Here is a 113,534-nt window from a genome sequence, read left to right as displayed (position 1 = left end):
CACATACCAGGCGTAGCTGACAGCGGCCACGCGCGCCAGCCATGGGCTGCTCCAGGTTGCCGGGCGCAATACGCCCAACACAAACAGGCTGATGCCGATGGCGTAGCTGCCGTACAGTTCTAGCGACGGCCAGTTAGTCACCCACACAAACAGGGCCAGCAGGCCGACAAAATGCAGCACGGTTTCCACTGCACCGGCCTGGCCGGTGAGATAGAAATAACACCAGCACCCGGCAAACATCAGCGGGAAATAACACACCACCGAAGACAGGAAATACTGATCATAAGCCCAGAAATGCGCCAGCTGACCGTGCAGGCCTTGCGCATCCGGCCCACGGCACAGCATGGCCACCAGCGGCAGCAGCAGCCAGATGGCCCATTTGATGCGTTTGCCGGTTAGCGCAAAGGCCGTGCCCAGCAAGGCGTAGAACCACAGCTCCACCTTCAGCGTCCACATCACCGGGTCGATATTGCGTCCGCCCAGCATGTCCTGAAAGGCAATGCTGATATGGCCGATGACATCGCGCCGGGTGATGTCGAAGTCGTTATCGGCCAACCAGGCGGCAATCCACAAGGCAATCAGTGTTACCGCCAGCCCGGCCCAGTAGGTGGGGTAAATGCGGAACACCCGCGATACGGCAAAGCGCAGCCCGCCCATGCGGGTAAGCGACAGCGGAATCAGCAAGCCGGAAATCAGCAGGAACAGCCCTACCCCAACCGCGCCCAGATTAAAGGGCAATACGAAGGAAGCACCGGCATAGCCTTCCAGCGGGTCCATATTGAGGATGTCGCTGATGCGGTTGCGATGCTGCCAGAAGGTTTGGGTGAAATGAAACAGAATCACACACAGGATGGCCACGCCACGCAGGCCATCGGCAAAATCAAAACGGACATGCTGCTTGTTGCTACTCATCCCGTACTCACCGGTCTCCCGGCGTGACATCACGCCGGTCATCAAGGTTAAAACCGCTATTATCCTCGCCGTTAGTACAGGTTTGCACGGTTTTTTGTCTCTCTTCTGCACACGCAAACGACTGCTGCAAATCAAACTGCGCCAGATTGGCAGTGAAGGGATCAGCCGGCGCGGCCTGAGTGCGCTCACGGCGGCGGCGCAGCTGCTTGACCAGCATTTCCAGCAAAGTAAGCGGCAAAAACAGCAACACCAGCACGATCCAGCCAAAGACATGCCAGTGCGCCAGCAGCTTCAGCCACTCGGGTGCGGGCTGACCGCCGCCATGTTTATCCCAGAAAAACATGGCACCACAAAACAGGCCGAACCAGGCAGCCAGCAAATATTTCTGCAGCGCTGACCATTGCCGCCAACTGGCCAGTGCGTAACAGCCCAGGTGTAGTGCCAGCAAGGCCAGCGCCCACAGCGGGCCGGTATCCAGCAGCATGGCCAGCAGCACCATGCTGCCAAAGAACACAGCCACCCCGAGCGCCAGCTTCAGGCCAAGACGCAGCAGTTCTCCCAACAGGCGCAACATGGCATCAGCCCTTGCGCAGTACCGCTTGCAGAAAACGTTGCGCCAGCACGCGATAGTCGTGATGCGCCAGCACATATTGCCGCCCGGCAGCACCCATGCGGCCGCGCTCGTTGGGGGTGGTGGCCAGCATGCGGCGCACGGCGTCAGCAATGGCGGCCGGGTCTTCCGCGCCCACGCTGAAACCGGCTCCGGCGTCTTTCACCATGTCGTTGCCCGCGTCCACCGAGTGGATCACCGGTTTGCCTGCCATCAGGTAATCAAACAACTTGTTGGGGTTGATACCGAAACGGTAGATGGGCAGCTTGCGCCAGCCGATGAACAGACTGTCCATCTGCGCCAGGAAGGCCGGGACGGCCCGCTTGGGAATACTGGGCAAAAAGTGCACGTTGGACAGCCCCATTGCGGCGGCCTTGGCCACCAGCGCCGCCTTGTCCGGGCCATCGCCCACCAGCACAAAGCTGACTGGCGTGTCTTGCAATTGCGCGGCGGCTTCCAGCAGGAAGTCCAGCGCATTAGCCAGGCCATGGCCACCGGCATAGCCAATCAGAAAGCGCTTGTCCGCCTTGAGCTTGGCTAGCGCGGCCAGGTGCTCGGCAGACAACGGCGTGTCCGCGCCCTGCCACTCGGCTACGTCCACGCCGTTAGGCACGACATGGTATTTTTCCGCCGCCATGCCATGTTCCATCATGTAGTCACGCGCGCAGGGCAGCATGGAAATGACGGTATCGGCCTTGCGGTAGCCAAAATCCTCGGCCCACTGCATCAGGCGGATGAAGGGGTGCTTCTTCGACATGCCACCCACTTCCACCGGCGTCAGCGGCCACAGATCGTGCACCTCATACACCAGCCGTGCACCCGTCTTGCCAGCGATGAAGGCGGCGGGGATGGTGTCCAGCGGATAGGTGGAGGAGGCAATCACCACGTCCGGCTTCCACTCCTTCAGATAACGCCCGGACAGGCCCATCACCTTGCCCAGAAAACTGAAGATATTGATCACCCGCTTCAGGCCATTGCCCGGATAGGCCGGGGTTTTGCACCAGGTGTAGCGGATGCCGTCGATGTCTTCGTCCTGATACTTGGCGGTGAGCTGCGGGTTGGTCTGGCGCAGATGCGAGGTATCTGCCGCCAGCATATTGACTTCGTGCCCCGCCTTGACCCATTCCCGCGCCAGGTAATAGGGGCGGAATTCCATGCCGTGGCGCGGGCTGCCAGCATAGTGGTTGATATAGAGAATGCGCACGCTGCTGCTTTTCCGAATGATGGTCCGCTGTGTCAGAACAGCCCGGCGGCGATATTGATCATCATCGCCAGCACGGTGGTGTTAAACAGGAAGGACAGGATGCAATGCACGGAGCCGATGCGACGCATGGCCCGTGAGCTGAAACTGATGTCAGCCGTCTGACCGGAAGTACCGATGACGGCGGCAAAATAAAAGAAATCGCTGTAATTGGGCTCTTCATCCCCCGGAAATTCCAGCCCCGGCTTGCCGCTGCGAAACAGCGCCACGTAGTACTGGTGGGCGTAATGCAGGGCAAACATCACCTGGGTGAACAACCAACTGGTAAAGATGGTGAGTACCGACAGGCCGATATGCAGGCCACGGCTGCTGCCGTGCAGGTCTTTCGCCACCGACAGCTCGGCCACAATGGACAGCAGGCAGACGATGGCCGCCAGCACCACCAGCATCAGGATGGCCAGTTCGCCTTCGTCCTGCCGGGCGGCACGGTGGCGGATCTGCTCGGCATCGGCACCGTGCATCATGTGCAGCGCCAGCAGCAGATACAGACCGGCCCCGGCATTCCAGCCAATCACATAGGCGGTGAGCGTGCGCATCGGCGTCAGCATGGTCAGTATTTGCGCCATGAAGAGGCCGAACACGATGGCAGACAACAAGCGTGGCCGGGTCCGCAAGATGTGGATCAGCCGGGCCAGCGGGCCGTGGTGATGACGTTGCGGTTTGTCCATGATGGCTGCCCTCAGGAAAGTTGCGCGTACAGATCCACCAGCTTGCGGCCTTCTGCCGCCCAGCTGTATTTCTGCAGCACGGCTTGCTTGCCCGCCTCGCCCAGCTGGCGCATGCGGTCTTCATCCGCCATCAGGCTGTTGATGGCAGCGGCAATCGCGTGCGGGTCTTGCGGGTCCACCAGCACACCGCAACCTGCGTCGTCGACGATTTCGCGCCATACCGGAAAATCGCTGGCAATCACCGGCATGCCGGCTGCCATGTATTCAAACAGCTTGATCGGCAGCGCATCCACGTAATTGGGCGTGGGAAACAGCGTCACCAGGCCGATCTTGCTTTGCGCCAGCACTTGGGCCACGCCCTTGCGGTCCAGCACGCCCAGATCATTCACCCGCGCCCAGCCCGGTTGCGCTTCCAGTTTCGCGCGCAAGTCGGTTTCGCTCCAGATACCAGCCAGGTTCAGCCGGGTGGAGGTTTCCGGCAGCGCAGCCACAATGGGTTCGATACCGCGAATGCGGCTGATACCGCCGATATAGCACACTTCGTTTTTGCGGCTGTCCCACGGCGTATCGCGTACCAGCTCTTCCAGAATGGGGAAGTTGCATACATCCAGCACCCGCCCGCCCAGCTTGGCAAAACGGTTGCGGATATGCGGGGTGGAAGTCACCACCGCGTCAAAGCGCTTGGCTGCCCAGTCTTCCACCGTTTCAAAACTGCCGGACACCAGCGGGCGGATGGCACCGGGAATCCAGTGCTTGGCCAGAATCTGGCGCGGCATGTCTTCATGCACGTCGTAAATCACCTTGATGCCAGCCTGCTTCAGGCGCACGGCGGCGGGAATCAGCTCCGGGTCGTGAAAATGCACGATGTCCGGGCGCAGCGCCAATGCGGCCTGATACACCCGGCTGGTGGTGCCGGTCATGCGCGCGAAACGACCACCGGTTTTGGGGCCAACATCATGAAAGCGCACGCCATTGCGGATTTCCTCGCCCAGGCCATCAGCCACGATCAGGGTCACCTCATGACCGGCTGCCGCCAGCGTGGCGCATTCCTTGACGAAGATGCGGATGTCGTGACGCGGATGGGCTGAAGTGAGATGGGCTACTTTCATACGGCAGAATCCTTGAGTGCCGGGCCGGACAACAGGCTGGCATAGAGATCGGCAAAGTGTTGCATATTGCTGTGATGCAGCGCCTTTTGCGCCACCAGCTGGCGGTTGAGCTGCACCGCTTGTTGCAGGCGGGCATTGTCCGCCGCCCAGTCCATACCGGCCAGCAGGCTGTCGCTCAAGCGGGCAATGTCTTCGGCAATCAGGCCGTTGAGGCCGTCGATTACCCATTCACCATTGGCGGGCAGATTGGACAGCACGGGCAGGCAACCATGGCCCATGGCTTCCAGCAGGCTGATGCTGGTGGCGTCCGAGCGCGGCACGCTGACAAACAGGCGCGATTCCTGATACAGCGCGCCCAGCACGGCGGACGAAACAAAACCGGTGAATTCCACTCTTTGCAGCCCCAGCCGTGTTGCCAGCGTCTTCAGGCTGTCGGTGGACTCGCCGCTGGCGGCCACGGTGAGGCTCCAGTCCGGGTAACGGCCACTGGCTTCCACCTGCTGCCAGGCGTGCAGGATGGCATCAATACGGTACAGCGGTTTGTGCAGACGGCAGGACAGCACCTTGTTGGCCTTGGCGGCGATATCCGGCTGCGCTGGCAGCGCGTCCATGCCGAAATTCAGCACGTCGATCCGGCAATTGTCCCCAGCCAACTGGCGGATTTTCGCCGCCATATACAGCGAATCCGAGGTAATGGCCGTCGCGGCACGCAGATTGCCGCTTACCATCTGCCGCATCAGCCGGTTACTGTCCGGCAGCAGCAGCACGTCCGAGCCCCAGGCGGTCAGTACCATGGGCACGCGGCTGCCACTCAGCGCCCGGCGCGCATGCCAAGCCACGCTATTGGCCTGATGCACATGCACCAGGTCTGGCTTTATCTGGCTCATCCAGCGGCGCAATGTGCCAGCGCTGCCCAGTGCTTTCAGGCCAAAATCCAGCCGCAGCTCGCCCTTGAGATTGGCCGGACGCTTGTCCGCCGGTACCTCGCCATTGCAAGCCAGCCAGATTTCATCCACATGCGGGGCAATACCAGCCAGATAACGCCAGGTATGTACCGAGGCCGAACCGATCAACAACAGCTTCATTAGGTGTTTTCTTTCTCGATGCCGCGCAGTGCCGCCAGCAGCTGGTCCAGCTTGTGTGCCAGCGCGGCGTTGTCGGCCAGCGCGATATTCATCGGCAGGTTCAGTACCGTGGCGGCCAGCCGCTCGCCCTGCGGCGCACTCCCGGCCACATAGCCATGGCGGAAGGAACCCGCCGGGTGAATCACGTCATCAAACCACACGCCGATATTCAGCCCGCTGGCCTGGCTCAAGCGCCGCGCCAGCCCAGCCTTGTCCGCCACCGGGCGGGACAGCGCAAACGGGTAACGCACCCAGTGGCACGCAGCACCGGCAGGCACTGCCCATTGGGTGATGGACGGCAGTGCCGCAAGTGCCTGTTGGTAACGCTGCGCCAACGCCTGCTTGTGGGCCAGCGTGGCAGGCAGATGGGCCAATTGGCGGCGCACCAGCACGGTAGACAGCAAGGGCATGGCGCGCACCGGATGCGGCATGCCTTGGCTCACTTCGGCATCGGCCGAGCGGTAAATCAGCCCTATGCGGCGGTTAATCGCCATGGTGATGCGGCCCAGCAGCGGCCAGCGTGCACTCAGCAGATGGGCTTTAAGCGTAGCCAGCAAGCGCCATTCATCGGCACAGGACAGCTCCGGCCAATCCTGCTGCGGCGCGGCCATGCCGGGCGGAAAAATCGCCAGACCGCCAATGCCGCCAGTCAGGTTCTTGGAATATTCAAAACTGAAGAAAGCCCCGTCGTGATAGCTGCCCAGCCATTGGCCATCCAGCTGGCTGGCAAAGCCGTGGGCGGCATCGTCGATAAACTTCACCTGCGGATGGGCGGCGCGCAGTGCGTCCGCTACCCGGCAGGGCAGGCCGTAATTGTGCGGCACGATGACCGCGCGGGTGGCCGGGCCGATGGCGGCGGCCAGCACGTCCCAGTCAAAATTCAAGGTATCTGCAGAGACATCGACAAAACGCAGCGTGGCCCCCAGCGCCGGAATCTGGTTGGGCACCACCACGCAGGTATAGGCCGGGACAATTACCTCATCCCCGGCACCGATGCCATGCTGCTGCAACAGCACGCGCAGTGCGGCGCGGCCGGTGTCGTACAGGCCGATGCGCGCCTCATCCACACCAAAGCAGCTTGCCAGCTCGCGCCGCAGCGCGGCACGCTGGAAGGCGCGGCCACGCTGCATGCCCGGCAAGGCCGACAGGTAATCGCACAGGGTGAGTGAATTAGCTGTGAGCATGGTTTTGTTCCAGATGACGACACAGCCGGAATACCCAGACCATGTAGATGATGTAATAGATGGACACCGTTACCGACAGCAGGCGGAATACCTGGTGGGCATTCTCCCCCGCCCAGTACACCACGCCCAGCGAGCCCAGGTTCACCACCACACCCAGCAGGGCAAACAGCAGCGACTGACGCTGGCGCGACAGCACCATCGGTACCATGAAACAAGGTGCCGCCAGGAACATGCAAAAGAAAGACGGCGTCAGCGTGGCGGCAATCTGACCGGCATCACGCCATTGCTCGCCAAAGGCAAAGGCAAACAGCGGCCCGCCCCAGACCATGATGATGAGAAAAGGCACAATCGCCAGTGCCGACAACACCAGCAGCGCCTTTTTCAGCAAGGGCCGCAGGCTGTGGCCCTTGGCATGGGCTTCGGCCAGATCGCGGTACAGCACTTGCGAAACGGCTTGTCCCAGCAAGGCGGCGGGTAGTTTCAGTACCCGCACCACCAGGCCGTAATGGCCCATCAGCTCGGCGGTAGCCAGCATGCCCAGCAGCTGTACCATCAGCGAATCCTGCAAGGCCACTACAAAGGCATGCGGGGTGTTGACCAGCGGAAATTCACGATAACGCCGCACAATCTGCGCCATGCCACCTGAGCGAGCGGTGCGCAGCCACTGTGGCAGTGCGCGCCAGTCTTGCCGCGCCTGCACCAGCCAGGAGGCGGTCTGGCCAGCAATCTGCGCCAGCAGCAGGCCCAGCGCACCCAGCTTGCCGAAACCGGCCGCCAGTTGCACCGTCACCATGGCGGCAGACTGGCCCATGCGGCCCTGGGCATTGGCGCTGTAGCGGCGCTGGCGGTTGTTCCAGTTGGTCCAGATCTGGTTATTGGCGGCTACCCAGATGCCCAGCGGCAACAAAGGCAGCCAGGGTGCCATGGCCGGGGCATGCAGCACGGTGGCAATCCACGGCCCGGCAGCCAGCAAGGGAATGCTCAGCCCCGCCAGCAGCAGGGTGTTGAACAGCAACGCCAGCACCATCAGGCGCATGGCGTCGGCGTCTTCTTCCGGCAGCACCACCGCCATGTCGTAGCGCCAGGTGGCAATCACCACCAGGTTGGACAACCAGGCGACAAACTGCGTCAGCACGCCAAAATCCGCCGGGCTGTACAGCCGGGTCAGCAGCGGAGTGAACAATACCGGCAGGAACTGCGCCACGGCAGCGCCCCCGGCCAGGGTGGCGACATTGCGGGCAAAGCCGCCCTGCCCCAGCCTGGCCTTGAGTTTGGCCAGCACGCTCAGCCCAGTGCCTTTTTCACCGCAGCGACGATGGCATCCTGGGTGGCTTCATCCAGGAAGGGGTGCATCGGCAAGCTCATCACGCGCTTGCCGGCGGCTTCGGCCTGCGGGAAGCTGCCCTCGCCCAGGCCCAGATGGGCAAAAGCCGGTTGCAGGTGCAGCGGAATCGGGTAATGCACGGCAGTGGGCACGCCCAGCTCTTGCAGGGCTTTTTGCACCGCTTCGCGATTGTCCACCTCGATGGTGAACTGGGCGTAGACATGGGTATTGCCCGCGCCAATCACCGGCACACGGGCCACGTCTTGCAGCAGCGCGCTGTAACGGGCACCGATGCGTTCACGCGCGGCCACTTCGTCGGCAAAGCTGGGCAGCTTGGCCAGCAGCACTGCGGCCTGGATGGTATCCAGACGGCCATTCAGGCCGATTACCGGGTGGTGGTAACGACGGTCCTGGCCGTGAATGCGGATTTCGCGCATTTTCTTTGCCAGTTCGTCGTCATTGGTAAAGCAGGCACCGCCGTCGCCATAGCAGCCCAAGGGCTTGCTGGGGAAGAAGCTGGTGCAGCCGATGGTGGACAGGTTGCCGGATTTCTTGCCGTGCTGGCTGGCACCAAAGCTTTGCGCGCCGTCTTCGATTACCGCAATGCCGTGTTTCTCGGCAATGGCGTTGATGGCGGTGAAGTCCGCACACTGGCCGTACAGGCTGACCGGCATGATGGCCTTGGTACGCGGGGTGATGGCGGCTTCCAGCAGCGCCGGGTCCAGGTTGTAGCTGATGGGGTCGATGTCGACAAACACCGGGGTGGCACCCAGCAGGGCAATCATTTCGCCGGTGGCAATAAAGGTAAACGGGGTGGTGATGACTTCGTCACCACGGCCTACGCCCAGCGCAATCAGCGCAATCAGCAGCGCCTTGGTGCCGTCACACACGCCGATGGCGTGCTTGGCACCGGTGTAGGCGGCCAGTTGCTGTTCTACTTCTTTGACTTCCGGCCCCATGATGTACTGGCCGTGATCCAGCACCGCGTGGATGCGGGCGTCGATGTCGGCTTTCAGATGCTGGTACTGCGCTTTGAGGTCGATGAACTGGATGCTCATGGCTCGATTCCTTGCTGGGGCCGGGCTGCCGTGCGGGCAGCGGTCGGGATTGAATGGTTTCAGGCGGTGCAGGCTGCTCCGGTTCAGGCCGGTGTGCAGTGATTGCCGCCTATCTGGTAAAAGCTGTCGCAGGCCGGGCAGGCGTGGGTGCCGATGTCATTGGGCAGGCGCTCGCCGCAGGCACATATCCAGCCGATGCGCTTGGCCGGGGTGCCCACCATCAGCGCATAGGCCGGTACGTCGCGGGTAACCACGGCACCGGCACCGATAAAGGCATACTCGCCCACCTGATGGCCGCAGACGATGGTGGCATTGGCACCGATGGAGGCACCACGCTTCACCACGGTGCGGCGGTATTCATCCTTGCGGCTGACATGGCTGCGCGGATTGTTGACATTGGTAAACACCATGGACGGGCCGCAGAACACGTCGTCTTCCAGCGTGACGGCATCGTAGATGGAGACATTGTTCTGGATCTTGACGTTGTTGCCGATTTGCACGTCGTTGCCGACAAACACGTTTTGGCCGAAGGAGCAGCGCTCGCCAATGCTGGCGCCGCCGCAAATATGCACCCAGTGCCAGATGCGGGTGTCCGCGCCGATTTGTGCGCCGTCATCCACGATGGCGGTGGGGTGTACTGTGTATTGAGTCATGGGCAGGCCTCCGGACGGGGGTCAGAAAAACAGGAAAAAGCCATCGGCAAAGTACACCAGGCCCAACAGGCCGATCGGCAACGCCGCCAGCCAGATGGCCTTGCGCTTGAACAGGCCCGCAATCGAGGAAATCAGGATGGCCACTTGCAGGAAGATTACCGCCACGCCAAACGGCTTGCCCTGACGCTGGGCGGCATCGCGCTCGGCCTCCAGGCGGCGGGCTTCTTTTTCGATGTCCTTGCGCTCGGCGGCGTAACGCGCGGCCTTGTCGCCCACTTTCTTCAACTGGGCCTGATAGTGTTCGCGCTGGGCCGGGCTGGCGGAAGCTGGCAGATTATCCAGCTCAAACTGCAGCCGTTCGCGCTCCACATCGTACAAATTGCCCTTGATGCCCTTGGCCTGATAGTAGGCCCACTGGTCCGAGGCCTGGGCCTGGGCAATCACGCCACGGGTGGAAAAGCCACCGCCCTTGAAGGTGGACAGCGTGGCGCACACCGCCAGGATGACGGTGGTGAGCGCCAAATAATTCAGCCAGGGTTCTTTCTTTTCTTCAGCCATAAACCTGCTTTGTCTTGCGGTAATCGGGAAACGGGCGCACCGGCTGGATGGCCGCGTGCGCCGGACATGCCGGGAGCGGTGCGTAGAACTGCTAACAAAACCTCGTAGAGAATCCGGGCCAAGGCGCGCCGACGCAGACAGTACACATAGTACGGCAAGGAGGCGCAACGCAGGAGCGGAGGTTTTGTTAGCGGGTCTTAGTAATCCAGCGGCAGGCTGACACGACGGCCATCGCGGGCCGACAGATACATGGCAATCAGCAGTTCCAGCGACTTCAGCCCTTCACGGCCATCAGTTTCCGGCTCGGCCTTGCCCTGCATCACGTTGATTACGTTGTCGTAGTACAGCGGGTGGCCAAAACCGTAGACGCTGGTGGTGGCGTAGCTGGCGTTCTTGATTTCGTCATCCATGGCGTGCGGTTCGGAGAATTCCCAGTGCTGGATTTCATTCACTGCCACACCGCCCACGCGCACCGAGCCCTTTTCACCGAGGATGGTGATGGAACCTTCCAGGTTTTTCGGGTAGGTGAGCATGGTCACGTTCATGCTGCCCAGCGCGCCGGAGCGCCATTTGACGCTGACGGTGCCGGTGTCTTCCACTTCGATATTGCGCGCCAGCGTGGCGGTGTAAGCCTGCACGCTTTCCACCGGGCCGATCAGCCAGTCCAGCAGGTCCACATAGTGGCTGGCCTGGTTCATGAAAGCGCCGCCGTCGAATTCCCAGGTGCCACGCCAGCCGCCCTGGTCGTAATAGCTTTGCGGACGGGTCCAGAACACATTGACGTTGACCATGTAGATACGGCCAAAGCGTTTTTCCTGCATCGCGCGCTTCAGCAGCTGCAGGGTGTCGTTACGACGGTTCTGCTTCACCACAAACATGCGCTTGCCGGCCTTGTCGGCGGCTTTCACCATGGCCAGGCCATCTTCCCAGCGGGTGGCCATCGGCTTTTCCGTCATCACGTGGAAACCGGCTTCGGAACATTCGATGCTCTGGCTCGGGTGCAGGCCGGACGGGGTGGTCAGCACAATGATGTCGGCATTGGTGGCGGCCAGCATATCGGTAAGATTGCTGTGACCACGGGCACCGGTGCGCTCAACAGCAGCTTGCAGCGCAGCCGGGTCTACATCGCAGACGTCAACCAGCTCGGCGCGGTCTTCGTGTTTTTCCAGCGAGCCGAAATGGTTGTTGGCAATGCGGCCACAGCCAACCAGGGCGAAGCGGATCTTGCGGTCGGTAATCGGGGCGTGATGTACGGTTTTCATGGTGTGTTCCGTTCTGTGCTTAAACGGCAAAAGGCGACCATGGGGTCGCCTGCTTGCGTTATGCCGTCAGGGTCAGGCCTTGACGATGTGGTCGGCGGGTTCCAGATACTTGCCACGGCTGTCGACAATCAGCTGGGCGTGTTGCTGCAGCAGCGCGTAATCGAACTTGTCGTGGTCGGTGGCCAGCAGCACGCAGTCGTAGCTGGCAATCGTTGCCGCATCCAGCGCTACGCTGGACAGCTCGAAGTGGTGCTCGCGCATCTTGGGGAATACCGGCACGTGCGGGTCGCTGTAGGATACTTCCGCGCCCAGATCGCGCAGTTTTTCCATCAGGAATACCGACGGGCTCTCGCGCATGTCGTCCACGTTTTTCTTGTAGGCAATGCCCAGCACCAGCACGCGGCTGCCATTGATGGCTTTCTTGCGGGTATTGAGCGCAGCGGCCACTTTTGCAACCACATAATCGGGCATGGCGCTGTTGACTTCACCGGCCAGCTCGATGAAACGGGTGTTCACACCGTATTCACGCGCTTTCCAGGTGAGGTAGAACGGGTCGATCGGGATACAGTGGCCGCCCAGGCCCGGGCCCGGATAGTAAGGCACAAAGCCGAAGGGCTTGGTGGCGGCAGCGCGGATCACTTCGTGAATGTCGATGCCCATCTTGTCGGCAACGATCTTCATTTCGTTGACCAGGCCGATATTCACCGCACGGTGGATGTTTTCCAGCAGCTTGGTCATCTCTGCGGCGCGGGTGGAGGATACCGGCACCACTTTGTCGATGACTGCGCTGTACAGCGCCACGCCGATTTCCTGGCAAGCCGGGCTGTAGCCGCCGCATACCTTGGGAATGGTACGGGTGGTGAAATTGGGGTTGCCCGGATCTTCACGCTCCGGCGAGAACACCAGGAAGGCATTCTCGCCCACCTTGAAGCCACGGGATTCCATGCGCGGCAGCAGTTCTTCGTCGGTGGTACCCGGATAGGTGGTGGATTCCAGCGACACCAGATGGCCTTCGCGCAGGTAGGGCACCAGGCTGTCCATGGTGTCCAGCACGAAGCTCAGGTCCGGCTCGCGGTATTTGTTCAGCGGGGTGGGCACGCACAGAATCAGCGTGTCCGCTTCCGGCGCGCGGGAGAAGTCAGTAGTGGCTTCAAAGCCGCGTTCCAGCGCGGTGGCAATGCTGTCGGCGCTGATGTGCTCGATATAGCTCTTGCCCGCCATCAGGGCATCAACCTTGCTCTGGTCGATGTCAAAACCCAGCACTTTGTAGCCTACTTCGGCAAAACGCAGCATCAGCGGCAGGCCGACATAGCCCAGACCGACAATGCCGATGACGGCGGATTTGTCCGCGATACGGTTAAGCAATTGCTGCTTGATCACAATGATAGTCCCAACAAAGTAAAAACCTGCCATGGCTGCGCGCGGCAGCCATGCACTGAATTCGGTAAGGTCTGGCAGTGTGCCGCACCTGGCTGGCGGGCTTGCTGATCTGGCTCAAACCACACTTGTGCAATACCAAGCGCCGCATTATACGCCTGCTTAGCGGCGCGCTGGGGTTACCAAACGTGACAAAACGCCAGACGGCGCAGCACGCGGCGCAATCAGATCAACAGATGCCCGGCCGTACTCTGGTTGGTCTGTTTCAGCCGCTGGACGAATTCGCCAAACTCCAGCCCAAAGCGGCATTCCATGCGGTCGGCCCGCTCCTTGAGCGCCTCCCACTGGGTCAGCGTGGGGCTTTGACGGAAGGCCAGCACCGCCACATTGCCATGGCTGGCCGAGGGCAGTTCCAGCACGCGGCCTTCAAACACCGACAGCAGGCGCTCGACAAAGCTGTGATAGCGCTTGTCGCCGCTCCACCAGTTGGTGACAAACACGCCATTGGGGCTGAGTGCGCGCTTGCAGTCTTCGAAGAAATCTTCGGTGGTCAGTTCGTCCACAATCTGCAAACCATCAAAACCGTCCACCAGGATGGCATCGGTGGAGCCACGGAAAATCTTTACGTAATCCGCACCGTCGGCCTCGATGATTTCAAAGAAATCACCCTCTTCCGGCAGCTTGAAAAAGGCGCGGGCCACGGCGATGACCTGCGGGTTGATGTCCACCGCCACGCTGACGGCTTCCGGCAGGTATTCGTCGATGAAACGGGCGAAGGAGCCGCCGCCCAGGCCGATTTGCAGAATATGGCGCGGGTCGTCGTTCCACAGCAAGAAGGCCATCATGGCGCGGCTGTAGGACAGCACCAGCTCGGCCGGATCGTCCATGTCCATCGAGCTCTGGATGGTTTCCGAGCCCAGATGCAAGGACCGGATATTACCGGCTTCGGAGATTTCCACTTCCGGCATGTCGTCCACTGCCGCACGCACGCGACGGCGGAAAGGATGCAAGGCTCTACGCGCCACAAGCGTTCCCCTCGCCCGGCTTGCGGGAGTCCAGAATACTGATGGTACGGCGCGCCGGAGCGACCGCTTCTTCTAAGTCATCCTGCGGCTGCGGCGGATCGCGGAACTCTTCCTTGTCAAAGGCGGTGTCGCCATTCTCGAAGGGGCTGTCACCGGTTTTCAGACCGGCAAAGTCAAACAGGCCGGTATCGCACAAATGCGAGGGCACCACATTTTGCAAGGCGCGGAACATGCTTTCTACCCGGCCGGGGAAGCGCTTGTCCCAGTCGTTAACCATTTCCTTCACCACCTGGCGCTGTAGATTGGGCTGCGAGCCGCACAGATTGCACGGAATGATGGGGAACTGGCGCAAGTCAGCGTAGCGGATGATGTCTTTCTCGCGGCAATAGGCCAGCGGGCGGATCACCATGTGCTTGCCGTCGTCCGACACCAGCTTGGGCGGCATGGACTTGAGCTTGCCGCCGTAGAACATATTCAGGAACAGCGTATGCAGGATGTCGTCGCGGTGATGGCCCAACGCAATCTTGGTGGCACCCAGCTCGTCGGCCACGCGGTACAGAATGCCGCGACGCAGGCGCGAGCACAGGCTGCAGGTGGTCTTGCCTTCCGGTACCAGCTTTTTGACGATGGAGTAGGTGTCTTCTTCGATGATGCGGTATTCCACCCCGATGGACGCCAGGTAGCCAGGCAGCACGTCTTCCGGGAAGCCGGGCTGTTTCTGGTCCAGATTGACGGCCACGATGGAGAAATCGATGGGGGCGGATTTTTGCAGACCCAGCAGGATGTCCAGCAGGGTGTAGCTGTCCTTGCCGCCGGACAGACACACCATGATCCGGTCGCCCTGCTCGATCATGTTGAAATCATTGATGGCATCACCCACGTGGTGACGCAGGCGCTTGGCCAGTTTGTTGCCTTCGAACGTGGCCTTTTTGGCCTTGTCGTCGAGCACGGTGTTCTGTTCGGACATGGGGTACGGCTAAGAAATTGAAAAACAGGCGATTTTACTGTTTTTCCCTGCAACAATCCATGTTCTTGCCCGGCAAGCAGCCACAAGCACTACAACACGATGCCGCGCCCGCCATCCACCGCCAGAATCTGGCCGGTAACATAGCTGGCATCCAGCAGCAAAAAGGCCACGGCGCGGGCAATGTCATCCGGCTGGCCGGTACGCTGCAAGGGAATGCTGGCTTCAATCGCCGCGCGCTCGGCCGCATCGAAAGAAGCCTCACCCTCCGGCCACAGGTTCACCCCCGGTGCCACGCCATTCACCCGCACATCCGGCGCCAGCTCCAGCGCCAGACTGCGAATCAGCTGCGCATGCCCGGCCTTGGCCAGGTTGTACACCACGTGGCGCTTCATCGGCCTATCCACATGAATATCGGAAATGCCGACAATCGCGCCGCCGCTACGCCGCAAGGCTGGGGCCACCGCCTGGCTGAGAAACAGCGGGGCCTTGAGGTTGCTGCCCATCAGGTCGTGCCAGGCTGCCTCGTCAATATTGCCGACTTCGGTGGGAAAAAAACTGGAGGCATTGTTGACCAGGCCATCCAGCCGCCCAAACGCGGCAATGGCCTGCGCTGCCAGCTGGCGTACCGCCTGCATGTCCAGCAAATCGGCCTGCAACAGCACCACAGAAGCAGCACGCTGTGCATTCAGCTCGGCCGCCAGCGCCTCGGCAGCCGTTTGCGAACCGCGATAATGCAACACCAGCCGCACCCCGCGCGCATGCAGCAAGCGGGCAATACCCGCCCCAACCCGACGCACGCCGCCGGTAATCAGCGCCACGCGCTGCTCCTGCCCCTGCATTATTCTGTCTTGCTGTTGCGCCATGTCCTGTTCAGCCTTTCTTGTCTGCCATGCAGCGCCGTCCTTGTACACTGCGCCGACAACAAAATGCGCAGTGCCTCTTCACCCCTGCGCCGCTTTCGACCACAATCGCCGCACATTGTAGCAGGATGCACGTCATGACCACTCTCCCCGCCCCCAGCGCCGCCGCGCTGGCCACCAGCCAGGCGCTGTGCGCCCACATCCGCCAGGCCATCAAGCAGGCCGGTGGCTGGATCCCCTTTTCCCGTTATATGGAGCTGGCGCTGTATGCGCCGGGCCTGGGTTATTACTCGGCCGGCAGCCACAAACTGGGCAGCGCCGGCGACTTTACCACCGCCCCGGAAATGTCGGCCTATTTTGGCCGCACCCTGGCGCGGCAGATTGCCGAGCTGCTGCCGCAAACCGGTGGCACGGTGTACGAATTCGGTGCCGGCACCGGCAAGCTGGCTATTGATATCCTGACCGAGCTGGAAATGCTGGACTGTCTGCCGCAGCACTACATCATCATCGACCTGTCGGCAGACCTGATCGAGCGCCAGCAAACGGCCATTCGCGCCGCCCTGCCAAATCTGGCAGACCGGCTGCAATGGCTGAGTGTGCTGCCAGCCGAGCTGGACGGCGTGGTAATCGGCAATGAAGTGCTGGATGCCATGCCCTGCGAGCTGCTGCACTGGACACCTCAACCGCAGCAACGCGGCGTGGCACTGGATGGCGACAACTTCGTCTGGCAGGACCGCCCCATCCAGGACCCGACACTGCTGCAACAGGCCCAAGCGCTGAACATCCGGCAAGAGGCTTACATCAGCGAATTGAGCCTGAGCAACACCGCCTTCATCCATACCCTGGCGCGCCATCTGGTGCGGGGTGCCATCCTGCTGGTGGATTATGGTTATCCGGCGAGCGAGTTCTACCACCCGCAACGCCATATGGGCACGCTGATTGGCCATTACCGTCACCATACGGTGGATGACCCTTTCTTCCTGCCCGGCCTGATGGACCTGACCTGCCACGTAGACTTCACCGCCATTGCCCAGGCGGGTATCGACGCCGGGCTGGACCTGATCGGCTACACCACCCAGGCGCAGTTCCTGATCAATGCCGGCATCACCCAGCTATTGGGCGAGCTGGATGCCGACGACAGCGCCAGTTATCTGCCGGTGGTGGCCATGGTGCAAAAGCTGCTGTCGATGCAGGAGATGGGTGAGCTGTTCAAGGTGATCGGTTTTGGCCGAGGCGTCAGCATCGACTGGCAAGGCTTTACCCAGGGCGACCGCTGCCACACGCTGTAAGCCGGACAGCGCGGTGATTTGTCTGCAAATGTGGTTGACAGCCGAAAAAACGCTGCGTATAGTTCGCGTCTCGGTGCAAGCGCATCGAGAAACGTGGCGAATTAGCTCAGTCGGTTAGAGCGACGGAATCATAATCCGCAGGTCCGGGGTTCGAGTCCCTGATTCGCCACCAGTTTAAGCAGAAGGCCAACTCCCAGGAGTTGGCCTTTTTGTTTTCCCGCTTACCCAAACCCAACCCCACCACCGCATGGCGGCGCACATCTGCAACAGATCGCAGGGGTTTCGGCAAAAAATCTTGCGCATTTGATCAAACTTCTGCATTAATATCCTCCTGCCATGGCCATGGGCAACATGCAGGCATGGGCTACTGGCACACCAAAAGCCGTTTCAGCAGCTAAAATCAGGGCAGTCGAGCGAAAAATCGCCACCCCTTCACCAAAACAGACTTCCCCCCACAAAAACAAAAAGATCAAATATTACCCGCCATTATTCAATACGGGTATCGGGAACGGCTGCCTGGCGCAGCCGGTTGCTAACAAGCATGCAACAGGGAAGTGCATCATGCAGATCAAATCCAGGCTCACCATGCTGGCCATCGTCACCACGACAGGCTTGTGCATGCTGGGAGGTGTCATGGGCTATACCCAGTTCAGTCTGGGAAAATTCATTCAACGCCTGGTGGAGGGAGATCTACCCAGCGTACAAACCCTGCAGCGCTTCCAGACTGATGCGCTGAAAATGACCGTGGATGCCCTGCTGCTGGGTGCCACCGACAATGCCAATGAATTGCAGCGGCTGCCCAAGCTCATCAGTGACGTAGAACAGGATGCCCGCGCGGCGCTGAAAACTTACCGGGCCCAGGCGCTAGGCAGCGAAGACCAGCGGCTGCTGGCGCAGGACCAGTCCCGGCTGGACGACTACGCCCGCGCACTCAAGCCCTATCTGGATGCCACCGAAAATGGCGACATCGTGACTGCCAAGTCAGCGCTGCGCCAGCTAGTGCCTACCGCCCGTGCCGTGCTGGCGGCGGGGGACGCCCACCTGCAAGCCAATTACCGGCAAGCGGCCCAGCAGGCAGAACAAGCCACTGCCCTGCTGCGCTTTGTGCAATGGCTGAGTCTGGCCACCGTGCTGCTCTGCCTGGCCGTGGTGGGCAGCATGAGCTGGTCGCTCACCCGCTCGGTATCCCGTGCAATCAGTGGTCTGCAGCAAGCCATTACCGGGATTGCCGATTCATTGGACTTTACCCGTCGCGCCCCGCAGGACAGCGACGACGAACTGGGTGCCACCGCCACCTCATTCAACAGCCTGATTGCACGGCTGCAACTGAGCCTGAGCGAGCTGACCGGCAATATCCGCCAACTGACGGCAGCCTCGGCTGCGGTTGTCCGCGCCTCCGGCGAAGTGGCTGGCAGCGCCGCTCGGCAGAACGATATTTCCGCCAGCGTGGCCAGCACCGTGCAGCAATTAACCGTCAGCATCAATCATGTCGGTAGCCAGGCCGCCACCACCAACGAGCAGGCACTGAGTGCCGGTGAGCTGGCTGGCAGCGGCGGCAAGGTTGTCAGCGCCACCGTAAGCGACATCCGCGACATTGCCGGCACCGTCAGCACGGCCTCCAACAGCGTACGCCTGCTGGGCGAGCAGGCACGCTCTATTGTCTCGGCGGTGTCGGTCATCAAGGATGTGGCCGATCAAACCAATCTGCTGGCACTGAATGCCGCCATCGAGGCGGCACGTGCCGGCGAGCAGGGACGCGGCTTTGCCGTGGTGGCCGACGAGGTGCGCAAACTGGCCGAACGCACCAGCAACATGACCAGCGAAATCAACCGGGTCATCAGCGCCATTGCCAATAGCAACGAAGAAACCGGCAAGGCCATGGCAGCCACCGTGGCGCGGGTGGAAACCGGCATGCAAAGAGCCGACATGGCGCAGGATGCTATCGAGCGTATTGGCGGCACCACCCGCGACCTGGTGGGACTGGTAGGCAATATCGCGGCCTCCATCCGTCAGCAGGCCAGTGCCAGTACCGATATTGCCCTGCAGGTAGACCATATTGCCCGCATGGCGCAAAACGCCAATGACGATGCATCCACCGCCTCGGCTGCCGCCCGCGCGCTGGATGACTCAGCCCGTCGCATGCAGGACATCGTCGCGGTCTACCAGCTTTAAACTGCCAGCCGACAGTGCGGTGATCTGCGTTGGCGCAAATGATGTTGTCCTTGGGCTTTCGGCCAAACGGGGCATGGATTAGATTGAAAGAACAGTCCCGCTTGCCGACTGCCCGTCCATCTGATGTGAAAGACCACCATGCCTGTCGCTCCCGCTGCACCTGACACCGCTGCTGATGGCAGCATCCGCGTCGACCTGCGCGAAGTTATCCAGGCGCTGTCCGATGCGCTGGATCTGGTCGGCATCGACGACGTTGCCCACGGCAAGCGCGTCGGCATCATGGCCAGCCATTGCGCCCTCACGCTGGGGCAGGATCGCCAGCAGGCGGGTTTCATGCTCGATCTGGGCCTGTTGCATGATATCGGCGTGTCTTCCACCCGCACCCATCAGCACCTGGTCAACGAATTTGACTGGGCCGGTTCGCAGCAGCACTGCATCACCGGGGCCAGGCTGCTGGCCAGTTTTGCCCCGCTGGCAGCCATGGCAGAACCGGTGCGCTACCATCATACGCACTGGGAAATACTACATACCCTGCTCGCAGTCCCCGCGCATATTGCCGAGCAGGCCAATCTGATCTATCTGGTAGACCGGGTCGATGCCCTGGCCGCCCCCTACTATCAGGGCGGGGAAATACTGGTGCATGCCGCTGCCATTCGCCAGCAAATTGAACAGCGTCGGGGTGGGCATTTTGCCCCGCATCTGGTTGACGCGTTTTTGCGCGCCTCGCAGGCAGAGGCATTCTGGCTGCAACTGGAAGCACGCGGCATTGCCGGCGTACTGCAAGACATGCGCGAGCTGCACCAGCCCTGCACGGCCAGCACCGCTCAGCTCAAACAACTGGCCACGCTGTTTTCCTGCATTGTCGATGCCAAAAGCCCGTTTACCGCGCACCACTCACAGGGCGTGGCCGGCCTGTCGCGCTGGCTGGCCGAGCAAATGGGCCTGCCCGCCCCGCGATGCGAGCAACTTGAAATTGCCGCCTTGCTGCACGATCTGGGCAAGCTGCGGGTACCTGATGAAATCCTGGAAAAACCGGCAGGACTGGATGCACGGGAACTCAGCCTGATCAATGCGCACAGTTTTGAAACCTACCAGATCCTGCGCCACATCCACGGTTTCGAGGAGATTGCCCGTTGGGCTGCCTATCATCACGAGGAGCCGGATGGTCATGGCTATCCCTTCCACCTGGGGACGGCCAGCCTGAGCGTGGAAGCACGCATCTTGCGGGTGGCCGACATCTTCCAGGCGCTGGCGCAGGACCGCCCGTATCGTGCCGGTCTCAGTGCGGCCGAAGTGCTGGCCACCCTGCAACGCTTTGCCAGCCAACAACGCATAGACCCCGCCATTCTGGCCTTGGCGGCAGCGGATATGGACGGTGCCATGGCAGCAGCGCTGCCAGCGGCCAGCCTGGCTTGAACCCATTGCCGCGATTGCCAGCGCCGGAACAGGGGCGGATAATCGCCGACCCCGACCATGTGTCGCCCCGACCGGAGAATCAGCAAGATGAGTGAACAGGAAATGCGTCTATCCAAGCGCATGGTGGAGCTGGGCTTGTGCTCGCGCCGCGAAGCCGATGCCTTCATCGAGCAAGGCCGGGTACGGGTGGATGGTCAGGTGGTACAGCAACTGGGCAGCCGCGTCAGCGCCGATCAGCGTATCGAACTGGACAGCCCGCGCATGGTGCTGGGCGAATTAAGCATCAGCCTGCTGCTTAACCGAAGTGCAGACAGCCAACTGCCGCTGGCCAGCCTCATCACTCCCGCGCAGCGTTTTGCACGCGACAGCAGCGAGGTGAACTTCAATCCACGCCATCTGAAGGCATTGCAACAGGCCGGTGCGCTGGATACCGGCAGTCACGGCCTGCTGGCACTGACACTGGACAAAAAACTGGCGCGCAAACTGGCGGATGCCGAACAGGAATACCTGGTGCAGCTGGAAAGCGCCCCGCCAGCGGATGCACTCAAACAGCAGCTGCAGCAGCTGACGTGGCCGGGCAAGCCGCCCCGTGGCCTGAAAATCAGCCGCCAGAGCGACCGCCAGCTGCGCATGGTGTTGTCTGCGGTACAGCCCGGCCAGCCACTGGCCATCTGCCAGGCGCTGGGGCTGCAGCCACTGGGGCTGCGCTGCATTCGCATCGGAAAACTGGGTATCGGTGAGCTTCCCGCCGGGCAGTGGCGCTATCTGTTGCCGATGGAATCGTTCTAGGCCAGATTGCTTCCCAGGCCAGCCAGCAGCGCTTGCCGCACGGCGCCTAGTTCCGCCTCCAGCTTCAAGCCATCCGGCCACGGCTGGCGGCGATGTCCCACCTCATCATTCAGGCGGTAATCCACACCGCCGGCATCCATACCCAGCAGACAAACGCCATCCGGTACGCACGCCTGGGCCAGCCAGTCGGCCTCCTGCTGCAATGACAGGCAGGCCTCGGTCAGCGCAGCCGCCTCCAGCCAGCCCATGCGCCCCACGCCACCGATATAGCGCAGGCGGATGGGTTGCAGCCGGAAGAACATGAAATCCAGTTGCAGCAATTGTTCCGCCGCCGGTTGATAACGTAAAAACCGCTGGCGCAACAGCGCATCCGGCTCAAAACGCACCGCATCGGCCAGCAAGGTCAGCCTGGCGGCGGCCTGTACGTCACGGGCAGCGGCTTCCAGCACCGACAGGCTGCAACGCCCGTCCGCCAGCAGATTGCGGGTGTGTTCGGCCAGGGCGCTGATCAGCAGCAGCGGGCGCTGCTGATCATCCAGCACATAAGGCAGTACTGTGGCATAGGGGTAACCCGGCAACTGTTCGCCATGGGTGGCCAGGGTGGCGTAGTGCTGGCCGTGCAGCAGTTGCAGGGCGGCGGCTGGGGCAATTTTCACAGGCAAGACTCCCGTCGGGGCAGATCGATCCAGGCGCTGATTTTACGCCTGGCCAGGCAAGACCGGGCAGGTGTAGCCGCCCGGCTTTGCGCTGGCGCAATTTCAGCGGGGATCAACCGCTTGGCGCATGCCGGTCACAAAAGCACGTAGCTGGTCTGCCGGCATCGGCTTGGCAAACCAGTAGCCCTGCATCACCCTGCAGCCCATTTGCTGCAGGCAATCGCTCTGCGCCTGGGTTTCCACGCCTTCGGCCACCACATCCATGCCCATGTCGCGTGCCATGGACAAGGTGGCTCGGACAACGGCTTCATCGTCGTTATTACCGGGCAGGGTGCGGACAAAACCACGGTCGATTTTGAGGCGGCTGATCGGAAAGCGCCGCAAGCGCGACAAGGATGAGTAGCCAGTACCAAAATCATCCAGCGCAAAACGGCAGCCCAGCGCCACCAGCCCGTTGAATGCCTGCAGGTGGTGATCGTCTTCCTTCATCAGCGCGCCTTCGGTCAACTCCAGTTCCAGCGCGCCCTTCATCAGGCCATGGCGCTGCAGCAGCCCTTTCACGTAAGGCTGCAGGTCACTCCGCTCCAACTGAATCGGGGACAGATTCACCGATACCGGCAATTGCATGCCGGCATCGCTCCAGCGTGCCTGCTCGGCGCACGCCTCAGCCAATACCCAGCGCCCCAGCTCGACAATCAGCCCGCTGCGCTCGGCCAGCGGGATGAATTCGCCCGGCAACATCAGGCCACGCTCCGGATGCTGCCAGCGCACCAGTGCCTCGCAACCTACACAGATGCCACTGGTGGCATCGACCTGCGGCTGGTAGTGCAGCACCAGTTGCGCGGGATCGTCCTGCAAGGCGCGCCGCAGATCCCGCTCCAGCGTCAGGCGCTCCATCGCCAGCACATTCATTTCCGGAGAGTAATAGCGCAGGGTATCGCGGCCAGCCTCTTTGGCGGCATACATGGCCATGTCGGCATGGCGCAGCAGGGTGTCCGGGTCCTGCCCGTCCTGCGGGAACAGCGCCACCCCGATGCTGACGGTACAGCGCAGCTCATGCGACTCCACCAGCACGCCCTGATCAAACAGCGCCTGCAATTGTTCGCCCAGGCTATCTAGCTGGCGCTGCTGGGTATAGGGCAGCAAAATCACGAATTCATCACCGCCCAGCCGTGCCAGGGAGGCTTCCGGCGGCAGCGGTTGCTGCAGACGGCGGGCAATGCTGACCAGCAGTTGATCTCCCACCGGATGGCCCAGACTGTCATTGACGGTCTTGAATTCATCCATATCCAGAAACAGAACCGCCAGCTGCTGCTGTTGCCCGGCAGCCCCCGCCATGGCATGACGTGCCATGTTGAGCCAGCAAGGTCGGTTGGGCAGGCCGGTCAGGCTGTCGTGCAAGGCCAGATAAGTCACATTGGCCTCGGCCTTGCGCGTTGCATCCAGTTGGGCTTGCAGTTGCTGGTTGGTATCGGCCAGCTCGGCGGTGCGCTGTTGCACCTCGCCCTCCATCCGCCGGGTGTAGCCGGTAACAATCAACAGGAAGCCGCCAAACAAGCCTGTCAGGGCCAGGCCGATGACAAAGGCCACCCACTCCAGCCAGCTGCGCAGGCCATCCAGATAGTCGTCACTGGCACGCAGGCGCAAGGCCCAGTTGCGTCCGGCAAAAGCAAACAGGCTTTCGATATGCGGACGCTGGCCAAACCAGCTGTTCTTGCCGCAGTTTTGCGGGCCGGACAGCCGGTGAAAACCCGGCAGGCCATCGCGGTCGATCAGGCAGACTTCAATATCGTGGCGCACACCATGCTGCAAGGTGACATTAACGATGTCATCCATGCGGAACAGGCTGGAAATCACCCCACGCAGTACCTGGTGCTGTTGTGCATCACTTGGCCCGTACACGGCCTGATAAAGGGCAATGGCCTTTTGCTGGCCAACTTCCTGTACCAGACGGATGGCCGGGCTGGCTTCGGATTGTCCGCTTTGCATGCTGCGGCGTATGGTACCGGCCAGTACGGGAGAAGACAGGATATCCAGCCCCAGCGCGCGCCGATTGGGCTGCATCGGCTCGTTGAAGCGGATGGGTAGATAGGAAGGATGTTGTGGCGATGGCTGCGTATTGCCGTCACCATCCCGCGCCTTGATCGGGCTGCCGCCCTGCACTTCGCGCTCGAAATCGGCACGGTCTGCATCGCTGACCAACGGACTCCAGCCCAGGCTTTGTGTTCCCGGCAGGCGGGCCAGCCAGGAGCTGGTCAGTTCGTGCCACTGATCGGCAGATGTCGCCGGGCTACGCGACTGCAACTGCTGCAGGGCCAGCATCACGTCCAGTTGCATGTCCAGCCGCTTGCGCAACGCCTGTTCAATCTGGTTGGCATCGCGATTGAACTGGCTCTGCACCCGCAGGGCTTCCCAGTGGTGAATCAGTACGCTCAAACTGCCCATGGTCAGCGCGGTCATCAGCATTGGCCACAGCAGTGCCCGGCTGCGCGCGCGCCACTCGCTGCGTGGGCGACCAAACCAGGCCAGCATCAACGGCAACATGATCAGGCAGCCAAAGGTATCGCCCAGCCACCAGTTCCATACATTGAACAGGGTGTCGCTCTGCGTCAGCACCCCCAGGGCCGCCAACAGCGGTACGCTGAGCCCGCTACTGATCAGGCAGCAAAGCGGGATGAGCACCAGCATCAGGCGGATGATGGTATAGGCACTATCCAGCCGGTTGGGCCAGCCTATCCAGCGGATAATCAGCCAGCGTCCGGCCAGGGCCTGCAAGGTAGCGGCGGCAGGCACCACCAACAAGGCAAGAAAACCCAGGCCCTGCACGCCGGATTGCCAACTGGCTGCCAGCTGTACCAGCAAGGATCCAAGCAGGACGCCGGGCCATAGACGCCAGCCCCACAACAGCAAGGACATCAGGGCAATGCCAGCGGCCGGAAACACCGGTGCGGTATAGCCAGGCGGAATGGCACTGTAGAGCGACGGAATGCCGATCAGGGCATACGCCACAGCCAGTCGCATGATGGCGGGAAGTCGAACGGGCACTAGACACCTTGCAGTTATAAATGACAGCTTGCCGACATTATCATGATGTGCCGGGAGCGTCACTCACCATGCTCAACATCCTGTCGCCACTCATGACAAATGGGAAACCTGCGCAATAAAGCAGGGGGAGATGCCGCGACTCCAGCAGCCGGCGACTGTCCCTTCGCCCCGGCAGAGAACCGCATGCTAACGACGGGTAATCCCTGCAGGAATGGCCAGATCAGCAGGGCTTGGCTGCGGACTGTGCAGCAGGGAGAAAATCTGCTGCAGGCACTGCTCCGCCATACGCTGGCCATCCTGCACAATGGCGTCGATCGGGATGGGCAGGCAGTCAAGCAGGGGGTGATCATCGAAGGTCATCAGACAGGACGGCGCTTCGCGCAGGTGGTGCGTCTGACTCATGAAGGACAGCACGCCTTCCAGCAGGGTAATGGAGGCGGTAAACAGCGCCTGCGGATAACGTCCTTCGCGTGCGTGCCACTGCTGCATCATGGCAAAACCGGAAGCACGCTGGAAATCACGCTCGACAATCCACTCCGCATGGGGGGTGATGCCATATTGCTGCAAGGCTTGCCGATACCCCGCCAAGCGGTCGCGACTCGGTGACAAGGTGGGCTGGCCGCCAAAATACACAACCTCTTGCATTCCCTGAGCCAGCTTGCTGCCAATCAGTCGGGCCACGGTATCGGTGGCATCGGTGACGACGGACGGAATACCACTGCCATCGATACGGCGATCGACGAACACCAGCGGCAGACGGCTGGTCCACTGCTGGTACAGGGCGGCATCGCTGCTGCATGGCACCACCGCCATGCCATCCACCTGCCGCGCCACCAGGTGCGCCATGCCTTCCGCCTCACGGCGCGGGTCTTCATCGCTGGTGACCAGCACCAGTTGGTAATCACGCTCCCGACACAGGTTTTCCATCGCCTGGGCCAACGCGGCATGGGCCGAGTTGGTAAGATCCGGAATCACCAGTCCAATGCTGTTACTGCGCTTGCTGCGCAATGAGCGCGCCGACTGGGAAGGATTGAAATGATGCTCGCGCGCCACCTTTTCCACCCGTGCCACCGTGGCCGGCGAAATGCGATATCGCTCGGCATGACCATTGAGCACCATGCTGGCGGTAGTGCGGGATACGCCGGCCAGGCTGGCAATGTCATCGATGGTGAGACGCTTGTAGGCAGTCACAAAAGCCCTTCCTGTAGGAGGTTGATCACAAACAGCAACAACCCCCGGCAGCCTTGAGAGCAGCGGGGGTTGGCTGGCTTGTAGCAATTGTATTACAAGCCGGTGGGCACAGGAAAACACCCCGTGCCGGGCAGGGTTTCCCGCTTACTGTTTGATCAGATTCAGCGGTACCGGAATGAACTTGTCCACGCTCTGACCGGCTGCCAGTTTCTTGGCAGTCTGGATGCCGTACTGGCCGATCAGTTCCGGTTGTTGCTGCACGGTAGCAGCCAGCGTACCGGCCTTGACGGCGGCAACGGCATCAGCAGTGGCATCAAAGCCCACCACCACCACGTTTTTCAGCCCGGCAGCCTGAATGGCCTTGAGCGCGCCCAGCGCCATTTCGTCGTTATGCGCAAACACGCCCTGGATGTCCTTGTTGCCCTGGATGATGTTTTCCATCACCGACAGGCCCTTGGCGCGGTCGAAATCAGCCGGTTGCTTGGCCAGCAGTTTTACGTCGGCCTTGCCATCCACCACCTTGTGGAAACCCTCGCCACGCTCGCGGGCTGCAGAAGAACCGGCAATACCTTCCAGCTCAACCACACGGCCTTTGCCACCCAGTTTTTCCAGCAGGAACTCACCGGCCATCTTGCCGCCTGCCACGTTGTCCGAGGCAATGTGGGCGCTGACTTCGGCACCGTTCACGCTACGGTCCAGCGATACCACCTTGATGCCCTTGCCGGTGGCTTCCTTCACTACATTGGCCACGGCGGAGGAGTCGGTGGGGTTGATCAGGATGACACTCACCTTTTTCTGGATCAGGTCTTCCACGCTGGCCTGCTGCTTGGCCGGGTCGTCCTGGGCATCCACGGTAATCAGGTTGACGCCGTCCTTTTTGGCTTCGTCTTCGGCGCCCTTGCGCAGCGACACAAAGAAGGGATTGTTCAAGGTGGATACGGCCAGGCCGACGGTCAGCTGGCCATCAGCGGCGGCAGCAGGTGCACTGGCCGCAGCCGGTGCGGCGCTGTCCGGACCTTGCTTGGAGCAGGCGGCAATGCCGAACACCAACATGCTGGCCAGCAGCGGATGAAGAATGCGATTCATGGTGAGTCTCCCTGATATTGACTACGTTGCGTTAAACAGCCCTGGACAGGACTTTTGTTGATTCAAACCCTGCGTTTACTTTTTGCCGCTGCGGTCAATCAGCACCGCCAGCAAGATGACCACACCCTTGATCACCTGCTGGTAGAAGGACGATACCCCCAGCAGATTAAGGCCATTGTTCAGCACGCCAATCAGCAGTGCGCCCATCAGCGTGCCGAAAATCCAGCCACGGCCACCGGTCAGACTGGTACCACCCAGCACCACGGCGGCGATGGCATCCAGCTCGTAGCCGCTACCGGCAGTGGGCTGAGCGGAATTCAAGCGCGAGGTAAGCACCACCCCGGCCATGGCCGACATGGCACCGGAAACGGTGTAGACCCACAGCTTGATCTGATCCACCTTCACCCCGGACAGGCGGGCGGCTTCTTCGTTACCGCCGGTGGCATACACATGGCGGCCAAATACGGTTTTCTTCAGCAGGAAGGCAAACAGGCCGAACATGATCAGCATCCACACCACCGGAATCGGAATCAACCCGGCCACATAACCGCCGCCCAGCATGGAGAACAAATCGCTGTTGAAACCGGTGATCGGGCTGCCACCGGACACCACCAGTGCGAGGCCGCGCAGAATGGTCATCGAGGCCAGGGTGGCAATGAACGGCGCCACCTTGCCCTTGCTCACCACCAGGCCATTAAGCAGGCCCATCACGCCACCGCCGATCACCCCCAGCAGGGTGGCCAGCATCGGGTTGACACCCGCCTGGATCAGCGTGGCAATGCCCACCGAGGACAGCGCCAGCATGGAACCGACCGACAGGTCGATGCCGCCCAGCAGGATCACCAGCGTCATGCCGAAGGCAATCAGCGCATTGATCGATACCTGGCGCATCACGTTCAGCAGATTGGCCACGGTAAGAAAATCCGGGCTAAGCACCGCCAGCCCCACCGACACCAGCACCAGGGCGATGAAGGGCCCCAGTTTCTGCAGGGTGGCTTTTTGTTTTGGAGTCATTATGTATTCCCTTGCTCTGAATCAGGCGGCTTGCGCCGTGCCGGTGGCTGCGGCCATGATGCTTTCCTGGCTGGCCTCGGCGGCCTCGAACAGGCCGGTCTGACGGCCTTCGTGTATCACCAGGATACGGTTGCTCATGGCCATCACTTCCGGTAGTTCCGACGACACCATCACAATGGCGACGCCAGCAGCAGCCAGCTGGTTGATGATGTGATAAATCTCGGCCTTGCCACCCACGTCCACCCCACGGGTGGGTTCGTCCAGCAACAACACCTTGGGCGGCTGGGCCAGCCATTTGGCAAACACCACTTTTTGCTGATTGCCGCCAGACAGCGATTTCACTTCCAGCTCGGCGTCGCGGGTGCGAATGCGTAATTGCTCGATCAAGCCGGCCACTGCCTGCTGCTCGGCCGCATCCGACACCACGCCCAGCCGGGCGTACTGTGGCAGATGCACCAGGGTGGCGTTTTCGCGCAGCGACATCCCCAGCACCAGGCCCTGGCTCTTGCGGTCTTCGGTGACAAAAGCCAAACCAGCCGCAATGGCCGCACCCGGACTGTGCAAGCTGACCGCTTCACCATCCAGCAACACCGTGCCCGCAGTGCGGCGATTCAGGCCAAACAGGGTCTTGAGGATTTCACTGCGCCCTGCCCCCATCAGCCCGGCCACGCCCAACACTTCGCCCGCCCTTACAGCAAAACTGATGTCGCGCACATGCTGCGCGTCAGCCAGTCCATCCACCTGCAGGCGCACGGCACCCGGTTGTACGGTGCGGCGCGGGAAACGGTCGCCGATCTCGCGCCCCACCATCATGTGCACCACTTCATCAAAATCGGTGCGGGCAATCACCCGCTCGCCGACAAAGCGGCCATCGCGCAGCACGCTGATCTTGTCGCAGATGCGGAAGATTTCCTCCATGCGGTGCGACACATACACAATGGCCACGCCACGCGCTTTCAAGGCCTGCATCAAACCAAACAGGGTGTCGATCTCACGCTCGGTCAGCGCGGCGGTCGGCTCGTCCATGATCAGCAAACGTGCATCCATGGCCAGTGCCTTGGCAATTTCCACCATCTGCTGCTGGCCGATGGACAAGCTGCCGGCTTCAGCTTCCGGGTCGATGCCGCTGGCACCCAGCGCCGCCAGTTGCGCCGCTGCCTCGCGCCGCATGCGGGCGCTGTCGATCACGCCAAAACGGGACGGTTCGCGGCCCAAAAACAGGTTTTCCATCACCGACAGTTGCGGAATCAGGTTCAGTTCCTGATGGATGATGGCAATGCCGCAGGCTTCCGCCTGACGGGTGGAGCGAATGTCCACTGTCTGGCCATCAATCACGATGCCGCCAGCATCGCTGCGATACACACCGCTGAGAATCTTCATCAGCGTGGATTTGCCGGCGCCGTTTTCGCCCATCAGTGCATGGATTTCCCCACCGGCAATGGCAAAGTCCACTTCTTCCAGTACCCGCACCGGTCCAAAGGCCTTGCTGATGCCCTGCATGACGACATTCATGGTCAGGTCCTCAGAAAATCACGCCGGAATGCAGAATCACATTGGCGTACGGCGTGCATTCACCAGTACGAATGATCACCCTGGCTTGCTGGCAGCGCTGCTTGAATTGTTCGTGGCTGACAAAATCCACCGCCACACCGTGCTGCATCAGACCAGCGGCAATATCCAGCACGGCCGGATTATGGCTGCGACACTCATCGGCAAATACCGCGCGCTCACACTGGAAATCCGCCAGTACCGTCTCCAGCACACGGGCAAAGCCCGGCTCGCCCAGCGCCAGCGCCAGATCAATGCACTCCACACCGGGTGGAATCGGCAGGCCACAGTCGGCAATCACCAAGCTGTCGGTATGCCCCATGCCAGCCAGTACGCGGGCGATATCGCGGTTCAGGTGTCCCAGTTTTTTCATGCTTGTTGTTCCAGAAATTGTTGCAGGGCGGCCAGTGTGGGCATGCCGCTTTGTGCGCCATGGCGGGTTACCGACAATGCGGCGGCAGCATTGGCGCGGCGTACCGCCTCGGCCAAGCCCAGCCCCCAGAACGCTGCCAGCGCACCATTAAAGGTATCACCAGCCCCGGTGCTATCCACCGCAAACACCGGAAAACCGCTCACCTGCTTGAGTACGCCCTGTGCATCGGCATAACTGGCCCCCAGGCTACCCTGGGTCATCACGATGCCAGCCGGGCGGCTGATCAGCAGCTGCTGCCACGGTTGCTGGCTGCCCAGTGCTACCGCCAGCTCGTATTCATTGGGCGTCAGCAGGGAAACCTGCTGCAACAGGCTGGCCGGCAAGGGCTGCGCCGGAGCCGGGTTCAGGATGAAAGGCTTGCCGTGGCGTGCTGCCAGCTTGGCGGCATGCTCCACCGTGGCCAGCGGCACTTCCAGTTGGGCCAGCACCACATCGGCCTCAGCAAATGCCGCTTCAGCGGCATCCAGCTGGGCCGGTGACACGGCATTATTGGCACCCGGCACCACCATGATGGCATTGTCGCCCCCCGCCAGGGTGATACTGGCCATGCCGGTGGCCACGTCCACCTGCTGCACCCAGCGGGTATCCACGCCTTCAGCCTGGAGGCCAGCCAGCAGTTCGGTACCAAAGGCATCCTTGCCGACACAGGCAATCAGGCTGACGCTGGCCCCCAGGCGGGCAGCCGCCACGGCCTGATTAGCCCCCTTGCCACCGGGATAAGTGGCAAAACTGCGGCCAAACAGGGTTTCGCCCTGACGCGGAAAGCTGTCAGCCTCCACCACCAGGTCCATATTGATGCTACCGATCAGCAAAACGCGGCTCATGTCCTGTCTCTCTTCAGGCAGCTTGCCGCACCGGCCCCCCTTGCGGGACCGAGCATAAGCGGCGGCGAGCTGCTGTTGATCAAACGCTAAAACGTACTCAGCAATGCGGTGAACTTATAGCAGAGCCTACAGTCAGGTGGAAGCGCAAAACGCAAAAATTGTAAGTTTTCAACTACATGGCAGCAAAAAAAAACCACACCCTGGTGCAGAATGAGGCTGATTTCCCGCTGATTGCTACCCGCACGGCACCACTACGGTGCCATTACTGCCCAGACTGTAGTTGCAGCGCACAATTGCGCTCAGCCCGGCCAGGCCACGCTTCTGCTGGTTTAGCCGACGCAGCGCAGCAAAAATGCCGCGACCGCAGACGGGATGACAAGTCCCCTGCGTCGGCGCGCCGGCTGTGCTAAACTCCAGCCAACACATTCATTTGATTATGAAAACACTCCTTACCGCCCTCCTGCTCTGTCTGCTTTCGCTGCCAGCCATGGCCGTGAACCGACTGCTGCCTGCCAACATCGTGGCCGGCACGCTGTCCAGCGTGGATAACAATGTCGTCACCTTCGTGAAAAGCGAAAGCACACTGCTTTCCTCACTGGTTGCCATGGTGCTGCCCAGCGGGCAAAGCTATACCACCGCGCCGGGGCTGCGCATCTACGACGCCAATAATCTTTTCCTGCTGACTGGCCAGCTGCCCACGCTGGTAGGCAAGACCATAGGCATCACACTGGACCTGCAAGGCAACATCAACCGTATCTGGGTGTTGAGTGACGATGAAATTGCGCTGCTGCAGCAGCGTCAGCAGTAAGGCCTCCCACCCGATGAACCCGCTGGAATCCCTGTAGCAATGAAGAAGGTATACATCAAGACCTTCGGCTGCCAGATGAACGAATACGACTCTGACAAGATGGTCGACGTTCTGGGCGATGCCGAAGGCATGATCAAGACAGACAATCCGGAAGAAGCAGACGTCATTCTGTTCAACACCTGTAGCGTGCGCGAAAAGGCGCAGGAAAAAGTGTTTTCCGATCTGGGCCGTATCCGCCCGCTGAAGGAAGCCCGCCCGGACCTGATCATCGGCGTTGGCGGCTGCGTGGCCAGTCAGGAAGGCGACACCATCGTCAAGCGCGCGCCGTATGTGGATGTGGTGTTCGGCCCGCAAACCTTGCACCGACTGCCAGACCTGATTCGCGCCCGCCAGCACAGCGGCGCGGCGCAGGTGGATATTTCCTTCCCCGAGATCGAAAAATTCGACCACATTCCCCCTGCCAAGGTGGATGGTGCTGCCGCCTTTGTGTCCATCATGGAAGGCTGCTCCAAATACTGCTCCTTCTGCGTGGTGCCCTATACCCGTGGCGAGGAAGTATCGCGCCCGTTTGAAGACGTGCTGACTGAAATTGCCGGCCTCACCCAGCAGGGTGTCAAGGAAATCACCCTGTTGGGCCAAAACGTCAACGCCTATCGCGGCCTGATGGCCGATGGCGAAATCGCCGACTTCGCCCTGCTGCTGGAATACGTGCACGAGATTCCTGGTGTGGAGCGCCTGCGCTTCACCACCAGTCATCCGCGTGAATTCACCCAGCGCATCATCGACTGTTACGACAAGCTGCCCAAACTGGTTTCCCACCTGCACTTGCCGGTGCAAAGCGGTGCCGATCGCATTCTCACCGCCATGAAGCGCGGCTATACCGCACTGGAATACAAGTCCATCATCCGCAAGCTGCGCGCGCTGCGTCCTGACCTGTGCCTGTCATCCGACTTCATCGTCGGCTTCCCCGGCGAGACCGAGGCCGATTTTGCCCAGACCTTAAAGCTGGTCAAGGACCTGGAATTCGACTTCAGCTATGTGTTCATCTACAGCGCCCGCCCCGGCACGCCAGCCGCCAATCTGACTGACGACACGCCGCACACGGAGAAAGTGCGCCGGCTGGAAGCACTGAACGATGTCATCGAGGCGCGCGGCTTTGCCATCAACCAGAGCATGGTCGGCAGCGTGCAGCGTGTGCTGGTGGAGAACATCTCCAAGAAAGACCCCAACATGCTGGCCGCCCGTACTGCCAATAACCGGGTGGTGAACTTTGTCGGCCACCCGCGCCTGCTCAAGCAGATGGTGGACGTGGTCATCACCGAAGCCCGCCCGCATTCGCTGGCGGGGGAAATCCTGCTGCACGAAACCCTGTAAGCCACCAAGGACAGACCCGCCATGTTCATCGTTTCCCTCAGTTATATCGCCCCGCTGGAAGAAATCGACGCCCAGCTGGAACACCATGTGCTGTGGCTGAAGCAATGCTATGCCGACGGGCTGTTCCTGGCCTCCGGCCGCAAGGAGCCACGCACCGGCGGCATCATCCTGGCCACCGGTGAACGCCATGCATTGCAACAGCGGCTGGCGCAGGACCCGTTTGCCCAGGCGGGACTGGCCCGTTATGACATCACCGAATTTTATCCCAGCATGACAGCGGCCGGCCTGGAAGCACTGCAGGACAGCCCGGCAGCATGAACGACGCCACCGCTACACCAGCCATCCGCCCGCTCAGTCGCCATGCCCGCAGGGTGACCCTGCTCAGCCTGATCGCCCTGCCCGTGCTGTTGCTGCTCAGCCTGTTGCTTGGCCAAGCGGGCAGTAATGGCAATTGGGGCAGCCGCTCGCTATTGCTGCTGACTGGCCCCGCCGCCCTGATTCCCACGGCCCTGATTTATGCCGGTTTGCTGTGGCTGCTGGACAGACTGCCATCAGCCGGCCTGCGCAACGGGCTCTTCATGCTGCTGACGCTGCTGGTCTGCGTCTTGCTTGTACTGGAAGCCAGCTTCTGGTTTGCCTTGCTGTTCAGCCACTGAACCATCTTTCGCCTACACGATGAATACCACTCCTCTTAGCTTCAATCCGGTCGATAACGAACGGCTGGCCCGCCTGTGCGGCCCGCTGGATGAAAACCTCAAGCAGATCGAAACCGGTCTGGATGTGCAGATCCAGCGCCGTGGCGAACACTTCAAGTGCAGCGGCGAACACGCCGAGCTGGCGGTCTACAGCCTGGCCCGGCTGTACTTGCTGGCAGAAAAGCAGGACATCTCCATTGACGATGTGCAGCTGGAGCTGGTGGAAGCCCGCCAACACAATCATGAAGCCGATGCCGACGCCCCGGTATTGCTGACCCGTCGTGGCGACTTGCGCGGCCGCACCCCGCGCCAGAGCGGCTATATCAAGGCCATCAGCCAGCACGACATCACCTTTGGCATCGGCCCGGCCGGTACTGGCAAAACCTATCTGGCCGTGGCCTGCGCAGTAGATGCCATGGAACGCGATACCATCAAGCGCATCGTGCTGGTACGCCCGGCGGTGGAAGCAGGTGAAAAACTGGGCTTTCTGCCCGGCGATCTGGCGCAGAAAGTCGACCCCTATCTGCGCCCGCTCTACGACGCACTGTACGACCTGATGGGTTTTGACCGCGTCACCCGCCTGTTCGAAAAGAACCTGATCGAAATTGCGCCGCTAGCCTATATGCGTGGCCGCACGCTCAACAACGCCTTCATCATTCTGGACGAGGCGCAAAACACCACGCCGGAACAGATGAAGATGTTCCTCACCCGCATCGGCTTTGGCTCGCGTGCGGTGATTACCGGCGATGTGACGCAGATCGACCTGCAGCGTCACCAGAAGAGCGGACTGGTGGAAGTGGAGAAGATTCTGGGCCAGGTGCGCGGCATTCACTTCCATCATTTCCAGAGCGACGACGTGGTGCGCCACCCGCTGGTGCAGAAAATCGTCGATGCCTACGATCACTATCAATTGAAAAACGATGAAAAAAGCCAAGCGCAATAATCTGCTGCAACGCCTTGCTGCCCGTCTGCAACTGACACTGGAAGACCGTAGCGATGCCAGCCAGCTACCCGATGGCAAGCTGATTCGACGTTGCTGCCAGGCTGCCTTGCAGGCCGACGTAAAACAGGCCCAGGTCAGCATCCTGCTGGTAGGCCGCGAGGAAGGCCGTAGCCTCAACCACACTTATCGGGGCAAGGATTACGCCACCAATGTGCTGTCTTTTGCGCTGAACGAAGGCGAAAACATTGCCGATCTGCCGCTGTTCGGCGATCTGGTGCTGTGCACCGAGGTGGTGGAAACAGAAGCCGCCGAACAAGGCATAGCCCTGGTGGCCCACTATGCGCACCTGCTGGTACACGGCATGTTGCACCTGCAAGGCTTCGACCACGAAGATGACGAAGAAGCCGAAATCATGGAAACGCTTGAAACCGTCATTATGGCGAAGTTAGGATATCCCGATCCCTATCTAGAGGAAAAACGCTAACCCCATGGAAGACCCCAGTAAACACAAGCCCAGCCTGTTGGAACGCTTGTCCGCCATGCTCCTGCGCGAACCGGAAGACCGCGAGGAACTGATCGCCCTGCTGCACTCCGCTTTTGAACGCAATCTGCTGGATGCCGAAGCGCTATCCATGATTGAAGGCGTGCTGGAAGTCAGCGACCTGACCGCCCGCGACGTGATGATCCCGCGCAGCCAGATGGATGTCATCCGTATTGACGACCCCATCGAACGCCTGCTGCCAGATGTGCTGCGCACCGGCCACTCGCGCTTTCCGGTCATTGGCGATAACAAGGACGACGTGCTGGGCATTCTTCTGGCCAAGGACCTGCTGCATTACTTCCATGCACCCAATAGTTTTGACCTGCGCGCCACGCTGCGCGCCAGCGTATTTGTGCCGGAATCCAAACCGCTGGATGTGCTGCTGCGCGAGTTCCGCTCCAACCGCAACCATATGGCCATCGTGGTGGACGAATACGGCGGCGTGTCCGGCCTGGTGACCATTGAAGACGTGATCGAACAGATTGTTGGCGACATCGAGGACGAATACGACTTCGAGGAAGACGATAACAATATCGTACCGGTACGCGACCAGCGCTACCGCGTCAACGCGCTTACCGAAGTAGCCGACTTCAACGAATACTTTGCCACCAACTATGAAGATGATGACGTCGATACCGTAGGCGGGCTGGTACTGTCGCTGATCGGCCATCTGCCCAAGCGTGGTGAGACCGTCGATTCCGGCTCGCTGCGCTTTACCGTTCTGCGTGCCGACAGCCGCCGTCTGCAAACCCTGCTGGTGGAACGTCTGCACAGCAATACCGCCGAAAGCAGCCCAGACTGACATGCGCACCCTGCTTGTGCTGATTGCCGCCGCCATTGCTGGCACCCTTACCCTGTACGGTTTTGCCCCTTACCGCCTGTACGGCCTGCTGCCGCTGTCACTGGCGGCGCTGGCACAGCTGGTGGAGCGCAACCCCCAGCTTGCCTTCCGTACTGGCTACGTCTGGGGTGTGGCAGCCTATGCCAGCAACTTCAACTGGATCTACAACAGCCTGCATGATATTGCCGGCCTGCCTGCCATGCTGGCCGCACCGCTCGTCCTGCTGCTGCCGGCCTATCTGGCCATCTGGCCGGGGCTGGCCTGCTGGCTGACCAGCCGTGTCGACCAGCGCGCATGGGTGCGCTGGTTGCTGGCCTTCCCGGCACTGTGGGAACTGGGTGAATGGCTGCGCAGCTGGGTAATGACCGGCTTTCCCTGGGGCGCGGTCGGCTATTCGCAAGTAACGGAAAGCCCGCTGGCAGGCTTTATCCCGCTGGGCGGGGTGCACCTGGCAAGCTGGCTGGTGGCGCTCAGCGCCGGCGCACTGGCACTGCTGGCCAATGGTCAGCGCCTGCAACGCCTTGCCGCCCTAATCGGCTTACTTGTCTTGTGGAGTAGCGGCTACTGGCTGCAAACCGTCAGCTGGACCGAGCCGGTCGGCAAACCCTATCGCGTAGCGCTGGCTCAGGGAGATATTCCCCAAGCCATCAAATGGGACCCAGCCACCTTTGAAACCACACTCACCACCTATTACCAGCAGGTTGCCAGCACCCGCGCCGATCTGATGATCCTGCCGGAAACGGCCTTGCCAGTATTCCTGGACGACTTGCCCTCCGGCTACCTCACCATGATGGCCGGGGATGCACAGCGCAAAAACATGGCGCTGGCAACCGGCATTCCACGCCGTACCGCAGATGGACGTGGCTATCTGAATGCCGTCGTCGTTCTCACCGACCCCGCACTGCCATCCTATGCCAAGGACCATCTGGTGCCATTTGGTGAATTCATTCCGCTACCGGGGCTAATCGGTTGGATATACCAGTACATGAACATGCCACTGTCCGGCTTTTCCCGTGGCGGTGAAAACCAGCATCCATTGACGCTTGCAGGTCACAAAGTGGCCTTCAATATTTGCTATGAAGACAGCTTTGGCGAAGAGCTAATCGGCCCTGCTGCCCAGGCCGGAATTCTGGCCAATGTCAGTAATCTGGCCTGGTTCGGCAAAAGCGTGGCAATGAGCCAGCATCTGCAGCTGTCCCAGGCACGCGCGCTGGAAACAGGCCGCTTCATGTTACGCGCCACCAATACCGGCATGACGGCCATCGTGCGCCCCAACGGCGACATCGCCAGCGTGGCCGCCCCGTTCACCCAGCAAGTACTGGAAGGCATGGTGCAGGATTACCAGGGCCAAACGCCGTATATGCAGTATGGCAACCAGCCAGTGATCATCGGCTGCATCAGCCTGCTGGCGCTGGCCATTGCACTGGGCGCCTGGCAACGGCGTCGGCAACGTCCGCCTTCTTCGCCGCATCAGCCAGCATAGCAGGCAACAAAAAGCCCTCCACATGGAGGGCTTTTGCTTGGTCAGACGCAGACCACCGCCTCAGACATGGAAGCGGGAAACCAGTTGCCGCAGATCATCCGCCAGCGTGTGCATTGCCTGTACTTCCTTCGAGGTACCAGCTGACTCGTCAGCATTACTACTGGCACTACTGGCAATCAATTCCACCTGCTGTGCAATCTCGGTACTGGCGCTCCCCTGCTCTTTCAAGGCATGCGAGATTTCATTCACCACATCAACCACACCGGTGGCACTGTCGCGAATATGCGAAATGGCCTCCCCACCCTGCACGGCCAGTTGCAGACCAGTTTTAACCCGACCAACCGCTTCTTCCATACAAGCGCGTGACTGATCAGAGCTGGTCTGGATTTCCTGAATCATGCCCGCAATTTCCTGCGTAGCCTGTCCGGTACGCTCAGACAGTTTGCGCACTTCATCTGCCACTACCGCAAAACCACGCCCCATCTCACCGGCACGCGCAGCCTCAATGGCAGCATTGAGTGCCAGCAAATTGGTCTGATCGGCAATATCCTTGATCACCTGCATGATGCTGGAAATGGTCTGGGTCTTGCTTGCCAGGTCCGCAATCGTCGTGGCCGCCTGGTCTACCGACTCATTGATACGATGCATCTCGCTGACAGCGCTGGAAATCACCTCCCCCCCCTCGCGGGACAGGCGACCAGATTCCTGTGACAGATTACGGGCATCCTGCGCATGACTGGAAATATGGTTGATACTCACCGTCAACTGTTCGATAGACGCAGCCATCGCAGCAGCAGCTTCGCTTTGCTGATCAGAGCCACGTACCACTGCATCAGATCTGCGCGCCACGTCCGAGCTCATCTGGGACAGGCTTACAGCCTCATCGGCAATTTCACGTACCAACTGCTTCAGGTGCTTTTGCATCTGGTCAACAGCAGCCATCACGCTGTGGTTATCACCGTCACTGACAGGTACAGGGGTATCCAGATAACCATCTGCAATGCGGCGTACCACGCGCATGGTTTCGCCGGGATCCGCCCCCAACTGGCCAAGAATGCTGCGCATCAGGAACAGCCCGGCCACCAGCAGCAAGCCCAGAATGATGCCCACCTCAGCCAGCGTCAGCCACAGCTGGCTCATGAACGCGGAATGCACATCATCCAGATAAATACCGGTACCAATAATCCAGTGCCAGCGGCTGCTAGTCATCAAGTAGGAAATCTTGGGTTGTGGCTGATCAAAGCCGGGCTTGTCCCATACATAGGCCGCAAAACCCTGCCCATTACCCTTGGCGACGGTTTCCTGGAACAGCTGGCCAAGATCCACGCCGGTTGGCGTCTTCATTCCCAATAAGGGCTTGCCCACCTTGTCCGGCTTGGCACCATGGATCACATAGTTCCAGTTCTGGTCATAGCCAAAAAAGTACTCTTGGCCATCATAATGGCTGGCCATCAACGCAGCTGCCGCCATCTGCTTGGCCTGCGCTTCGCTGAGTTTGCCGCTAGCTTCCAGCGCCTCATAGCTACTGATAATCCCGATTGCAGACTCAACGAGGTTACGGGTTTTATCCTGCCTATCCTGCAGCAGGCTGTTACGTTGATTGTACAAAGCCAAGCCACTAAGACAGCAGATCAGCAATGCAACCAGCAGCAGCCAGGCAATCAGGCGGCCGCGCAATGTCATACCGGCAGTTGTGTTCATATTTTCTCTGTTCCCGTTGGCAGCGTTTCTATCAAGCAACTGCTCTAATTGTCAGCACAGCGTCATTCTACAACTTTATAGACAAAGTAAAACAGGGGTTTCCCCAAGTTCTCCTATCAAATTAGTAGAGGTTTTTATCAAATACAGCCATGAACTGAGCCATCGGCTGCTACAAGTAAATAAAAATACATTTAGCAGAGTAAAAAATTAAATTAATTACAACGACATTTTAGTAATCCGGGTAAGCCTGTGCAGGAGCACACTCCATCATAGTGACTATGGACAGGGATGACATGCAAAGCAACATCGACTTCAGTAGATAAGTTGCAGCAAATAGCCATCTGCAGTGCTAGGATCGCCCTTTGGCTTGACCACCACACAGGAGACAACATGCAACTCACTCACATGTTCGTGCACCCAATGAAGTCAGCACGGGGCATCGCTTACAGCCGTGCATATGCCAGCCTGCAGGGACTACTGCATGACAGAGAGTGGCTGTTGGTGACTCCCGCAGGGCAATTTCTCACCGCGCGCGACCATCCTCGCATGCTGTTGATCGAGATGGACCTTATCCCCGGCGGTATGTTGTTGAAGGCCGATGGCCAGTCTCCCATCCTGGCGATGACACAGGTTTACCAGCATCCAGTCGCCACAGCCGTCTGGAAAGATTCCTTCACGGCTCTGCATGGTGATCCCCAAGTAGATGCCTGGTTTAGCGCCTTCTTGGGCATTGAATGCAAGCTGCTATGGCTTGGCATGAAATCCACCCGCATGCTGGTCAATGCCTCTACACCGATGTCCTTTGCTGACGGCTATCCCTTTCTGCTGGTCAATCAGGCCTCACTGGATACCCTTAACCAAGAACTGCCACAAGCGGTCACGCTGCGTCATTTCAGGCCTAATCTGGTTGTTACAGGGGCTCTGCCCTATGAGGAAGACGACTGGAGTGTCATACGTATCGGGGAGATTGTGTTTGATGTAGCCAAACCCTGCACCCGCTGCCAGATGACGACAGTAGATCCGGATACCGGAAAATTCTCGGATACAAACGAACCGATGAAAACCCTCATCCGTACCAGACAGTTGCCGCAAGGCATTTGCTTCGGGGTCAATCTGGTGGCGAGAAATGAAGGGCTGCTGAACCTGGGTGCCAGCGTAGAAATACTCGAATCGCGTTACAGCTTTTGACTTAGCCGCAAGACAGATAATTACTGCATGCGCAGCAGAAATGAAAAAAGCCAGCTTACGCTGGCTTTTTTCTCAACTTCACCGAATATTATTCAGCGGAGTCATCTACAACGGCAACGGCATCTTCAGCACGGTCAACCAGCTCAACCAGAGCCAGCGGGGCATTATCGCCCTTACGGAAACCGTACTTCAGAATACGCACATAACCACCATTGCGGGCGGAGAAGCGCGGGCCGAGAACGTCGAAGAGTTTAACCACGATATCGCGGTCACGAGTGCGGTCAAACGCCAGACGACGGTTGGCGAGAGACGGCTTTTTGCCGAGCGTAATCAACGGCTCGGCCACACGACGCAGTTCCTTGGCTTTCGGCAGCGTGGTCACGATAACTTCGTGCTTCAGCAGCGAATTCGCCATGTTGCGCAGCATCGCCAGACGATGGCTGGTCGTGCGGTTCAGTTTACGATTACTGTAACGATGACGCATTGTTAATGTCCTTTAGTCTCAAACTTACGGCTTTTCCAGACCAGCCGGAGGCCAATTCTCAAGCTTCATGCCGAGAGTCAGGCCCTTGGAAGCGAGAACTTCTTTGATCTCGTTCAGCGACTTGCGACCGAGGTTCGGAGTCTTCAGAAGCTCGGTTTCAGTACGCTGGATCAGATCGCCGATGTAATAAATGTTCTCAGCCTTCAGGCAGTTGGCCGAACGAACCGTCAGTTCAAGATCGTCTACCGGACGCAGCAAGATCGGATCGATCGGCGGCGCCTTTTCAACGACTTCTTCAACCGCTGTGCCTTGGAGGTCAGCAAAGATCGACAGCTGATCCATCAGAATACGTGCCGCATTGCGCACGGCCTGTTCCGGTTCGATGACGCCATTGGTCTCAATATCGAGAACCAGACGGTCGAGGTCGGTACGTTGTTCAACACGGGCGCTTTCCACAGCAAAGCTCACACGGCGAACCGGCGAGAAGGAAGCATCCAGTTGAATGGTACCGATGGAACGGTTTTCTTCATGAATGGAACGAACAGACACAGGCTGATAGCCACGGCCTTTTTCGACCTTGATCTCCATGTCGATTTTGCCACCAACGGAGAGGTGAGCAATCACATGTTCCGGATTGATCACTTCAACATCATGCGGCAACTCGATATCGCCAGCCAAGACAGCGCCTTCGCCTTCCTTTTTCAGGGTCAGCACAACACTGTCACGACCATGCAGCTTAAGCACTACGCCCTTGAGGTTGAGAAGGATGTCTACGACATCCTCACGCACGCCATCAAGGGCGGAATACTCATGCAAAACGCCAGCGATAGTCACTTCGGTAGGAGCAAAGCCCGGCATCGACGACAGCAGAATGCGGCGCAACGAGTTTCCCAGAGTGTGGGCGTACCCACGCTCGAACGGCTCCATCGACACGCGTGCATGGGTCGCAGAGACCGGCTGCACGTCAATCAGACGAGGTTTCAAAAATTCCGAAGCGCTGTTTTGCATAGTCATTCCCTAAGAGCTAGCGATTACTTGGAGTAGAATTCCACAACGAGTTGTTCGTTGATATCGCTAGACAGTTCGGAACGTTCCGGAGCAGATTTGAAGACGCCTTCCATCTTCTTGGAGTCAACCGACACCCAAGTAGGGAAACCACCTTGCTCAGCCAGAGCCAGACCTTCTACGATACGGGCCTGTTTCTTGGCCTTTTCGCGGACAGACACAACGTCACCAGCTTTAACCTGGAAAGACGGAATGTTAACTACCTGGCCGTTCACAACGATAGCCTTGTGGCTTACCAGCTGACGTGCTTCTGCACGCGTGGAGCCAAAGCCCATGCGATATACAACGTTGTCCAGACGGGCCTCGAGCAGCTTCAGCAGGTTTTCACCAGTGGAGCCTTTACGACGCACAGCTTCCGCAAAGTAGTTGCGGAACTGACGCTCGAGTACGCCATAGATACGGCGGATTTTCTGCTTTTCACGCAGCTGGACACCGTAGTCAGACAGACGGCTCTTACGAGCGCCATGCTGGCCAGGTGGGGTGTCCAGTTTGCACTTGGAATCCAGTGCACGACGCGCGCTCTTCAGGAAAAGGTCGGTGCCTTCACGACGAGCGAGCTTACATTTCGGGCCGATATAACGTGCCATGTTCTCACACTCTCCGAATTAAATACGACGTTTTTTGGGCGGACGGCAACCGTTGTGCGGTACCGGCGTCACGTCGGAGATGCTGGTGATCTTGAAACCCAGCGCGTTGAGTGCGCGAACAGCGGATTCACGACCCGGACCCGGGCCCTTGATACGAACTTCGAGGTTCTTCACACCGTATTCTTGGGCAACTTTACCAGCGTGCTCTGCTGCTACCTGAGCAGCAAAGGGTGTACTTTTGCGCGAGCCCTTAAAACCAGCGCCGCCAGAGGTAGCCCAAGACAGTGCATTGCCTTGACGGTCGGTGATAGTGATGATGGTGTTGTTGAACGAAGCGTGCACGTGCACGATACCTTCGCTAACAGACTTGCGCACTTTTTTACGTACACGGACAGCTGTGTTTGCTTTAGCCATTTCTGTGTTCCTTTAGTTACTTCTTGCCGGCGATCGCCTTACGCGGTCCCTTGCGGGTACGAGCGTTAGTGCGAGTGCGCTGACCGCGACACGGCAGGCCACGACGATGACGCAGACCGCGATAGCAGCCCATGTCCATCAGACGCTTGATGCTCATAGTGATTTCGCGACGCAGGTCACCTTCAACGGTGAACTTCGCCACTGCTTCACGCAGAGTTTCCATCTCAGCTTCTGTCAGATCCTTCACCTTGGTGGAGGGATTCACGCTGGCAGCAACACAAATCTGCTGGGCGCGAGTCTGACCGATGCCGAAAATTGCCTGCAGGCCGATAACGGCATGCGCATGATTGGGGATATTTACCCCTGCAATACGGGCCATACTCTTTCCTTAAGCCTTAAGACCTTGAAAAGTTTGCGATTGTAACACGCAAAGTCAGGTCTAACAAATGTTAGCCTTGCTTTTGCTTGTGACGCGGGTCCGTGCAGATCACGCGAACTACGCGATTGCGACGGATGATTTTGCAGTTACGGCAAATCTTCTTTACCGAAGGCTGTACTCGCATGTCAGTTCCTTTCGTTACTCTAAAAGAGCGAGTGCGTTATTTCGCACGGAACACGATACGGGCAGCGGTCTGTCCAGGCGGTATATTATCCACCCTGACCTTGCAAGCATGCTGCTCACCAACATCTGAAAAACAGCTTGCTTACGCCCAAGTACGACGTGTCCATTCTCAAGTTTGATCCAGCAGTAGGGCAGCTGCTCTACTGCCAAATCTCACCCTGCATCTGGAAGGTTTCTTACCTAGCCATATAACCCAGCGAGAACACGCATGTCATCGACCGAGTGCATTACCCTTGAAGTTAGCCTTCTTGAGCAAACTCTCGTACTGATGCGACAGAACGTAGGACTGTACCTGAGCCATGAAATCCATGGTGACCACTACGATAATCAGCAGTGATGTGCCACCGAAGTAGAACGGTACATTCCACTTCAGGATGAGGAATTCCGGCAACAGACAAACCAGCGTAATGTAAATTGCACCGATCAGCGTCAGCCGCAGAATGATCTTCTCGATATAACGCGAAGTCTGCTCACCTGGACGGATACCTGGGATGAACGCACCACTCTTCTTCAGGTTATCAGCCGTCTCTTTCGGATTGAAAACGAGCGCGGTGTAGAAGTAACAGAAGAAAATGATGGCCGTTGCATACAGCAGCACATAGATCGGCTGTCCAGGATGCAGCTTGTCAGCCACGCCCTTAAGCCAACCCAGGCTTTCATTGTTACCCAACCAGCCAAGAATGGTAGCCGGGAACAGGATGATGCTGGATGCAAAAATCGGCGGGATCACCCCTGCCATGTTGAGCTTGAGCGGCATATGCGTGCTCTGACCCTGCATGACACGATTACCAACCTGTCGCTTGGCGTAGTTGACCAATACCTTGCGCTGACCGCGTTCTGCGAACACGACAACATAGGTCATCAGGGCAACACCAACAAACAGCACGATGGTAAACAGGATGGGCAGCGAGCCTTGACTGGTCAGCGTAAGCGTCTTGCCAATGGCAGCTGGAACACCCGATGCAATACCTGCACAGATGATCAGCGAAATACCGTTACCGATACCACGCTCGGTAATCTGCTCGCCCAGCCACATAAGGAACATGGTGCCAGTTACGAGAGAAACCACAGTTGTCAGGTAGAACTCCCACTGGGCAGTCACCACCAGGTTAGGCTGCTTAAACAGCATCACCGCAATACTGAAACTCTGGAAAGAGGCCAGCAAAACGGTTGCATAACGTGTGTACTGAGTTACCTTACGACGTCCAGCGTCGCCTTCCTTCTTCAGCTGCTTGAGACTCGGAAGAACCTCAGAGGCAAGCTGAAGAATAATGGAAGCAGAGATGTACGGCATGATGCCTAGGGCAAAAACCGTAAATCTCGAGAGGGCACCGCCCGAGAACATGTTGAACATGTCGAGCAGGCCCGTCTGCGACGTGTGGAACAACTTCGCTAGTTCGGCAGGATTGATACCTGGCACCGGAATATGCGCACCAATGCGGTAAACAATCAAAGCTCCGATCAAGAACATGATACGGCGCTTCAAATCACCAAATTTATTGGTATTTCCAACTAGAGAAGTATTCGACACGTAAGTGCGCCTTATTCAATACTGCCGCCGGCAGCTTCGATAGCAGCGCGAGCGCCAGCAGTCGCAGCAATGCCACGCAGCTTAACGGCACGTTCGATCTTGCCGGACAGGACAACTTTGGCTACCAGAGCCTGAGCATTGACCAGACCAGCTTGCTTCAGTGCCAACAGATCGATTTCGTCAACCGGCAGCAGGTTCAGTTCAGACAGGCGAACCTCTGCATTGAAGCGTGCCGTCAGCGACTTGAAGCCGCGCTTCGGCAAGCGACGTTGCAGCGGCATTTGACCGCCTTCAAAACCAACCTTGTGGAAACCACCTGCACGGCTCTTTTGACCCTTGTGGCCACGACCGGAAGTCTTGCCCAGGCCGCTACCAATGCCGCGACCTACACGACGCTTGGCATGCTTGGCGCCGGCACCGGGTTGAATGGTGTTCAGCAGCATCACTTAGCCCTCGAATTTCAACAGGTAGCTGATCTTGTTGATCATGCCACGGTTTTCAGGGGTATCGAGCACTTCCACAGTCTGGCGGATCTTTTTCAGACCCAACCCACGGGCGCAAGCCTTGTGGGATTCCAGACGACCGATCAGGCTCTTTACCAGAGTTACCTTAACAGTGTTGGCGTTACTCATGATCAACCCCCAGGATCTCATCAACGGTCAGACCGCGCTTGGCGGCAACCTGAGATGCGGTGTTAATCTTGTTCAGGCCATCCAGAGTTGCACGAACCACGTTATACGGGTTGGTGGAACCATGAATCTTGGCCGAAACATTGTGAACACCCATTGCATCGAAGATTGCGCGCATCGGGCCACCGGCCTTAACGCCAGTACCTTCCTTGGCCGGCTGAATGAACACGGTGGTAGCACCATGTTTGCCAGTTACGGTGTGATGCAGCGTACCATTACGCAGCGGGATCTTTACCAGATTGCGGCGGGCTTGTTCCATTGCCTTTTGTACGGCAACCGGAACTTCCTTGGAACGACCTTTGCCCATACCGATGCCGCCATCGCCATCACCAACGACGGTCAAGGCGGAGAAAGCCATAATACGGCCGCCCTTAACCACTTTGGTGACGCGGTTGACGCTGATCATCTTCTCGACCAGACCGTCGCCACGATCTTCCATTTCGTGCTTAGCCATTCTTCACTCCGAATTAGAATACGAGACCGTGTTCACGGGCTGCGTCTGCCACAGCCTTCATACGGCCATGGTATTTGAAACCGGAACGGTCAAATGCCACGGTCGAAATACCGGCTGCCTTGGCTTTTTCAGCGATGCGCTTACCGACTACGGCTGCAGCGGCCACATTGCCACCATTGGAAACATCAGCGCGTACTTCGGCTTCCAGAGTGGAAGCACTTGCCAGTACTTTGCTGCCAGTTTCATCAATGATCTGGGCATAAATGTGGCTGTTGGTGCGGTAAACAGTGAGACGCACCATCTTGAGCTCCGCAATCCGAGCACGGGTTTTACGTGCACGGCGGAGTCGAGCTTGTTTCTTGTCCATGTCAGTGCCTCAGTTACTTCTTCTTGGTTTCTTTCAGAACCACAACCTCATCAGCGTAGCGAACGCCCTTGCCCTTATAGGGTTCCGGGGAACGGTAAGCGCGGATTTCGGCAGCGATCTGGCCAACGAGTTGCTTGTCAGCACCCTTGATCAGGATCTCGGTCTGAGTCGGAGTCTCAGCCTTGATGCCAGCAGGCATCTGGTGAGCTACCGGATGGGAGAAACCCAGAGACAGGTTCAGAGTGTCACCTTGAGCTTGGGCACGATAACCCACGCCCACCAGCTGCAGCTTCTTCTCGAAGCCCTTGGAGACACCAAGTACCATATTATTCAGCAGAGCACGCAGAGTACCGGACATGGCACGTGCGAACTTGCTGTCGTTTTTAGCCGCGAAAGTCAGTTCGTTGTTGTCGAACTTGATTTCAACGTCATTGCACAGAGCGGCGCTCAGGGAGCCCAGGGCACCCTTTACGGTCACTTCTGCGGCACCGAATTTAACTTCGACGCCAGCCGGAATGGCTACGGGATTCTTAGCTACGCGAGACATTTGACCCCCTTACGCCACAACGCAGAGCAACTCACCGCCGATACCGGCAGCACGTGCTTTGCGATCGGTCATGATGCCCTTGGAGGTAGACAGAATCGCTACACCCAGACCATTCATAACCTTCGGGATTTCGGTGGAGCCCTTGTACACGCGCAGGCCAGGACGCGAAACGCGGTCAATGCGCTCGATCACCGGACGGCCAGCGTAGTACTTGAGCTGGATATCAAGAACAGGCTTCTTGGCTTCGCCGGCAACGGCGAAATCTTCGATGTAGCCTTCTTCTTTCAGCACCTGTGCCAGCGCAATTTTCAGCTTGGAAGACGGCATTGCAACAGCCACCTTGGAAGCCATTTGGCCGTTACGGATGCGGGTCAACATATCGGAAATAGGATCGTGCATGCTCATTTATGTATCTCCTATTACCAGCTGGCCTTAACAACACCCGGAATTTCGCCCTTCATGGCGATTTCGCGGAGTTTGTTACGACCCAGACCGAATTTACGGAACACGCCACGCGGACGACCGGTAATGGCGCAGCGACGACGCTGGCGTACCGGGGAAGCATTGCGCGGCAGCTGCTGCAGTTGCAGGCGAGCGGCAAAGCGTTCTTCTTCCGAGAGGCTTTGATTGTTGATGGTAGCGATGAGGGCTTCGCGCTTAGCGGCAAATTTTTCAGCCACCTTAACGCGCTTCTCTTCACGCTTGATCAGTGCAAGTTTTGCCATGTGCTTAACCCTTGAACGGGAACTTGAACGCGGCCAGCAGTGCGCGGGCCTCTTCGTCAGTCTTCGCCGTAGTGGTAACAGTAATGTTCATACCACGCAGAGCATCGATCTTGTCGTACTCGATTTCCGGGAAGATGATCTGTTCCTTGACGCCCATGTTGTAGTTGCCGCGGCCATCAAAAGACTTGGCGGAAACACCACGGAAGTCGCGGACACGCGGCAACGCGATGGTCACCAGACGGTCCAGGAATTCATACATACGTTCACGGCGCAGGGTAACCTTGCAACCAACCGGATAGTCATCACGAATCTTGAAGCCGGCGATGGATTTGCGAGCGGTGGTAACTACCGGCTTTTGGCCAGCAATCTTTTCCATATCGCCCACGGCGAATTCCATTACCTTTTTATCGGCAACAGCTTCACCAACACCCATGTTGACGGTGATCTTCTCGATGCGCGGAACTTCCATGATCGACTTGTAGCCGAACTGTTTCATCAGTTCCGGCACTACGCTGTCTTTGTAGAAATCGTAGAAACGTGCCATGTTTGCTTTTCCTTACGCGCCGATAACTTCGCCACTGGACTTGAACACGCGTACCTTGCGGCCGTCTTCAAGAGTCTTGAAGCCTACGCGGTCAGCCTTTTGGCTAGCCGGGTTGAAAATAGCAACGTTGGAAGCGTCAACAGGCATAACCTTTTCAACGATACCACCAGCAACGCCACGTACCGGATTCGGCTTCTGGTGTTTTTTGGCAACATTCACGCCTTCAACAACCAGCTTCTCATCCAGGACACGCAGTACGGTGCCGCGTTTACCCTTGTCTTTACCGGTGATTACTACGACTTCATCACCTTTACGAATTTTGCGCATGCGACCTCCTTACAGCACTTCAGGAGCAAGCGACACGATCTTCATGAAACGCTCGGTACGCAGTTCACGCGTCACGGGTCCGAAGATACGAGTGCCAATCGGCTCAAGCTTGTTGTTGAGCAGAACGGCAGCATTGCTATCAAACTTGATCAACGAGCCGTCCGGACGACGCACGCCTTTGGCGGTGCGTACTACTACTGCGTTGTACACGTCGCCTTTTTTGACGCGACCGCGCGGAGCAGCATCCTTGATGCTCACCTTGATGATGTCGCCAACGCTTGCATAGCGACGCTTGGAACCGCCCAACACCTTGATGCACATAACGTGACGCGCACCGGTATTGTCAGCGACCTCAAGCATGGTCTGCATTTGGATCATTTGATGATTACCTTTCTAATCCAACTTTATCCGTCACTTTCACCTGCCGGTTTCTCGCATAAGAGCAAGACCAAACAGACGAAACGCCACAGCATGACTGTGGCGTGTCAAACGGCCAGTTTTGGACCCCGTAAGGGCGGAATTCCTATCCGACACGGATAAGAAGATGGCCATTATACAAGGGACTTTCGTCCCTTGCAAGTCTTATACCTGGCGAGATTTCTCTACCAGGGCAGTCACCACCCACGATTTGGTCTTCGAGAGGGGACGGGACTCGCTGATTACTACGATGTCACCGGCCTTGAACTCGTTGTTCTCGTCGTGTGCGTGGAACTTCTTGGAACGACGGATAATCTTGCCGTAGATCGGGTGCTTAACTTTGCGCTCGACCAGAACGGTTACAGTCTTATCCATCTTGTCGCTGACAACAGTACCGGTCAGCGTACGTACCACTTTGGTTTCGCTCATCTTAAACTGCCTTTTCTTTCAGAACGGTGCGAACACGCGCGATGTCGCGACGCACTTTCTTCAGTTCAGAGGTCTTGGCGAGTTGCTGAGTAGCGTGCTGCATACGCAGGGCAAACTGGGCCTTCAGGAGGCTCAGCAGTTCCGCTTTCAGCTCGTCAACAGTTTTGGCTTTCAGTTCGGACGCTTTCATTACTGACCTACCTGTCTAGTTACAAACACAGTGGCGATCGGCAACTTGGCTGCGGCCAGACGGAAAGCTTCACGAGCGAGTTCCTCGTTAACACCGTCCATTTCGTACAGCATCTTGCCAGGCTGGATTTCGGCCACGTAGTATTCCGGAGAACCCTTACCCCCACCCATACGAACTTCAGCAGGCTTGGAAGTGATCGGCTTGTCCGGGAAAATACGGATCCAGATACGACCGCCACGCTTGATGTGACGAGTCATGGCACGACGGGCCGCTTCGATCTGACGCGCAGTCAGACGACCACGACCAACAGCCTTCAAACCGAAATCACCAAAGCTCACCTTGTTACCACGGGTAGCGATACCAGTGTTGCGGCCTTTATGCTGTTTACGGTACTTGAGTCTAGTTGGCTGCAGCATTGCGCGGGCCCTTTCTCATTTTCTTCTCGGTCGCAACCGGAGCCGGCGCTACTTGACCCGGCTTCAGCTCACCTTTGTAAACCCATACCTTGATGCCGATGATACCGTAGGTAGTCTTGGCTTCAGAGGTAGCGTAGTCAACATCGGCACGCAGGGTATGCAGCGGCACACGGCCTTCGCGATACCATTCGCTACGAGCGATATCGATACCGTTCAGACGACCAGAGGACATGATCTTGATGCCCTGAGCGCCCATGCGCATGGCGTTCTGCATGGAACGCTTCATGGCACGGCGGAACATCACACGCTTTTCCAGCTGAGAGGCGATGCCGTCAGCAATGATTTGCGCATCCAGTTCCGGCTTGCGAACTTCTTCGATATTGACGTGAACCGGCACACCCAGACGGGCTTGCAGTTCGCGCTTCAGCACTTCGATGTCCTCACCCTTTTTACCAATCACAACACCCGGACGGGCGCTATGAATGGTAATGCGTGCCGACTTAGCCGGACGCTCGATGGTGACACGACCAACAGCCGCATGACCCAGGCGCTTCTTCAGGTATTCGCGCACTTCCAGGTCTTGCATGAGCATTTCCGGGAAGTTCTTCGAATTGGCGAACCACTTGGAAGACCAGTTTTTGTTAACGGCAAGACGGAATCCCGTCGGATGAATCTTCTGACCCATTTCTTACCCCTTAATTGCCAACGGTCAACGAGATGTGGCAGGTCTGCTTTTCGATGCGATTGCCACGACCCTTAGCACGGGCAGTGAAACGCTTCAGACTAGCGCCTTTGTCAACAAAGATGCTGGTGACACGCAGGGTGTCGATGTCAGCGCCTTCGTTGTGCTCGGCGTTAGCGATGGCAGATTCCAGCACTTTCTTCACAATAACCGCGCCCTTCTTCGGGGAGAAGGCCAGGATATTCAGAGCCTGACCAACGGATTGACCGCGGATCAGATCGGCCACCAGGCGGCACTTTTGTGCCGACAGGCGGACGCTTTTCAGATTTGCAGATACTCTCATCGCTTCACCTTATCTCTTCTTCGCCTTCTTATCGGCCGCGTGGCCTTTGAAGGTACGAGTCAGCGAGAATTCGCCCAGTTTATGACCGACCATGTTTTCGGAAACATAAACAGGCACATGGGTGCGACCGTTGTGTACCGCGATGGTCAAACCAATGAAGTCCGGCAGGACGGTCGAACGACGCGACCAGGTTTTGATCGGACGCTTGTCACTGGTTGCACGCGCCGCGTCGACCTTCTTCAGAAGGTGCAGATCAACGAACGGGCCTTTTTTCTGCGAACGTGCCATTGTCAATTACCCTTTAGTAGAATAGCGGCGGCGTACGATCATATTGTCGGTACGCTTGTTGCGACGGGTACGGAAGCCCTTAGTCGGCGTGCCCCATGGGCTAACCGGCACACGGCCTTCACCAGTACGGCCTTCACCACCACCATGCGGGTGATCAATCGGGTTCATCGCAGTACCGCGAACGGTCGGACGAATACCACGCCAGCGGCTAGCACCAGCCTTACCCAGCTTACGCAGGGAATGCTCTTCGTTGCTAACTTCGCCAACAGTAGCGCGGCAGTCAACATGCACCAGACGAATTTCGCCAGAGCGCAGACGCAGCTGAGCGTAGACGCCTTCACGGGCCAGCAGCATGGCGGAACCGCCAGCGGAACGGACCATTTGGGCACCCTTGCCAGGTTGCAATTCCACGCAGTGGATAGTAGTACCCACCGGGATGTTGCGGATCGGCAGAGCGTTACCGGCCTTGATCGGAGCCTCAGCACCAGACAGCAGAACAGCACCGGCCTTCACACCGCGCGGAGCGATGATGTAGCGGCGTTCGCCATCGGCGTAGCACAACAGGGCGATATGGGCAGTGCGGTTCGGATCGTATTCGATGCGTTCCACTTTTGCCGGGATGCCATCCTTGTTGCGACGGAAGTCGATCAGACGGTAGTGCTTCTTGTGACCACCACCCATATGACGGGTAGTAATGTGGCCATTGTTGTTACGACCGGCAGTGGCAGATTTTTTCTCTACCAGAGCGGCGTGCGGAGCGCCTTTGTGCAGATCAGGGTGAACCACCTTGACAACAGCACGACGACCCGCGGAAGTCGGTTTTACTTTAACGATAGGCATGCTCTATCTCCTTACTCCGCAGCGGCCGGGGTGGCGGTCAGATCGATTTCCTGACCCTGAACCAGGCTAACGTAGGCCTTTTTCCAGTCTTTACGACGGCCAAAGGTACGGCCAAAGCGCTTAACTTTGCCCTTTACGTTAACAGTGGATACGCCTTCAACTTTAACGTTGAACAGCATTTCTACTGCAGCCTTGATCTCCGGCTTGGTAGCATCGGTAGCAACACGGAATACAACTTGCTGATGCTTCTCAGCAACCATGGTGCTCTTTTCGGAAACAACCGGGGCCAGAATTACTTGCAACAGACGTTCTTGATTCATGCCCACTGCTCCTCCAGATGCTGCACCGCCTCACGCGTGATGACGATCTTCTTGAAACGCAGCAGGCTGTACGGGTCAGCTTGTTGTGCTTCGATCACCAGCACGTTCGGCAGATTGCGCGAAGACAGATAGAGGTTTTCGTCCAGTTCACGGGTAATGAACAGAGCCTGTTCCAGACCCATGGACTTAACCACACCTACGAATTCCTTGGTTTTCGGCGATTCAACCGACAGCGAATCAACTACAACCAGACGTTCGTCACGAACCAGCTGGGACAGAATAGCTGCCATGCCAGCGCGGAACATCTTGCGGTTAACCTTCTGCGAGAAATTCTCGTCCGGGCTATTCGGGAAAGCACGACCACCACCACGACGGTTCGGCGTGGAGGTCATACCAGCACGCGCATTACCAGTGCCTTTCTGTTTGAAAGGCTTCTTGGTGGAATGATGTACTTCAGCACGAGTCAGCTGGGCACGGTTACCGCTGCGTGCATTCGCCAGGAATGCAGTCACAACTTGGTGAACCAGTGCTTCGTTGTATTCGCGACCGAACAGAGTCTCGGATGCCTGCAGGCTGCCAGCAGCCTGACCTTGGCTATTGATTACTTTCAATTCCATCACGCACCTGCCTTCACGCTAGGACGAACGACTACGTCGCCGTTCTTGGCGCCAGGAACGGCACCCTTAACCAGAAGCAGCTGACGCTCGGCATCAACACGAACAACTTCCAGGCACTGAACAGTGCTCTTGACGTTGCCGTACTGACCGGCCATGCGTTTACCCGGGAAAATACGACCCGGATCCTGAGCCTGACCGATGGAACCCGGCGTGTTATGCGAACGCGAGTTACCATGGGAAGCACGGTTGGAAGAGAAGTTGTGACGCTTGATCACACCGGAGAAGCCCTTACCCTTGGAGGTACCAGTTACATCAACCAGTTGGCCCACGGCAAAGATTTCAACGGACAATGCATCACCCGGCTTCAGAGTGGAGAGAGCTTCTGCGGACAGAACGAATTCGTTCAGACCCAGACCTGCTTCAACGCCAGCCTTAGCGAAGTGACCGGCAGCCGCCTTATTAACGCGGTTTGCCTTACGGGTGCCGAAGGTTACTTGAACGGCAGAATAGCCATCAACTTCAGCGGTTTTGATTTGTGTGACGCGATTAGCAGACATGTCCAGCACAGTTACCGGGACGGATGCACCGTCTTCAGCAAAAATGCGGGTCATGCCGACTTTGCGACCGACAAGACCTAAACTCATGTTTATTTCCTTTTGCAGGCGCCGATTACGATTGACCGGCATACAAAAACAAAAGCGGACTCGCAAAATTGCGAGTCCGCTAATGTATCACAAGAAATTTAGCAATCGCAAGCACTTAGCTCACAATTACTAGGTTTCCAGTCATTACTGCAGCTTGATTTCCACATCCACACCGGCCGGCAGATCGAGCTTCATCAGCGCATCAACGGTCTTGTCGGTCGGATCTACGATGTCCATCAGACGCAGGTGAGTACGGATTTCCAGCTGATCACGGGAAGTCTTGTTCACATGCGGGGAACGCAGTACGTTGAAACGCTCGATTTTGGTCGGCAGCGGAACCGGGCCCTTCACAACAGCGCCGGTACGCTTGGCAGTTTCAACGATTTCCTGGGCGGAACGATCGATCAGGTTGTAATCGAAGGCCTTCAGGCGGATGCGGATTTTCTGGCTTTGCATATTATCTGCTCCGATTAGGCGATGATTTTGGCAACAACGCCGGCGCCAACAGTACGGCCGCCTTCACGGATGGCGAAACGCAGACCTTCTTCCATAGCGATCGGGGCGATCAGTTCTACGGTGATTTCTACGTTGTCACCCGGCATTACCATTTCCACGCCTTCGGACAGGGTTACTGCACCAGTCACGTCGGTTGTACGGAAGTAGAACTGCGGACGGTAGTTAGCGAAGAACGGGGTGTGACGACCGCCTTCGTCCTTGCTCAGTACGTATACCGAAGCAGCGAACTTGGTGTGCGGGGTGATGGTGCCCGGCTTGGCCAGAACCTGACCACGCTCTACGTCTTCACGCTTGGTACCACGCAGCAGTACGCCTACGTTGTCACCAGCCTGACCTTGGTCCAGCAGCTTGCGGAACATTTCAACGCCGGTGCAAGTGGTCTTCGCAGTTGCCTTCAGGCCCACGATTTCCAGTTCTTCACCAACTTTAACGATACCGCGCTCTACACGACCGGTCACTACAGTACCACGACCGGAGATGGAGAATACGTCTTCGATCGGCAGCAGGAACGGCTTGTCAACTGCACGTTCCGGCGTCGGGATGTAGGAGTCCAGAGCAGCAGCCAGACGGAAGATGGACGGTTCGCCCATTTCGGATTGGTCGCCTTCCAGTGCCAGACGGGCCGAACCGATCACTACCGGGGTATCGTCGCCCGGGAAGTCGTAGGAAGACAGCAGATCGCGCACTTCCATTTCAACCAGTTCCAGCAGTTCTGCGTCGTCAACCAGGTCTGCCTTGTTCAGGTAAACGATGATGTACGGTACGCCAACCTGACGGGACAGCAGGATGTGTTCGCGAGTTTGCGGCATCGGGCCGTCAGCTGCGGAGCACACCAGGATCGCGCCGTCCATCTGGGCAGCACCGGTAATCATGTTCTTAACGTAGTCGGCGTGACCCGGGCAGTCTACGTGAGCGTAGTGACGTGCTTCGGTTTCGTATTCTACGTGTGCGGTATTAATGGTAATACCACGTGCCTTTTCTTCCGGCGCGCTGTCGATCTGGGAGTAGTCCTTGGCTTCGCCACCGAACTTCTTCGACAGAATGGTGGTGATCGCTGCGGTCAGGGTGGTCTTACCATGGTCAACGTGACCGATGGTGCCGACGTTTACGTGCGGTTTGGTCCGCTCAAACTTTTCTTTTGCCATTTTGCAAAAATCCTTAATTAAAGAACATTAGATCAGAGCTGACCAGCCACAGCCGGTCAGCTTCAGCGCGCATTACTTCTTGGCGGCCATTACGGCTTCAGCAACATGCTTCGGCGCTTCAGAGTAGTGCTTGAACTCCATGGAGTAGGTAGCACGACCCTGGGTAGCGGAACGCAGGTCGGTGGAGTAGCCAAACATCTCGGCCAGCGGTACTTCAGCCTTGATCTTCTTGCCACCCAGACCATCATCGTCCATACCTTGCACGATGCCACGACGACGGTTCAGGTCACCCATCACGTCGCCCATGTACTCTTCCGGCGTTTCCACTTCAACAGCCATCATCGGCTCAAGAATGCACGGACCGGCACGGCGCATGGCTTCCTTGAATGCGATGGAACCAGCCAGTTCGAAGGCGATCTGCGAAGAGTCGACATCATGGTAGGAACCGAAGGTCAGACGTACAGTAACGTCAACCACCGGGAAGCCAGCCAAAATACCGTTGCTCAGCGAGTTACGGATACCCTTGTCAACGGAAGGAATGAATTCACGCGGAATCACACCACCCTTGATCTCGTCGATGAACTTGTAGCCCTGACCTTCGCCAGACGGCTCCAGAGTAATCGTACAATCACCGTACTGACCCTTACCACCAGACTGCTTGGCATGCTTACCTTGCACGTCAGTAACTGTCTTGGTGATGGTTTCGCGGTAAGCAACTTGCGGCGCACCTACGTTGGCTTCAACACCGAATTCGCGACGCATACGGTCAACCAGAATTTCCAGGTGCAGTTCACCCATACCGGAAATAATGGTTTGGCCGGATTCTTCGTCAGTACGTACGCGGAAAGACGGGTCTTCCTTGGCCAGGCGATTCAGGGCAACACCCATCTTCTCCTGGTCAGCCTTGGTTTTCGGCTCAACGGCAACGTGAATTACCGGATCCGGGAATTCCATGCGTTCCAGAATCAGCGGAGCATCAACGGCACACAGGGTTTCACCGGTGGTCACTTCCTTCAGGCCGATAGCAGCAGCGATGTCACCAGCGCGTACTTCTTCGATTTCCTTACGGTCGTTGGCGTGCATCTGCACGATACGGCCGATACGTTCTTTCTTGCCCTTGACAGAGTTCAGTACGGTATCACCGGACTTAACCACGCCAGAGTAAACGCGGAAGAAGGTCAGCTGACCTACGTACGGGTCGTTCATCAGCTTGAAGGCCAGAGCGGAGAAGCTCTCGTCGTCGGAAGCCTGACGGGTAACCGGGGAGCCGTCATCCAGCTCGCCCGGTACCGGCGGAACGTCCAGCGGGCTAGGCAGCAGTTCAATCACGGCATCCAGCATGCGCTGAACGCCCTTGTTCTTGAACGCGGAACCGCACAGCATCGGCTGAATTTCGCAACGCAGGGTACGCTGACGCAGACCGTCAACGATTTCTTCCTCGGTCAGCGCTTCGCCGCCCAGGTACTTGTCCATCATTTCGTCGCTGACTTCAGCAGCGGCTTCAACCATCTTCTCGCGCCATTCTTCGGCTACGGAAACCAGGTCGGCCGGGATGTCGCCATACTCGAACTTCATGCCTTGAGAGGCTTCGTCCCAGATAATGGCTTTCATCTTCAGCAGGTCAACCACGCCGGTGAAACCATCTTCAGCACCAATAGGCACAACGATAGGTACCGGATTGCCACGCAGGCGAGTTTTCACCTGTTCAACCGCACGGAAGAAGTTGGCACCTTGACGGTCCATCTTGTTCACGAAGGCGATACGCGGAACCTTGTACTTGTTGGCCTGACGCCATACGGTTTCCGACTGGGGCTGAACACCGCCCACAGCGCAGTAAACCATCACGGCACCGTCCAGCACACGCATGGAACGCTCTACCTCAATGGTAAAGTCCACGTGGCCCGGGGTGTCGATGATGTTGAAGTGGTGAGCCGGGTACTGCAGGCCCATCCCCTTCCAGTAGGTGGTGGTGGCAGCAGAGGTAATGGTGATACCACGTTCCTGCTCCTGCTCCATCCAGTCCATGGTGGCGGCGCCATCGTGAACTTCACCGATCTTGTGGTTAACACCGGTGTAAAACAGAATACGCTCGGTAGTAGTAGTCTTACCGGCGTCAATGTGAGCGGAGATACCGATGTTACGGTAGCGCTCAATGGGGGTCTTTCTAGCCACGATCTACACCTTATTGTGTGGTTGCGCTTAGAAACGGAAGTGCGAGAAGGCCTTGTTGGCTTCTGCCATACGATGCACTTCGTCACGTTTCTTCATGGCACCGCCACGGCCTTCAGCCGCGTCGATCAGCTCACCGGCAAGGCGCAGGTCCATGGATTTTTCGCCACGCTTACGCGCAGCGTCACGCAGCCAGCGCATGGCCAGAGCCATACGACGGGACGGACGTACTTCAACAGGAACTTGATAGTTTGCACCACCTACACGGCGGCTTTTTACTTCAACAACCGGCTTGGCATTGGTCAGTGCGGTATTGAACACTTCCAGTGCATTTTTGCCAGTTTTCTTTTCGATCTGGGCCAGTGCGCCGTAGATGATGCGTTCTGCAACGGCTTTTTTGCCGTCGATCATCACGACGTTCATGAACTTGGACAGATCTTGGGAACCGAACTTCGGATCCGGCAGAATATCGCGTTTGGGGACTTCTCTGCGTCTTGGCATGTTACTTCTTTCTTTATTCAGTTGAGCTCAGGCTCATGACCACCCATATGAAAGCAGTCACTTACTCGACGACCTCAGGCCGCCGCCAGTACATCCCAATTATTTAGGACGCTTAGCACCGTACTTGGAACGGGACTGCTTACGATCTTTAACACCGGCGGTATCAAGCGAACCGCGCACGGTGTGGTAACGCACACCCGGCAAGTCTTTTACACGACCGCCACGGATCAGCACTACGGAGTGTTCCTGCAGGTTGTGGCCTTCACCACCGATGTAGGAGATCACTTCGAAGCCGTTGGTCAGACGAACCTTGCACACTTTACGCAGAGCGGAGTTCGGCTTTTTCGGGGTGGTGGTGTAAACACGGGTGCACACGCCACGCTTCTGCGGGCAGGCTTCCAGCGCAGGCACCTTGCTGTTCACGGTCAGGACCGTACGGCCCTTGCGAACGAGTTGGTTAATGGTTGGCATTACTATCAGTTCCTAGTTGATTCATTCTGCAGACAACACGTCTCCAGAAGGACGGAGGATTATATTTTAGTCAATCACTTACCGTCAAATGAAAAACGCCACGCCTGCAACGTTAACCGTTGAAGGCGCAGCGTTTTTTCAACAACTGCCTATTTCCAGAGAAATCAGCTGTTGTTTTCCATCTCGTCTACCGGTTGCGCTTCCAGCAACTGGGAGCCGGAGGTATCCAGGCCCAGACCCTGGCGACGACGGGTGCGGTGGTAAGCCAGACCAGTACCAGCCGGAATCAGACGCCCTACGATCACGTTTTCCTTCAGACCGCGCAGATCATCCTTCTTGCCCATGATGGCCGCTTCGGTCAGTACACGGGTGGTTTCCTGGAAGGAAGCCGCCGAGATGAAGGAGTCAGTGGACAGCGAAGCCTTGGTAATACCCAGCAGTACGTTTTCGTACTGCGCAGGTTCCTTGCCTTCGGCCAGCATCTGATCGTTCATTTCCAGTACGTCTGCACGCTCTACCTGCTCACCCTGGATGAACTCGGTATCACCGCTGTCGGAGATGATGACACGGCGCAGCATCTGGCGAATGATCACTTCGATGTGCTTGTCGTTAATCTTCACACCCTGCAGACGGTACACTTCCTGCACTTCCTGGACGATGTAGCGTGCCAGTGCTTCGATACCCTGCAGACGCAGAATGTCGTGCGGATCAACCGGACCGTCGACGATGGACTCACCACGGTTCACCACCTGACCATCGTGCACCAGTACGTGCTTGTCTTTCGGGATCAGGTTTTCGTAACCGCTACCCTCAAGATCGGTAATGATCAGGCGCTGCTTGCCCTTGGTGTCCTTACCGAAGGAAACGGTACCGGTCACCTCGGCCAGCATGCCGGCATCCTTCGGCGAACGGGCTTCGAACAGTTCGGCCACACGCGGCAGACCACCGGTAATGTCACGGGTCTTGGAGGATTCCTGTGGGATACGGGCCAGCACTTCACCCTTGCCCACATCCTGACCGTCACGCACGGTAATGATGGCGCCTACCTGGAAGGTGATGGATACCGAGGCATCCGAACCAGCCAGTTTCACTTCCAGACCGTTTTCGTCCAGCAGCTTCACCAACGGGCGCAGCATCTTGGACTGCGAACCGGCACGACGCTTCGGATCAATCACCACCAGCGTGGACAGACCAGTCACTTCGTCGGTCTGCTTGGCGACGGTATTGCCCTCTTCCACGTTTTCGAACTTCACGCGGCCAGCGTATTCGGTAATGATCGGACGGGTATGCGGGTCCCATGTTGCCAGGACTGCACCTGCCTTGATCACCAGACCGTCGGTCACCATCAGGGTGGCACCGTACGGTACTTTATGACGTTCGCGCTCACGGCCCATATCGTCATGGATCACCACTTCACCGGAACGGGTGATCACGATCAGCTCGCCCTTGGAGTTGGCCACATAACGCATCTGGCTGGAGAAGCGGACAGTACCGTTCGACTTGCCTTCTACCTGGCTGGCAGCGGCATTTCGCGACGCAGCACCACCAATGTGGAAGGTACGCATGGTCAGCTGGGTACCCGGCTCACCAATCGACTGGGCCGCAATCACACCAACCGCTTCGCCGGCGTTTACACGCTTGCCGCGTGCCAGGTCGCGACCGTAGCACTTGGCGCACAGACCGTAACGGGTGTCGCAAGTGATGGCGGTACGAACCTTGACTTCGTCGATACCCAGGCTGTCGATCACGTCAACCATGTGTTCGTCCAGCAGGGTGCCAGCTTCCAGCACGGTTTCGCCAGTGGACGGATCCACCACGTCTACTGCAGTCACACGGCCCAGAATACGATCGCGCAGGGCTTCGATCACGTCGCCGCCTTGCAGAACCGCCTTCATCACGAAGCCGTTGTTGGTGCCGCAATCGTCTTCGATCACCACCAGATCCTGCGTCACGTCTACCAGACGACGCGTCAGGTAACCGGAGTTAGCGGTCTTCAAGGCCGTATCCGCCAGACCCTTACGGGCACCGTGGGTGGAGATGAAGTACTGCAGAACCGTCAGGCCTTCACGGAAGTTGGCGGTAATCGGCGTTTCGATAATGGAACCGTCCGGCTTGGCCATCAAACCCCGCATACCGGCCAGCTGCTTGATCTGTGCTGCGGAACCCCGCGCACCAGAGTCGGCCATCATGTAAATGGAGTTGAAGGATTCCTGATCGACTTCCTTGCCGTCGCGGTCCAGCACTTTCTGCTTGGACAGCTCGTCCATCATGGCCTTGGCGATCTTGTCGCCGGTGCGGCCCCAGATATCCACAACCTTGTTGTAGCGTTCGCCCTGGGTAACCAGACCTTGACGGTACTGCTCTTCGATCTCTTTGACTTCTTTCTGGGCTTCGCCCAGCAGCTCAACCTTCTTGCCCGGGATTTGCATGTCGTCCACGCAAATCGAGATACCGCCACGGGTGGAGTAGGCAAAACCGGTGTACATCAACTGGTCGGCAAAGATCACGGTATCGCGGATGCCGCAACGGCGGAACGATACGTTGATCAGCTTGGAGATTTCCTTCTTCTTCAGCGCCTTGTTGATGTGCTCGAACGGCAGGCCCTTCGGCAGGATGTCAGACAGGATGGCGCGACCAACAGTGGTGTTGTAGCGCTTGATCACCGGCTGGAATTCGCCCTGCTCGTCCTTTTCCCATTCTTTCAGACGAACGGTAATACGGGTGGCCAGCTCAACCTGACGGGTTTCGTAGGCGCGATGCACTTCCTTGGTGTCGGCAAATACCATGCCTTCACCCTTGCCGTTTACCTTGTCGCGGGTCATGTAGTACAGACCCAGCACGATATCCTGGGACGGTACGATGATCGGGTCGCCGTTGGCCGGGGACAGCACGTTGTTGGTGGCCAGCATCAGGGTGCGGGCTTCCATCTGCGCTTCCAGCGACAGCGGCACGTGAACGGCCATCTGGTCACCGTCAAAGTCGGCGTTAAATGCCGCGCAGACCAGCGGGTGCAGCTGGATGGCCTTGCCTTCGATCAGTACCGGTTCGAACGCCTGGATACCCAGACGGTGCAGGGTCGGCGCACGGTTCAGCAGCACCGGATGTTCGCGGATCACGTCTTCCAGGATGTCCCATACTTCCGGCACTTCCTGCTCTACCAGCTTCTTGGCTGCCTTGATGGTGGAGGCCAGGCCCATCACTTCCAGTTTGTGGAAGATGAAAGGCTTGAACAGTTCCAGCGCCATCTTTTTCGGCAGGCCGCACTGATGCAGACGCAGGGTCGGGCCGACAGTAATCACGGAACGACCGGAGTAGTCCACGCGCTTACCCAGCAAGTTCTGACGGAAGCGACCGCCCTTACCCTTGATCATGTCAGCCAGCGACTTCAGCGGGCGCTTGTTGGCGCCAGTCATGGCCTTGCCGCGACGACCGTTGTCCAGCAGCGAGTCAACCGATTCTTGCAGCATGCGCTTTTCGTTGCGCACGATGATGTCCGGTGCGCGCAGTTCCAGCAGACGCTTCAGACGGTTGTTACGGTTGATGACGCGGCGATACAGATCGTTCAGGTCGGAAGTGGCGAAACGGCCACCATCCAGCGGTACCAGAGGACGCAGTTCCGGCGGCAGTACCGGCAGCACTTCCAGAATCATCCATTCCGGCTTCATGCCGGAGCGTTGGAACGCTTCCAGTACTTTCAGACGCTTGGCGATCTTCTTGATCTTGGTGTCGGAATTGGTGGCTTCCAGCTCGCGACGCAGGGTCTCGATCTCGGTATCCAGATTCAGACGCTTCAACAGTTCGCGGACGGCTTCGGCACCCATCATGGCGACGAATTCTTCGCCGTACTGGTCTTCCTTGTCCAGGAAGTCTTCTTCGGTCAGCAGCTGACGGTATTGCAGCGGGGTCATGCCCGGATCGGTCACGACGAATGCTTCGAAGTACAGTACGCGTTCGATGTCGCGCAGGGTCATGTCGAGCACCATGCCCAGACGGGACGGCAGGCTCTTCAGGAACCAGATGTGCGCAGTCGGGCTGGCCAGTTCGATGTGGCCCATGCGTTCGCGACGCACTTTGGACAGGGTGACTTCAACGCCGCACTTCTCGCAGATTACACCGCGATGCTTCAGACGCTTGTATTTGCCGCACAGGCATTCATAATCTTTTACCGGCCCGAAAATACGGGCGCAGAACAGGCCGTCACGTTCCGGCTTGAAGGTACGATAGTTGATGGTTTCCGGCTTTTTGACTTCACCATAAGACCAGGAACGGATCTTGTCAGGCGAAGCGATGCCGATTTTAATCGCATCAAACTCTTCTTCTTGCGTTACCTGCTTAAAGAGGTCGAGCAGAGCTTTCATTGCGTCTCCAGTCAGGGGACAGGAGGCGCGGCATGATGCCGCGCCTTCTCACCCAATCAATAACGTTCCAGGTCGATATCCAGGCCGAGCGAGCGGATTTCCTTCACCAATACATTGAAGGATTCCGGCATGCCAGCGTCGATCTTGTGTTCGCCCTTGACGATGTTTTCGTAAACTTTGGTACGACCGGTGACATCGTCGGACTTCACCGTCAGCATTTCCTGCAGGGTGTAGGCGGCGCCATATGCTTCCAGCGCCCACACTTCCATCTCACCGAAACGCTGGCCACCGAACTGCGCCTTACCACCCAGCGGTTGCTGGGTAACCAGGGAGTACGGACCGGTGGAACGGGCGTGCATCTTGTCATCAACCAGGTGATGCAGCTTCAGGTAGTGCATCACACCCACGGTAACCTTGCGGTCGAAGGCTTCGCCGGAGCGACCATCGTACAGGGTCATCTGGGTTTTGGACTCGTTAAAGCCCATCTGTTCGGTCAGCGGATCGCCGCTCGGGTAAGCCAGATCCAGCATGTGCTTGATCTCGGTTTCCTTGGCACCGTCGAATACCGGCGTGGCAAACGGCATGCCCTTACGCAGGTTGTCGGCCAGATCCATGATCTCGGCATCAGTGAGGCCCGCCAGATCTTCGGTCTTGCCGGTTTCGTTATAGAGGCGTTCCAGGTAGCCGCGCACTTCGGCAACATCCTGCTGTTGCTTGATCATGCGGTCGATACGCTCGCCGATACCCTTGGCAGCCCAGCCCAGATGCACTTCCAGGATCTGACCGATGTTCATACGCGACGGTACGCCCAGCGGGTTCAGCACGATGTCGACCGGACGACCGTCGCCCATGTAAGGCATGTCTTCGATCGGCAGGATGCGGGATACCACACCCTTGTTACCGTGACGACCAGCCATCTTGTCACCAGCCTGCAGGCGACGCTTAACGGCCAGGTAAACCTTGACCATCTTCTGCACGCCCGGCGGCAGTTCATCACCCTGGGTCAGTTTGCGCTTCTTGTCTTCGAACTTGAGATCGAATTCTTCGCGCTTCTGTACCAGGCTTTCCTTGATCAGCTCCAGCTGCTTGGCGATGTCTTCCTCTGCCATGCGGATGTCGAACCAGTCATGCTTGACCGGCAGGCTTTCCAGGTACTCGGCGTCAATGGCGGTACCCTTGACCAGACGCTTCGGACCACCATTGGCCAGCTTGCCAATGATGAGGCGTTCGATACGGCTGAAGGCGTCGTTTTCGAAAATACGCAGCTGGTCGTTCAGGTCGAGGCGGTAGCGCTTCAGTTCGGCATCAATGATGGACTGGGCGCGCTTGTCGCGCTCGATACCTTCGCGGGTGAACACCTGCACGTCGATCACGGTACCCACGGTGCCAGTCGGCACGCGCAGCGAGGTGTCTTTCACGTCGGAGGCTTTTTCACCAAAGATGGCGCGCAGCAGCTTCTCTTCCGGCGTCAGCTGGGTTTCACCCTTCGGCGTTACCTTGCCCACCAGTACGTCACCGGCTTCCACTTCGGCACCGATGTAAACGATGCCGGCTTCATCCAGGCGGCCTGCCATGCGCTCGGACAGGTTCGGAATATCACGGGTGATTTCTTCCGGTCCCAGCTTGGTGTCGCGGGAAACAACCGACAGTTCTTCGATGTGGATCGAGGTGTAGCGGTCTTCTGCCACCAGCTTTTCCGAGATCAGGATCGAGTCTTCGTAGTTGTAGCCGTTCCACGGCATGAAGGCGATGGTCATGTTCTGACCCAGCGCCAGTTCGCCCAGGTCGGTGGAGGCACCATCGGCCACCACGTCGCCACTGGCGATCTTGTCGCCCACCTTCACCACCGGACGCTGGTTGATGTTGGTGTTCTGGTTGGAGCGGGTGAATTTGGTGAGGTTGTAGATATCCACACCCACTTCACCAGCAACGGCTTCTTCGTCGTTTACACGCACCACGACACGGCCAGCATCAACATAGTCGACCACACCGCCGCGACGTGCAACAACGGTAGTACCGGAGTCAACCGCTACCGAACGTTCGATACCGGTACCGACAAACGGTTTTTCCGGGCGCAGGCACGGTACGGCCTGACGCTGCATGTTGGCACCCATCAAGGCACGGTTGGCGTCATCGTGTTCCAGGAAGGGAATCAGCGATGCAGCAACCGATACCACCTGACCGGTGGCCACGTCCATGTACTGTACGCGGTCCGGGGTGGCCAGAATGGTTTCGCCCTTTTCACGGCAGGTTACCAGTTCGTCGATCAGGGTACCGTCTTCGCCCAGCTCGGCGTTGGCCTGAGCAATGACGTAACGGCCTTCTTCGATGGCGGACAGGTAATCGATCTCGTTGGTTACCTTGCTATCCACCACCTTGCGGTACGGGGTTTCCAGGAAACCGAACTCGTTGGTACGTGCGAACACGGACAAGGAGTTGATCAGACCGATGTTCGGACCTTCCGGCGTTTCGATCGGGCATACACGACCGTAGTGGGTCGGGTGTACGTCACGCACTTCGAAGCCGGCACGTTCGCGGGTCAGACCGCCCGGGCCAAGAGCCGATACACGGCGCTTGTGGGTGATTTCCGACAGCGGGTTGGTCTGGTCCATGAACTGGGACAGCTGCGAGGAACCAAAGAATTCCTTGATGGCAGCGGATACCGGCTTGGCATTGATCAGGTCGTGCGGCATCAGGTTGTCGGACTCGGCCTGATTCAGGCGTTCCTTCACTGCGCGCTCTACACGTACCAGACCGGCACGGAACTGGTTTTCGGCCAGTTCGCCCACGGAACGGACACGACGGTTACCCAGATGGTCGATGTCATCGACTTCGCCACGGCCATTGCGCAGTTCGCACAGGATGGCAATCACGGAAACGATGTCTTCGGTGGACAGGGTACCTTCCATCACGTCACGGCGACCGGCAAATTTTTCACCGATCAGCGACTTGAACCACTCCGGAGTCTTCTCATCGAACTTGTACTGATAAGTACGCGAGCTGAACTTCATGCGGCCTACACGCGACAGATCGTAGGTTTCTTCGCTGAAGAACAGGCGCTGGAACAGCGCTTCTACTGCATCTTCGGTCGGCGGTTCGCCAGGACGCATCATGCGGTAGATGGCAACGCGTGCTTGCAGGCGATCCAGGCTGTCATCGGTACGCAGGGTTTGCGAGATGTAAGCGCCTTGGTCCAGATCGTTGGTGAACAGCACTTCAACCTGATCGATCTCGGCCAGGGCCAGCTTGGCCAGCAGCTCTTCGGTGATTTCTTCATTGGCGCGCGCCAGCACTTCACCAGTGTCAACATTGGTGACATTGTGCGACAGCACCTTGCCCAGCAGTACATCGGCCGGCACTTCAATGCGATCCAGCTGTGCAGTCTGGATATCGCGAATGTGCTTGGCGGTGATGCGCTTGTCCTTGGCAACAATCAGCTTGCCGTCAGCGGCGACGATGTCGAACTTGGCCACTTCGCCCTTCAGACGATCCGGTACCACGCGCATGAACACGCCGGTCTTGGTCAGGTAGAAGGTATCGAAGCTATAGAATTCGGACAGAATCTGTTCGTTGCTGTAACCCAGTGCCTTCAGCAGGATGGTCACCGGCATCTTGCGGCGACGGTCGATACGGAAGTACAGCAGGTCTTTCGGGTCAAACTCGAAGTCCAGCCAGGAACCACGGTAAGGAATCACGCGGGCGGAGAACAACAGCTTGCCAGAGGAGTGGGTCTTGCCGCGATCGTGCTCGAAGAACACGCCCGGGGAGCGGTGCAGCTGGGAAACGATAACGCGTTCGGTACCGTTGATGATGAAAGAGCCGTTGGTGGTCATGAGCGGAATTTCGCCCATGTAAACTTCATTCTCGCGCACTTCTTTTACCACCGGCTTGGACGACTCTTTGTCCAGGATGGTCAGACGGATACGGGCGCGCAGCGGAGCGGCATAGGTAATGCCACGCAGCTGACATTCCTGCACGTCAAACGGCGGCTCACCAAGAATGTAGTGAGCAAAATCAAGGCGGGCATAGCCATTGTGGCTATGGATCGGGAAGATCGACTTGAACGCGGCCTGCAGACCAGCATCCTTGCGCTGATCTAGCGGTACACCCAGTTGCAGGAAATCGGCATAAGAATCAATCTGGGTCGCCAACAGGAATGGGACATCGAGAACACTGGCGCGTTTCGCAAAGCTCTTACGAATACGCTTCTTCTCAGTAAACGAATAACTCATAGAGTCTCCATCGAGGTGGTAGTGGCGCAAGAAACCAAAAGTCAGCAGCCACGCCGGGTAATTGCTGGCTTTTACTATCTTTGTTTCGGCCAATTACAAGCGCAATAAGGCTGGCGGATTTCTCCGCCAGCCTCACCTTCTTTTTTCAAAGAAGATTATTTGATTTCAGCCTTGGCACCGGCTTCGGTCAGTTGCTTCAGAACTTCTTCGGCTTCAGCCTTGGCTACGCCTTCTTTCACGGTCTTCGGAGCGCCGTCAACCATGTCCTTGGCTTCCTTCAGGCCCAGGCCGGTGATAGCACGAACAACCTTGATCACGTTAACCTTGTTGTCGCCAGCGGCGTTCAGAACAACGTCAAACTCGGTCTTTTCTTCAGCAGCAGCAGCGCCACCAGCAGCCGGGCCAGCAACGGCAACGGCAGCAGCGGAAACGCCGAACTTCTCTTCGAACGCCTTAACCAGGTCGTTCAGTTCCATAACGGTCAGGCCAGCAACGGCTTCGAGGATGTCTTCTTTGGTGATTGCCATGTAAAAATCTCCTGAATTCTATAAGAATCAAATAAGTTAAGCGGCTTCGGCTTGCTTCTCTGCCAGTGCTGCCAGTGCGCGGGCGAAGCCTGCGACCGGAGCCTGCATAACGTAGAGAAGCTTGGACAGCAGTTCTTCGCGACTCGGGATGGACGCCAGCTCAGCAACCTGAGCAGCATTCAGTACCGCGCCATTGTAGGAACCTGCCTTGACGATGATCTTGTCGTCAGCCTTGGCAAATTGATGCAGCACCTTGGCAGCAGCAACCGGATCGGTAGAGATACCATAAACGAGCGGACCAACCATTTGATCGGCCAGCGCTTCGAATTGGGTACCAGCAACCGCACGGCGAACCAGCGTGTTCTTCAGAACGCGCAGGTAAACGCCTTGCTCACGCGCCTGAGCGCGCAGCTTGGTCATGCTGCTTACCTCGATGCCCCGATATTCGGCGATGACGAGGGTCTGTGCAGCTACCAGCTCGGCAGCTACAGCAGCGACGACTGCCTTTTTATCTTCGATATTGAGACTCAAGGTCTATCTCCTAGACTGAAATGAAGCAGAATGATTTCTGCTCCGCTTTGCAGCGGCGACCTGTATCAGGAGACAACATAGAGAAGGGAAACTGGTGCTCATGGGCGGAATTGAACCGCCGACCTCTCCCTTACCAAGGGAGTGCTCTACCCCTGAGCTACATGAGCCCTGAACTCTTCAGAAGCCTACTTTCGGGTACACCATCTGCGCAGGATGCAGGCCACCGGGCAGTGACTAGCGATTAAGCCTTGCGGCTCCTACGGTCTTTGACAATCTGGCAGGCAAGCCTGCCAGCCCAAAGCCAGTGGCAAGGTGGCAAGCCACCCTGCCGAACTCACATCAACTTAAGCGCTGACGGAGCTGGTATCTACACGAGCGCCAATACCCATGGTGCTGGATACGGCGATCTTTTTCAGATACACACCCTTGGCAGCTGCCGGCTTGGCTTTCACCAGGGCATCAACCAGAGCAGTAAAGTTTTCACGCAGGGCTTCAGCTTCGAAAGAAGCACGGCCGATAGTGGCGTGAATGATACCTGCCTTGTCGGTACGGTATTGAACCTGACCGGCCTTGGCGTTTTTCACGGCTTCGGCAACGTTCGGGGTTACAGTACCAACCTTCGGGTTCGGCATCAGGCCACGCGGGCCGAGGATTTGACCCAGTTGACCTACAACGCGCATTGCATCCGGGGAGGCAATAACTACGTCGAAGTTCAGGTTACCGGCTTTTACTTGCTCGGCCAGGTCGTCGAAACCGACAACTTCAGCACCGGCAGCCTTGGCGGCTTCGGCGTTGGCACCTTGAGCAAACACAGCAACGCGTACCGACTTACCAGTACCACGCGGCAGAACAACGGAGCCACGTACAACTTGGTCGGATTTACGCGGATCTACACCCAGGTTAACGGCCACATCAATGGACTCGTCAAACTTGGCGGTAGCGGCAGTCTTAACCAGGGCAATTGCTTCTTCAACAGCGTACAGCTTGTTGCGATCAACAGTTGCCTTCAGGGTTTGCAGGCGCTTGGAAATCTTGGCCATTTACACACCCTCCACTTCAAGACCCATCGAACGGGCGGAGCCGGCGATGGTGCGTACAGCGGCGTCCAGATCAGCAGCGGTCAGATCCGGCTGCTTGGTCTTGGCGATTTCTTCCAGCTGAGCACGGCTAACCTTGCCTACCTTGTCGGTATGCGGCTTGGCGGAACCGGACTTGATGCCAGCAGCCTTCTTCAGCAGAATGGTCGCCGGCGGCGTCTTCATGATGAAGGTGAAGGACTTGTCTGCATAAGCAGTGATCACAACCGGAATCGGCAGGCCCGGCTCGATGCCTTGGGTCTGGGCGTTGAACGCCTTGCAGAATTCCATGATGTTCAGACCACGCTGACCCAGGGCCGGACCGATCGGAGGAGACGGGTTGGCCTTACCAGCGGGCACTTGCAGCTTTACATAGCCGACAATTTTCTTTGCCACGATTGAAACTCCTAAAATGGGTATAGCGCGAGCGTGCACTCGCTTCCCGGACGAAAGCGCAACAGTATATACGCTTACAAACTAGCTGCCAAGTAGTATTACAGCTTTTCTACCTGACTGAAATCAAGCTCAACCGGCGTATCGCGACCGAAGATCTGCACCGATACGCGCAGCTTGTTGCGCTCGTAATTGACTTCATCCACAGAGCCATTGAAATCGTTGAAAGGACCGTCGGTAACGCGAACCTTTTCACCCACTTCAAACAGCACTTTTGGCTTCGGCTTTTCAACACCCTCTTGCATCTGCTGCATGATGGCATCGACTTCCTTCTTGGAAATCGGTGCCGGGCGGTTAGCCGTACCACCAACAAAACCGGTCACCTTGGGAGTACTCTTCACCAAGTGCCAGGTATCATCGGTCATGTCCATCTCGACCAACACATAACCGGGGAAGAACTTGCGCTCGGTAATGGAGCGACGGCCATTCTTGATGTCCACCACTTCTTCTACCGGAACGAGGATCTGGCCGAACAGATCAGCCACCTCGGAACGTTCAATGCGCTCACGCAGCGCTTTCTGCACACTTTTCTCAAAACCGGAATAAGCGTGCACAACGTACCAGCGCTTTGCCATTATCTACCTCGACCAAGAATTACATCGTAGAACAACCAGGACAGACCCGAATCCACCATCCACATGAACAGGGCCAGCACCAGAACGAAGACGAAAACCAGGCCGGTCATTTGCATGGCTTCCTTGCGGGTAGGCCATACGACCTTGCGCGCCTCAACAAGGGAATCATTGGCATAAGCCACGAATTCCTTGCCTGGAGTTGACAGCCAGACAGCACCAGCCGCCAGCACAACGCCAACAATGAATGCCAGAGCGCGCAACACACCCTGATCTTCGGGAATCATGTAGAAGCCAACAACACCGGCAACCACCAGCAGACCGGCCAGAGCCAGTTTGAGTTTATCTTGCATTTCCATGTGTGGAATGTTCTCTGCGCGTATGCGACAAAAGACCAACCGGCGCACAAGCGCCGGCTGGTCTTAATTGGCAGGCCAGGAGGGTCTCGAACCCCCAACCCTCGGTTTTGGAGACCGATACTCTACCAATTGAGCTACTGGCCTATAAACCTATTAATCAAGCAATAATCTTTGCTACCACGCCGGCGCCAACAGTACGGCCGCCTTCACGGATGGCGAAACGCAGACCTTCTTCCATAGCGATCGGGGCGATCAGTTCTACGGTGATTTCTACGTTGTCACCCGGCATTACCATTTCCACGCCTTCGGACAGGGTTACTGCACCAGTCACGTCGGTTGTACGGAAGTAGAACTGCGGACGGTAGTTAGCGAAGAACGGGGTGTGACGACCGCCTTCGTCCTTGCTCAGTACGTATACCGAAGCAGCGAACTTGGTGTGCGGGGTGATGGTGCCCGGCTTGGCCAGAACCTGACCACGCTCTACGTCTTCACGCTTGGTACCACGCAGCAGTACGCCTACGTTGTCACCAGCCTGACCTTGGTCCAGCAGCTTGCGGAACATTTCAACGCCGGTGCAAGTGGTCTTCGCAGTTGCCTTCAGGCCCACGATTTCCAGTTCTTCACCAACTTTAACGATACCGCGCTCTACACGACCGGTCACTACAGTACCACGACCGGAGATGGAGAATACGTCTTCGATCGGCAGCAGGAACGGCTTGTCAACTGCACGTTCCGGCGTCGGGATGTAGGAGTCCAGAGCAGCAGCCAGACGGAAGATGGACGGTTCGCCCATTTCGGATTGGTCGCCTTCCAGTGCCAGACGGGCCGAACCGATCACTACCGGGGTATCGTCGCCCGGGAAGTCGTAGGAAGACAGCAGATCGCGCACTTCCATTTCAACCAGTTCCAGCAGTTCTGCGTCGTCAACCAGGTCTGCCTTGTTCAGGTAAACGATGATGTACGGTACGCCAACCTGACGGGACAGCAGGATGTGTTCGCGAGTTTGCGGCATCGGGCCGTCAGCTGCGGAGCACACCAGGATCGCGCCGTCCATCTGGGCAGCACCGGTAATCATGTTCTTAACGTAGTCGGCGTGACCCGGGCAGTCTACGTGAGCGTAGTGACGTGCTTCGGTTTCGTATTCTACGTGTGCGGTATTAATGGTAATACCACGTGCCTTTTCTTCCGGCGCGCTGTCGATCTGGGAGTAGTCCTTGGCTTCGCCACCGAACTTCTTCGACAGAATGGTGGTGATCGCTGCGGTCAGGGTGGTCTTACCATGGTCAACGTGACCGATGGTGCCGACGTTTACGTGCGGTTTGGTCCGCTCGAACTTTTCCTTAGCCATGGCAAAATTTCCTGATTTGAATAACTACAAAACAAATGGGTGGTGCCCATGGGCAGAATTGAACTGCCGACCTCTCCCTTACCAAGGGAGTGCTCTACCCCTGAGCTACATGGGCCCTTTAACAGGCATTAACGCTTGGAGCGGGTGAAGGGAATCGAACCCTCGTCGTAAGCTTGGAAGGCTTCTGCTCTACCATTGAGCTACACCCGCCTGCAACAACTATACGGCTTTCAAACAACACGCCGCCAAGACGTAAAAAATTCTGGTGGGGGGAGAAGGATTCGAACCTTCGAAGGCTGAGCCGCCGGATTTACAGTCCGGACCCGTTGACCGCTGGGGTAACCCCCCCTGAGAGACCCGAATAGTATAGATACCCACTTCCATCGTCAACACCTGTTGCGCATTTTTTTTAATTATTTTTGCCACCGAATGAACAAAGCCCCGCAATCTGCGGGGCTCTGCTTTTTACATCAACGACTTAGCCAGAATCAGGCTTTGCCGGAAATGATCAGGTATTTTGCATGCAGCTGTTCCTGGGTCTCCGGGTGAGCCGGATCCAGCGGGATGCAGTCGACCGGACAGACTTGCTGGCACTGCGGCTCGTCATAATGACCAACACACTGCGTGCACAAATTGGGGTCGATCTGATAGATCTCTTCGCCCTGGGAGATGGCGTTGTTCGGGCATTCCGGTTCACAGACGTCGCAGTTGATGCATTCGTCGGTAATCATGAGAGACATAGTAATTTCCTCAAGTATTCACAGTATTGATTCTGTCATCCGCCTGCCACAGTCGCAAGTTCGCCCCGTTATATCCTTATGCGGCAACCTGCAGGCGTATTACAGCGATTCTTGTTGGGTCGGTCTTGCCAATGCGTAATGTACTGACGCGGCCTTGTCCTGTTTGACGACGTCCCACCCGTGCATGTCATCCGGCCAGTGCCTTGCCTCGAAGTACACCACACCGTCTGCTGTCAGCAGATTGGCCAGCAACGGCATTACCTGCTGTAGCAATGTCGAGTCATAGGGTGGATCCAGAAAGATGACATCAAACTGTTCGCGGCAGCTTTTCACGTAGTGGATGGCATCCATGGCAACTACTTCTATATGTGTTGCTGCCAACAGCTGGCGATTTGCCTTGAGCGACTCAAGCACCTTGCGGGATTTTTCCACCATGACCACGCGAGCTGCCTCACGTGATGCGGCTTCAAACCCCAACGCCCCGCTGCCGGCAAACAAGTCGAGGCAGCGTTTGCCATACAGCTCCTGCCCCAGCCAGTTGAAGACGGTTTCTCTTACCCGGTCTGGCGTTGGCCGCAAACCTTCCGCATCAGGGAAGGGCAACAGGCGGCGGCGATACTGGCCGCCGATGATACGCACTTTGTTTCGCTGCTGATTCATGATGCCTTGACTGAAAACACAAGGGCGAGAGTTTACTCTTTTCCCGCCTGGCATGCTGTATCGCAAGCAGTTTGGGGCTTAAGGTGTAGCGCCCACCGTCACAATCTGCATCTGCTGCATCACAATCCGGCGTCTCCAGGCATCACGGATCTGCGCGGTCGTCACGGCGGCAACAGCGCGGGAATAGTCCTGCAGATAGCTTAATGGCAATTGATACTGCCCCATGGTCGCCAAGTACGGCAGTAGTTTTCCATTGTTGTCGTAGCGCAGGGGAAAGCCGCCGATGATATTGGCCTTGGCTTGCTGCAGCTCGGCTTGGGTTGGGCCATCCTCTATATAGGTATTCAGCACCTCACGTGTTGCCTGCAGTGCGGCTGCCGCCTCGGCATTGCGGGTAGCAAGTGTGATGACAAACGGCCCGGCCTGTTGCAAGGGGGTGAAATGACTGCTCACCCCATAGGTAAGTCCACGCCGGCTTCGTAGTTCCTGCATCAGCCTCGCATCGAAACCACCGCCGCCAAGGATATAGTTGCCAACGATCAGAGCGTAGTAGTCCGGATCATCACGCTTCAATACCGGCATACCCAGCGCAATATGGGTCTGACTACCAGGTCGTAACAGCTGCAGCGGTGCGGCGGCGGCCTGCGGGGTGACCTCTGGAATGGCAGGCAACACCGCCTTGCTTGTAGGCAAATCCTTTAATAAGTTATTGACCAGTTTCTCGGCTGCCGGACGGTTGATATCGCCGACGATGGAAACCACGGCCGCTGCGGCCCGGTAGTGTTGTCGCCAGAAGGTCTGCAGATCATCCTGCTGGATTGCCTGCAGGCTTTTCTTGGTAATGAAAGCCGATTTGCCATAGGGATGGGTGCCATACATGCGCTGCCGCAACATGATATCGGCCACGGCGCCGGCATCCTCCTGCCGTTGTTGCAAGCTATCAATGGCACGTTGCCGCTCCCGCTGCAGCGCACTGACTGCAAAACGGGGCTGTGACAGTTCACTGGCGGCCAGCGCGATGGCGCTCTGCAGCTGGGCCGGGCGCGTCATTGTGCGCAGCCGCAGTCCGGCGCTTTCCACATCGGCAAATCCGTTCAATTGCGCAGCACTACTGGCTAGTTGCTGCTGGATAGCCTCCTCATCCAGATTGCCGGCACCGGCATCCAGCAAGCTGGCCACCATGGCGGCCAGCCCTTCCTTGCCTGGCGGGTCACGGCGGCTGCCGGCATCAAAGTCTACCCGGACATCCAGCATCGGATTGCCATGAGCTTCCACCAGTAGTACCCGTGCCTGCTGAGGGCTGACCCAGGACTGAATCTCCACGGCATGCGCCAGCATGCTGGCCAGTGTCAGCATGCAAGCCAGTGCAATTGGTTTAGCGGACAAGGCCATCTCCCTTTAATTGATTGCCGGCAGCCGGCTTCCCTCCCCGGCCGTGCAGTGTCAATACCGTGAGCTGGGCATCCTGCAACGACGCTGCGGCCTGTCTGACTTGCGCGGCAGTCACTTGCTGCATGTGCTTCCTGATGAGATCCCGGTTACGCCAGGAAAAACCCAGTGACTCCAGCGTACCGATCTGCATGGCCTGGGCAAACAGCGAATCCCGCTGGTAGATTTCGTCTGCATCCAATTGCAGGCGGACACGCGCAAGCTCCTGTTCGCTGACGCCATGCTCGACAATTTCTTGCAGCTGTTGTCGGATAGCCGCTTCCAGTTCGTTTGGCTGCCGGCTCATCGCTTGGCTGGCAGTAATAGTAAACAGGGCCTCTCCACGCCCCATCATGTCGTAGTCTGCTGCGGCATCGTGCGCTTGTACCCCACCGCGCACCATATTACGTGGCAAGCGTGCCGCAGAATCTCCCGACAATACGGCCTCCAGCAAGGCGTAAGCATAGGCTTGCTCATCGCTGGTCGTCCGGAGTCCCGGCACATGCCAGGCCATGGTCAGGTAATTGAGCTGCGACGGGGCACTTATCTCTACCCGCTTGATACCCTGCTGCAGTGGTTCCCGTTGCGGATTGCGCACGGGCAGGCTTGCAGCAGGCAATTTGCCAAAATAGTGGTCTGCCTGTTCAATCACCCGAGCCGGATCAACATCGCCAACCACCACCAGGGTGGCATTGTTTGGTGCGTACCACTGCCGATACCAGTTACGCAGATCTTCAGCGCGGGCATGTTGCAGATCATCCATCCAGCCGATTACCGGATAGCGCACCGGATTGGCCACAAAAGCATTGGCATGCAGCGCCTCCTGCAGCAAGCCGACTGGCTGGTCGTCCGTGCGCATGCGCCGCTCTTCCTTAACTACTTCCAGCTCGCGGCGGAAGGACGACTCATCAATCAGCAGATTGGCCATGCGGTCTGCTTCCAGCTCAAGCTCCAGAGGCAGCTTGTCAGCCGACAGCTGGGCAAAATACACCGTGTAGTCGCGGCTGGTAAATGCATTTTCCTTGCCGCCCGCCTGAGCAATCCGGCGAGAGTACTCGCCATCAGCCACCTTGGCAGTCCCCTTGAACATCATGTGCTCCAGCAAATGCGACAGGCCGGTGTGTCCATTGACCTCATCCACACTTCCCACCCGATACCACAGCTGCGAAACCACCACTGGGGAACGCGCATCGCGCTCAACCACAATCTTCAGCCCATTACGCAATGTCGCCTCTAACGGTTCGGCCCCCACCACGCCGACCAGCAGGATGAACACGGCCCCGATCCACCCTGATTTTGCTTTCATCACCATCGTTTCTGCCCAGTTGCTGATTTAAGGATACAATTTAGCCATTTATCGCCCTCCCAGACTACGCAGACGCATGTTTAGTTTCTTCAAGAAAAAACCAAAACCGGTTGAAACCCCGGTCATCGCCCCCCAGACCGAGGCATCCAGCGTACCGCTCGCTGAGTCCAGCCCTGCTGATATTGCAGCGCCTATTCCGGCCGCCGATCCTGTTGCTACGCCAGTCACCAGCCTAGCGGCCCCGGCACCGCAAGCCGAAGCCGTAGTGCCTGAGGAGACGCCAGCAAAAAAACCAAGCTGGACCGAACGCCTGAAAGCTGGTCTTTCCAAAACCCGTGACAAGCTGGGTAAATCGCTGGCGGGCCTGTTTGGCGGCGGCAAGATTGACGAAGAGCTGTACGAGGAACTGGAAACCGTCCTGCTGACTGCCGACATGGGCATGGATGCTACGGTACACCTGCTGCAGGACGTGCGCGAGCGCGTCAGCCTGAAGGGCCTGAAGGACGCCAGCGAGCTGAAAGGCGCGCTGAAGGACTCGCTCAACCAACTGATTCAGCCTTTGGAAAAATCGCTGGATGTCAGTGGCAAAAAGCCCTTTGTCATCATGATGGCCGGGGTGAACGGTGCTGGCAAAACCACCTCCATCGGCAAGCTGGCTAAATACTATCAACTGCAAGGCAAGAGCGTGCTGCTGGCTGCTGGCGACACCTTCCGCGCCGCCGCGCGCGAGCAGTTGATGGCCTGGGGTGAGCGCAACAATGTCACCGTGATTGCCCAGCAAGGCGGCGATGCCGCTGCCGTGTGCTACGACGCCATTCAGGCTGCCACCGCGCGTGGTATCGACATCGTGCTGGCGGATACCGCCGGTCGCTTGCCCACCCAGCTGCACCTGATGGAAGAAATCAAGAAAGTGAAGCGTGTTATCCAGAAAGCCCTGCCGGATGCACCGCACGAGGTGATTCTGGTGCTGGACGCCAATATAGGCCAGAACGCCATCAGCCAGGTAAAAGTGTTTGATGATGCGCTGGGCCTGACCGGCCTGATCCTGACCAAGCTGGATGGCACGGCCAAGGGTGGCGTCATTGCCGCGATTGCCAAGCAACGTCCGATTCCGCTACGGTTTGTCGGAGTTGGAGAAAGCATTGACGATCTGCGCCCGTTCAACAGCAAGGATTACGTCGACGCTTTGTTCGACTGATTATCTGCCTCATCTCAGCCACGCCGGCGGCTTGCCGCCGGCATCGTGTTACCGGATCAAGGGGAATCCAGCGCATGATTCAGTTTGACCAGGTCACCAAGCGTTATCCCGGTGGCAACGAAGCCCTGAAGAATCTTTCCTTTACCATCGACAGCGGCGAAATGGCCTTTCTGGCAGGTCACTCCGGTGCGGGCAAATCAACCCTGCTCAAGCTGGTAGCCGGCATCGAACGCGCGACCAGCGGCAGCGTGATTGTCAGCGGACACAATCTGTCCAAGCTGCGCAACAGCCAGATTCCCTATGTCCGTCAGCATATCGGCATGGTATTTCAGGATCACAAGCTGCTGTTTGACCGCACGGTGTTTGACAATGTAATGCTGCCGCTGGACATCATCGGCTTTGATCGTCGCGATGCCGCACGCCGGGTGCGTGCCGCACTGGACAAGGTGGGCCTGCTGTCCAAGGAAAAATCCATGCCCATCCGCCTGTCAGGTGGTGAGCAGCAGCGCCTGTGCATTGCCCGCGCAGTCGTCCATCGTCCCAGCCTGCTGCTGGCGGACGAGCCATCGGCCAATCTTGACCGTGCCTACGCACTGGACATCATGGAGTTGTTCAAATCCTTCCATCAGGTAGGCGTCACCGTGGTGATTTCCGCGCACGATGAAACCCTGATGGAAGACTATGGCCGTCGTATCATCCGGTTGAAAGAAGGGCAGTTCGCCGCATGAAACATTACCTGTACCTGAACTGGCAAAGCGCACGCCAGGCACTGAACAAGATTGCCCGCCAACCATTTGGCAGTCTGCTCACCCTGCTGATGCTGTCCATTGCGCTGGCCCTGCCGCTTTCACTCTACCTCACCGTCAGCAGCATCCAGGAGTGGGCCGGTCGGCTGACTGCCACGCCGCAGATCACCCTGTTCATGGAACAATCCGCCGAAGAAGCTGACTTGGCGGCGGTTTCCACTACGCTGACCAAACACCCGCGTATCCAAAGCTTCAGCTTTGTCGGTAAAAAGCAGGCACTGAATGATCTGGAAAAGCGCAACGGTCTTTCCGGTCTGAGCGACGGACTGATTGACAACCCCCTGCCGGATGCCTTTGTGGTCACCCCCAAAACACTGGAACCACATGAACTGGAAATGCTGCAAAAAGAGCTTTCCGGCCTGCCCATGGTGGAATCGGCCCAATTTGACGCACGCTGGGCCAAGCGACTGTACGGCATGGTGGAACTGGGCAAGCAGCTAACCTGGTTTCTGGGCGGCGCACTTGGCATCGCCCTGGTACTGGTTACGCATAATGCGGTACGGATGCAAATTCTGGCTCGCCGTGATGAAATCGAAGTAGCCAAGCTGATTGGCGCGCCAGACAGCTTCATCCGTCGGCCCTTTATGTACCACGCCATGTGGCAGGGGCTACTGGCTGGCCTGGCCGCCTGGGGCCTGACCAGTTGGCTGGTGATGACCGCCAACCCGGCCATTCACGACTTTGCCCAGCTTTACAACGAACGGGTATCGCTACGCGGATTGAATCTCACCGAACTACTGGTGGTACTGGCAGTTTCTGCCCTGTTGGCCATGCTGGGTGCACGGCTGGCATCAGACCACCACCTGCGGAAAATTCAACCTCGTTAACAATCCATTCCTTTCCTCTGCGGCTGGATTTCGCATAATGTGACATCCAGCTAGCGCGCACTTCTTGGTCTTTTCTGCGATTTGCCTCGTAAAAAACTATCGGCACCATAGAAAAATTCATTGACGCTGGAACCTTTGCTTGCTAGCACTCTCTATATGCGAGTGCTAAGATAGCACTACCCAAGGAGGTAGTTACACTGATGACCACAACATTTGCCTTGCCCGTTCCATCGTCCAGCGGCAGCCTGGAGCAATACATCCAGGCGGTGAACAGTGTTCCCATGCTGACCCCCGAACAGGAGACAGAGCTGGCCACACGCTTCCAGCAAGACAATGATCTGGAAGCTGCCCGCCAGATGGTGCTGTCGCACCTGCGTGTCGTCGTATCGATTTCGCGTGGCTATGCCGGTTACGGCCTGCCACAGGCCGACCTGATCCAGGAAGGCAATATCGGCCTGATGAAAGCGGTAAAGCGCTTCGAGCCGGGCCGTGGCGTACGCCTGTTTTCCTTTGCCGTACACTGGATCAAGGCCGAAATCCACGAATTCATCCTGCGCAACTGGCGCTTGGTGCGCATTGCCACCACCAAACCGCAACGCAAGCTGTTCTTCAATCTGCGTAGCATGAAGAGCAGTTTTTCCGCCCTGAGCGAAAACGAGGCGCGGCAAATTGCCGAAGACCTTGGCGTAAAGCCGGAAGAAGTACGGGAAATGGAAACCCGCATGAGCGGGCAGGACATCGCCTTGATGGCGGATGATGGCGACGACGAGGGTTACGCCCCCATCGACTGGCTGGCTGACGCTCATCACGAACCCACCCGTGCACTTGAGCGCAAGGCCTTCGATCACCTGCAAACCGAAGGCATCGAATACGCACTGTCCTCGCTGGATGCACGCAGCCGCCGCATTGTCGAGGCGCGCTGGCTAGCTGATGATGGCGGTGCCACCCTGCACGAACTGGCCGCAGAATTTGGTGTTTCGGCCGAGCGTATTCGCCAGATCGAAGCCAAGGCCTTGGGCAAGATGAAAACAGCACTGAGCGAAGGCGTGGTCATCGACAACTGACCGCCACACCGTTGCAGCAAAAAGCCCGCGTTTTTCAACGCGGGCTTTTTCATGATCAGGCTGCTGATTGAATATTTCAGGCAATACCGGCAAGTGCAGGATCAATCTCCAGCCAAGATGCCTGGCATACTCATCCTTACTCGCCCTCTCCACCACGGTACTTGGCTGGCAGACGGTCAAATACCTGCTGTGCCACTGCGCGCAAGGGCAGCCATTGCGGCACATCCTCATCGATATCGTCCAGATAATCCTTGGCATAGGTCGGAAAAGACGCCAGCGCCGTAGCCACCGTAGCCTTTGCTTCAGCCTCCCGGCCTGCCAGTGCCAACATCTGCGCCTTCTTCATCATCACATCCGGATAAGGACGGAAAGCGGTCAGACGCTCCTCCCACTGCAGCTTCTGGGTCAGATTGGATGTGTCAGCGCTCAGATAATCATCCAAGGTACTCAGCGCATGGTAAGCAAACAGCGGGTGCTGCTCCATGATTTCCGCCAGACGCTGCTGTCGCTTGGCATCACGTGCCGGATTATCTGTTTGCGTATACAGGCCAACCAGTTCGTTATACGTCGACCAGGTCACAACCGACAGATAACCGATAAAAGCAATCCCCACCATCCACAAGCAATAAACCCACCAGCCTGCGCGGCGAGTCTGCGCTGGCGACATCGAAGCAAACACCGCCAGCATGGCCAGGAAGTACAGATACCACAGCGGGTATTCCAGCATGCTGTGAATCAGGGTCACAGCCATGCAGCCCAGTGCCAGCATGCCTTCGGCCTCGGCACGCTCGGTGAAGAAAGGCCACACCACCCAGGCAAAACCACCTACCACCGCCAGGGTAATCGGCAGGCCCATCTCAGCCAGTAGCTGCAGAATCAGATTATGGCAATTGGTAAACAGACCGCTGTTAAAACCTGCACTGGCAAATTGCGGCAAGGGCTGCAAACGCACACTTTCCGCCGCGTATTGCGACCAACCCACACCCCACAACGGATGCGACTTGAATGTCAGCCAGGCCTTGCCCATCTCGGCAATGCGACGTGAACCCATATCGTCGCCATTGGCAGCCAGACGCTCCATACCAGACGCATTGCTCACGCTCGCATGGGTAAACAGCGACACCAAATGATTGACCAACGGCAAGGCAAACTGCGCGGCAAAAATCACAATGCACGACAGCAGCATCGCCCACATCAAGCGGCGTGATTCAGCACCGCGCATGCGCCAATGCCACAATCCGCCCAATAGCGTTAGCGCCAGCAGATACAACATGGTGGTGCGGGACGCGGCATAGGCCAGCATCAAGCCAAGCCAGATCACCAGCACGGCCAGCCAGCCACGCGCCAGCCGATCGACTGCAAACAGGTACACGCCGCTGATGACCGACCACATCAGGTAATGGGCGTACTGATTGCGCTGGCCAATGTGGCCAAAGATATTGGTGGTGGGGTGGGTACTGTCATAAAACAGGCCCAGCGTATGCGCCAGCCCGGTGAGCTGCGCCAGACCGATCAGCGACTGGATCAGCCCACCCACAATAATGGCGCGCGCCAGCCATACCGCAAATTCACGGCTGCCAAATGTCTGCTGCAGGCTATAAGCCAAACCTGCCAGCAAGGCCACGGCCAGCCAGGCCAGCGCCGTGGCATAGGTCATTCCTGGAAACAGGGCATGTACCAACTGTGGCTGAACGGCCCAGAGCAAGGCCAGCAGCAGACACCACCAGCTGGCGCGGGGGACTCGTTCAAACAGCATGCCGCTTGGCAACAGAAACAAAGCGGAAATCAGCATCAGCCACACCACGTTCATTTCACCGAACCACTGCGGCAGTGGCACAAAATGAATGCGGGATGCAAAAGGCAGAATGGCGATCAGGCAGAATGCCAGCAAAGCCAGACGGCGGGAGAGTGTCGGGAAGGACATGATGGAATCAGGGCCGAAAGCAAAACAGGGAGGATACCGCATGTCAGCCGGTGAAGACACCGCCAGCCAAGAATGGCCGACGGTACTTGCCGGGATCAGAAGATTGCTTTGCGGGTGACGGGAGCGGCGACGGTCATAACAGTAGCAACCCTTCGCTCATCAGTTATGTTAGCTGGGTTACCGTAAACGTAAGCCGCACGCGCTGCCATGGCCTTGATTTCATCTAACGAGGGATCAGACAATTTGCTGAGCTCCGCTGAGAATGCCGGTATAAAATCTGGGTAATTTGTTATACCCAACGCCATAGCCTCACGCGCTTTTTCTGGCTGTTTATCCATTGAATACAAAATAGCCAATTTAAAAAGCAACTGAGAATAAGGCATGGTTTGCACCATTTTCTCGATTGTTTTTATTTTATACTGCAATTGACTGCGCGAAGGCAGCAAGTAATTGGACAAAACCAGCTCCGCCTCTGGACGCCATAATGGATTTTTTGCAATCTCCTGCAACCTTCCAACTCGACGAATATCCTCCTTAACATCAGAAACAGGATTGTTAAAAGTAACCAAATCCCAGAAAATTCGATAACCAAAGGTAAAATTCGCAACACAAGCAATAACTACGAATACCGAGGCGACAGCAGCCAATCGTGGATTAATCTGCAATACACGACATGGCAAAGGTGACAATGCACAAACTAACAATAGCATAGACAGAAACGGCCAATACCAGAGAGGGTATTCAAGCATGCTATGACCAAGAATAATTGATGCAATAGTAATTAATAGTAAATTTTCTAAACTTTGATTACCTTTAAAAAAATATGGCAACAAACAATAAAAAAGTCCTCCCAACACAATAGCTGAACCAGCCAACCCCGTCTCGGCCAACAATTGAAATATCAAATTATGGCAATTAGTAAACAGCCAACTCTCTGGAAATTTTGGCAACCCAGAGTTCAACTCCATCAATACAGAATAATGAGCATAATTACCCAAACCAACACCCAGCAAGGGATGCTCTAGAAAGATATATATTGCTTTGGTCCACTCCACCCAGCGACGCGCCCCCATACCAGCGTCTAGGATCCGATCCGAACCACTTTGAAGTTGAATGGACAGTCCAAGCGAATTCAAAATTAAATTAATTTGATGGCCAAATACTTGTACAATTGCCAACAATATTACAGCAATTGCCAATGCAACTACCATGCGCCCTACCTCGGCATCATACCGTGTACGTCGCAACCAAAACCACGCCAAGCAACACATAATGAGCGCATAGCCCATCGGCATTCTTGAGCCACTCCAACCAATCAGAAGTACAAGCAAAAATGCGGACAAAACAAATACACCCAGCCGCATTTTTCGTATAGCATACAAATAACTTCCAGCTGCAATTCCCCAACCTAAAAAATCCGCAAAATGATTACGCTGCCCGGCATTACCAAATATACTACCTGTTCGATTATTTACATCATAGATTACCCAACCATTTAAAATTTTAGCCAAATCCACAACCTGCGCAAATCCAAAAATAGCTTGCACGAGTGCAGCAACAAAAATAATTTGCGCCAATATTCTAATCAAATCTCGCCGATTTGCACCGATGATATTTACATGCAACCCAGAAAATAAAAAAAACAGCAACATCAGTATTAGTACAGGAATTATCACTACCCCCTGCGAGGAAGCCTGCACAACAACAACAAATAGCAATATAAAAATATTAATTGCAGGCAGAGTGAATCCGGAGCGACGGAAAATGTTAAAAACCAAACAAGTCGCTATAAGCAGCAAGGCCAAACCAGAAAAGTACCAATCTGCAAGTGGCGCATAGCGCACAAAACTAAATAGTGGCAGGATAATAGCCAAGCCAAGCAACCAGGCATAACCATGGCTCAAGGAAATACGCATACATCCCTTTCAGGAATACAAAAAAAGGGTGCATAAAGCACCCTTTTTTTCTGTCGATCAAAAATTAGCGGCAGTTAGCAGGCAGATATTTCGCATTAATACCATTCGTTGTTGCCGAGCCGCAAACCCAAGTCACACCACCACTAGCCAAGGTACCGGTCAGAGAGAAAGAATTGTGGGTGCTATCAATGGTGCCACCGATATTATTCATCGTAACCGTTACCGTACCTGTTGTGTTGGTGGTACCCATTGCGTAGGCGATACCACTTACATTGGTAGTGCTGCTAGATGTGAAATAATTACCACCCGAAGCAGTAGAAGGAAATGCATTATTAGTGATTGCCGACTCGGCAATGGCAGTCTTGGCAGCATCCGCCATAGTCAGACCTTCAGTAACCTTGGCACGAACGGTGTAATCCTGGTATGCCGGAATGGCGATAGCCGCCAAGATACCGATGATTGCCACAACAATCATCAATTCGATGAGGGTAAAACCCTGCTGGATTTGCTTTTGCATAAAATACTCCTTGAAATTACCGACACGATGACGGCAGATAATTGGGATACTGACTACTACCTGAACAAACCCAATGAATGGCATTACTACTGTCCATACTTGGAGTCAGTACAACTTGTAAGCCAGAAGCAACTGAACTGGAAAATGAAACTGTAATGACACTGACACCACCGCTAGCGCTAACTTGCAGATCACTCACGTAGTTTCCTACAATTTGCGTAGGCATACCCGCACTTGCATTGCTACTAGGCCATAAATTATTCGAAATATAATATTCACTTACCGTAGTTTTTGCGAAATCAGCAAACGCAATGCCCTCTGCGACTTTTGCTCTGACCGTGTAATCCTGATACGCCGGTATCGCAATCGCGGCCAGAATGCCGATGATGGCCACCACAATCATCAATTCAATCAAGGTAAAACCGTTATTGCCCCGCATGACCCTCTCCGTGGTATGCACTGCCTGCATAATGCAGAAAGCGTGCCAAGTGGTGGCAGCCTTTGTTTTCAGGGCGGTGGCCCATCGCTCGCCCTGCATAGCACGTCATCATGTGACGTTTTTTGTCAGTTCGAAGCAGCATGAGCGCCTGTGTTAGCATCCTGCCATTCACGCTTACAGGAGATCTCATGAGCAATCAGGACTGGCTGACACGCAGCCTGGCCAGCGTCTGGCACCCATGTACCCAGATGAAGCGCCACGAAACCCTGCCCATCATCCCGGTGGCCCGTGCCGAAGGCGTCTGGCTGGAAGATTTTGATGGCAACCGTTATCTGGATGCGGTCAGCTCCTGGTGGGTCAATCTGTTTGGCCATGGCCATCCGCGCATCAAGCAGGCCATTCGCCAGCAACTGGATGATGTGGAGCATGTCATGCTGGCCGGGTTTACCCACAAGCCGGTGATCGAGTTGTCCGAGCGGCTGTCCGCGCTGACCGGCCTTGGCCATGTGTTCTACGCATCTGATGGCGCGAGCGCTACCGAAATCGCCCTGAAGATGAGCTTTCATTACTGGAAAAATATCGGCCAAGCGGATAAGTGCCGCTTCATCAGCCTGGACAATAGTTATCACGGTGAAACTGCCGGGGCACTGGCGGTGACCGATGTGCCGCTGTTCTCCGCCACGTATGCACCCTTGCTCAAGCCTGGTGTGCGGGTACCGTCACCGGATGCACGGCTGGCACGTCCGGGGCAGAGTGCGGAAGACGTGGCCAGGGCCGCCATTCGTTCACTGGAAAATGTGCTGGCCAAGAAGGCCGGCGAGATGGCCGCCATCATTGTTGAGCCGCTGGTGCAGGGTGCGGCTGGCATGGCCATGTACCACCCGGTTTACCTCAGCGAGCTACGCCGTCTGTGTGACCAATATCAGGTACACCTGATTGCAGACGAGATTGCCGTTGGTTTTGGCCGTACCGGAACCCTGTTTGCCTGCGAACAGGCCAATATCAAGCCGGATTTTCTCTGTCTGTCCAAAGGCATTACCGGTGGTTTTTTACCACTGTCCTGCGTGCTGACTACCGACACCATCTACCAGGCTTTTTATCACGACGATGTCACCCGAGGTTTTCTGCACTCGCACAGTTATACCGGCAACGCCCTGGCCTGCAGCGCTGCGCTGGCCGTACTGGACATCTTTGCCGATGAAGACATCATTGCGCGCAATCGTGAACTGGCTGCCTGCTTCAATGCCATTCTTGCCCCATTGGCGGCACGTGACGACGTACGCCACTTCCGCCATGTGGGCATGATCTGGGCCTTTGATGTCGACAGCCCACGCGCAGACTTTGCACAAGCATTTTTCTCGGCCATGCTGAAGCAAGGCTGCCTGGTAAGGCCCATTGGCAAAACGGTGTATTTCATGCCGCCCTATGTCATGCAGCCCGAGGAGATGGAGCAGCTGTTCCAGGCCACTTGCACGGTGCTGGATGCGCTACATCAAGAAAGCAATGTGTTGACCGGGCCGGTCACCGCCCTGCCGTGAGTATTACCTTGCCTTGCTGGGCTTGATTCAAATAGCATGGCGTATGCATGATGCGGGAAAGCGTGGCACAGCGCGGCTTTCCCGCTTTCCTACCGCCTGTTTTACCTGCCTTGCATAGGACGCACGATGCAGCTTGCCTTGCCCGCTCTGGATATGGATCCGCGATTGGTAGATACCAACCCTGACAGCGTTGCCAACTGGGTAGAACGCTTGCCGTATACCGACCTGCATGAATGCGGTCGCCAGCTGCTGGATGCCCTGCGCAACCTCAATCGCACGCCCATGGAAGTGGGCAACCGCCACAAGCTGTTGCTGCAGTACTTGAAGGGGCTGGATCGCTACTATCCGGCACTGGAAAGCGACATCATCCAGACCGACCTGACATCGGCACCACGCACCCGCCAGTTGGCCATGCTGGGAGAGGCACTGTTCGAAGCTGTCTTCGTTGCCTTCAAGCTGACCCTGACCGAGCGGCTGGCCAAGCGTGGCTTGCTTGAGCGGGAACAGCAACGTATTGAGCTGCTGTTGTACACCATGATGGCCGCCCGCCAATTGCTGAGCATCTGCTGCCAGAGCTACAGCCCCCCGCCAGCCCATTTCTGGTACGACTGCCACCAGCTGTACAGCTTTGCACTTGGACGCGGCTGGCAGGACAAGCATCTGGAAAAAGACGATTCTCCCGCAGCCATTTACCGGCAAATCCTGCTACTGGGGCTCACCTCCACCAACCGGCTGTCCATGCCGGAACTACTGGTAGCCAAGCAGTTGATTATGGATCTGGCCCACCAGGCAGGCCTGATCCCGGTAGAAGCCATCCAAGGCCAGGCGCACGGCTATCTGGTGGATGCCAGCCGCGACGAACCACCACGCTTCATGCGCATTCAAGCCGACAGCCTGGATGCCGGCTGTTACCTGCTTGACCTCAGCCCGGCCATCACCGTGCTGTCGCATAGCATCGAGCAGCTTACCAAGGTGCAAAACACCAGCAGCAACCCCAGCCAGACCCAGGATGAGCTGAACCTGCTGCAATCGCTGGCCGCCGAATGGCAGCAACCACGCCGCCGGCGTCACCAGCGCCTGCCCATTCAGGAAGTAATCGAGCTGATTTCCACCGTTCCGTCCATTTGGTATCGCTGCAACGGCATGAGCTGGGTCCAGAACGGCAACGAACAATCCGCGCCATCACCCACTACCCGCGCGCCACCACCACCCAGCCTGTTTGTGGTGGTAAACCAGAGCGCCACCGGCTACCTGCTGCGCGGTCAGGCGCGTGGCCAGACACTGCGCGCCGGTGAGGCCATTCTGCTAACCCAGCCAGGCAAGCCGGATTCAGCGCAGCTGTGCATGATCTGCTGGGTATCACTGCTGCCCGATGGCGTGGATGTGGAGTGCGGAGTGGAAATTGTGGGCAGCCGACCCCAGGCGGTCATGCTGATCCCCACCATCACCCACCTGGCCGATACCCCCCAGTTTGCTCTGCATCTGCCAGCCATGCCCGCGCTGCGCCGCCCGCCCCTGCTGCTGATGCAGGGACGGCTGTTCAGCCGACTGCGTGAATTCCGCCTGTGGAACGACAAGGGCGAAGTGCTGATCCGCACCTCGCGGCTGGACAAGCAGTCCCCCCATTTCCAGCTGATGGAATATCGCGACAGCGACCACTTCTGAACCAGGTCACTGCGCCACGGCCAGGCAGTTTGCGGTACACTGACAGGCTTGATATTCATTGCCAGCAAGGGATTTTGTATGCGTTCGGTGATTCATGCCGCCAGCCGTATCGTGGTGAAGGTGGGCTCCAGCCTGGTAACCAATGACGGCAAGGGACTGGACCTGGCCGCACTGGCGCGCTGGGCTGCCGAAATTGCCGAACTGAAGCGGCGCGGTAAACAAGTGGTACTGGTTTCCAGCGGTGCAATTGCCGAAGGTTGCCAACGGCTGGGCTGGTCGGTACGCCCCAAGGGAGTCCATGAGCTGCAAGCAGCCGCCGCCGTCGGCCAGATGGGCCTGTGCCAGGCGTATGAAACCGCCTTTCGCGCCTTTGGCCTGAAAACCGCCCAGATTCTGCTGACCCACGAAGACCTGGCCGACCGCACCCGCTATCTGAATGCACGCACCACCCTCACCACCCTGCTGAATCTCAATGTTGTTCCCATCATCAACGAGAACGACACCGTGGTGACTGACGAAATCCGCTTTGGCGACAACGACACGCTGGGCGCGCTGGTCACCAATCTGATTGAAGCCGATGCGCTGATCATCCTGACCGATCAGCAAGGCCTGTATACCGCAGACCCGCGCAAACATCCGGATGCCGTCTTTGTACATGAGGCACAAGCTGGCGATGCCGCGCTGGAAGACATGGCCGGTGGCGTTGGTTCCAGCGTAGGCACCGGCGGCATGATCACCAAGATTCTGGCAGCCAAACGCTCCGCCCGCAGCGGTGCCAATACCGTGATTGCCTGCGGTCGTGAGCATGATGTGCTATCCCGCCTGGCTGACGGCGAAGGCATCGGTACCCAGCTGCTGGCACCCACCACCCGCATGGCAGCGCGCAAACAATGGCTGGCCGACCACCTCAAGCTGACCGGCCGCATCGTATTGGACCACGGTGCCGCGCAGGCCGTGCGCGAGCGTGGCACCAGCTTGCTGCCGGTGGGCGTAACCGCCATTGATGGCGACTTCCTGCGCGGGGAAGCCGTGGCCTGCGTCGATCAGCAGGGCGAAGAAGTGGCCCGTGGTCTGGTCAACTACAGCTCGGATGAAGCCCGCTTGATCATGAAAAAAACCACCCGCGAAATCGAAGCCACGCTGGGCTATATGGTGGAACCTGAGCTGATCCACCGCGACAATATGGTTACCCTGTCATCCCGCTGACGGTTCCGACGAAAAAAGCCCGCGTGACGCGGGCTTTTTTATTGCCTTGCTGCACACAGGAAAAGCTAGTCCTGCTCATCATCCGGCAAGGTCTGTGCTGGCATATCCTTTGCACGGCGCAGCTCTAGCGAGCGGGCAATCACATAGGCCATCATCGAGCACAGGAAAAACAGCAGCATGATCAATGCAATGGAGCGCAGGGTTTCGGTCAGCGCATTCCACAGCTCCAGCAGCCAACGGGCGCCGGTGATTTCCAGCTGGGTACTGCCCTTGCCAGCCGACGGCGGCAGGTATTGCTCCAGATTCCAGGGCCGTACCCCACCGGAGATGCCCGCCACCAGAATCGCAAAGCTGATGTAACGTCGCCAGGCATCTGCCAGATCCTGTCCCAGCGTACGCTGCAGGATTTTATGAACAGCGGGGTCGAAGAAGCGCACTACCGCCAGTGAAGCGGCCAGCGCCACCACGACAATGGCGACAAACAGTGCATAAAACATGATGTTCCCTTTCTGGAATACCAAAACACAAAGTTCAAGACCAATCAGTTAATCTCGGCCAACGCTGCGCTGGCACGGCCTGCTGCCCGCTCAGGCAGCCTGTTCCTGCAACAGGCGGGCAAAACGCTGTAATACTGCCGCCGCTTGCGGTGTCGGGCGCAGTTGCGCACGCAATTGTTCTGCCGGCTGGCCTGCGGCTTGCAAGGTGGGCGCCAGATGTGCCAGGTAGGCATCCATGGCTGCCGTATCAAACTCGGGATGAAACTGCACGCCCCAGGCCGACCCAACGCGGAAGGCATGGTTGGGTTCAAAATCATTGGCCGCCAACCTTACCGCACCAGGTGGCAAGGTGCTGACCGACTGCCAGTGGATGACCGCAGCAGGAAAGCTGGGCGGCAGGTCGGCAAAGATCGGGTCCTGTGCGGCTTCCGGCAACAACTGGACATCCACCACCCCAGCCTCCGGTCCTTGCGGGTGATAGGCAACCTGGCCGCCAAGCGCATCAGCCAGCAGTTGGTGCCCATAGCAGATGCCCAGCACCGGCATGTCCCGGGCAATGGCGGCACGCAGCCAACTGGCCGTGCTGACACTCCAGTCCTCGTAATCGCTCACCATGGCCGGCGAGCCGGTCAGTACCGCGCCAGCGCATTCACTGACTGGCGGCAGGGTTTCGCCCTTCTGCACATCCACCACGCGCCAGTCTCCGGGTTCACCCCCCAGCTCGCGGGTAATCCAGTCCTCGAAATCGCCCAGTTGTGCAGCCAGCGCCGGGTAGGTGCGACCAGTCTTGATGATGATTTTCTGCATATGCCTAGTCTTTCAATGGCAGGCCGAAATGGGTGTAGGCCAGTGCCGTTGCCATCCGCCCGCGCGGGGTGCGCTGCAGATAGCCTTGCTGAATCAGGAAGGGTTCGATCACGTCTTCAATGGTATCGGTGGATTCACCAATGGCAGCACCGACATTGTCCAAGCCCACCGGGCCGCCACCGAATTTCTCCAGAATGGCAGCAAGCAATTTGCGGTCCATCACATCCAGCCCTGCCGGATCAACATCCAGCATGGCCAGTGCTGCATCCGCCACCTGGGCGGTGACGATGCCATCGGACTTTACTTCGGCATAGTCACGTACCCGGCGCAGCAGGCGGTTGGCAATGCGCGGCGTACCGCGCGAGCGGCGTGCCACCTCAAAAGCGCCATCCTCGCCCAGCGTCACGTTCAGCAAACCGGCAGAGCGGCTGACAATCTTGGTCAGCTCCTCGGCGGTATAGAACTCCAGCCGCGCCACGATGCCAAAACGGTCGCGCAAGGGATTGGTCAGCATGCCGGCGCGCGTGGTGGCGCCAATCAGGGTGAAGGGCGGCAGATCCAGCTTGACCGAGCGCGCTGCCGGGCCTTCGCCAATCATGATGTCAATCTGGTAATCCTCCAGCGCCGGGTAGAGGATTTCCTCCACCACCGGACTCAGACGATGGATTTCGTCGATGAACAGCACATCGTGCGGCTCCAGATTGGTCAGCAGCGCGGCCAGGTCGCCGGCACGTTCCAGCACCGGGCCGGAGGTCTGGCGCAGATTGACACCCATCTCGCGGGCCACGATATGCGCCAGCGTGGTCTTGCCCAGGCCCGGCGGGCCAAACAGCAGTACGTGGTCCAGCGCCTCACCACGGCGCTTGGCCGCTTCGATGAAGATTTCCAGCTGCTCGCGCGCCTTCTTCTGGCCAACATACTCGTCCAGCAGTTTGGGGCGCAGGGCGCGTTCCAGCGCTTCTTCCTGGGTGGACAGGCTCTGCTGGGTCACAATGCGGCGCTCGGGTGCGCCACCTATCAGCTGGTCGGTTTCAATCATGTGCACTGCCGTGATGGCTGAATTTTGAATCCGTCCATCTTACCACCTGACCCAACAGGCCGCAGGCTAGCCCTTCATCAAATTCTTCAAGGCCAGACGCACGCCGTCGCTGACGGTCACGTCGGCGGGCAGGCCCTTGGTGGCGGTGGCGGCCTCTTTCTCGTTGTAACCCAGCGCCAACAGGGCATTGATGATGTCGCTCTTGTCATCCGGCGTAGCGGCAAACGGCAGGCCGCCCGGCACCGCCAGATTGCTGCCGGTGGCCAGCTTGCCGCGCAGCTCCAGCACCAGCCGTTCGGCAGTTTTCTTGCCGATGCCCGGCACGGACGACAGGCGCTTGATGTCTTCACTGGCAATGGCCACTGCCAGTTCATCTGCCGTCATGCCAGACAAGATGGCCAGCGCGATCTTGGCCCCGATGCCACTGACCTTGATCAGTTGGCGGAAGGTTTGCCGCTCTTCCTTGCTGGCAAAGCCAAACAACAGATGGGCATCCTCGCGCACCACCAGATGAGTAAACAAGGTGGTTTTCTGGCCCAGCGCCGGCAACTGATAAAAGGTGGTCATCGGCACATCCACTTCGTAACCGACGCCGTTGACGTCCACCACCACTTGCGGCGGCAGCTTTTCAATAAGGGTGCCGCTGAGGCGTCCGATCATGACAAACATTCTCCCAATAAAAATGGCTGCTCAGGCCAGTAGCAAGGCCACAGCCAGCAACAGCGGAAACAGATTGGCCGCCATGATGGTGGCGATAATGGCCGGACGCAAGCGCGCCGGTTCGGCAGCATGCCGCCACAGCTGCCAGCTGGCATACAACGATAACGGCAGCGTCAGCAGACCAAGCGCGGCAGATAGCGGTAGCAACTGCCGCCATAGCAATATGGCCAGCACGCCATAAGCCAGCACCACCAGCAGGCCATAGCCTGCACGTGCCTGCGTAAGCGGCAGCCGCACCACCCAATGCCATTTACCGGCCTGTCGGTCAGCCTCGCGATCAGGAAACTGGTTGATATACAGCAGCAGGCTGGTGAGAACGGCAAACGGCAGGCTGGCCCACAGCAAGGACGGCAGCCAGTAGCCACTCAACAATACCGCCATACCCTGGGGCAGCAACAAAAAGCACAAGGCCACGCTGACTTCCCCCAGGCCACGGCTATTCAGCCGCAATGGCGGGGCCGAATAGCCCCAGCCCAGCACCACCCCGGCAAAACCGATCAGCAATAGCGGCACGCCACGCAAACTGACCAGATACAAGCCGCCAGCAATCACCAGCGCAAACAGGCCACCAGCCAGGCGCTGCATCTGCCTGACACTGAGTACACCGTTCTGGATGAAGCGGCTGCCACCGGTAAAGGGGAACACCCGTGCGGTATTGGCGGCATCCGTGCCATTGTGATGGTCGGCCACATCATTGATGACATTGACTGCGGCATGCGTAAGCAAGGCCAGCAGCAGGCCCAGCGCAGCCAGCGGCCAGTGCTGCCGTAATGCCGTCCAGCCGCTGCCCGCCATGCCCAGCATCACACCGGCCAGCGTGATGCTGAGAAAGGCAGGCCGGGTGGCCAGCCACCAGCGGGCAGGATGGTGTGCCAGGGCAGTGGCCTGCGGTTCGATGGCTACAGGAGAAGACGACATGCAAGACTCCGTCAGGGCGATGCCCACAGCATAGCGCAGCAACTACCGACCGTGCTTGCGCTATACCAAGCGACCGCCACGCACTTTCAGGCCCTGCCTTGCCAGTTGGCCGATGGCACCACCACTGAGGTTGGCGTGCGCCAGCGCCACGGCCAAGGCATCTGCCGCATCGGCCTGTGGTGTGCCAGACAGATTAAGCATGCGCACCACCATATGCTGTACCTGCTCCTTGGCCGCCTTGCCATGGCCGACTACCGATTGCTTTACCTGCAAGGCGGTGTAGTCCGATACCGCCAGATTGCGCAGTACCAGGGCGGAAACGCAGGCACCACGTGCCTGGCCCAGCATCAGTGTGGCTGCCGGATTGACGTTGACGAACACCTGCTCGATGGCGGCTTCGTGCGGCTGATAGGTATCGATCACCCCAAACAGACCATCGATGATGACCTTGATGCGCTCGGCCAGCGGCGCGCCTTGCGGCGTGCGGATGCAGCCGGAAGCCACGTAGTGACGCTGTTGGCCAATCAGGTCGATCACGCCAAAACCGGTAATACGGCTACCCGGGTCCACCCCCAGAATGCGCCGGCTCACACCGACCAGCCTGCGGCAATGGCATCGGCCTGGGCCAGCCGTTCCGGCGTGCCGACATCCAGCCACAAGCCATTCAGCCGACTGCCGCTCACCCTGCCCTGCGCCATGGCGGCACGTAACAGCGGTGCCAGCTTGGCCGGATGTCCGGCGGGCGTGCTGGCAAACAGTGCCGGATGGTAGGCGGCAATGCCGGAAAAAGTCAGCCCATTACCGGCATCCGGCGTGGCGGCCAACAGGCCGTTGTCCAGCAGGCCGAAATCACCCGCCGGATTGTGCGGCGGATTATCCACCAGCAGCAGGTGGGCCAGACGGGTCTGGCCATCCAGTTGCTGTGCCGCTTGCCGCAATGGCGCGAAATCAATATCAGACAGCACATCGCCATTCACCACCAGAAACGGAGCAGCGCCCAACAAGGGCAGCGCGGTGGCAATGCCACCTGCCGTTTCCAGCGCCGTAGCCTCCGGCGAGTAAGCAATCTCGACATCGAAGCGACTGCCGTCGCCCAGTACCTGTTCGATCTGCGCGCCCAGCCAGGCGTGGTTGATCACCAGTTGACGAACGCCCACGGCGGCCAGACGGCGGATATGCCATTCGATCAAGGGCCTGCCACCGGCCAGCAACAAGGGCTTGGGGGTGTGGTCGGTCAGCGGGCGCATGCGCTCGCCACGACCGGCAGCCAGGATCATTGCTTTCATACTCACCACATCAGCCCTTGACACTCAGCACCGGATAGGTCGACTGCAGCTCGGCATCGGTCTCGTCCTTGCCCACCAGCTCCAGCAGCAGTTGGTAGATCGGGGCCAGCTCCTGATAGCGGCGGGTGGTGCGCTTGAGGTACTTGATGAAGCGCGGAATCTCGCTGCGGTACTTTTCCTTGCCGTCACGGTGGTAAAGTCTTGCAAAGATTCCGGCCACTTTCAGATGGCGCTGCACGCCCATCCATTCGAAATCGCGGTAAAAATCATCCACGCTTTCCGGTACCGGCAGGCCAACTGCACGGGCTTTTTCCCAGTAGCGGATGGCAATATCCAGCACAAAATCTTCTTCCCATTCGATGAAGGCATCACGCAGCAAGGACACCAGATCGTAGCTGATCGGGCCATACACCGCGTCCTGGAAATCCAGCACGCCGGGCCGCTCCGTCGTCAGCATCAGGTTGCGCACAATGAAATCACGGTGCACATAAACCTGGCTTTGCGGCAGGATGGCCGCCAGCAGTTTTTCACAGCCGGCATCCCATAACTGGCGCTGGGCATAGTTGAGCGGCTTGCCTAGTTCCTTGGCGCAGAACCACTCGGGAAACAGGCTGAGTTCTCGGCGTAGCAAGGCTTCGTCGTACTCCGGCAGCACGCCGGGCTGGCTGGCCTGCTGCAGTTGCACCAGGGTATCCACGGCCTCCAGCAGCAGATGACGATGCACGAGCGGACGCGCGTCATGCTCCAATGCCGCCAGCAGGGTAACCTTGCCCAGATCCTCCAGCAGCATGAAGCCCTGATCGCGATCACGTGCGATGATTTCTGGCACATTCACCATGGCAAACACCTCGCATACCTTGACGTAGGGGTCGGTGTTCATCTTCTCTGGCGGGGCATCCATCACGATGCGCGAAGTACCGTCCGGGAAGTGGGCGCGGAAGTAGCGGCGGAAGTCGGCATCGGCGGCGGCAAACTCCACCAGGATGTCGGTTTGCGGATACAAGCTGGAGAGCCAGCTCTTGAGTTGTTCCAAACGTTGCATGTCGGTTCGTCACGATGCTGATAGAATCGTGTGATTTTATACTGCCCACCTGTCCACACGATATGGCTTTGTGCATGCTCAAACTGCAGCCCACGAAAATGACACTGGCCCTGGCCGCCGCTTTCTCGGTTTCTGCCGCCCAGGCCGACGATAATGCGCCCCAGGCGCTTACCACCCCGCCCGCAGTCCAAGGACAGACGCATGTCACTGCCGACCACATGGACGGGCAGATGCAGGACAAGCTCAAGGCCAGCGGCGATGTGGTGGTCATCCGCGACAATCAGACCCTAGAAGCGGACTGGCTGGATTACTACCAGCAACAAAACCGTGTCAAGGCAGGCAACCACTTCCGCCTCACCCGCGAGAAGGACGTCGTCACCGGCACTACGCTGGACTACTGGATGGACGAGCACACCGGCTCGGCCCAGCAGCCTTTCTTCCAGATGGGCAGCCCGGATACCAGCAACAAGCAGGGCGGTGCCAAGCGCAGCCTGGCCAAGTCCGGCATCGCCTTCCGGGGTGATGGCAGCGAGCTACAGTTCACCGGACCAGACCAGTACCGCCTGATCAACAGCCGCGTGAACTCCTGCGTGGTGGGCGATGACTCCTGGTATCTGAAGTCCTCCACGCTGGACCTGAACTACGCCACCAATATCGGTGTTGCCCGCAATGCCCGGCTGGAATTCCAGGGTGTCCCCATCCTGTACACACCGTGGATCGACTTTCCGCTGGATGGCAGCCGCAAATCCGGCCTGCTGACGCCGACCTTCCGTTCCGGCACCACCGGCTTTGACATTGCACTGCCCTACTACTGGAACATTGCACCCAATTTCGACGCCACCCTCACGCCGCACATCAACCTGAAGCACGGCACCATGCTCGCTGGCGAGTTCCGCTACCTGGAGCCGAACTACGAAGGCAGCATCTATACCGAGCAGCTGCGCAATGACAAGCTGACCAACACCAACCGCTATGCCTGGTATGCGACGCACAAGCAAACCGTCGTCCCCGGCCTGACTTTCGGCTACGAGTACAACTACGTTTCCGACGTCAATTACTTCAGTGATTTCGGCGACCGTACCCTGCAGGCAACCAATATCAACCTCAAGCGCGAAGCCTGGGTGAAATACACCACCGGCTGGCAGGGCGGTAGTGTCGACACCATGCTGCGCGTACAGCGCTACCAGACGCTGGAAGATCCGGTCATCGCCGCCGACCAGCCCTATGCGCGTCTGCCGCAAATGACGCTGGTGGCCAACCAGAAGCTGCCCGCCGGCCTGAATTTCAATCTGCAAGGCGACATGACCCGCTTCTCGCACCCCACCTTGCAGACCGGTGACCGTTTCGTGGCCTACCCCAGCGTGACCTGGTCACTGCTGGAAAAGAGCTGGGGCTTCATCAAGCCCAAGTTCGGGGTCAACTACACCAAATACGACCTAAATCCGCTGGGCAGCAATACCACGCCGGGCAGCACCATTACCCGCACCTTGCCGATCTTCAGCACCGACTCGGGCCTGTCCTTCGAGCGCAATACCAACTTTAGCGGCAGCGATTACGTGGAAACGCTGGAACCGCGCCTGTTCTACGTTTACATTCCGGCCAAGGATCAAAGCAAGATTCCAAACTTCGACAGTTCGGAAAACGACTTCAACTTTGCCCAGTTGTTCTCGGAAAACCGCTTCTCCGGCTGGGACCGCATCAATGCCGCCAACCAGCTGACTGCCGCCGTCACCAGCCGGCTGATCAGCAGCGAGTCGGGTATCGAGCGCCTGCGTGTCATGCTGGGCCAGCGCTACTACTTCAAAAATGAAGACACCTCGCTGTATGGCGACCAGATCACCCTGCAGAACAACAGCAAGGGCCTGTTAGGCAGTTTGGGTGGCGACCTGACCAAGGCACTGCGTCTGGACAGCACCTACGAATACAATCAGGACCTGTCCAAGACCCAACGTTACAACCTGCAGGTGCGCTACAACCCGGCACCGGGCAAAACCGTCAGCCTGCGTTACCGCTATGGCCGCTATGAACAGATCGGCGATACCACCCAGTATGGCCCGCTGCGCCAGATTGACCTGGGCGTGCAATGGCCCATCGCCCGCCAGTGGTATGCCGTTGGCCGCGAAAGCTATTCGCTGATCGACAACAAGCCACTTGAGCATCTGCTCGGTGTGGAGTACAACGACGGCTGCTGGACTGCCCGCTTTGTAGTGAAACGTGATTCGACGCTGGCCACCACCATTTCTTCAGCCTCCACCAGCACCGGTGTATTCTTCCAGCTGGAACTGCGCGGTCTTGGCGGTCTGGGTAGCAGCCCGACCTCCGACCTGAAGCTGGCAATTCCGGGCTACTCCAATATTTCCGACATCCAATCCTATTGACCATGAAAAAAACCCTGCTTGCTCTGTTGATCGCCACACTTGTCCAGACGACCCATGCAGCACCGGCCAACCCGGTCAATGAAATGGATCGCATCGTGGCCGTGGTTAACAAAACCGTGATTACCAATATCGACTTGCAACACCGCGTCGATGCCACCATCCAGCAACTCAAGGGCCAGAACATCACCCCACCGGCGCGCGATATCCTGGCGCATCAGGTGCTGGAGCAGATGATTACCGAACAGGTACAGCTGGAATACGCCAACAGCAACGGCATGCGCGTGGACGAGCATGACCTGGACCTGGCCATCGACGACCTGGCCAAGCAAAACAAGATGGATACCAAGGGCCTGCAGGCACAGCTGGCCAAAGAGGGCGTACCTTTTGCCCGATTCCGCGAAGAAATCCGCCGCGAAATCGTGCTGGCACGCTTGAAAAACAATGAAATCGGCTCCCGCATCAATGTCACCGACAGCGAAGTCGATCAGGTACTGAAGAGTGCCCAGAGCGCCAATCGCAGCGAATATCATCTGGCCACCATTCTGGTCAGCACGCCGGAACGGGCTGATGCCAAGCAGCTGGACAATCTGGCGGCCAAGGCCAACAAGGCACTGGGCGAGCTGAATGACAAACAGGCATTCGCCAAGGTGGCCGCCACCTACTCCGACGCACCCAATGGTATCAAGGGCGGTGATCTGGGCTGGCGCCCGTCCGCCACCTTGCCGCCGGAATTCGTCTCCATGCTGGACAAGCTGAATCCCGGCCAGCACACCGGCGTCATCCGCACACCGCAGGGCTTCATGATTTTCCAGCTGATCGAAAAGCGTAGCGGCAATCAGCCCCTGCTGGTGGAGCAGTACCACACTTCGCATATCCTGATTCGCACCAATGAAGCCGTATCGGATGCCGACGCCAAGAGCCGCATTCTGCAAATCCGCGACCGCATCCTGCGCGGGGCCAAGTTTGCCGAAATGGCCAAGCTGTATTCGGAAGACGGCAGCAACGTCAAAGGCGGCGATCTGGGCTGGGTCAACAAGGGCGACATGGTGCCCGAGTTTGAAAAAGCCATGCTGGCCCTGCCGGTAGGCACCGTATCCGAACCAGTGCGCAGCCCGTTTGGCTGGCATCTGATTCTGGTGGATGCCAAGCGCAACCAGGATGTCTCTGCCGACCGCGAGCGCCAGACCATCAAACAGCAGCTGCGTCTGCGCAAGCTGGACCAGGCCTACCTCGACTGGGTACGCCAACTGCGTGATTCGGCTTTTGTCGAACAGCGTCTGGACGATAACTAAGCCATGACTGCCGTACGCCCGCTGCTGGCCGTCACCGCCGGTGAACCCGCCGGTATCGGCCCGGATCTGGTGCTGCAACTGGCCGGTTTCCAGGGTGATGCCCGGCTGGTGGTGATTGCCGACCTGCCGCTGCTGCAACAGCGTGCTGCGCAGCTGGGCCTGCAGCAGCTGCAGTTTCAGCCTTACCAGCCCGGCCATCCCGCGCCCGAGGCCGGTACGCTGGAAGTCCTGCACGTACCGCTGGCAGTACCGGTTACCCCCGGCGTGCTGGACGCGCGCAATGGCCGTTATGTGCTGGAGACGCTGGACGTGGCCATTGCCGGCTGTCTGTCTGGCGAATTTGCCGGCATGGTCACCGCGCCGGTGCACAAAGGCATCATCAACGATGCCGGCGTGCCCTTCAGCGGCCATACCGAATATCTGGCAGAACATACCGCCACGCCACGCGTGGTGATGATGCTGGCCGGTGCCGGCATGCGGGTGGCGCTGGTCACCACCCATCAGCCGCTGCGCGCGGTGGCCGACGCCATCACCAGGCCGGAGCTGGAGGCAGTCATCCGCATCCTGCATGCCGATCTGCAACACAAGTTTGGCCTGCCCGCCCCGCGCATTCTGGTGGCTGGCCTCAACCCGCACGCAGGGGAATCCGGCCACATGGGGCGTGAGGAAATCGACGTCATCGAACCGGTATTGCAACAGTTGCGCGCTGAAGGCATGCAGCTGATCGGCCCGCTGCCAGCCGATACGCTATTCAATCCGGACAAGCTGGCGACAGCCGACGCCGTGCTGGCCATGTACCACGATCAGGGCCTGCCGGTGCTCAAACACGCCAGCTTCGGCGCGGGAATCAACATCACCCTGGGCCTGCCCATCATCCGCACCTCGGTGGACCACGGCACGGCGCTGGACCTGGCCGGCACTGGCCGGGCCGATCCGGGCAGCCTGTTCGAGGCCGTGCGTCTGGCCACACAACTGGCCAGCAGCCAGCAGTAAGCCCCCGGCAAAAACACCACAGCCCCTGCTGACAACAGGGGCTTTTCCTTTTGTGGCAATACCTTAAGCCTGACATGCCGATTTTGTCGGACAACATCCAGAACCGGTCGGTATCTTTATATCAAAATGTAAAAATGACGCGCACGGCATTTTTCGCAACGCAGCAATTGGGCTAAACTAGCCGCTAATGTATTCAAACAATTACAGCAGCACGGACCATGACCACCAGCACCCATCAGCGTCTCCGCGAGATCCCCTATAACTACACATCCTATTCGGACCGGGAAATCTTCATCCGGCTTCTGGGCGCACCCATGTGGGCGCTGCTGGAAGAGTTGCGCAGTGAGCGCAAGACCGGCCGTTCCGCCCGCATGCTGTTCGAGGTACTGGGGGATATCTGGGTTGTAGACCGCAACCCCTACCTGGTAGACGACCTGCTGGACAACCCGAAGCGGCTGTCCGCGCTGGTGGAAGCCATGCACCACCGCCTGCAGGAAGTGGAAAAGCGCCGCGAAGGCAATGACAAGGTAGGCCAGCTGATTGCTGCCGCCCGCCAGGCAGTAAACGACTTCGAGCAACAATTTGCCGAAACCCGTGCGCTGCGTCAGGCCATCCTGAAAAAGCTCAGCCGCCACACCCGCCGCGACAACATCCTGTTTGACGGCCTGGCCCGTGTGTCGCACGTGACCGATGCCACCGACTGGCGCGTGGAATACCCCTTCGTGGTGCTGTCGCCGGATACCGAAGAAGAAATCGCGCCGCTGGTGCGTGCCTTGATCGAACTGGAACTCACCATTATTCCGCGTGGCGGTGGTACCGGCTACACCGGTGGTGCCGTGCCGCTGGACCGTCGCAGCGCCGTCATCAACACCGAAAAGCTGGTACAGCACAACGGCGTGGAATACATCGCCCTGCCCGGCCTGGACGGCCAGCGCGCCACCATCCAGTGCGGTGCCGGTGTGGTGACCGCCCGCGTGGCCGAAGCCGCCAGCGCTGCCGGTCTGGTGTTTGCCGTGGACCCCACCTCCGCTGAAGCTTCCTGTATTGGCGGTAACGTCGCCATGAATGCCGGCGGCAAGAAAGCCCTGCTGTGGGGTACAGCGCTGGACAACCTGGCCAGCTGGAAGATGGTGGACCCGAACGGCAACTGGATGTTTATCGAACGGGTCGGCCACAACTACGGCAAGATCCACGACGTGGACGTGGCCAGCTTCCGCATCACCCGCTACAAGGAAGACGACAAGACCGTCCTGTCCACCGAGCAGCTGGACATCCCCGGCCCCACTTTCCGCAAGGTAGGCCTGGGCAAGGACGTGACCGACAAATTCCTGGCTGGTCTGCCCGGTGTACAGAAGGAAGGCACCGACGGCATCATCACCAGCGCGCGCTTTGTGCTGCACCGCATGCCGGCGCACACCCGCACCGTGTGTCTGGAATTCTTTGGCACCGTGGCACAGGCCACCCCGGCCATTGTGGAAATTACCGACTACTTCAAACAGGGTGGCACCGGCCATTCTGCCGGCGTGCAACTGGCGGGTCTGGAACACCTGGACTGGCGCTATGTACGCGCCGTGGGCTATGCCACCAAGGCCAAGAGCAAGGGCCGGCCAAAAATGGTGCTGATCGCCGACATTGTCTGCGACGATGAAAACGCCGTGGCCGAAGCGGCCAGCCAGGTGGTGCGCTTTGCCAATGCCCGCACCGGCGAAGGCTTTATTGCCGTCACCGCAGAAGCGCGCAAGAAGTTTTGGCTGGACCGTTCGCGTACCGCCGCCATCTCGCGCCACACCAACGCCTTCAAGATCAACGAAGACGTGGTGATTCCGCTGCCGCGACTGGGTGATTACTCCGACGGCATCGAACGCATCAATATTGAACTGTCGGTTGCCAACAAACTGCGCCTGCTGGATACGCTGACCGAATATTTCCATGGTCGCCTGCCGGTGGATACCGAGGGCGGTGCCGTCTCCGCCGACGAAATCATTGGCGAGCGCCGCAGCGCCGCGCTGGAGCTGATTACCACCTTGCGCCAACGCTGGCAGTGGCTGCTGGACAATCTGGACGCACCGTTTGCCCAGTACCGCTCGCTATGGCCGGATGTGCCGCTGGTGGATGCCAATGCCAGCCCGTCCAGCGTGTTCATCGCCATGCGCGATTTCCAGCTGCGCGTCAGCTGGAAGGACGAGCTGCTGAACGATCTGGAAAACCTGTTCTCCGGCAAGGCTGATGCGCCGATTCTGGATGCCGTGCATGCGCTGCACCAGAAAGTGCTGCGTGGCCGCGTATTCGTGGCGCTGCACATGCACGCCGGTGACGGTAATGTGCACACCAACCTGCCGGTCAACTCCGACGACTACGACATGCTGCAAACCGCCCACAAAGCGGTGGCGCGCATCATGCAACTGGCACGCAATCTGAACGGCGTGATTTCCGGCGAGCACGGTATCGGCATCACCAAGCTGGAATTCCTCACCGACGACGAAATCGCCCCCTTCCGTGCCTACAAGCAGCGTGTGGACCCCAAGGGCCATTTCAACCGTGGCAAGCTGTTGCCGGGCGCCGACCTGAGCATGGCCTACACCCCGTCGTTCTCGCTGCTGGGTGCGGAATCGCTGATTCTGGAGCAATCCGACATCGGTGCCATTTCCAACAGCGTCAAAGACTGCCTGCGCTGCGGCAAATGCAAACCGGTGTGCTCCACCCACGTGCCGCGCGCCAACCTGCTGTACAGCCCGCGCAACAAGATTCTGGGCGTCGGCCTGTTGACCGAGGCCTTCCTGTACGAAGAGCAGACCCGTCGTGGCGTCAGCCTGAAGCATTTTGACGAGCTATCCGACGTGGCTGACCACTGCACGGTGTGCCACCGCTGCGTGAAGCCCTGCCCGGTAAAAATCGACTTCGGCGATGTCTCGGTCGCCATGCGCAATTTCCTGCGCAAGACCGGCAACAAGCGCTTCAACCCCGGCACCGCGCTGGGCATGGCCTTCCTCACCGTCAAGGACCCGGCCACCATCAAGGCCATCCGTGGCGGCCTGGTCGGCTTTGCCTATAAAGCACAGCGTCTGGGTTACAGCGTAGGCAAGAAGCTGCACCTGACCGGCGGACAAACCAAGCAGCCGCCGTCCACCGTCGGCAAGGCACCGGTGAAGGAACAAATCATCCACTTCATCAACAAGCCGATGCCAGGCGGCCTGCCCAAGAAAACCGCCCGTGCGCTGCTGGATGTGGAAGATGCCAACGTAGTACCGGTCATCCGCAACCCACAGGTGGCAGAAGATGCCGAAGCGGTGTTCTACTTCCCCGGCTGCGGCTCAGAACGCCTGTTCAGCCAGGTTGGCCTCGCCACCCAGGCCATGCTGTGGCATGTGGGTACCCAGACCGTCCTGCCGCCGGGCTATCTGTGCTGTGGTTATCCGCAGACCTCGGCAGGCTACGCCGACAAGGGTGAGGCCATCACCACGGAAAACCGCGTGCTGTTCCACCGTCTGGCCAACACGCTGAACTATCTGGACATCAAGACCGTGGTGGTCAGCTGTGGTACGTGCTACGACCAACTGGCCAAATACCGCTTCGAGGAAATCTTCCCGGGCTGCCGCATCATCGACATCCATGAATACCTGATGGAGAAGGGCCTGAAACTGGAGGGCGTTGGTGGACAGAAGTATATGTATCACGACCCTTGCCACACCCCAATCAAGACCTATCAGCCGCTGGATGTGGCCAACAAGCTGTTGGGTGGTGGCGTGACGCTGAATGATCGTTGCTGCGGCGAATCCGGTACCTTTGCCGCCAGCCGACCAGACATTGCCACCCAGGTGCGCTCGCGCAAGGAAGAGGAAATCAACGCGGATCTGGCCAAGATCGGTGCTACCGAGCAGCCGGTGAAAATCCTCACCTCCTGCCCGTCCTGCCTGCAGGGCCTGTCGCGCTACAGCCCGGATACCGGCACCGAGGCCGACTACATCGTGGTGGAAATGGCCAAGCACATCCTGGGCAAGAACTGGATGAAGGACTACGTGGAAAAAGCCCGCAACGGCGGTATCGAACGCGTGCTGCTGTAAGCATTTATCCCGTATCACCCATCAAACCGCAGGCCCTGTGCCTGCGGTTTTTTCATGGCTGAATGCAAGATGCAGGACGATGCCGGCGATAAGTGCGCTGTAGCCAGCCATATAGCGGGCGCTGCGTGAAGTCTTGCCGCCATTGCCCCACCACATCGGGCAGGCAAGCCTGCATCGCCGCTTCATCCCCATTCCACGGCAGCATCGGCCATAGCAGCGAAGCCGCCGTCAGGTCCGCCCGGCTGAAGGCATCCCCCACCAGATAATCCCGCCCATGCAAGGCTGCTTCCAGCTTATTCAGTGCCCGCTCCAGCTGAGGCAAGGCGGCGACTGCACTGTGCGGGTTGATCCGCATCTTGTAAAACATGGCATGGCGGATCAAACCGAACAGCGCCTGAAACACCACCCCCTGGCCACGCGATGCACCACGCAGCAAAAAAGCCATCGCGTACTGGCGCTGACGCAGCACATGAGAATAGAACCACAAGCGCAAGGGCACACCAACCTCCTCGCCCAACCAACACTCCCACTCCCGCGCCTGCCGGGCTTGTGACTGTTCTGCCGGTGTCAGACCATGCTGCGGCCAACGCAAATCCAGATAGTCGATGATGGCCGACGAATCCTGCACGATGTAAGCACCATCCCGTAAAATAGGCAGTGAACTGGCACTGGCTATACGCCGACTCCAGGCCAGATGTAAAGCGGGTAACAAGTTGACCACCCGGTAGGGCTGCTGCTTGAGGTCCAGCGCCCAGCAGGCTTTTTCGCAGAAATGGGAAAAGGGGAATTGATAGAGTGTCAGCATCAGCCTGTCCGGCCCGCATTGGCAGATACCAAGATGATGCCACGCAATGACATAAGCATTGCCAGCTGTCTAACCGGATCTTGCGCCAGATCAGACCGGCAATCCCGAACGAGCCAAAAGAAAGGAGGAGGCGTAAGCCTCCTCCTTTCTTGAGCACTACTTACTGCGAGTGAGCTGCCGCTGAGCGGCTTATGACTTATTGGTTCAGCTTACGCGGGGCATGCTGGTGATGCTTCACCACACGGTGGTGGTGGTGATGCTTGTGCATATGCTTTTTGGCAGCTTGTGCCTTTTGTGCGGCAGGTGCTGAAGCAGCCTTGCGGGCCTTCTTCACCTGATGGTGTTTTTTCTTGGCGTGATGCGCCTTGGCATGCACCTTGGCAGGTGCGGTAACGGCAGGCTTGGCAGCCGGGGCTGAGGCATCTGCGGCAAAACCGGCAGCGGAAGCCAGACCAAACACGGCGGCAAGGGCAAGGGCGGCGATCTTTTTCATGGTCATTCTCCCGTCAGGCGACTTTGTTGAGTTCCGGGGGCAGCGTGTTTGCTGTCTCCATGAACTGCATCTTAGGCAGGGGATGCCGACCCGTCTGTGAGACTCTTGTAAGCCTGTGTAAGCAATCGTAACCAGCTCAGCCCGGCTGTGCCTGCTGCGGGGCCACCCGTGTCACCAGCAGTTGGTCGATGCGGTAGTTGTCGATATCCACCACCTCAAACTTGTAGCCCGCGTACTCGACATGGTCGGTGCGCTTGGGAATCTTGCGCAGCATGTACATCATGAAACCGGCAATGGTTTCGTAATTTTCGTCATCCGGAAAACTGTCGATATCCAGCGCGCGCAATACGTCTTCCACCGGCGAGGCGCCATCCACCAGCCAGCTGTCGGCATCGCGCTGCACGATCTGGTCTTCCTGGTTTTGCGTCACCAGGTCGCCCATCACCGTGCTCATCACATCATTCAGGGTGATGATGCCCACCACCAGCGCGTATTCATTCATCACCACGGCAAAGTCTTCGCGTGAGGCCTTAAAGCGCGCCAGCAATTCGGATAACGTCAGGCTGTCGGGAATGATCAGCACATTGCGGATGGTCAGCTCACGCTTGATCGACACGCTCTGCTGGTTCACCAGCCGCGTCAGGATATCCTTGGAATCCACATAACCCACCACCGCATCCACCACGCCATCACACACCAGGTATTTGGCGTGCGGGCTGTCGGCAATCTTGCGCTTGATGCTGCTTTCTTCTTCCTGCAGGGTGAAATACACCACGCTTTCGCGCGCCGTCATCGATGACGGCACGGTGCGGCTTTCCAGCTCGAACACATTTTCGATCAGATGGTGTTCCTGCTGCTGCAATACCCCGGCCTCGGCACCGGCCTCCATCATGGCCACGATATCATCCGGCGTCAGGTCATCCGGCCGCGCTGTTGGCAGGCCGAACAGCCGGAACAGCATATTGGCCATGCCGTTGAACAGCCACACCAGCGGCATGAACAGCCGCACGCAGGCCTGCATCGGCCGTACCACACGCACCGCAATCTGCTCAGGCGCGGACATACCCAGCCGCTTGGGCATCAGGTCGGCAAACAGCACAAACAAGGCGGTAACCGTGACAAAGGACAGCAGAAAGCTGACCCGCTCCACCCAGTCGGCGGAGAAAACCAGATGCAGCGCCTGGGCAAAATAGGGGGTAAAGGCTGCCTCACCCATGATACCGGCCATGATGGCTACGGCGTTCAGGCCGATCTGCACCACGGTAAAGAACAAGCCCGGCTGCGCCTGCAAGGCCAGCACACGGTCGGCGCGCATATCGCCTTCTTCGGCCATTTGCCGCAGTTTAATTTTGCGTGCCGCCGCCAACGAAATTTCAGATACGGAAAAGAAGGCACTGATCAAAATCAGTACGGCGATCACCATCAGGCTTTGAACCAGATTCACACAGTATTTCCAGGGAGTTAGCGACGATTTGTCTTGTACAGAATAGCAGCTCCGCATGACAGGACTGAACATACGGACAGTTCAAGCAGTATAACAGACGAAAAAATGCAGCAAGTGTCCGCCACGGTAGAATGGGCGACATCCATCAACAGGAAATGGCTATTTGATCATGACTTGCCCTCTTTGCACCCTGCCGGCTGGCGAATTACTGCATGAAGACTCTCTACTCTGGGTACTGCTGGTGGACGAGGCAGGCTACCCCGGCTTTTGCCGCGTCATCTGGAAACGACATGTGCGCGAGATGAGCGATCTGTCCGCCGCCGAGGCGCGCCATCTGCTGGACTGGGTTCTGTACACCGAACGCGCGCTGCGCCAGGTGATGCAGCCAGACAAGATCAACCTGGCCAGCCTGGGTAATGTGGTACCGCACCTGCACTGGCATGTCATCCCGCGTTTTGCCGATGATGCCCACTTTCCCAGCCCGATCTGGGCCAGCCCGCAGCGCGTTGGGGCCGACCACAGCCAGGCTGGGCTGGCCGACAGCCTGCGGGCTGCCTTGAAAAATCAGCCACTTGCCGCTGCACTGCAATAAACCGGCCCGCTTGCCGACTGCAGCTGCTTCTGTGTAGGCTAGAGCGGTCCTGCCGGTTTGCCACCTCTTACCGGCAGGCATGCGGAACCGCTTTCAAGCCGGCCCCTGGGCCGGCTCGTAAGCGGCTCCTCCTTGCCACATGGCGCAATCCACGGCCATGTGCACATCCATTCAGGAGAAGCCGATGTACACTACCCTCATCAGCCCGGCACAGTTGCAGGCGCTTGATCCCGCACACTACGTCATTCTCGACTGCCGCTTCCAGCTGACCGACCCGGAATACGGTCTGCATGCCTATCAGGCCGGCCATATTCCCGGTGCCATCTACCTCAATCTGGATTACCACCTGTCCGGGGTAAAAACCGGCAGCAATGGCCGTCACCCCTTGCCAGATGGCCAGCGGCTGGCGGTGGATCTGGGCGCCGCCGGCATTACCGGCGACATTCAGGTGATCTGCTATGACGACGCCGGTGGCATGTATGCCGCCCGCGCCTGGATGCTGCTGCGCTGGCTGGGCCACGCTGCCGTTGCCGTGCTGGATGGTGGCATCCAGGCTTGGCAGCAAGCCGGAGCGGTACTGGAAACCGACAAAAAGCGCTATATGCCGCGCCGCTTTCCGGTGAATGCCAGCCTGGTTGAAACCGTCGATGCCGACCAGGTGCTGGCCAATCTGGATGAGCAGGATTTTGTCGTGGTGGATGCCCGCAGCCCGGATCGTTTCCGTGGCGAAGGCGAAACCATGGACCCGGTGGGTGGCCACATCCCCGGCGCACGCAACCGCTTCTTCCAGCACAACCTGGATGGCAACGGCCACTTCAAGGACCCAGCTATCTTGCGCAGTGAATGGGAGGCCGTACTGGCAGGCAGCAAGCCGGAAGAAATCGTCCACCAGTGCGGTTCCGGCGTCACCGCCTGCCATAATCTGCTGGCCATGGAACATGCCGGGCTGAGCGGCAGCCGCCTGTACCCTGGTTCTTGGAGCGAATGGTGCAGTGACCCGGCACGCCCGGTCGCCCGCTAAGTCACACCACCATGAAAAAACCGCCGTCTTGGGTATCCCAGGCGGCGGTTTTTCGTGACAGGCCAGCTCAGGCCAGGATGAAGCGTTGCAGCAACTGCTGCCCGGCAGCCCAGCTACCCAGACCGGCATGACTGCCCATATGGCCTGCGTTACCGGCGTCCACCAGCCGGGTACCCCACAGCTCCGCCATGGACTGTGCGGTGGCAAAATCGCAGAACAGGTCATCCCGGCTGGCCACCATCACCGCTGGCACGGGTAACCGTCCGGCACTGGCTTGTGTAAATCCGGAGAAAGCGGGCAGCGCAGCACCTTCCGGCAGCTCACCACTGGCCCGCGCCCGTGCCTCGGTAATGGGCAGCGTGGGCGGGGCCACCAGCAACACCCCCTTGATACGGCGCTGTGTGGCCAAATCAACTGTACGCAGCCATTCCACTGCGGTGTGACAGCCCAGGCTGTGCGCAGCCAGCACGATCCGACCACTGCTGTCTCGCACCAGCGCATCCAGTGCGGCAACCCATGCCTCACGCTCCGGATAGAGCCAGTCCTGTTGCTGCACCCGCCGCGCCAAGGGATAGGTCAGCTCCCACAGGGTTTGCCAGTGCTTGTCACCGGAGTTACCCCAGCCGGGCACTGTAATCAGCACCACATCATCATCGTCCAGCATCACAGCCCTTATGCCTTACTGATGCCACCGGCCTTGCACTGGCCGCATCATGGTTGATCGCCGCGTGACCACACTACCTGGCACGCAGGCCACAGGCTAAAGCTTAAGGCTGCGGAATGCAAAACCGCCGGACAAGCCGACGGTTTCAACATGCAACACAAGGGGCTTAACGACGCCCCTCGCCGGGCTGGTCTGGCCAGGGTCCGCCGGGCCGGCCATTACGATGATCATTACCGCGATGGTCTTCGCCATTGTGCCAGCCATTGTCGTGCCTATCATAACCATGGGGATGCTCACGCTGATAACGTGGGGCAAATTCCTCGCGATACCACTGGTCCTGCACAAAATACACCCGTCGGTCACACGCATGGTAACGGCTGCAATAGCGATCCCAATGGCGGGCATGACCCGGCGGAACACGCAGATAGATGGGCGGCTGGGCCACCACCACCGGACGGACAAGCACCGGCTGCGGATATAGCAGGGCCGGGGGCGGATAATTACCAATATCCAGTTGGCCATAAAAGCCCGGCTCACCAATATTGACGGAAATACCGACATTGGCAGCGAGCGCCGGTGCCGTGGCACCCAGTGCCAGCAGAAAAATCAGCAGACGGTTTCTCATGGCATGCATCCTGTGAAGTTGAGATTGAGCCAGCCGCCGACACAGCTGCATTGTCGGCGGACACGCACAAACGATAACTTCATCCTAGCCGCAAGACGTAAGAAAGGGTTAAGACAATCATTGCAATTTGTTGCCAGCACGCCATGCTCAACACAAATTCATCAAGCCGGCAGGTCCAAGGCGTAATCGACAATCAGCGGGGCATGGTCGGAGAACTTCTCCTCCTTGTACACCGAGGCGGTTTTTGCCAACGCCATCAGCGACGGCGTGACGATGTGATAGTCGATGCGCCAGCCCACATCCTTGGCATAGGCCTGGCCACGGTTGCTCCACCAGCTATAACCCGGCTGCTCCGGATACAGGGTGCGCCAGACATCACACCACCCCACCCGGCTTAGCAGGTCGGTCATCCAGGCGCGCTCTTCCGGCAGGAAGCCAGAGTTCTTCAGATTACCCTTCCAGTTTTTCAGGTCGATTTCATTGTGGGCGATATTCCAGTCGCCACAGATCACGATATCGCGCCCAGCTGCCTTGAGCTGCTCTAGATGCGGCATGAACACATCCAGAAACTGGAACTTCACCTGCTGGCGCTCATCGCTGCTGGAGCCAGAAGGCAGATAGAGCGACACCACGCTCAGATTACCGAAATCCAGTTGCAGGAAGCGGCCCTCGGCATCGATCCAGTCCACCCCCAGGCCTTCCACCACCCGATCGGGCTGGCGGCGGGTGTACACCCCTACACCGCTGTAACCTTTTTTCTCGGCATAATGGAAGTAGCCCGTCATGCCGTCTGGAGCCCGCATACGCTCGCTCAGATCTCCCGCCTGTGCCTTCAGCTCCTGCACGCAGACAAAATCGGCAGCAATACCAGACAACCAGTCAAAAAAACCTTTCTTGTCCGCCGAGCGGATGCCATTTAGATTGGCTGAAACGATTCGAAGCAATGCAATCTCCTGTGCTATCCTTGCCGACAAATTTTCTAGCCGTTCAGATAGTTAACTAGTCTCTATGAGGAATGATATGAGCGATTTCCGCCAAGATTTTATCCGTTTTGCACTCGACAAGCAGGTATTGAAGTTTGGCGAGTTCATCACCAAGGCCGGGCGCAAATCGCCGTATTTCTTCAATGCCGGCCTGTTTAACGACGGTTTGTCTACCTTGCACTTGTCGCGTTTCTATGCCAAGTCGATAATGGCAAGCAATATCGAGTTCGACATGCTGTTCGGGCCAGCCTATAAGGGTATCATCCTGGCCGCAGGTGCCACCATGGCCATGGCCGAAGCAGGCCGCAATGTGCCCTTTGCCTATAATCGCAAGGAAGCCAAGGACCATGGCGAAGGCGGCACCCTGGTTGGCGCTCCACTGCAAGGCCGCGTGCTGATCATCGACGATGTGATTTCCGCCGGCACCTCGGTACGCGAATCGGTCGAGCTGATCCGTGCTGCCGGTGCGACACCTGCCGGCGTGGCCATTGCACTGGACCGCATGGAACGCGGCACTGGCAGCCTGTCCGCCGTGCAGGAAGTGGCTCAGCAATATGGCATGCCCGTTGTGGCCATTGCCACCCTGAAAGACCTGCTGGGCTTTCTGGAGGGCAGCCCGGAACTGGCGCAGCATCTGGCTGCAGTACGCGACTACCGCACCCAATATGGAGTGAATGATTAAATGACCAAGCATCTTCCTGCCTTGTTGCTCTTGCTGAGTTGCGGCACCGCCATGGCTGATGGTGCGCTGTACAAGTGGGTGGACGACGCGGGCAAGGTGCATTATAGCGACGCTGCTCCGCTGCAAAACCAGAAGCAGGGTGTGGCCGAACTGAGCCGGCAGGGTACTGTTCGCAAGCAGGCAGAAAGCGAGCAGGCCCGCCGCCAGCGTGAAGCCAGCGAAGCCCAGCACAAGCAAGAACAGCAGCGTCAGCTCGATAGCGCCCGTTACGACAAGGGACTGCTGGAGAGCTACCGCAATATCGACGAATTGAAGGCCGACCGCGCAAAGCAGCTGAGCATCCTGCAGGCATCGCTGGATGCCCAGTACTCGCGCCTGAAATCTCTCAACCTGCAACTGCGCGATATGCTCAAGGAGCAGGATGTCAGTCAGAAAATGCACCGCCCGGTACCGGCTGGCCTGCAACACAATATCCTGGTGATTCAGCAGGAGCAGAAAGGCCTGGGAGTGCAGCTTGCCACCAAGCAGGCTGAATTCAACAGCGTGCGTCAGAAAATGCAGGAAGACATTGCACGCTACCAAGAGATCACCCGTAGCAGGCAGTAAATAAAAAAAGCCGGAATCTTCCGGCTTTTTTCATCATTTCCACCAGCCATTCACTGGCCGCCGGCATCCTTGCGCTTCCACGCCTCATCCAGTTGCTGCGTCTGCTGTTGCATCTGCTGCTTTGCTGCGGCGTCGGCACTGCCAGCTGCAGCCAGTTCCTCCGTAGCACGCTGTACTGCCGCCTGGGCATCTGCCAGACGCTGGTCTGCCTGCAACTTTGCAGCCTGCGCTTGCTTGAGCCGCTCTGCGGCCTGTTCCTGCAGATTATTGGCCTGCTGATAGGCCATCTGCGCCGACAGCAATTGTTCATCGACCGTCTGCGCCAGCAGGGGCAGCGGAGCCGCCAGCAACATCACAAAGGCAAAATATTTGATCATTGGCCGGACCCTCTCACAGGTATTCTTGAGCCTGTCATTATCCACACCCACAGCCGGCTTGACGATATCACCATGACAGATCGGCAAAACAAAAAGCCCGGTCAGCTTGGCTGACCGGGCTTTTGTACTATTGGTGGGTTGTGAGTGGCTCGAACACTCGACCTACGGATTAAGAGTCCGCTGCTC

The 113,534-nt window shown here is 58.2% G+C and carries 117 protein-coding genes and 6 tRNA genes (1 of these 123 running past the window's edge); 29 read left to right on the top strand and 94 right to left on the bottom strand.

All coding sequences use genetic code 11. The features are described 5' to 3' along the window. The 16 genes from ACODR9_RS15965 to ACODR9_RS15890 all read right to left on the bottom strand — a co-directional run. Positions 1-912, bottom strand: partial view of an acyltransferase family protein gene (locus tag ACODR9_RS15965; protein WP_488810395.1) — the 5' portion only. Its footprint begins 210 nt before the window's first position; 912 of the gene's 1,122 nt are visible here — the first part of the coding sequence; its start codon is at positions 910-912; its stop codon lies beyond the left edge, outside the window. A gap of 7 nt (positions 913-919) precedes the next feature. Then, positions 920-1,486: a hypothetical protein gene (locus ACODR9_RS15960; protein WP_488810394.1), complete on the bottom strand. Its 567-nt coding sequence runs from the start codon at positions 1,484-1,486 to the stop codon at positions 920-922. Between the two features lie 4 nt (positions 1,487-1,490). Continuing rightward, the gene (locus tag ACODR9_RS15955; RefSeq protein WP_488810393.1) at positions 1,491-2,726 is read right to left on the bottom strand and encodes a glycosyltransferase family 4 protein; all 1,236 of its coding nucleotides are present in this window, start codon (positions 2,724-2,726) and stop codon (positions 1,491-1,493) included. Positions 2,727-2,758: 32 nt separating this feature from the next. Next, positions 2,759-3,451 carry a DUF1345 domain-containing protein gene (locus ACODR9_RS15950; protein WP_488810392.1) on the bottom strand — a complete coding sequence of 231 codons (693 nt, stop codon included), beginning with the start codon at positions 3,449-3,451 and terminating at the stop codon, positions 2,759-2,761. Between the two features lie 11 nt (positions 3,452-3,462). Then, complete coding sequence (locus tag ACODR9_RS15945) at positions 3,463-4,560, bottom strand: glycosyltransferase family 4 protein (protein ID WP_488810391.1); 1,098 nt, start codon at positions 4,558-4,560, stop codon at positions 3,463-3,465. Further along, on the bottom strand, positions 4,557-5,645 hold the full coding sequence (locus tag ACODR9_RS15940; protein ID WP_488810390.1) for a glycosyltransferase family 4 protein: 1,089 nt from the start codon (positions 5,643-5,645) through the stop codon (positions 4,557-4,559). Before ACODR9_RS15940 ends, ACODR9_RS15945 begins: the two co-directional genes overlap by 4 nt. Then, entirely contained in the window at positions 5,645-6,868 is a 1,224-nt protein-coding gene (locus ACODR9_RS15935) for a DegT/DnrJ/EryC1/StrS family aminotransferase (RefSeq protein ID WP_488810389.1), read from the bottom strand. The genes ACODR9_RS15940 and ACODR9_RS15935 overlap by 1 nt, the downstream gene beginning before the upstream one ends. Continuing rightward, on the bottom strand, positions 6,855-8,150 hold the full coding sequence (locus ACODR9_RS15930; protein WP_488810388.1) for a lipopolysaccharide biosynthesis protein: 1,296 nt from the start codon (positions 8,148-8,150) through the stop codon (positions 6,855-6,857). The genes ACODR9_RS15935 and ACODR9_RS15930 overlap by 14 nt, the downstream gene beginning before the upstream one ends. Before the next feature lie 2 nt (positions 8,151-8,152). Further along, positions 8,153-9,250 carry a DegT/DnrJ/EryC1/StrS family aminotransferase gene (locus ACODR9_RS15925; protein WP_488810387.1) on the bottom strand — a complete coding sequence of 366 codons (1,098 nt, stop codon included), beginning with the start codon at positions 9,248-9,250 and terminating at the stop codon, positions 8,153-8,155. An 83-nt stretch (positions 9,251-9,333) separates the two neighbouring features. Beyond that, complete coding sequence (locus tag ACODR9_RS15920; protein WP_488810386.1) at positions 9,334-9,903, bottom strand: acyltransferase; 570 nt, start codon at positions 9,901-9,903, stop codon at positions 9,334-9,336. Between the two features lie 21 nt (positions 9,904-9,924). Further along, the gene (locus ACODR9_RS15915; protein WP_488810385.1) at positions 9,925-10,461 is read right to left on the bottom strand and encodes a DUF4337 domain-containing protein; all 537 of its coding nucleotides are present in this window, start codon (positions 10,459-10,461) and stop codon (positions 9,925-9,927) included. A gap of 197 nt (positions 10,462-10,658) precedes the next feature. Then, positions 10,659-11,723, bottom strand: coding sequence for a Gfo/Idh/MocA family protein (locus tag ACODR9_RS15910; RefSeq protein WP_488810384.1), 1,065 nt, complete (start codon positions 11,721-11,723; stop codon positions 10,659-10,661). Positions 11,724-11,795: 72 nt separating this feature from the next. Then, complete coding sequence (locus ACODR9_RS15905; protein ID WP_488810412.1) at positions 11,796-13,100, bottom strand: nucleotide sugar dehydrogenase; 1,305 nt, start codon at positions 13,098-13,100, stop codon at positions 11,796-11,798. A 224-nt stretch (positions 13,101-13,324) separates the two neighbouring features. After that, positions 13,325-14,125, bottom strand: a complete 801-nt coding sequence (locus ACODR9_RS15900) for a polyamine aminopropyltransferase (protein WP_488810383.1) — start codon at positions 14,123-14,125, stop codon at positions 13,325-13,327. After that, the gene (ttcA, locus tag ACODR9_RS15895; RefSeq protein WP_488810382.1) at positions 14,115-15,092 is read right to left on the bottom strand and encodes a tRNA 2-thiocytidine(32) synthetase TtcA; all 978 of its coding nucleotides are present in this window, start codon (positions 15,090-15,092) and stop codon (positions 14,115-14,117) included. The genes ACODR9_RS15900 and ttcA overlap by 11 nt, the downstream gene beginning before the upstream one ends. Before the next feature lie 89 nt (positions 15,093-15,181). Next, positions 15,182-15,955 carry a pteridine reductase gene (locus ACODR9_RS15890; RefSeq protein WP_488810381.1) on the bottom strand — a complete coding sequence of 258 codons (774 nt, stop codon included), beginning with the start codon at positions 15,953-15,955 and terminating at the stop codon, positions 15,182-15,184. 134 nt (positions 15,956-16,089) lie between these two features. On the opposite strand from ACODR9_RS15890, the gene ACODR9_RS15885 reads away from it, so the two are divergent. The 5 genes from ACODR9_RS15885 to ACODR9_RS15865 all read left to right on the top strand — a co-directional run bounded on the left by ACODR9_RS15885 (position 16,090) and on the right by ACODR9_RS15865 (position 21,618). Next, positions 16,090-17,241, top strand: coding sequence for a class I SAM-dependent methyltransferase (locus ACODR9_RS15885; RefSeq protein WP_488810380.1), 1,152 nt, complete (start codon positions 16,090-16,092; stop codon positions 17,239-17,241). Between the two features lie 95 nt (positions 17,242-17,336). Next, positions 17,337-17,413 (top strand) — tRNA-Met (locus ACODR9_RS15880). Between the two features lie 389 nt (positions 17,414-17,802). Continuing rightward, positions 17,803-19,413 (top strand): methyl-accepting chemotaxis protein, encoded by a 1,611-nt coding sequence (locus ACODR9_RS15875; protein WP_488810379.1) that lies wholly within the window; start codon positions 17,803-17,805, stop codon positions 19,411-19,413. 138 nt (positions 19,414-19,551) lie between these two features. Then, a complete protein-coding gene (locus ACODR9_RS15870) occupies positions 19,552-20,829 on the top strand; it encodes an HD-GYP domain-containing protein (RefSeq protein ID WP_488810378.1) in 1,278 nt (425 codons plus the stop codon). A gap of 87 nt (positions 20,830-20,916) precedes the next feature. Then, positions 20,917-21,618 carry a S4 domain-containing protein gene (locus ACODR9_RS15865; protein ID WP_488810377.1) on the top strand — a complete coding sequence of 234 codons (702 nt, stop codon included), beginning with the start codon at positions 20,917-20,919 and terminating at the stop codon, positions 21,616-21,618. Here the strand turns inward: ACODR9_RS15865 and ACODR9_RS15860 are convergent. The 8 genes from ACODR9_RS15860 to rbsK form a co-directional block, all read right to left on the bottom strand. Beyond that, on the bottom strand, positions 21,615-22,274 hold the full coding sequence (locus tag ACODR9_RS15860) for a HugZ family pyridoxamine 5'-phosphate oxidase (RefSeq protein ID WP_488810376.1): 660 nt from the start codon (positions 22,272-22,274) through the stop codon (positions 21,615-21,617). The two genes, ACODR9_RS15865 and ACODR9_RS15860, sit on opposite strands and share 4 nt — an antisense overlap. 102 nt (positions 22,275-22,376) lie before the next feature. Next, entirely contained in the window at positions 22,377-25,319 is a 2,943-nt protein-coding gene (locus ACODR9_RS15855) for a bifunctional diguanylate cyclase/phosphodiesterase (protein WP_488810375.1), read from the bottom strand. A 186-nt stretch (positions 25,320-25,505) separates the two neighbouring features. Continuing rightward, a complete protein-coding gene (locus ACODR9_RS15850) occupies positions 25,506-26,510 on the bottom strand; it encodes a substrate-binding domain-containing protein (RefSeq protein ID WP_488810374.1) in 1,005 nt (334 codons plus the stop codon). A gap of 144 nt (positions 26,511-26,654) precedes the next feature. Beyond that, positions 26,655-27,596: a ribose ABC transporter substrate-binding protein RbsB gene (rbsB, locus tag ACODR9_RS15845; protein ID WP_488810373.1), complete on the bottom strand. Its 942-nt coding sequence runs from the start codon at positions 27,594-27,596 to the stop codon at positions 26,655-26,657. 75 nt (positions 27,597-27,671) lie between these two features. Next, entirely contained in the window at positions 27,672-28,610 is a 939-nt protein-coding gene (locus ACODR9_RS15840) for an ABC transporter permease (RefSeq protein ID WP_488810372.1), read from the bottom strand. 21 nt (positions 28,611-28,631) lie between these two features. Next, entirely contained in the window at positions 28,632-30,122 is a 1,491-nt protein-coding gene (locus ACODR9_RS15835; protein ID WP_488810371.1) for a sugar ABC transporter ATP-binding protein, read from the bottom strand. A 10-nt stretch (positions 30,123-30,132) separates the two neighbouring features. Next, the gene (gene rbsD, locus ACODR9_RS15830) at positions 30,133-30,531 is read right to left on the bottom strand and encodes a D-ribose pyranase (protein ID WP_488810370.1); all 399 of its coding nucleotides are present in this window, start codon (positions 30,529-30,531) and stop codon (positions 30,133-30,135) included. Further along, positions 30,528-31,415, bottom strand: coding sequence for a ribokinase (gene rbsK / locus ACODR9_RS15825; RefSeq protein ID WP_488810369.1), 888 nt, complete (start codon positions 31,413-31,415; stop codon positions 30,528-30,530). The genes rbsD and rbsK overlap by 4 nt, the downstream gene beginning before the upstream one ends. 487 nt (positions 31,416-31,902) lie before the next feature. On the opposite strand from rbsK, the gene ACODR9_RS15820 reads away from it, so the two are divergent. From ACODR9_RS15820 to lnt, 8 genes are read left to right on the top strand one after another with little or no spacing between them, the layout of a single operon-like run. Beyond that, on the top strand, positions 31,903-32,223 hold the full coding sequence (locus ACODR9_RS15820; protein ID WP_488810368.1) for a hypothetical protein: 321 nt from the start codon (positions 31,903-31,905) through the stop codon (positions 32,221-32,223). Between the two features lie 39 nt (positions 32,224-32,262). After that, entirely contained in the window at positions 32,263-33,597 is a 1,335-nt protein-coding gene (gene miaB / locus ACODR9_RS15815; RefSeq protein WP_488810367.1) for a tRNA (N6-isopentenyl adenosine(37)-C2)-methylthiotransferase MiaB, read from the top strand. Positions 33,598-33,618: 21 nt separating this feature from the next. Continuing rightward, positions 33,619-33,915: a YciI family protein gene (locus ACODR9_RS15810; protein WP_488810366.1), complete on the top strand. Its 297-nt coding sequence runs from the start codon at positions 33,619-33,621 to the stop codon at positions 33,913-33,915. Beyond that, the gene (locus tag ACODR9_RS15805; RefSeq protein WP_488810365.1) at positions 33,912-34,253 is read left to right on the top strand and encodes a hypothetical protein; all 342 of its coding nucleotides are present in this window, start codon (positions 33,912-33,914) and stop codon (positions 34,251-34,253) included. The genes ACODR9_RS15810 and ACODR9_RS15805 overlap by 4 nt, the downstream gene beginning before the upstream one ends. Positions 34,254-34,272: 19 nt before the next feature. Next, positions 34,273-35,235, top strand: coding sequence for a PhoH family protein (locus ACODR9_RS15800; protein ID WP_488810364.1), 963 nt, complete (start codon positions 34,273-34,275; stop codon positions 35,233-35,235). After that, the gene (gene ybeY / locus ACODR9_RS15795; protein ID WP_488810363.1) at positions 35,213-35,719 is read left to right on the top strand and encodes an rRNA maturation RNase YbeY; all 507 of its coding nucleotides are present in this window, start codon (positions 35,213-35,215) and stop codon (positions 35,717-35,719) included. The genes ACODR9_RS15800 and ybeY overlap by 23 nt, the downstream gene beginning before the upstream one ends. A gap of 4 nt (positions 35,720-35,723) precedes the next feature. Beyond that, positions 35,724-36,578: a CorC family transporter gene (locus ACODR9_RS15790; RefSeq protein ID WP_488810362.1), complete on the top strand. Its 855-nt coding sequence runs from the start codon at positions 35,724-35,726 to the stop codon at positions 36,576-36,578. Position 36,579: 1 nt separating this feature from the next. Beyond that, complete coding sequence (gene lnt, locus ACODR9_RS15785) at positions 36,580-38,100, top strand: apolipoprotein N-acyltransferase (protein WP_488810361.1); 1,521 nt, start codon at positions 36,580-36,582, stop codon at positions 38,098-38,100. A 60-nt stretch (positions 38,101-38,160) separates the two neighbouring features. On the opposite strand, the gene ACODR9_RS15780 is transcribed toward lnt, so the two are convergent. After that, positions 38,161-39,801 (bottom strand): methyl-accepting chemotaxis protein, encoded by a 1,641-nt coding sequence (locus ACODR9_RS15780; RefSeq protein ID WP_488810360.1) that lies wholly within the window; start codon positions 39,799-39,801, stop codon positions 38,161-38,163. Between the two features lie 390 nt (positions 39,802-40,191). Here ACODR9_RS15780 and ACODR9_RS15775 point away from each other — a divergent pair, with 390 nt between their 5' ends. After that, a complete protein-coding gene (locus tag ACODR9_RS15775; RefSeq protein ID WP_488810359.1) occupies positions 40,192-40,989 on the top strand; it encodes an MOSC domain-containing protein in 798 nt (265 codons plus the stop codon). A gap of 88 nt (positions 40,990-41,077) precedes the next feature. Here ACODR9_RS15775 and rplQ read toward each other — a convergent pair whose 3' ends face one another. The 50 genes from rplQ to ACODR9_RS15525 form a co-directional block, all read right to left on the bottom strand. Further along, positions 41,078-41,473 carry a 50S ribosomal protein L17 gene (gene rplQ / locus ACODR9_RS15770; RefSeq protein ID WP_045846886.1) on the bottom strand — a complete coding sequence of 132 codons (396 nt, stop codon included), beginning with the start codon at positions 41,471-41,473 and terminating at the stop codon, positions 41,078-41,080. A gap of 24 nt (positions 41,474-41,497) precedes the next feature. After that, positions 41,498-42,481: a DNA-directed RNA polymerase subunit alpha gene (locus ACODR9_RS15765; RefSeq protein WP_159879901.1), complete on the bottom strand. Its 984-nt coding sequence runs from the start codon at positions 42,479-42,481 to the stop codon at positions 41,498-41,500. Positions 42,482-42,504: 23 nt separating this feature from the next. Continuing rightward, positions 42,505-43,125 carry a 30S ribosomal protein S4 gene (gene rpsD, locus ACODR9_RS15760; protein WP_059284783.1) on the bottom strand — a complete coding sequence of 207 codons (621 nt, stop codon included), beginning with the start codon at positions 43,123-43,125 and terminating at the stop codon, positions 42,505-42,507. An 18-nt stretch (positions 43,126-43,143) separates the two neighbouring features. Next, complete coding sequence (gene rpsK, locus ACODR9_RS15755; protein ID WP_008955659.1) at positions 43,144-43,539, bottom strand: 30S ribosomal protein S11; 396 nt, start codon at positions 43,537-43,539, stop codon at positions 43,144-43,146. Between the two features lie 16 nt (positions 43,540-43,555). After that, on the bottom strand, positions 43,556-43,918 hold the full coding sequence (rpsM, locus tag ACODR9_RS15750; protein ID WP_103522827.1) for a 30S ribosomal protein S13: 363 nt from the start codon (positions 43,916-43,918) through the stop codon (positions 43,556-43,558). 70 nt (positions 43,919-43,988) lie between these two features. Then, entirely contained in the window at positions 43,989-44,102 is a 114-nt protein-coding gene (gene rpmJ / locus ACODR9_RS15745) for a 50S ribosomal protein L36 (RefSeq protein WP_011137711.1), read from the bottom strand. Positions 44,103-44,372: 270 nt separating this feature from the next. Beyond that, positions 44,373-45,692, bottom strand: coding sequence for a preprotein translocase subunit SecY (gene secY, locus ACODR9_RS15740; RefSeq protein WP_159879903.1), 1,320 nt, complete (start codon positions 45,690-45,692; stop codon positions 44,373-44,375). A gap of 11 nt (positions 45,693-45,703) precedes the next feature. Beyond that, positions 45,704-46,135 (bottom strand): 50S ribosomal protein L15, encoded by a 432-nt coding sequence (gene rplO / locus ACODR9_RS15735; RefSeq protein ID WP_488810358.1) that lies wholly within the window; start codon positions 46,133-46,135, stop codon positions 45,704-45,706. 3 nt (positions 46,136-46,138) lie between these two features. Next, positions 46,139-46,324 (bottom strand): 50S ribosomal protein L30, encoded by a 186-nt coding sequence (rpmD, locus tag ACODR9_RS15730; RefSeq protein WP_059284787.1) that lies wholly within the window; start codon positions 46,322-46,324, stop codon positions 46,139-46,141. Continuing rightward, a complete protein-coding gene (rpsE, locus tag ACODR9_RS15725) occupies positions 46,317-46,835 on the bottom strand; it encodes a 30S ribosomal protein S5 (protein ID WP_488810357.1) in 519 nt (172 codons plus the stop codon). The genes rpmD and rpsE overlap by 8 nt, the downstream gene beginning before the upstream one ends. A gap of 13 nt (positions 46,836-46,848) precedes the next feature. Then, positions 46,849-47,202, bottom strand: a complete 354-nt coding sequence (gene rplR, locus ACODR9_RS15720; RefSeq protein WP_045846878.1) for a 50S ribosomal protein L18 — start codon at positions 47,200-47,202, stop codon at positions 46,849-46,851. Positions 47,203-47,215: 13 nt separating this feature from the next. Further along, complete coding sequence (gene rplF / locus ACODR9_RS15715) at positions 47,216-47,749, bottom strand: 50S ribosomal protein L6 (protein WP_488810356.1); 534 nt, start codon at positions 47,747-47,749, stop codon at positions 47,216-47,218. A 9-nt stretch (positions 47,750-47,758) separates the two neighbouring features. After that, entirely contained in the window at positions 47,759-48,154 is a 396-nt protein-coding gene (rpsH, locus tag ACODR9_RS15710) for a 30S ribosomal protein S8 (RefSeq protein ID WP_059287130.1), read from the bottom strand. A gap of 14 nt (positions 48,155-48,168) precedes the next feature. After that, positions 48,169-48,474, bottom strand: coding sequence for a 30S ribosomal protein S14 (gene rpsN / locus ACODR9_RS15705; protein WP_045846875.1), 306 nt, complete (start codon positions 48,472-48,474; stop codon positions 48,169-48,171). 4 nt (positions 48,475-48,478) lie between these two features. Continuing rightward, complete coding sequence (gene rplE, locus ACODR9_RS15700) at positions 48,479-49,018, bottom strand: 50S ribosomal protein L5 (RefSeq protein WP_045846874.1); 540 nt, start codon at positions 49,016-49,018, stop codon at positions 48,479-48,481. 12 nt (positions 49,019-49,030) lie between these two features. Beyond that, on the bottom strand, positions 49,031-49,345 hold the full coding sequence (gene rplX / locus ACODR9_RS15695; protein WP_045846873.1) for a 50S ribosomal protein L24: 315 nt from the start codon (positions 49,343-49,345) through the stop codon (positions 49,031-49,033). Between the two features lie 9 nt (positions 49,346-49,354). Next, the gene (rplN, locus tag ACODR9_RS15690; RefSeq protein WP_043579386.1) at positions 49,355-49,723 is read right to left on the bottom strand and encodes a 50S ribosomal protein L14; all 369 of its coding nucleotides are present in this window, start codon (positions 49,721-49,723) and stop codon (positions 49,355-49,357) included. A 204-nt stretch (positions 49,724-49,927) separates the two neighbouring features. Beyond that, positions 49,928-50,191, bottom strand: a complete 264-nt coding sequence (gene rpsQ, locus ACODR9_RS15685; protein ID WP_045846872.1) for a 30S ribosomal protein S17 — start codon at positions 50,189-50,191, stop codon at positions 49,928-49,930. 1 nt (position 50,192) lies between these two features. Further along, positions 50,193-50,381, bottom strand: coding sequence for a 50S ribosomal protein L29 (gene rpmC, locus ACODR9_RS15680; RefSeq protein WP_011137725.1), 189 nt, complete (start codon positions 50,379-50,381; stop codon positions 50,193-50,195). After that, positions 50,381-50,797 carry a 50S ribosomal protein L16 gene (rplP, locus tag ACODR9_RS15675; RefSeq protein ID WP_045846871.1) on the bottom strand — a complete coding sequence of 139 codons (417 nt, stop codon included), beginning with the start codon at positions 50,795-50,797 and terminating at the stop codon, positions 50,381-50,383. Before rplP ends, rpmC begins: the two co-directional genes overlap by 1 nt. Then, a complete protein-coding gene (gene rpsC, locus ACODR9_RS15670) occupies positions 50,781-51,482 on the bottom strand; it encodes a 30S ribosomal protein S3 (RefSeq protein WP_488810355.1) in 702 nt (233 codons plus the stop codon). Before rpsC ends, rplP begins: the two co-directional genes overlap by 17 nt. Before the next feature lie 10 nt (positions 51,483-51,492). Further along, complete coding sequence (gene rplV / locus ACODR9_RS15665; protein ID WP_045846869.1) at positions 51,493-51,822, bottom strand: 50S ribosomal protein L22; 330 nt, start codon at positions 51,820-51,822, stop codon at positions 51,493-51,495. A gap of 9 nt (positions 51,823-51,831) precedes the next feature. After that, entirely contained in the window at positions 51,832-52,110 is a 279-nt protein-coding gene (rpsS, locus tag ACODR9_RS15660) for a 30S ribosomal protein S19 (protein WP_008955640.1), read from the bottom strand. 6 nt (positions 52,111-52,116) lie between these two features. After that, positions 52,117-52,950 carry a 50S ribosomal protein L2 gene (gene rplB / locus ACODR9_RS15655; RefSeq protein WP_045846868.1) on the bottom strand — a complete coding sequence of 278 codons (834 nt, stop codon included), beginning with the start codon at positions 52,948-52,950 and terminating at the stop codon, positions 52,117-52,119. An 11-nt stretch (positions 52,951-52,961) separates the two neighbouring features. Then, positions 52,962-53,276: a 50S ribosomal protein L23 gene (rplW, locus tag ACODR9_RS15650; RefSeq protein WP_197077176.1), complete on the bottom strand. Its 315-nt coding sequence runs from the start codon at positions 53,274-53,276 to the stop codon at positions 52,962-52,964. Continuing rightward, positions 53,267-53,887: a 50S ribosomal protein L4 gene (gene rplD, locus ACODR9_RS15645; protein WP_059287127.1), complete on the bottom strand. Its 621-nt coding sequence runs from the start codon at positions 53,885-53,887 to the stop codon at positions 53,267-53,269. The genes rplW and rplD overlap by 10 nt, the downstream gene beginning before the upstream one ends. Continuing rightward, positions 53,887-54,531, bottom strand: coding sequence for a 50S ribosomal protein L3 (gene rplC, locus ACODR9_RS15640; RefSeq protein WP_103522831.1), 645 nt, complete (start codon positions 54,529-54,531; stop codon positions 53,887-53,889). Before rplC ends, rplD begins: the two co-directional genes overlap by 1 nt. A 144-nt stretch (positions 54,532-54,675) precedes the next feature. Next, a complete protein-coding gene (gene rpsJ, locus ACODR9_RS15635; protein WP_017507377.1) occupies positions 54,676-54,987 on the bottom strand; it encodes a 30S ribosomal protein S10 in 312 nt (103 codons plus the stop codon). A gap of 14 nt (positions 54,988-55,001) precedes the next feature. Beyond that, complete coding sequence (gene tuf, locus ACODR9_RS15630) at positions 55,002-56,192, bottom strand: elongation factor Tu (RefSeq protein WP_113024018.1); 1,191 nt, start codon at positions 56,190-56,192, stop codon at positions 55,002-55,004. Between the two features lie 72 nt (positions 56,193-56,264). After that, complete coding sequence (gene fusA / locus ACODR9_RS15625; RefSeq protein ID WP_124645619.1) at positions 56,265-58,364, bottom strand: elongation factor G; 2,100 nt, start codon at positions 58,362-58,364, stop codon at positions 56,265-56,267. A gap of 27 nt (positions 58,365-58,391) precedes the next feature. Then, positions 58,392-58,862, bottom strand: a complete 471-nt coding sequence (rpsG, locus tag ACODR9_RS15620) for a 30S ribosomal protein S7 (protein WP_488810354.1) — start codon at positions 58,860-58,862, stop codon at positions 58,392-58,394. Between the two features lie 99 nt (positions 58,863-58,961). After that, a complete protein-coding gene (gene rpsL / locus ACODR9_RS15615; protein WP_059285905.1) occupies positions 58,962-59,333 on the bottom strand; it encodes a 30S ribosomal protein S12 in 372 nt (123 codons plus the stop codon). Between the two features lie 164 nt (positions 59,334-59,497). After that, a complete protein-coding gene (rpoC, locus tag ACODR9_RS15610; protein WP_488810353.1) occupies positions 59,498-63,691 on the bottom strand; it encodes a DNA-directed RNA polymerase subunit beta' in 4,194 nt (1,397 codons plus the stop codon). 56 nt (positions 63,692-63,747) lie between these two features. Next, a complete protein-coding gene (rpoB, locus tag ACODR9_RS15605; protein WP_488810352.1) occupies positions 63,748-67,923 on the bottom strand; it encodes a DNA-directed RNA polymerase subunit beta in 4,176 nt (1,391 codons plus the stop codon). 155 nt (positions 67,924-68,078) lie between these two features. Further along, positions 68,079-68,450, bottom strand: a complete 372-nt coding sequence (gene rplL, locus ACODR9_RS15600) for a 50S ribosomal protein L7/L12 (RefSeq protein WP_488810351.1) — start codon at positions 68,448-68,450, stop codon at positions 68,079-68,081. A gap of 36 nt (positions 68,451-68,486) precedes the next feature. Continuing rightward, positions 68,487-68,981 (bottom strand): 50S ribosomal protein L10, encoded by a 495-nt coding sequence (rplJ, locus tag ACODR9_RS15595; protein WP_488810349.1) that lies wholly within the window; start codon positions 68,979-68,981, stop codon positions 68,487-68,489. 92 nt (positions 68,982-69,073) lie between these two features. Next, a tRNA-Thr gene (locus ACODR9_RS15590) sits at positions 69,074-69,148 on the bottom strand. A 177-nt stretch (positions 69,149-69,325) separates the two neighbouring features. Beyond that, positions 69,326-70,021 carry a 50S ribosomal protein L1 gene (rplA, locus tag ACODR9_RS15585; RefSeq protein WP_488810347.1) on the bottom strand — a complete coding sequence of 232 codons (696 nt, stop codon included), beginning with the start codon at positions 70,019-70,021 and terminating at the stop codon, positions 69,326-69,328. After that, positions 70,022-70,453, bottom strand: coding sequence for a 50S ribosomal protein L11 (gene rplK, locus ACODR9_RS15580; RefSeq protein WP_059287632.1), 432 nt, complete (start codon positions 70,451-70,453; stop codon positions 70,022-70,024). Positions 70,454-70,551: 98 nt separating this feature from the next. Further along, positions 70,552-71,085 carry a transcription termination/antitermination protein NusG gene (gene nusG / locus ACODR9_RS15575; protein ID WP_159879926.1) on the bottom strand — a complete coding sequence of 178 codons (534 nt, stop codon included), beginning with the start codon at positions 71,083-71,085 and terminating at the stop codon, positions 70,552-70,554. Then, positions 71,085-71,441 (bottom strand): preprotein translocase subunit SecE, encoded by a 357-nt coding sequence (gene secE / locus ACODR9_RS15570; RefSeq protein WP_488810344.1) that lies wholly within the window; start codon positions 71,439-71,441, stop codon positions 71,085-71,087. Before secE ends, nusG begins: the two co-directional genes overlap by 1 nt. 68 nt (positions 71,442-71,509) lie before the next feature. Further along, positions 71,510-71,585 (bottom strand) — tRNA-Trp (locus tag ACODR9_RS15565). A 13-nt stretch (positions 71,586-71,598) separates the two neighbouring features. Continuing rightward, entirely contained in the window at positions 71,599-72,789 is a 1,191-nt protein-coding gene (gene tuf, locus ACODR9_RS15560; protein WP_113024018.1) for an elongation factor Tu, read from the bottom strand. 40 nt (positions 72,790-72,829) lie between these two features. Continuing rightward, a tRNA-Thr gene (locus ACODR9_RS15555) sits at positions 72,830-72,904 on the bottom strand. 21 nt (positions 72,905-72,925) lie between these two features. Further along, positions 72,926-72,999, bottom strand: a tRNA-Gly gene (locus ACODR9_RS15550). A gap of 53 nt (positions 73,000-73,052) precedes the next feature. Beyond that, positions 73,053-73,138: transfer RNA gene (locus ACODR9_RS15545), tRNA-Tyr, on the bottom strand. 139 nt (positions 73,139-73,277) lie between these two features. Continuing rightward, entirely contained in the window at positions 73,278-73,529 is a 252-nt protein-coding gene (locus ACODR9_RS15540; RefSeq protein WP_488810342.1) for a YfhL family 4Fe-4S dicluster ferredoxin, read from the bottom strand. A 99-nt stretch (positions 73,530-73,628) separates the two neighbouring features. After that, positions 73,629-74,189, bottom strand: a complete 561-nt coding sequence (gene rsmD / locus ACODR9_RS15535) for a 16S rRNA (guanine(966)-N(2))-methyltransferase RsmD (RefSeq protein ID WP_488810340.1) — start codon at positions 74,187-74,189, stop codon at positions 73,629-73,631. Between the two features lie 78 nt (positions 74,190-74,267). Continuing rightward, complete coding sequence (locus tag ACODR9_RS15530) at positions 74,268-75,575, bottom strand: M16 family metallopeptidase (RefSeq protein WP_488810338.1); 1,308 nt, start codon at positions 75,573-75,575, stop codon at positions 74,268-74,270. Then, positions 75,565-76,923: a M16 family metallopeptidase gene (locus tag ACODR9_RS15525; protein WP_488810336.1), complete on the bottom strand. Its 1,359-nt coding sequence runs from the start codon at positions 76,921-76,923 to the stop codon at positions 75,565-75,567. Before ACODR9_RS15525 ends, ACODR9_RS15530 begins: the two co-directional genes overlap by 11 nt. A gap of 76 nt (positions 76,924-76,999) precedes the next feature. Between ACODR9_RS15525 and ftsY the strand changes: the two genes are divergently transcribed. The 4 genes from ftsY to rpoH all read left to right on the top strand — a co-directional run bounded on the left by ftsY (position 77,000) and on the right by rpoH (position 80,818). Then, complete coding sequence (ftsY, locus tag ACODR9_RS15520; RefSeq protein WP_488810335.1) at positions 77,000-78,121, top strand: signal recognition particle-docking protein FtsY; 1,122 nt, start codon at positions 77,000-77,002, stop codon at positions 78,119-78,121. Between the two features lie 74 nt (positions 78,122-78,195). Continuing rightward, positions 78,196-78,849: a cell division ATP-binding protein FtsE gene (gene ftsE, locus ACODR9_RS15515; RefSeq protein ID WP_488810333.1), complete on the top strand. Its 654-nt coding sequence runs from the start codon at positions 78,196-78,198 to the stop codon at positions 78,847-78,849. Continuing rightward, a complete protein-coding gene (gene ftsX, locus ACODR9_RS15510; protein ID WP_488810331.1) occupies positions 78,846-79,754 on the top strand; it encodes a permease-like cell division protein FtsX in 909 nt (302 codons plus the stop codon). Before ftsE ends, ftsX begins: the two co-directional genes overlap by 4 nt. 200 nt (positions 79,755-79,954) lie before the next feature. Continuing rightward, complete coding sequence (gene rpoH / locus ACODR9_RS15505; RefSeq protein ID WP_159879942.1) at positions 79,955-80,818, top strand: RNA polymerase sigma factor RpoH; 864 nt, start codon at positions 79,955-79,957, stop codon at positions 80,816-80,818. Positions 80,819-80,954: 136 nt separating this feature from the next. Here the strand turns inward: rpoH and ACODR9_RS15500 are convergent, their stop codons facing one another. The 4 genes from ACODR9_RS15500 to ACODR9_RS15485 all read right to left on the bottom strand — a co-directional run bounded on the left by ACODR9_RS15500 (position 80,955) and on the right by ACODR9_RS15485 (position 85,614). Next, positions 80,955-82,742 carry a PglL family O-oligosaccharyltransferase gene (locus ACODR9_RS15500; RefSeq protein WP_488810330.1) on the bottom strand — a complete coding sequence of 596 codons (1,788 nt, stop codon included), beginning with the start codon at positions 82,740-82,742 and terminating at the stop codon, positions 80,955-80,957. 95 nt (positions 82,743-82,837) lie between these two features. After that, positions 82,838-84,658, bottom strand: coding sequence for a PglL family O-oligosaccharyltransferase (locus tag ACODR9_RS15495; RefSeq protein WP_488810329.1), 1,821 nt, complete (start codon positions 84,656-84,658; stop codon positions 82,838-82,840). A 64-nt stretch (positions 84,659-84,722) separates the two neighbouring features. After that, on the bottom strand, positions 84,723-85,175 hold the full coding sequence (locus tag ACODR9_RS15490) for a pilin (RefSeq protein WP_488810328.1): 453 nt from the start codon (positions 85,173-85,175) through the stop codon (positions 84,723-84,725). Between the two features lie 16 nt (positions 85,176-85,191). Continuing rightward, complete coding sequence (locus ACODR9_RS15485) at positions 85,192-85,614, bottom strand: pilin (protein WP_488810327.1); 423 nt, start codon at positions 85,612-85,614, stop codon at positions 85,192-85,194. Between the two features lie 188 nt (positions 85,615-85,802). Here ACODR9_RS15485 and ACODR9_RS15480 point away from each other — a divergent pair, with 188 nt between their 5' ends. The 3 genes from ACODR9_RS15480 to proB all read left to right on the top strand — a co-directional run bounded on the left by ACODR9_RS15480 (position 85,803) and on the right by proB (position 90,023). Then, on the top strand, positions 85,803-87,152 hold the full coding sequence (locus ACODR9_RS15480; RefSeq protein ID WP_488810326.1) for an adenosylmethionine--8-amino-7-oxononanoate transaminase: 1,350 nt from the start codon (positions 85,803-85,805) through the stop codon (positions 87,150-87,152). 126 nt (positions 87,153-87,278) lie between these two features. Next, a complete protein-coding gene (locus tag ACODR9_RS15475) occupies positions 87,279-88,817 on the top strand; it encodes a hypothetical protein (protein WP_488810325.1) in 1,539 nt (512 codons plus the stop codon). 78 nt (positions 88,818-88,895) lie between these two features. Continuing rightward, a complete protein-coding gene (proB, locus tag ACODR9_RS15470; RefSeq protein ID WP_488810324.1) occupies positions 88,896-90,023 on the top strand; it encodes a glutamate 5-kinase in 1,128 nt (375 codons plus the stop codon). 65 nt (positions 90,024-90,088) lie between these two features. Here the strand turns inward: proB and ACODR9_RS15465 are convergent, their stop codons facing one another. The 8 genes from ACODR9_RS15465 to amgK all read right to left on the bottom strand — a co-directional run bounded on the left by ACODR9_RS15465 (position 90,089) and on the right by amgK (position 96,332). Then, positions 90,089-90,520, bottom strand: coding sequence for a hypothetical protein (locus ACODR9_RS15465; RefSeq protein WP_488810323.1), 432 nt, complete (start codon positions 90,518-90,520; stop codon positions 90,089-90,091). Between the two features lie 90 nt (positions 90,521-90,610). Beyond that, a complete protein-coding gene (locus tag ACODR9_RS15460) occupies positions 90,611-91,327 on the bottom strand; it encodes a glutamine amidotransferase (protein WP_488810322.1) in 717 nt (238 codons plus the stop codon). A 4-nt stretch (positions 91,328-91,331) separates the two neighbouring features. Further along, positions 91,332-92,366 (bottom strand): Holliday junction branch migration DNA helicase RuvB, encoded by a 1,035-nt coding sequence (ruvB, locus tag ACODR9_RS15455; RefSeq protein WP_488810321.1) that lies wholly within the window; start codon positions 92,364-92,366, stop codon positions 91,332-91,334. A 66-nt stretch (positions 92,367-92,432) separates the two neighbouring features. Continuing rightward, positions 92,433-93,026: a Holliday junction branch migration protein RuvA gene (ruvA, locus tag ACODR9_RS15450; protein ID WP_488810320.1), complete on the bottom strand. Its 594-nt coding sequence runs from the start codon at positions 93,024-93,026 to the stop codon at positions 92,433-92,435. A 30-nt stretch (positions 93,027-93,056) separates the two neighbouring features. Further along, positions 93,057-94,004, bottom strand: coding sequence for a prenyltransferase (locus tag ACODR9_RS15445; protein WP_488810319.1), 948 nt, complete (start codon positions 94,002-94,004; stop codon positions 93,057-93,059). 60 nt (positions 94,005-94,064) lie between these two features. Next, positions 94,065-94,595: a crossover junction endodeoxyribonuclease RuvC gene (gene ruvC / locus ACODR9_RS15440; protein WP_045846364.1), complete on the bottom strand. Its 531-nt coding sequence runs from the start codon at positions 94,593-94,595 to the stop codon at positions 94,065-94,067. Continuing rightward, positions 94,592-95,290: an N-acetylmuramate alpha-1-phosphate uridylyltransferase MurU gene (gene murU, locus ACODR9_RS15435; protein ID WP_488810318.1), complete on the bottom strand. Its 699-nt coding sequence runs from the start codon at positions 95,288-95,290 to the stop codon at positions 94,592-94,594. The genes ruvC and murU overlap by 4 nt, the downstream gene beginning before the upstream one ends. A 10-nt stretch (positions 95,291-95,300) precedes the next feature. Continuing rightward, a complete protein-coding gene (gene amgK / locus ACODR9_RS15430; RefSeq protein ID WP_488810317.1) occupies positions 95,301-96,332 on the bottom strand; it encodes an N-acetylmuramate/N-acetylglucosamine kinase AmgK in 1,032 nt (343 codons plus the stop codon). A gap of 98 nt (positions 96,333-96,430) precedes the next feature. Here amgK and ACODR9_RS15425 point away from each other — a divergent pair, with 98 nt between their 5' ends. From ACODR9_RS15425 to ACODR9_RS15410, 4 genes are all read left to right on the top strand, one after another. Beyond that, positions 96,431-98,710 carry an LPS-assembly protein LptD gene (locus ACODR9_RS15425; RefSeq protein WP_488810316.1) on the top strand — a complete coding sequence of 760 codons (2,280 nt, stop codon included), beginning with the start codon at positions 96,431-96,433 and terminating at the stop codon, positions 98,708-98,710. A 2-nt stretch (positions 98,711-98,712) separates the two neighbouring features. Further along, positions 98,713-100,002, top strand: coding sequence for a peptidylprolyl isomerase (locus ACODR9_RS15420; protein WP_488810315.1), 1,290 nt, complete (start codon positions 98,713-98,715; stop codon positions 100,000-100,002). A 3-nt stretch (positions 100,003-100,005) separates the two neighbouring features. After that, on the top strand, positions 100,006-100,995 hold the full coding sequence (pdxA, locus tag ACODR9_RS15415; RefSeq protein WP_488810314.1) for a 4-hydroxythreonine-4-phosphate dehydrogenase PdxA: 990 nt from the start codon (positions 100,006-100,008) through the stop codon (positions 100,993-100,995). 218 nt (positions 100,996-101,213) lie between these two features. After that, positions 101,214-105,056: a DUF3683 domain-containing protein gene (locus ACODR9_RS15410; protein WP_488810313.1), complete on the top strand. Its 3,843-nt coding sequence runs from the start codon at positions 101,214-101,216 to the stop codon at positions 105,054-105,056. 52 nt (positions 105,057-105,108) lie between these two features. Here the strand turns inward: ACODR9_RS15410 and ACODR9_RS15405 are convergent, their stop codons facing one another. The 3 genes from ACODR9_RS15405 to paeA all read right to left on the bottom strand — a co-directional run bounded on the left by ACODR9_RS15405 (position 105,109) and on the right by paeA (position 107,798). Continuing rightward, positions 105,109-105,861, bottom strand: coding sequence for a glutathione S-transferase family protein (locus ACODR9_RS15405; RefSeq protein WP_488810312.1), 753 nt, complete (start codon positions 105,859-105,861; stop codon positions 105,109-105,111). Positions 105,862-106,057: 196 nt separating this feature from the next. After that, on the bottom strand, positions 106,058-106,354 hold the full coding sequence (locus ACODR9_RS15400; protein ID WP_488810311.1) for an acid-shock protein: 297 nt from the start codon (positions 106,352-106,354) through the stop codon (positions 106,058-106,060). A gap of 136 nt (positions 106,355-106,490) precedes the next feature. Beyond that, a complete protein-coding gene (gene paeA / locus ACODR9_RS15395; protein WP_488810310.1) occupies positions 106,491-107,798 on the bottom strand; it encodes a polyamine export protein PaeA in 1,308 nt (435 codons plus the stop codon). Positions 107,799-107,967: 169 nt separating this feature from the next. Here paeA and ACODR9_RS15390 point away from each other — a divergent pair, with 169 nt between their 5' ends. Continuing rightward, complete coding sequence (locus ACODR9_RS15390) at positions 107,968-108,390, top strand: HIT family protein (protein ID WP_488810309.1); 423 nt, start codon at positions 107,968-107,970, stop codon at positions 108,388-108,390. Between the two features lie 184 nt (positions 108,391-108,574). Further along, positions 108,575-109,411: a sulfurtransferase gene (locus tag ACODR9_RS15385; RefSeq protein ID WP_488810308.1), complete on the top strand. Its 837-nt coding sequence runs from the start codon at positions 108,575-108,577 to the stop codon at positions 109,409-109,411. A 67-nt stretch (positions 109,412-109,478) separates the two neighbouring features. Here ACODR9_RS15385 and ACODR9_RS15380 read toward each other — a convergent pair whose 3' ends face one another. The 3 genes from ACODR9_RS15380 to ACODR9_RS15370 all read right to left on the bottom strand — a co-directional run bounded on the left by ACODR9_RS15380 (position 109,479) and on the right by ACODR9_RS15370 (position 111,644). Then, the gene (locus ACODR9_RS15380) at positions 109,479-110,075 is read right to left on the bottom strand and encodes an RBBP9/YdeN family alpha/beta hydrolase (RefSeq protein WP_488810307.1); all 597 of its coding nucleotides are present in this window, start codon (positions 110,073-110,075) and stop codon (positions 109,479-109,481) included. Positions 110,076-110,241: 166 nt separating this feature from the next. Further along, a complete protein-coding gene (locus ACODR9_RS15375) occupies positions 110,242-110,700 on the bottom strand; it encodes a hypothetical protein (RefSeq protein WP_488810306.1) in 459 nt (152 codons plus the stop codon). Between the two features lie 161 nt (positions 110,701-110,861). Continuing rightward, positions 110,862-111,644 carry an exodeoxyribonuclease III gene (locus ACODR9_RS15370; RefSeq protein ID WP_488810305.1) on the bottom strand — a complete coding sequence of 261 codons (783 nt, stop codon included), beginning with the start codon at positions 111,642-111,644 and terminating at the stop codon, positions 110,862-110,864. Positions 111,645-111,720: 76 nt separating this feature from the next. Between ACODR9_RS15370 and pyrE the strand changes: the two genes are divergently transcribed. Together pyrE and ACODR9_RS15360 are read left to right on the top strand one after the other, a co-directional pair. Continuing rightward, positions 111,721-112,365, top strand: coding sequence for an orotate phosphoribosyltransferase (gene pyrE / locus ACODR9_RS15365; protein ID WP_488810304.1), 645 nt, complete (start codon positions 111,721-111,723; stop codon positions 112,363-112,365). After that, positions 112,366-112,971: a DUF4124 domain-containing protein gene (locus tag ACODR9_RS15360; RefSeq protein WP_488810303.1), complete on the top strand. Its 606-nt coding sequence runs from the start codon at positions 112,366-112,368 to the stop codon at positions 112,969-112,971. Between the two features lie 50 nt (positions 112,972-113,021). On the opposite strand, the gene ACODR9_RS15355 is transcribed toward ACODR9_RS15360, so the two are convergent. Beyond that, positions 113,022-113,348, bottom strand: coding sequence for a hypothetical protein (locus tag ACODR9_RS15355; protein WP_488810302.1), 327 nt, complete (start codon positions 113,346-113,348; stop codon positions 113,022-113,024). Positions 113,349-113,534 lie beyond the last annotated feature (186 nt).

This window comes from Aquitalea sp. FG25 (assembly GCF_057809375.1).
This window is presented reverse-complemented; position numbering and strand designations above follow the sequence as displayed.

Excerpts from the sequence above, each read along its gene's own strand:
- ACODR9_RS15460 (WP_488810322.1), bottom strand. The coding sequence starts at position 91,327 with ATGCAGAAAATCATCATCAAGACTGGTCGCACCTACCCGGCGCTGGCT.
- ACODR9_RS15910 (WP_488810384.1), bottom strand. The coding sequence starts at position 11,723 with ATGAAAACCGTACATCACGCCCCGATTACCGACCGCAAGATCCGCTTC.
- ACODR9_RS15540 (WP_488810342.1), bottom strand. The coding sequence starts at position 73,529 with ATGTCTCTCATGATTACCGACGAATGCATCAACTGCGACGTCTGTGAA.
- pdxA (WP_488810314.1), top strand. The coding sequence starts at position 100,006 with ATGACTGCCGTACGCCCGCTGCTGGCCGTCACCGCCGGTGAACCCGCC.
- rplQ (WP_045846886.1), bottom strand. The coding sequence starts at position 41,473 with ATGCGTCATCGTTACAGTAATCGTAAACTGAACCGCACGACCAGCCAT.
- rpmC (WP_011137725.1), bottom strand. The coding sequence starts at position 50,381 with ATGAAAGCGTCCGAACTGAAAGCCAAAACTGTTGACGAGCTGAAAGCG.
- rpsD (WP_059284783.1), bottom strand. The coding sequence starts at position 43,125 with ATGGCACGTTATATCGGCCCGAAATGTAAGCTCGCTCGTCGTGAAGGC.
- ACODR9_RS15385 (WP_488810308.1), top strand. The coding sequence starts at position 108,575 with ATGTACACTACCCTCATCAGCCCGGCACAGTTGCAGGCGCTTGATCCC.
- rpsK (WP_008955659.1), bottom strand. The coding sequence starts at position 43,539 with ATGGCTAAAGCAAACACAGCTGTCCGTGTACGTAAAAAAGTGCGCAAG.
- rplO (WP_488810358.1), bottom strand. The coding sequence starts at position 46,135 with ATGCTGCTGAACACCATTCAACCCGGTGCCGGCGCCAAGCATGCCAAG.
- rplP (WP_045846871.1), bottom strand. The coding sequence starts at position 50,797 with ATGCTGCAGCCAACTAGACTCAAGTACCGTAAACAGCATAAAGGCCGC.
- rsmD (WP_488810340.1), bottom strand. The coding sequence starts at position 74,189 with ATGAATCAGCAGCGAAACAAAGTGCGTATCATCGGCGGCCAGTATCGC.
- ACODR9_RS15490 (WP_488810328.1), bottom strand. The coding sequence starts at position 85,175 with ATGCAAAAGCAAATCCAGCAGGGTTTTACCCTCATCGAATTGATGATT.
- rpoB (WP_488810352.1), bottom strand. The coding sequence starts at position 67,923 with ATGAGTTATTCGTTTACTGAGAAGAAGCGTATTCGTAAGAGCTTTGCG.
- ftsX (WP_488810331.1), top strand. The coding sequence starts at position 78,846 with ATGAAACATTACCTGTACCTGAACTGGCAAAGCGCACGCCAGGCACTG.
- murU (WP_488810318.1), bottom strand. The coding sequence starts at position 95,290 with ATGAAAGCAATGATCCTGGCTGCCGGTCGTGGCGAGCGCATGCGCCCG.
- rpsM (WP_103522827.1), bottom strand. The coding sequence starts at position 43,918 with ATGGCCCGTATTGCAGGGGTAAATATCCCCAATCATGCGCATGCCGTT.
- rpsE (WP_488810357.1), bottom strand. The coding sequence starts at position 46,835 with ATGGCTAAGCACGAAATGGAAGATCGTGGCGACGGTCTGGTCGAGAAG.
- rpsL (WP_059285905.1), bottom strand. The coding sequence starts at position 59,333 with ATGCCAACCATTAACCAACTCGTTCGCAAGGGCCGTACGGTCCTGACC.
- pyrE (WP_488810304.1), top strand. The coding sequence starts at position 111,721 with ATGAGCGATTTCCGCCAAGATTTTATCCGTTTTGCACTCGACAAGCAG.
- ACODR9_RS15765 (WP_159879901.1), bottom strand. The coding sequence starts at position 42,481 with ATGCAAAACAGCGCTTCGGAATTTTTGAAACCTCGTCTGATTGACGTG.
- ACODR9_RS15925 (WP_488810387.1), bottom strand. The coding sequence starts at position 9,250 with ATGAGCATCCAGTTCATCGACCTCAAAGCGCAGTACCAGCATCTGAAA.
- rplD (WP_059287127.1), bottom strand. The coding sequence starts at position 53,887 with ATGGAATTGAAAGTAATCAATAGCCAAGGTCAGGCTGCTGGCAGCCTG.
- rpoH (WP_159879942.1), top strand. The coding sequence starts at position 79,955 with ATGACCACAACATTTGCCTTGCCCGTTCCATCGTCCAGCGGCAGCCTG.
- ACODR9_RS15405 (WP_488810312.1), bottom strand. The coding sequence starts at position 105,861 with ATGCTGACACTCTATCAATTCCCCTTTTCCCATTTCTGCGAAAAAGCC.
- ACODR9_RS15525 (WP_488810336.1), bottom strand. The coding sequence starts at position 76,923 with ATGAAAGCAAAATCAGGGTGGATCGGGGCCGTGTTCATCCTGCTGGTC.
- ACODR9_RS15495 (WP_488810329.1), bottom strand. The coding sequence starts at position 84,658 with ATGCGTATTTCCTTGAGCCATGGTTATGCCTGGTTGCTTGGCTTGGCT.
- ruvB (WP_488810321.1), bottom strand. The coding sequence starts at position 92,366 with ATGATTGAAACCGACCAGCTGATAGGTGGCGCACCCGAGCGCCGCATT.
- miaB (WP_488810367.1), top strand. The coding sequence starts at position 32,263 with ATGAAGAAGGTATACATCAAGACCTTCGGCTGCCAGATGAACGAATAC.
- rbsB (WP_488810373.1), bottom strand. The coding sequence starts at position 27,596 with ATGAATCGCATTCTTCATCCGCTGCTGGCCAGCATGTTGGTGTTCGGC.
- ybeY (WP_488810363.1), top strand. The coding sequence starts at position 35,213 with ATGAAAAAAGCCAAGCGCAATAATCTGCTGCAACGCCTTGCTGCCCGT.
- rpsJ (WP_017507377.1), bottom strand. The coding sequence starts at position 54,987 with ATGCAAAGCCAGAAAATCCGCATCCGCCTGAAGGCCTTCGATTACAAC.
- ACODR9_RS15790 (WP_488810362.1), top strand. The coding sequence starts at position 35,724 with ATGGAAGACCCCAGTAAACACAAGCCCAGCCTGTTGGAACGCTTGTCC.
- rpsS (WP_008955640.1), bottom strand. The coding sequence starts at position 52,110 with ATGGCACGTTCGCAGAAAAAAGGCCCGTTCGTTGATCTGCACCTTCTG.
- ACODR9_RS15780 (WP_488810360.1), bottom strand. The coding sequence starts at position 39,801 with ATGAACACAACTGCCGGTATGACATTGCGCGGCCGCCTGATTGCCTGG.
- ttcA (WP_488810382.1), bottom strand. The coding sequence starts at position 15,092 with ATGTCCGAACAGAACACCGTGCTCGACGACAAGGCCAAAAAGGCCACG.
- ACODR9_RS15820 (WP_488810368.1), top strand. The coding sequence starts at position 31,903 with ATGGCCGTGAACCGACTGCTGCCTGCCAACATCGTGGCCGGCACGCTG.
- rplE (WP_045846874.1), bottom strand. The coding sequence starts at position 49,018 with ATGGCACGTTTCTACGATTTCTACAAAGACAGCGTAGTGCCGGAACTG.
- ACODR9_RS15960 (WP_488810394.1), bottom strand. The coding sequence starts at position 1,486 with ATGTTGCGCCTGTTGGGAGAACTGCTGCGTCTTGGCCTGAAGCTGGCG.
- ACODR9_RS15360 (WP_488810303.1), top strand. The coding sequence starts at position 112,366 with ATGACCAAGCATCTTCCTGCCTTGTTGCTCTTGCTGAGTTGCGGCACC.
- rplA (WP_488810347.1), bottom strand. The coding sequence starts at position 70,021 with ATGGCCAAGATTTCCAAGCGCCTGCAAACCCTGAAGGCAACTGTTGAT.
- rpmD (WP_059284787.1), bottom strand. The coding sequence starts at position 46,324 with ATGAGTAACGCCAACACTGTTAAGGTAACTCTGGTAAAGAGCCTGATC.
- ACODR9_RS15840 (WP_488810372.1), bottom strand. The coding sequence starts at position 28,610 with ATGACTCCAAAACAAAAAGCCACCCTGCAGAAACTGGGGCCCTTCATC.
- ACODR9_RS15835 (WP_488810371.1), bottom strand. The coding sequence starts at position 30,122 with ATGAATGTCGTCATGCAGGGCATCAGCAAGGCCTTTGGACCGGTGCGG.
- ACODR9_RS15420 (WP_488810315.1), top strand. The coding sequence starts at position 98,713 with ATGAAAAAAACCCTGCTTGCTCTGTTGATCGCCACACTTGTCCAGACG.
- ftsE (WP_488810333.1), top strand. The coding sequence starts at position 78,196 with ATGATTCAGTTTGACCAGGTCACCAAGCGTTATCCCGGTGGCAACGAA.
- ACODR9_RS15355 (WP_488810302.1), bottom strand. The coding sequence starts at position 113,348 with ATGATCAAATATTTTGCCTTTGTGATGTTGCTGGCGGCTCCGCTGCCC.
- proB (WP_488810324.1), top strand. The coding sequence starts at position 88,896 with ATGCGTTCGGTGATTCATGCCGCCAGCCGTATCGTGGTGAAGGTGGGC.
- ACODR9_RS15485 (WP_488810327.1), bottom strand. The coding sequence starts at position 85,614 with ATGCGGGGCAATAACGGTTTTACCTTGATTGAATTGATGATTGTGGTG.
- ACODR9_RS15935 (WP_488810389.1), bottom strand. The coding sequence starts at position 6,868 with ATGCTCACAGCTAATTCACTCACCCTGTGCGATTACCTGTCGGCCTTG.
- secE (WP_488810344.1), bottom strand. The coding sequence starts at position 71,441 with ATGGAAATGCAAGATAAACTCAAACTGGCTCTGGCCGGTCTGCTGGTG.
- rplL (WP_488810351.1), bottom strand. The coding sequence starts at position 68,450 with ATGGCAATCACCAAAGAAGACATCCTCGAAGCCGTTGCTGGCCTGACC.
- rpsG (WP_488810354.1), bottom strand. The coding sequence starts at position 58,862 with ATGCCAAGACGCAGAGAAGTCCCCAAACGCGATATTCTGCCGGATCCG.
- rplR (WP_045846878.1), bottom strand. The coding sequence starts at position 47,202 with ATGGACAAGAAACAAGCTCGACTCCGCCGTGCACGTAAAACCCGTGCT.
- ACODR9_RS15425 (WP_488810316.1), top strand. The coding sequence starts at position 96,431 with ATGACACTGGCCCTGGCCGCCGCTTTCTCGGTTTCTGCCGCCCAGGCC.
- ruvA (WP_488810320.1), bottom strand. The coding sequence starts at position 93,026 with ATGATCGGACGCCTCAGCGGCACCCTTATTGAAAAGCTGCCGCCGCAA.
- ACODR9_RS15400 (WP_488810311.1), bottom strand. The coding sequence starts at position 106,354 with ATGAAAAAGATCGCCGCCCTTGCCCTTGCCGCCGTGTTTGGTCTGGCT.
- tuf (WP_113024018.1), bottom strand. The coding sequence starts at position 72,789 with ATGGCTAAGGAAAAGTTCGAGCGGACCAAACCGCACGTAAACGTCGGC.
- ACODR9_RS15810 (WP_488810366.1), top strand. The coding sequence starts at position 33,619 with ATGTTCATCGTTTCCCTCAGTTATATCGCCCCGCTGGAAGAAATCGAC.
- ACODR9_RS15390 (WP_488810309.1), top strand. The coding sequence starts at position 107,968 with ATGACTTGCCCTCTTTGCACCCTGCCGGCTGGCGAATTACTGCATGAA.
- ACODR9_RS15865 (WP_488810377.1), top strand. The coding sequence starts at position 20,917 with ATGAGTGAACAGGAAATGCGTCTATCCAAGCGCATGGTGGAGCTGGGC.
- ACODR9_RS15890 (WP_488810381.1), bottom strand. The coding sequence starts at position 15,955 with ATGGCGCAACAGCAAGACAGAATAATGCAGGGGCAGGAGCAGCGCGTG.
- rplV (WP_045846869.1), bottom strand. The coding sequence starts at position 51,822 with ATGAGAGTATCTGCAAATCTGAAAAGCGTCCGCCTGTCGGCACAAAAG.
- rplB (WP_045846868.1), bottom strand. The coding sequence starts at position 52,950 with ATGCCTATCGTTAAAGTAAAACCGACTTCCGCGGGTCGTCGTGCTGTT.
- ACODR9_RS15870 (WP_488810378.1), top strand. The coding sequence starts at position 19,552 with ATGCCTGTCGCTCCCGCTGCACCTGACACCGCTGCTGATGGCAGCATC.
- rpsC (WP_488810355.1), bottom strand. The coding sequence starts at position 51,482 with ATGGGTCAGAAGATTCATCCGACGGGATTCCGTCTTGCCGTTAACAAA.
- ACODR9_RS15885 (WP_488810380.1), top strand. The coding sequence starts at position 16,090 with ATGACCACTCTCCCCGCCCCCAGCGCCGCCGCGCTGGCCACCAGCCAG.
- rpoC (WP_488810353.1), bottom strand. The coding sequence starts at position 63,691 with ATGAAAGCTCTGCTCGACCTCTTTAAGCAGGTAACGCAAGAAGAAGAG.
- ACODR9_RS15500 (WP_488810330.1), bottom strand. The coding sequence starts at position 82,742 with ATGTCCTTCCCGACACTCTCCCGCCGTCTGGCTTTGCTGGCATTCTGC.
- rpsH (WP_059287130.1), bottom strand. The coding sequence starts at position 48,154 with ATGAGCATGCACGATCCTATTTCCGATATGTTGACCCGCATCCGTAAC.
- ACODR9_RS15920 (WP_488810386.1), bottom strand. The coding sequence starts at position 9,903 with ATGACTCAATACACAGTACACCCCACCGCCATCGTGGATGACGGCGCA.
- ACODR9_RS15915 (WP_488810385.1), bottom strand. The coding sequence starts at position 10,461 with ATGGCTGAAGAAAAGAAAGAACCCTGGCTGAATTATTTGGCGCTCACC.
- ACODR9_RS15375 (WP_488810306.1), bottom strand. The coding sequence starts at position 110,700 with ATGAGAAACCGTCTGCTGATTTTTCTGCTGGCACTGGGTGCCACGGCA.
- ACODR9_RS15945 (WP_488810391.1), bottom strand. The coding sequence starts at position 4,560 with ATGAAAGTAGCCCATCTCACTTCAGCCCATCCGCGTCACGACATCCGC.
- ACODR9_RS15805 (WP_488810365.1), top strand. The coding sequence starts at position 33,912 with ATGAACGACGCCACCGCTACACCAGCCATCCGCCCGCTCAGTCGCCAT.
- rpmJ (WP_011137711.1), bottom strand. The coding sequence starts at position 44,102 with ATGCGAGTACAGCCTTCGGTAAAGAAGATTTGCCGTAACTGCAAAATC.
- ACODR9_RS15875 (WP_488810379.1), top strand. The coding sequence starts at position 17,803 with ATGCAGATCAAATCCAGGCTCACCATGCTGGCCATCGTCACCACGACA.
- rplC (WP_103522831.1), bottom strand. The coding sequence starts at position 54,531 with ATGAGTTTAGGTCTTGTCGGTCGCAAAGTCGGCATGACCCGCATTTTT.
- rplN (WP_043579386.1), bottom strand. The coding sequence starts at position 49,723 with ATGATCCAAATGCAGACCATGCTTGAGGTCGCTGACAATACCGGTGCG.
- ACODR9_RS15465 (WP_488810323.1), bottom strand. The coding sequence starts at position 90,520 with ATGTTTTATGCACTGTTTGTCGCCATTGTCGTGGTGGCGCTGGCCGCT.
- ACODR9_RS15775 (WP_488810359.1), top strand. The coding sequence starts at position 40,192 with ATGCAACTCACTCACATGTTCGTGCACCCAATGAAGTCAGCACGGGGC.
- amgK (WP_488810317.1), bottom strand. The coding sequence starts at position 96,332 with ATGCAACGTTTGGAACAACTCAAGAGCTGGCTCTCCAGCTTGTATCCG.
- ACODR9_RS15940 (WP_488810390.1), bottom strand. The coding sequence starts at position 5,645 with ATGAAGCTGTTGTTGATCGGTTCGGCCTCGGTACATACCTGGCGTTAT.
- ACODR9_RS15380 (WP_488810307.1), bottom strand. The coding sequence starts at position 110,075 with ATGCTGGACGATGATGATGTGGTGCTGATTACAGTGCCCGGCTGGGGT.
- rpsN (WP_045846875.1), bottom strand. The coding sequence starts at position 48,474 with ATGGCAAAACTTGCACTGATCAAGCGTGAAGAGAAGCGCGTTAAGGTG.
- rbsK (WP_488810369.1), bottom strand. The coding sequence starts at position 31,415 with ATGAGCCGCGTTTTGCTGATCGGTAGCATCAATATGGACCTGGTGGTG.
- rplF (WP_488810356.1), bottom strand. The coding sequence starts at position 47,749 with ATGTCTCGCGTAGCTAAGAATCCCGTAGCCATTCCGGCTGGCGTCGAA.
- ACODR9_RS15410 (WP_488810313.1), top strand. The coding sequence starts at position 101,214 with ATGACCACCAGCACCCATCAGCGTCTCCGCGAGATCCCCTATAACTAC.
- nusG (WP_159879926.1), bottom strand. The coding sequence starts at position 71,085 with ATGGCAAAGCGCTGGTACGTTGTGCACGCTTATTCCGGTTTTGAGAAA.
- ACODR9_RS15475 (WP_488810325.1), top strand. The coding sequence starts at position 87,279 with ATGCAGCTTGCCTTGCCCGCTCTGGATATGGATCCGCGATTGGTAGAT.
- ACODR9_RS15950 (WP_488810392.1), bottom strand. The coding sequence starts at position 3,451 with ATGGACAAACCGCAACGTCATCACCACGGCCCGCTGGCCCGGCTGATC.
- ACODR9_RS15800 (WP_488810364.1), top strand. The coding sequence starts at position 34,273 with ATGAATACCACTCCTCTTAGCTTCAATCCGGTCGATAACGAACGGCTG.
- rbsD (WP_488810370.1), bottom strand. The coding sequence starts at position 30,531 with ATGAAAAAACTGGGACACCTGAACCGCGATATCGCCCGCGTACTGGCT.
- rplX (WP_045846873.1), bottom strand. The coding sequence starts at position 49,345 with ATGCGCAAAATTCGTAAAGGTGATGAAGTCGTAGTAATCACCGGTAAA.
- ACODR9_RS15445 (WP_488810319.1), bottom strand. The coding sequence starts at position 94,004 with ATGTCGTCTTCTCCTGTAGCCATCGAACCGCAGGCCACTGCCCTGGCA.
- lnt (WP_488810361.1), top strand. The coding sequence starts at position 36,580 with ATGCGCACCCTGCTTGTGCTGATTGCCGCCGCCATTGCTGGCACCCTT.
- tuf (WP_113024018.1), bottom strand. The coding sequence starts at position 56,192 with ATGGCAAAAGAAAAGTTTGAGCGGACCAAACCGCACGTAAACGTCGGC.
- ftsY (WP_488810335.1), top strand. The coding sequence starts at position 77,000 with ATGTTTAGTTTCTTCAAGAAAAAACCAAAACCGGTTGAAACCCCGGTC.
- rpsQ (WP_045846872.1), bottom strand. The coding sequence starts at position 50,191 with ATGAGCGAAACCAAAGTGGTACGTACGCTGACCGGTACTGTTGTCAGC.
- ACODR9_RS15480 (WP_488810326.1), top strand. The coding sequence starts at position 85,803 with ATGAGCAATCAGGACTGGCTGACACGCAGCCTGGCCAGCGTCTGGCAC.